This window comes from Metapseudomonas resinovorans (assembly GCF_002003485.1).
Classification (GTDB): domain Bacteria; phylum Pseudomonadota; class Gammaproteobacteria; order Pseudomonadales; family Pseudomonadaceae; genus Metapseudomonas; species Metapseudomonas resinovorans_D.
Window position 1 is genome coordinate 1 of record NZ_BDMA01000065.1, and the last position, 111,404, is coordinate 111,404.

General features: G+C 64.7%; 105 protein-coding genes and 1 other RNA gene (1 of these 106 running past the window's edge). 59 read left to right on the top strand and 47 right to left on the bottom strand.

All coding sequences use genetic code 11. The annotated features are described in order from the left end of the window. Positions 1 to 55: 55 nt before the first annotated feature. The gene (locus tag MnOB_RS17645; protein ID WP_077525532.1) at positions 56 to 835 is read right to left on the bottom strand and encodes an exodeoxyribonuclease III; all 780 of its coding nucleotides are present in this window, start codon (positions 833 to 835) and stop codon (positions 56 to 58) included. Between the two features lie 80 nt (positions 836 to 915). On the opposite strand from MnOB_RS17645, the gene pyrE reads away from it, so the two are divergent. Together pyrE and MnOB_RS17655 are read left to right on the top strand one after the other, a co-directional pair. Then, on the top strand, positions 916 to 1,557 hold the full coding sequence (gene pyrE / locus MnOB_RS17650; protein WP_077525533.1) for an orotate phosphoribosyltransferase: 642 nt from the start codon (positions 916 to 918) through the stop codon (positions 1,555 to 1,557). 22 nt (positions 1,558 to 1,579) lie between these two features. Continuing rightward, a complete protein-coding gene (locus tag MnOB_RS17655; RefSeq protein ID WP_107504100.1) occupies positions 1,580 to 2,173 on the top strand; it encodes a DUF4124 domain-containing protein in 594 nt (197 codons plus the stop codon). Positions 2,174 to 2,179: 6 nt separating this feature from the next. Here the strand turns inward: MnOB_RS17655 and MnOB_RS17660 are convergent, their stop codons facing one another. The 5 genes from MnOB_RS17660 to coaBC all read right to left on the bottom strand — a co-directional run bounded on the left by MnOB_RS17660 (position 2,180) and on the right by coaBC (position 7,913). Then, positions 2,180 to 2,623: an acyl-CoA thioesterase gene (locus MnOB_RS17660; protein ID WP_077525534.1), complete on the bottom strand. Its 444-nt coding sequence runs from the start codon at positions 2,621 to 2,623 to the stop codon at positions 2,180 to 2,182. A 59-nt stretch (positions 2,624 to 2,682) separates the two neighbouring features. Further along, complete coding sequence (argB, locus tag MnOB_RS17665; RefSeq protein WP_028626893.1) at positions 2,683 to 3,588, bottom strand: acetylglutamate kinase; 906 nt, start codon at positions 3,586 to 3,588, stop codon at positions 2,683 to 2,685. Positions 3,589 to 3,609: 21 nt separating this feature from the next. Next, on the bottom strand, positions 3,610 to 5,007 hold the full coding sequence (gene algC, locus MnOB_RS29055; RefSeq protein WP_199824550.1) for a phosphomannomutase/phosphoglucomutase: 1,398 nt from the start codon (positions 5,005 to 5,007) through the stop codon (positions 3,610 to 3,612). Between the two features lie 1,235 nt (positions 5,008 to 6,242). Continuing rightward, entirely contained in the window at positions 6,243 to 6,698 is a 456-nt protein-coding gene (gene dut, locus MnOB_RS17675) for a dUTP diphosphatase (RefSeq protein ID WP_077525536.1), read from the bottom strand. Positions 6,699 to 6,704: 6 nt separating this feature from the next. Next, positions 6,705 to 7,913 carry a bifunctional phosphopantothenoylcysteine decarboxylase/phosphopantothenate--cysteine ligase CoaBC gene (coaBC, locus tag MnOB_RS17680; RefSeq protein WP_077525537.1) on the bottom strand — a complete coding sequence of 403 codons (1,209 nt, stop codon included), beginning with the start codon at positions 7,911 to 7,913 and terminating at the stop codon, positions 6,705 to 6,707. A 135-nt stretch (positions 7,914 to 8,048) separates the two neighbouring features. Here coaBC and radC point away from each other — a divergent pair, with 135 nt between their 5' ends. Next, the gene (radC, locus tag MnOB_RS17685; protein WP_077525538.1) at positions 8,049 to 8,723 is read left to right on the top strand and encodes a RadC family protein; all 675 of its coding nucleotides are present in this window, start codon (positions 8,049 to 8,051) and stop codon (positions 8,721 to 8,723) included. Here the strand turns inward: radC and MnOB_RS17690 are convergent. After that, positions 8,720 to 10,294, bottom strand: coding sequence for an ABC transporter substrate-binding protein (locus tag MnOB_RS17690; protein ID WP_077525539.1), 1,575 nt, complete (start codon positions 10,292 to 10,294; stop codon positions 8,720 to 8,722). The genes radC and MnOB_RS17690 overlap by 4 nt on opposite strands. 358 nt (positions 10,295 to 10,652) lie before the next feature. Here MnOB_RS17690 and rpmB point away from each other — a divergent pair, with 358 nt between their 5' ends. Together rpmB and rpmG are read left to right on the top strand one after the other, a co-directional pair. After that, complete coding sequence (rpmB, locus tag MnOB_RS17695) at positions 10,653 to 10,889, top strand: 50S ribosomal protein L28 (RefSeq protein WP_077525540.1); 237 nt, start codon at positions 10,653 to 10,655, stop codon at positions 10,887 to 10,889. Positions 10,890 to 10,899: 10 nt separating this feature from the next. After that, complete coding sequence (rpmG, locus tag MnOB_RS17700) at positions 10,900 to 11,055, top strand: 50S ribosomal protein L33 (protein ID WP_003464575.1); 156 nt, start codon at positions 10,900 to 10,902, stop codon at positions 11,053 to 11,055. 276 nt (positions 11,056 to 11,331) lie between these two features. Here the strand turns inward: rpmG and MnOB_RS17705 are convergent, their stop codons facing one another. Together MnOB_RS17705 and aptA are read right to left on the bottom strand one after the other, a co-directional pair. Next, positions 11,332 to 11,697: a cupin domain-containing protein gene (locus MnOB_RS17705; RefSeq protein ID WP_077525541.1), complete on the bottom strand. Its 366-nt coding sequence runs from the start codon at positions 11,695 to 11,697 to the stop codon at positions 11,332 to 11,334. Positions 11,698 to 11,711: 14 nt separating this feature from the next. Beyond that, positions 11,712 to 13,052 (bottom strand): omega-aminotransferase AptA, encoded by a 1,341-nt coding sequence (gene aptA, locus MnOB_RS17710; protein WP_077525542.1) that lies wholly within the window; start codon positions 13,050 to 13,052, stop codon positions 11,712 to 11,714. A 229-nt stretch (positions 13,053 to 13,281) separates the two neighbouring features. Between aptA and MnOB_RS17715 the strand changes: the two genes are divergently transcribed. Beyond that, entirely contained in the window at positions 13,282 to 14,775 is a 1,494-nt protein-coding gene (locus tag MnOB_RS17715; protein WP_077525543.1) for an aldehyde dehydrogenase, read from the top strand. Between the two features lie 127 nt (positions 14,776 to 14,902). Continuing rightward, the gene (locus tag MnOB_RS17720; RefSeq protein ID WP_077525544.1) at positions 14,903 to 16,060 is read left to right on the top strand and encodes an MFS transporter; all 1,158 of its coding nucleotides are present in this window, start codon (positions 14,903 to 14,905) and stop codon (positions 16,058 to 16,060) included. 196 nt (positions 16,061 to 16,256) lie between these two features. Here MnOB_RS17720 and MnOB_RS17725 read toward each other — a convergent pair whose 3' ends face one another. After that, positions 16,257 to 17,579: an NAD(P)/FAD-dependent oxidoreductase gene (locus MnOB_RS17725; RefSeq protein WP_077525545.1), complete on the bottom strand. Its 1,323-nt coding sequence runs from the start codon at positions 17,577 to 17,579 to the stop codon at positions 16,257 to 16,259. A 99-nt stretch (positions 17,580 to 17,678) separates the two neighbouring features. Next, positions 17,679 to 18,167 (bottom strand): winged helix-turn-helix transcriptional regulator, encoded by a 489-nt coding sequence (locus MnOB_RS17730; protein WP_016495366.1) that lies wholly within the window; start codon positions 18,165 to 18,167, stop codon positions 17,679 to 17,681. A 158-nt stretch (positions 18,168 to 18,325) separates the two neighbouring features. Between MnOB_RS17730 and dadA the strand changes: the two genes are divergently transcribed. The 5 genes from dadA (at position 18,326) to MnOB_RS17755 (ending at position 22,389) form a co-directional block, all read left to right on the top strand. Then, positions 18,326 to 19,624 carry a D-amino acid dehydrogenase gene (gene dadA / locus MnOB_RS17735; RefSeq protein ID WP_077525546.1) on the top strand — a complete coding sequence of 433 codons (1,299 nt, stop codon included), beginning with the start codon at positions 18,326 to 18,328 and terminating at the stop codon, positions 19,622 to 19,624. After that, entirely contained in the window at positions 19,599 to 19,952 is a 354-nt protein-coding gene (locus tag MnOB_RS17740) for a RidA family protein (protein ID WP_077525547.1), read from the top strand. The genes dadA and MnOB_RS17740 overlap by 26 nt, the downstream gene beginning before the upstream one ends. 67 nt (positions 19,953 to 20,019) lie before the next feature. Then, positions 20,020 to 21,093 (top strand): alanine racemase, encoded by a 1,074-nt coding sequence (alr, locus tag MnOB_RS17745; RefSeq protein WP_077525548.1) that lies wholly within the window; start codon positions 20,020 to 20,022, stop codon positions 21,091 to 21,093. Positions 21,094 to 21,285: 192 nt separating this feature from the next. Continuing rightward, positions 21,286 to 21,834: a cupin domain-containing protein gene (locus MnOB_RS17750; RefSeq protein WP_077525549.1), complete on the top strand. Its 549-nt coding sequence runs from the start codon at positions 21,286 to 21,288 to the stop codon at positions 21,832 to 21,834. 132 nt (positions 21,835 to 21,966) lie between these two features. Continuing rightward, positions 21,967 to 22,389: a c-type cytochrome gene (locus MnOB_RS17755; RefSeq protein ID WP_077525550.1), complete on the top strand. Its 423-nt coding sequence runs from the start codon at positions 21,967 to 21,969 to the stop codon at positions 22,387 to 22,389. A 302-nt stretch (positions 22,390 to 22,691) separates the two neighbouring features. On the opposite strand, the gene MnOB_RS17760 is transcribed toward MnOB_RS17755, so the two are convergent. Continuing rightward, a complete protein-coding gene (locus tag MnOB_RS17760) occupies positions 22,692 to 23,264 on the bottom strand; it encodes a xanthine phosphoribosyltransferase (RefSeq protein ID WP_077525551.1) in 573 nt (190 codons plus the stop codon). 51 nt (positions 23,265 to 23,315) lie between these two features. Further along, the gene (gene rep / locus MnOB_RS17765; protein WP_077525552.1) at positions 23,316 to 25,328 is read right to left on the bottom strand and encodes a DNA helicase Rep; all 2,013 of its coding nucleotides are present in this window, start codon (positions 25,326 to 25,328) and stop codon (positions 23,316 to 23,318) included. A 255-nt stretch (positions 25,329 to 25,583) separates the two neighbouring features. Between rep and MnOB_RS17770 the strand changes: the two genes are divergently transcribed. Further along, positions 25,584 to 27,257 (top strand): putative bifunctional diguanylate cyclase/phosphodiesterase, encoded by a 1,674-nt coding sequence (locus tag MnOB_RS17770; RefSeq protein WP_077525553.1) that lies wholly within the window; start codon positions 25,584 to 25,586, stop codon positions 27,255 to 27,257. Positions 27,258 to 27,391: 134 nt separating this feature from the next. On the opposite strand, the gene MnOB_RS17775 is transcribed toward MnOB_RS17770, so the two are convergent. Next, positions 27,392 to 28,789, bottom strand: a complete 1,398-nt coding sequence (locus MnOB_RS17775) for a NorM family multidrug efflux MATE transporter (RefSeq protein WP_077525554.1) — start codon at positions 28,787 to 28,789, stop codon at positions 27,392 to 27,394. Between the two features lie 138 nt (positions 28,790 to 28,927). Between MnOB_RS17775 and MnOB_RS17780 the strand changes: the two genes are divergently transcribed. Then, positions 28,928 to 29,845, top strand: a complete 918-nt coding sequence (locus tag MnOB_RS17780) for a LysR substrate-binding domain-containing protein (RefSeq protein WP_077525555.1) — start codon at positions 28,928 to 28,930, stop codon at positions 29,843 to 29,845. Positions 29,846 to 29,906: 61 nt separating this feature from the next. Here MnOB_RS17780 and MnOB_RS17785 read toward each other — a convergent pair whose 3' ends face one another. From MnOB_RS17785 to MnOB_RS17795, 3 genes are all read right to left on the bottom strand, one after another. Then, on the bottom strand, positions 29,907 to 31,883 hold the full coding sequence (locus tag MnOB_RS17785; RefSeq protein ID WP_077525556.1) for a BCCT family transporter: 1,977 nt from the start codon (positions 31,881 to 31,883) through the stop codon (positions 29,907 to 29,909). A 112-nt stretch (positions 31,884 to 31,995) separates the two neighbouring features. Next, positions 31,996 to 33,492: a YifB family Mg chelatase-like AAA ATPase gene (locus MnOB_RS17790; RefSeq protein ID WP_077525557.1), complete on the bottom strand. Its 1,497-nt coding sequence runs from the start codon at positions 33,490 to 33,492 to the stop codon at positions 31,996 to 31,998. A gap of 38 nt (positions 33,493 to 33,530) precedes the next feature. Further along, a complete protein-coding gene (locus tag MnOB_RS17795) occupies positions 33,531 to 33,794 on the bottom strand; it encodes an accessory factor UbiK family protein (RefSeq protein WP_077525558.1) in 264 nt (87 codons plus the stop codon). 412 nt (positions 33,795 to 34,206) lie between these two features. On the opposite strand from MnOB_RS17795, the gene glnK reads away from it, so the two are divergent. From glnK to sutA, 4 genes are all read left to right on the top strand, one after another. Next, entirely contained in the window at positions 34,207 to 34,545 is a 339-nt protein-coding gene (glnK, locus tag MnOB_RS17800) for a P-II family nitrogen regulator (RefSeq protein ID WP_003457590.1), read from the top strand. Between the two features lie 34 nt (positions 34,546 to 34,579). Next, entirely contained in the window at positions 34,580 to 35,899 is a 1,320-nt protein-coding gene (locus MnOB_RS17805; RefSeq protein ID WP_077525559.1) for an ammonium transporter, read from the top strand. Positions 35,900 to 36,037: 138 nt separating this feature from the next. Then, positions 36,038 to 36,463 (top strand): secondary thiamine-phosphate synthase enzyme YjbQ, encoded by a 426-nt coding sequence (locus MnOB_RS17810; RefSeq protein ID WP_077525560.1) that lies wholly within the window; start codon positions 36,038 to 36,040, stop codon positions 36,461 to 36,463. Positions 36,464 to 36,539: 76 nt separating this feature from the next. Beyond that, positions 36,540 to 36,854, top strand: a complete 315-nt coding sequence (gene sutA, locus MnOB_RS17815) for a transcriptional regulator SutA (protein WP_077525561.1) — start codon at positions 36,540 to 36,542, stop codon at positions 36,852 to 36,854. Positions 36,855 to 36,954: 100 nt separating this feature from the next. Here sutA and MnOB_RS17820 read toward each other — a convergent pair whose 3' ends face one another. From MnOB_RS17820 to lptM, 6 genes are read right to left on the bottom strand one after another with little or no spacing between them, the layout of a single operon-like run. Beyond that, positions 36,955 to 37,659, bottom strand: a complete 705-nt coding sequence (locus MnOB_RS17820) for an HAD family hydrolase (RefSeq protein ID WP_077525562.1) — start codon at positions 37,657 to 37,659, stop codon at positions 36,955 to 36,957. Continuing rightward, positions 37,656 to 38,552, bottom strand: a complete 897-nt coding sequence (gene xerC / locus MnOB_RS17825) for a tyrosine recombinase XerC (RefSeq protein ID WP_077525563.1) — start codon at positions 38,550 to 38,552, stop codon at positions 37,656 to 37,658. The genes MnOB_RS17820 and xerC overlap by 4 nt, the downstream gene beginning before the upstream one ends. 29 nt (positions 38,553 to 38,581) lie before the next feature. After that, the gene (locus tag MnOB_RS17830; RefSeq protein WP_077525564.1) at positions 38,582 to 39,283 is read right to left on the bottom strand and encodes a DUF484 family protein; all 702 of its coding nucleotides are present in this window, start codon (positions 39,281 to 39,283) and stop codon (positions 38,582 to 38,584) included. Then, positions 39,280 to 40,110, bottom strand: a complete 831-nt coding sequence (gene dapF / locus MnOB_RS17835) for a diaminopimelate epimerase (protein ID WP_077525706.1) — start codon at positions 40,108 to 40,110, stop codon at positions 39,280 to 39,282. The genes MnOB_RS17830 and dapF overlap by 4 nt, the downstream gene beginning before the upstream one ends. 10 nt (positions 40,111 to 40,120) lie before the next feature. Continuing rightward, the gene (lysA, locus tag MnOB_RS17840) at positions 40,121 to 41,368 is read right to left on the bottom strand and encodes a diaminopimelate decarboxylase (RefSeq protein ID WP_077525565.1); all 1,248 of its coding nucleotides are present in this window, start codon (positions 41,366 to 41,368) and stop codon (positions 40,121 to 40,123) included. 14 nt (positions 41,369 to 41,382) lie between these two features. After that, positions 41,383 to 41,523, bottom strand: a complete 141-nt coding sequence (lptM, locus tag MnOB_RS17845; RefSeq protein ID WP_077525566.1) for an LPS translocon maturation chaperone LptM — start codon at positions 41,521 to 41,523, stop codon at positions 41,383 to 41,385. A gap of 139 nt (positions 41,524 to 41,662) precedes the next feature. On the opposite strand from lptM, the gene MnOB_RS17850 reads away from it, so the two are divergent. The 4 genes from MnOB_RS17850 (at position 41,663) to rnk (ending at position 43,784) form a co-directional block, all read left to right on the top strand. Further along, a complete protein-coding gene (locus tag MnOB_RS17850) occupies positions 41,663 to 42,706 on the top strand; it encodes an AraC family transcriptional regulator (protein WP_077525567.1) in 1,044 nt (347 codons plus the stop codon). An 11-nt stretch (positions 42,707 to 42,717) separates the two neighbouring features. Next, positions 42,718 to 43,050 carry an iron donor protein CyaY gene (cyaY, locus tag MnOB_RS17855; RefSeq protein ID WP_077525568.1) on the top strand — a complete coding sequence of 111 codons (333 nt, stop codon included), beginning with the start codon at positions 42,718 to 42,720 and terminating at the stop codon, positions 43,048 to 43,050. Continuing rightward, positions 43,031 to 43,234 (top strand): DUF1289 domain-containing protein, encoded by a 204-nt coding sequence (locus MnOB_RS17860; RefSeq protein WP_077525569.1) that lies wholly within the window; start codon positions 43,031 to 43,033, stop codon positions 43,232 to 43,234. Before cyaY ends, MnOB_RS17860 begins: the two co-directional genes overlap by 20 nt. A gap of 142 nt (positions 43,235 to 43,376) precedes the next feature. Next, a complete protein-coding gene (gene rnk, locus MnOB_RS17865) occupies positions 43,377 to 43,784 on the top strand; it encodes a nucleoside diphosphate kinase regulator (protein ID WP_077525570.1) in 408 nt (135 codons plus the stop codon). Between the two features lie 353 nt (positions 43,785 to 44,137). On the opposite strand, the gene MnOB_RS17870 is transcribed toward rnk, so the two are convergent. The 4 genes from MnOB_RS17870 to argH all read right to left on the bottom strand — a co-directional run bounded on the left by MnOB_RS17870 (position 44,138) and on the right by argH (position 49,134). Further along, positions 44,138 to 46,975, bottom strand: a complete 2,838-nt coding sequence (locus tag MnOB_RS17870) for a class I adenylate cyclase (RefSeq protein WP_077525571.1) — start codon at positions 46,973 to 46,975, stop codon at positions 44,138 to 44,140. 105 nt (positions 46,976 to 47,080) lie between these two features. Beyond that, a complete protein-coding gene (locus MnOB_RS17875; RefSeq protein ID WP_077525572.1) occupies positions 47,081 to 47,323 on the bottom strand; it encodes a TIGR02647 family protein in 243 nt (80 codons plus the stop codon). A 79-nt stretch (positions 47,324 to 47,402) separates the two neighbouring features. Continuing rightward, complete coding sequence (locus tag MnOB_RS17880) at positions 47,403 to 47,681, bottom strand: hypothetical protein (RefSeq protein WP_077525573.1); 279 nt, start codon at positions 47,679 to 47,681, stop codon at positions 47,403 to 47,405. A gap of 58 nt (positions 47,682 to 47,739) precedes the next feature. After that, positions 47,740 to 49,134 carry an argininosuccinate lyase gene (gene argH, locus MnOB_RS17885; protein ID WP_077525574.1) on the bottom strand — a complete coding sequence of 465 codons (1,395 nt, stop codon included), beginning with the start codon at positions 49,132 to 49,134 and terminating at the stop codon, positions 47,740 to 47,742. A 218-nt stretch (positions 49,135 to 49,352) separates the two neighbouring features. Here argH and MnOB_RS17890 point away from each other — a divergent pair, with 218 nt between their 5' ends. The 6 genes from MnOB_RS17890 to MnOB_RS17915 all read left to right on the top strand — a co-directional run bounded on the left by MnOB_RS17890 (position 49,353) and on the right by MnOB_RS17915 (position 55,413). Next, a complete protein-coding gene (locus MnOB_RS17890; protein ID WP_077525575.1) occupies positions 49,353 to 50,435 on the top strand; it encodes a sensor histidine kinase in 1,083 nt (360 codons plus the stop codon). Continuing rightward, entirely contained in the window at positions 50,432 to 51,178 is a 747-nt protein-coding gene (locus MnOB_RS17895; protein ID WP_077525576.1) for a LytR/AlgR family response regulator transcription factor, read from the top strand. The genes MnOB_RS17890 and MnOB_RS17895 overlap by 4 nt, the downstream gene beginning before the upstream one ends. 129 nt (positions 51,179 to 51,307) lie before the next feature. Beyond that, positions 51,308 to 52,249, top strand: a complete 942-nt coding sequence (hemC, locus tag MnOB_RS17900; RefSeq protein WP_199824552.1) for a hydroxymethylbilane synthase — start codon at positions 51,308 to 51,310, stop codon at positions 52,247 to 52,249. Continuing rightward, positions 52,246 to 53,016, top strand: a complete 771-nt coding sequence (locus MnOB_RS17905) for a uroporphyrinogen-III synthase (RefSeq protein ID WP_077525578.1) — start codon at positions 52,246 to 52,248, stop codon at positions 53,014 to 53,016. Before hemC ends, MnOB_RS17905 begins: the two co-directional genes overlap by 4 nt. 16 nt (positions 53,017 to 53,032) lie before the next feature. Beyond that, positions 53,033 to 54,166 carry a uroporphyrinogen-III C-methyltransferase gene (locus MnOB_RS17910; RefSeq protein ID WP_077525579.1) on the top strand — a complete coding sequence of 378 codons (1,134 nt, stop codon included), beginning with the start codon at positions 53,033 to 53,035 and terminating at the stop codon, positions 54,164 to 54,166. After that, positions 54,163 to 55,413, top strand: coding sequence for a heme biosynthesis HemY N-terminal domain-containing protein (locus MnOB_RS17915; RefSeq protein ID WP_077525580.1), 1,251 nt, complete (start codon positions 54,163 to 54,165; stop codon positions 55,411 to 55,413). The genes MnOB_RS17910 and MnOB_RS17915 overlap by 4 nt, the downstream gene beginning before the upstream one ends. Before the next feature lie 53 nt (positions 55,414 to 55,466). On the opposite strand, the gene MnOB_RS17920 is transcribed toward MnOB_RS17915, so the two are convergent. Next, entirely contained in the window at positions 55,467 to 56,546 is a 1,080-nt protein-coding gene (locus tag MnOB_RS17920) for a PQQ-dependent sugar dehydrogenase (RefSeq protein WP_077525581.1), read from the bottom strand. A 109-nt stretch (positions 56,547 to 56,655) separates the two neighbouring features. Here MnOB_RS17920 and MnOB_RS17925 point away from each other — a divergent pair, with 109 nt between their 5' ends. The 3 genes from MnOB_RS17925 (at position 56,656) to MnOB_RS17935 (ending at position 59,344) form a co-directional block, all read left to right on the top strand. Continuing rightward, complete coding sequence (locus MnOB_RS17925) at positions 56,656 to 57,147, top strand: disulfide bond formation protein B (RefSeq protein WP_077525582.1); 492 nt, start codon at positions 56,656 to 56,658, stop codon at positions 57,145 to 57,147. A 325-nt stretch (positions 57,148 to 57,472) separates the two neighbouring features. Next, positions 57,473 to 57,943 (top strand): Rsd/AlgQ family anti-sigma factor, encoded by a 471-nt coding sequence (locus tag MnOB_RS17930; protein ID WP_077525583.1) that lies wholly within the window; start codon positions 57,473 to 57,475, stop codon positions 57,941 to 57,943. A 255-nt stretch (positions 57,944 to 58,198) separates the two neighbouring features. Beyond that, on the top strand, positions 58,199 to 59,344 hold the full coding sequence (locus MnOB_RS17935; protein WP_077525584.1) for an AlgP family protein: 1,146 nt from the start codon (positions 58,199 to 58,201) through the stop codon (positions 59,342 to 59,344). Here MnOB_RS17935 and MnOB_RS17940 read toward each other — a convergent pair. Further along, positions 59,341 to 59,805, bottom strand: a complete 465-nt coding sequence (locus tag MnOB_RS17940) for a TIGR02444 family protein (protein WP_077525585.1) — start codon at positions 59,803 to 59,805, stop codon at positions 59,341 to 59,343. The genes MnOB_RS17935 and MnOB_RS17940 overlap by 4 nt on opposite strands. A gap of 50 nt (positions 59,806 to 59,855) precedes the next feature. Here MnOB_RS17940 and MnOB_RS17945 point away from each other — a divergent pair, with 50 nt between their 5' ends. The 5 genes from MnOB_RS17945 (at position 59,856) to MnOB_RS17965 (ending at position 65,636) form a co-directional block, all read left to right on the top strand. Next, the gene (locus MnOB_RS17945; protein ID WP_077525586.1) at positions 59,856 to 61,766 is read left to right on the top strand and encodes an ATP-binding cassette domain-containing protein; all 1,911 of its coding nucleotides are present in this window, start codon (positions 59,856 to 59,858) and stop codon (positions 61,764 to 61,766) included. Further along, positions 61,766 to 62,305, top strand: coding sequence for a mechanosensitive ion channel family protein (locus MnOB_RS17950; protein WP_077525587.1), 540 nt, complete (start codon positions 61,766 to 61,768; stop codon positions 62,303 to 62,305). Before MnOB_RS17945 ends, MnOB_RS17950 begins: the two co-directional genes overlap by 1 nt. A gap of 72 nt (positions 62,306 to 62,377) precedes the next feature. Beyond that, a complete protein-coding gene (gene rhtB / locus MnOB_RS17955; RefSeq protein WP_077525588.1) occupies positions 62,378 to 63,010 on the top strand; it encodes a homoserine/homoserine lactone efflux protein in 633 nt (210 codons plus the stop codon). Between the two features lie 227 nt (positions 63,011 to 63,237). After that, complete coding sequence (locus MnOB_RS17960; RefSeq protein ID WP_077525589.1) at positions 63,238 to 65,127, top strand: FTR1 family protein; 1,890 nt, start codon at positions 63,238 to 63,240, stop codon at positions 65,125 to 65,127. Between the two features lie 56 nt (positions 65,128 to 65,183). Then, the gene (locus tag MnOB_RS17965; protein WP_077525590.1) at positions 65,184 to 65,636 is read left to right on the top strand and encodes a YaiI/YqxD family protein; all 453 of its coding nucleotides are present in this window, start codon (positions 65,184 to 65,186) and stop codon (positions 65,634 to 65,636) included. A 12-nt stretch (positions 65,637 to 65,648) separates the two neighbouring features. Here MnOB_RS17965 and MnOB_RS17970 read toward each other — a convergent pair whose 3' ends face one another. From MnOB_RS17970 to MnOB_RS17985, 4 genes are all read right to left on the bottom strand, one after another. Beyond that, positions 65,649 to 67,799 carry a putative bifunctional diguanylate cyclase/phosphodiesterase gene (locus tag MnOB_RS17970; protein ID WP_077525591.1) on the bottom strand — a complete coding sequence of 717 codons (2,151 nt, stop codon included), beginning with the start codon at positions 67,797 to 67,799 and terminating at the stop codon, positions 65,649 to 65,651. 135 nt (positions 67,800 to 67,934) lie between these two features. Beyond that, positions 67,935 to 68,405 (bottom strand): thioesterase family protein, encoded by a 471-nt coding sequence (locus tag MnOB_RS17975; protein WP_077525592.1) that lies wholly within the window; start codon positions 68,403 to 68,405, stop codon positions 67,935 to 67,937. A 135-nt stretch (positions 68,406 to 68,540) separates the two neighbouring features. Then, positions 68,541 to 69,197, bottom strand: a complete 657-nt coding sequence (elbB, locus tag MnOB_RS17980; protein ID WP_077525593.1) for an isoprenoid biosynthesis glyoxalase ElbB — start codon at positions 69,195 to 69,197, stop codon at positions 68,541 to 68,543. Between the two features lie 13 nt (positions 69,198 to 69,210). Then, positions 69,211 to 70,041 (bottom strand): dienelactone hydrolase family protein, encoded by an 831-nt coding sequence (locus MnOB_RS17985; RefSeq protein ID WP_077525594.1) that lies wholly within the window; start codon positions 70,039 to 70,041, stop codon positions 69,211 to 69,213. Positions 70,042 to 70,265: 224 nt separating this feature from the next. Here MnOB_RS17985 and MnOB_RS17990 point away from each other — a divergent pair, with 224 nt between their 5' ends. Continuing rightward, complete coding sequence (locus tag MnOB_RS17990) at positions 70,266 to 71,501, top strand: sterol desaturase family protein (protein WP_077525595.1); 1,236 nt, start codon at positions 70,266 to 70,268, stop codon at positions 71,499 to 71,501. Here MnOB_RS17990 and MnOB_RS17995 read toward each other — a convergent pair whose 3' ends face one another. Then, positions 71,502 to 72,062 (bottom strand): DedA family protein, encoded by a 561-nt coding sequence (locus tag MnOB_RS17995; RefSeq protein WP_077525596.1) that lies wholly within the window; start codon positions 72,060 to 72,062, stop codon positions 71,502 to 71,504. Positions 72,063 to 72,295: 233 nt separating this feature from the next. Here MnOB_RS17995 and hemB point away from each other — a divergent pair, with 233 nt between their 5' ends. After that, positions 72,296 to 73,309 (top strand): porphobilinogen synthase, encoded by a 1,014-nt coding sequence (gene hemB, locus MnOB_RS18000; RefSeq protein WP_077525597.1) that lies wholly within the window; start codon positions 72,296 to 72,298, stop codon positions 73,307 to 73,309. Between the two features lie 20 nt (positions 73,310 to 73,329). Beyond that, on the top strand, positions 73,330 to 75,582 hold the full coding sequence (gene ppk1, locus MnOB_RS18005; RefSeq protein ID WP_077525598.1) for a polyphosphate kinase 1: 2,253 nt from the start codon (positions 73,330 to 73,332) through the stop codon (positions 75,580 to 75,582). A gap of 57 nt (positions 75,583 to 75,639) precedes the next feature. On the opposite strand, the gene ppx is transcribed toward ppk1, so the two are convergent. Further along, a complete protein-coding gene (ppx, locus tag MnOB_RS18010) occupies positions 75,640 to 77,142 on the bottom strand; it encodes an exopolyphosphatase (protein ID WP_077525599.1) in 1,503 nt (500 codons plus the stop codon). A 363-nt stretch (positions 77,143 to 77,505) separates the two neighbouring features. On the opposite strand from ppx, the gene trxA reads away from it, so the two are divergent. From trxA to MnOB_RS18030, 4 genes are all read left to right on the top strand, one after another. Further along, the gene (gene trxA / locus MnOB_RS18015) at positions 77,506 to 77,832 is read left to right on the top strand and encodes a thioredoxin TrxA (RefSeq protein ID WP_044873156.1); all 327 of its coding nucleotides are present in this window, start codon (positions 77,506 to 77,508) and stop codon (positions 77,830 to 77,832) included. A 263-nt stretch (positions 77,833 to 78,095) separates the two neighbouring features. Continuing rightward, on the top strand, positions 78,096 to 79,355 hold the full coding sequence (rho, locus tag MnOB_RS18020) for a transcription termination factor Rho (protein WP_016495310.1): 1,260 nt from the start codon (positions 78,096 to 78,098) through the stop codon (positions 79,353 to 79,355). Positions 79,356 to 79,485: 130 nt separating this feature from the next. After that, complete coding sequence (gene ubiD / locus MnOB_RS18025) at positions 79,486 to 80,952, top strand: 4-hydroxy-3-polyprenylbenzoate decarboxylase (RefSeq protein WP_077525600.1); 1,467 nt, start codon at positions 79,486 to 79,488, stop codon at positions 80,950 to 80,952. Next, entirely contained in the window at positions 80,952 to 81,920 is a 969-nt protein-coding gene (locus tag MnOB_RS18030) for a CDP-6-deoxy-delta-3,4-glucoseen reductase (protein ID WP_077525601.1), read from the top strand. The genes ubiD and MnOB_RS18030 overlap by 1 nt, the downstream gene beginning before the upstream one ends. Before the next feature lie 58 nt (positions 81,921 to 81,978). Here the strand turns inward: MnOB_RS18030 and MnOB_RS18035 are convergent, their stop codons facing one another. Then, on the bottom strand, positions 81,979 to 82,956 hold the full coding sequence (locus MnOB_RS18035; protein WP_077525602.1) for an NADPH:quinone oxidoreductase family protein: 978 nt from the start codon (positions 82,954 to 82,956) through the stop codon (positions 81,979 to 81,981). A 175-nt stretch (positions 82,957 to 83,131) separates the two neighbouring features. On the opposite strand from MnOB_RS18035, the gene MnOB_RS18040 reads away from it, so the two are divergent. Next, complete coding sequence (locus tag MnOB_RS18040) at positions 83,132 to 83,545, top strand: flagellar basal body-associated protein FliL (protein WP_077525707.1); 414 nt, start codon at positions 83,132 to 83,134, stop codon at positions 83,543 to 83,545. Here MnOB_RS18040 and MnOB_RS18045 read toward each other — a convergent pair. Next, positions 83,536 to 85,380 carry a sensor domain-containing diguanylate cyclase gene (locus MnOB_RS18045; RefSeq protein WP_077525603.1) on the bottom strand — a complete coding sequence of 615 codons (1,845 nt, stop codon included), beginning with the start codon at positions 85,378 to 85,380 and terminating at the stop codon, positions 83,536 to 83,538. The two genes, MnOB_RS18040 and MnOB_RS18045, sit on opposite strands and share 10 nt — an antisense overlap. A gap of 50 nt (positions 85,381 to 85,430) precedes the next feature. Continuing rightward, a complete protein-coding gene (locus tag MnOB_RS18050) occupies positions 85,431 to 85,880 on the bottom strand; it encodes an EVE domain-containing protein (RefSeq protein WP_077525604.1) in 450 nt (149 codons plus the stop codon). 204 nt (positions 85,881 to 86,084) lie between these two features. Between MnOB_RS18050 and MnOB_RS29385 the strand changes: the two genes are divergently transcribed. Beyond that, a complete protein-coding gene (locus MnOB_RS29385) occupies positions 86,085 to 86,219 on the top strand; it encodes a hypothetical protein (protein ID WP_256873449.1) in 135 nt (44 codons plus the stop codon). Positions 86,220 to 86,267: 48 nt separating this feature from the next. Here MnOB_RS29385 and MnOB_RS18055 read toward each other — a convergent pair whose 3' ends face one another. The 4 genes from MnOB_RS18055 to MnOB_RS18070 form a co-directional block, all read right to left on the bottom strand. Next, the gene (locus tag MnOB_RS18055) at positions 86,268 to 86,864 is read right to left on the bottom strand and encodes a 5-formyltetrahydrofolate cyclo-ligase (RefSeq protein ID WP_077525605.1); all 597 of its coding nucleotides are present in this window, start codon (positions 86,862 to 86,864) and stop codon (positions 86,268 to 86,270) included. A 9-nt stretch (positions 86,865 to 86,873) separates the two neighbouring features. After that, positions 86,874 to 87,053, bottom strand: a non-coding RNA gene (gene ssrS, locus MnOB_RS18060) — 6S RNA. 103 nt (positions 87,054 to 87,156) lie between these two features. Further along, positions 87,157 to 87,471: a cell division protein ZapA gene (locus MnOB_RS18065; RefSeq protein ID WP_077525606.1), complete on the bottom strand. Its 315-nt coding sequence runs from the start codon at positions 87,469 to 87,471 to the stop codon at positions 87,157 to 87,159. Continuing rightward, a complete protein-coding gene (locus tag MnOB_RS18070; protein ID WP_077525607.1) occupies positions 87,468 to 87,677 on the bottom strand; it encodes a TIGR02449 family protein in 210 nt (69 codons plus the stop codon). Before MnOB_RS18070 ends, MnOB_RS18065 begins: the two co-directional genes overlap by 4 nt. Before the next feature lie 205 nt (positions 87,678 to 87,882). On the opposite strand from MnOB_RS18070, the gene MnOB_RS18075 reads away from it, so the two are divergent. The 9 genes from MnOB_RS18075 (at position 87,883) to gcvP (ending at position 99,811) form a co-directional block, all read left to right on the top strand. Next, positions 87,883 to 88,437 carry a YecA/YgfB family protein gene (locus tag MnOB_RS18075; protein WP_077525608.1) on the top strand — a complete coding sequence of 185 codons (555 nt, stop codon included), beginning with the start codon at positions 87,883 to 87,885 and terminating at the stop codon, positions 88,435 to 88,437. A 38-nt stretch (positions 88,438 to 88,475) separates the two neighbouring features. After that, positions 88,476 to 89,810 (top strand): Xaa-Pro aminopeptidase, encoded by a 1,335-nt coding sequence (pepP, locus tag MnOB_RS18080; RefSeq protein ID WP_077525609.1) that lies wholly within the window; start codon positions 88,476 to 88,478, stop codon positions 89,808 to 89,810. Between the two features lies 1 nt (position 89,811). Next, positions 89,812 to 90,996 (top strand): 2-octaprenyl-6-methoxyphenyl hydroxylase, encoded by a 1,185-nt coding sequence (ubiH, locus tag MnOB_RS18085; protein WP_077525610.1) that lies wholly within the window; start codon positions 89,812 to 89,814, stop codon positions 90,994 to 90,996. Positions 90,997 to 91,041: 45 nt separating this feature from the next. Beyond that, positions 91,042 to 92,262, top strand: coding sequence for a 2-octaprenyl-3-methyl-6-methoxy-1,4-benzoquinol hydroxylase (locus tag MnOB_RS18090; RefSeq protein WP_077525611.1), 1,221 nt, complete (start codon positions 91,042 to 91,044; stop codon positions 92,260 to 92,262). A 165-nt stretch (positions 92,263 to 92,427) separates the two neighbouring features. Next, entirely contained in the window at positions 92,428 to 93,429 is a 1,002-nt protein-coding gene (locus tag MnOB_RS18095) for an extracellular solute-binding protein (RefSeq protein ID WP_077525612.1), read from the top strand. 73 nt (positions 93,430 to 93,502) lie between these two features. Continuing rightward, the gene (locus MnOB_RS18100; RefSeq protein WP_077525613.1) at positions 93,503 to 95,122 is read left to right on the top strand and encodes an ABC transporter permease; all 1,620 of its coding nucleotides are present in this window, start codon (positions 93,503 to 93,505) and stop codon (positions 95,120 to 95,122) included. Between the two features lie 220 nt (positions 95,123 to 95,342). After that, the gene (gcvT, locus tag MnOB_RS18105) at positions 95,343 to 96,425 is read left to right on the top strand and encodes a glycine cleavage system aminomethyltransferase GcvT (RefSeq protein WP_077525614.1); all 1,083 of its coding nucleotides are present in this window, start codon (positions 95,343 to 95,345) and stop codon (positions 96,423 to 96,425) included. A gap of 43 nt (positions 96,426 to 96,468) precedes the next feature. Beyond that, positions 96,469 to 96,858, top strand: a complete 390-nt coding sequence (gene gcvH, locus MnOB_RS18110; RefSeq protein WP_077525615.1) for a glycine cleavage system protein GcvH — start codon at positions 96,469 to 96,471, stop codon at positions 96,856 to 96,858. Positions 96,859 to 96,934: 76 nt separating this feature from the next. After that, on the top strand, positions 96,935 to 99,811 hold the full coding sequence (gene gcvP, locus MnOB_RS18115) for an aminomethyl-transferring glycine dehydrogenase (protein ID WP_077525616.1): 2,877 nt from the start codon (positions 96,935 to 96,937) through the stop codon (positions 99,809 to 99,811). Between the two features lie 111 nt (positions 99,812 to 99,922). Here the strand turns inward: gcvP and MnOB_RS18120 are convergent, their stop codons facing one another. The 4 genes from MnOB_RS18120 to MnOB_RS18135 form a co-directional block, all read right to left on the bottom strand. Continuing rightward, positions 99,923 to 100,231, bottom strand: coding sequence for a DUF2388 domain-containing protein (locus MnOB_RS18120; protein WP_077525617.1), 309 nt, complete (start codon positions 100,229 to 100,231; stop codon positions 99,923 to 99,925). Between the two features lie 98 nt (positions 100,232 to 100,329). Beyond that, a complete protein-coding gene (locus MnOB_RS18125; protein ID WP_077525618.1) occupies positions 100,330 to 102,651 on the bottom strand; it encodes a tetratricopeptide repeat protein in 2,322 nt (773 codons plus the stop codon). A 93-nt stretch (positions 102,652 to 102,744) separates the two neighbouring features. Further along, complete coding sequence (locus MnOB_RS18130; protein ID WP_077525619.1) at positions 102,745 to 103,146, bottom strand: hypothetical protein; 402 nt, start codon at positions 103,144 to 103,146, stop codon at positions 102,745 to 102,747. 72 nt (positions 103,147 to 103,218) lie between these two features. After that, positions 103,219 to 104,247 carry a helix-turn-helix domain-containing protein gene (locus tag MnOB_RS18135; protein WP_077525620.1) on the bottom strand — a complete coding sequence of 343 codons (1,029 nt, stop codon included), beginning with the start codon at positions 104,245 to 104,247 and terminating at the stop codon, positions 103,219 to 103,221. Between the two features lie 76 nt (positions 104,248 to 104,323). Between MnOB_RS18135 and MnOB_RS18140 the strand changes: the two genes are divergently transcribed. Continuing rightward, positions 104,324 to 105,235: a LysR family transcriptional regulator gene (locus tag MnOB_RS18140; RefSeq protein WP_077525621.1), complete on the top strand. Its 912-nt coding sequence runs from the start codon at positions 104,324 to 104,326 to the stop codon at positions 105,233 to 105,235. Here the strand turns inward: MnOB_RS18140 and MnOB_RS18145 are convergent. Beyond that, a complete protein-coding gene (locus MnOB_RS18145; RefSeq protein WP_077525622.1) occupies positions 105,232 to 106,155 on the bottom strand; it encodes a LysR family transcriptional regulator in 924 nt (307 codons plus the stop codon). The two genes, MnOB_RS18140 and MnOB_RS18145, sit on opposite strands and share 4 nt — an antisense overlap. Before the next feature lie 99 nt (positions 106,156 to 106,254). On the opposite strand from MnOB_RS18145, the gene MnOB_RS18150 reads away from it, so the two are divergent. The 4 genes from MnOB_RS18150 to MnOB_RS18165 form a co-directional block, all read left to right on the top strand. Next, positions 106,255 to 107,085 (top strand): AraC family transcriptional regulator, encoded by an 831-nt coding sequence (locus tag MnOB_RS18150; RefSeq protein WP_077525623.1) that lies wholly within the window; start codon positions 106,255 to 106,257, stop codon positions 107,083 to 107,085. 169 nt (positions 107,086 to 107,254) lie between these two features. Further along, positions 107,255 to 109,171 (top strand): DUF1302 domain-containing protein, encoded by a 1,917-nt coding sequence (locus MnOB_RS18155; protein WP_077525624.1) that lies wholly within the window; start codon positions 107,255 to 107,257, stop codon positions 109,169 to 109,171. A gap of 11 nt (positions 109,172 to 109,182) precedes the next feature. Then, positions 109,183 to 110,520: a DUF1329 domain-containing protein gene (locus MnOB_RS18160; protein WP_077525625.1), complete on the top strand. Its 1,338-nt coding sequence runs from the start codon at positions 109,183 to 109,185 to the stop codon at positions 110,518 to 110,520. 76 nt (positions 110,521 to 110,596) lie between these two features. Then, positions 110,597 to 111,404 carry the 5' portion of a DUF1254 domain-containing protein gene (locus MnOB_RS18165; protein WP_077525626.1) on the top strand. The gene runs 539 nt beyond the window's last position, so 808 of the gene's 1,347 nt are visible here — the first part of the coding sequence; its start codon is at positions 110,597 to 110,599; the stop codon falls past the right edge of the window.

Consider the following 111,404-nt stretch of genomic DNA (forward strand, 5'->3'; position numbering starts at 1 on the left):
TGAGGTCTGGAGGTTAGCCTGATAGGTGTAAACCTATTTCAGGACTAGACATGGATCACACGCTCAGCAGCCAGTCGTAATCAACGATCAGCGGCGCATGCTGCGAGAAGCGCGGCTGGCGCGGCAGCTTGGCGCCCTTCACGAAGCGGCGCAGCCCCGGGGTCAGCACCTGATAGTCGAAGCGCCAGCCAAGGTTGAGCATCTCGGCTTGCTCGCTGTCCGGCCACCAGCTGAACTGGTCGCCTTCGCGGCTGACTTCGCGCAGGGCATCGACGTAGCCCATGTTGCCGAACACCTCGTCCATCCACGCACGCTCGGGCGCCAGGAAACCGGGGATCTGCTGGCAATCGCGCCAGTTCTTCACATCCAGCTTCTGGTGGGCGACGTACAGCGAGCCGCAGTAGATGTATTCGCGACGCTTGCGGCGCTGCTTGTTGAGGTAATGAGTGAGGTCGTCCATGAACTTGAACTTATGGTTCAGGTTCTCGTCCCCGCCTTGCCCGGATGGCAGCAGCAGGGTGGCGATGCTCACTTTGTCGAAATCTGCCTGCAGGTAGCGTCCGTACCGATCGCAGGACTCGAAACCGAGTCCCCAGATAACCGCCTTGGGTTGCAACCGCGAATAGAGCGCCACGCCACCTTGGGCTGGCACTTCGGCATCGCCGGCATAGAGGAAATAACCATCCAGTTGGAAGGCAGGGTCGTCCAGGTCGAAGGCGGAGGCACGGGTGTCTTGCAGGCAGATCACGTCGGCATTCTGAGCTTGCAGCCAGCTGAGGAGACCTCGCTCGGCTGCCGCTTGAATACCATTCACGTTCACACTGATGATCCGCATAAATGGCCCCCAAAAACACGTGCGTGTATGATACCCGAGCTCTTTCTATTTAGCTAAATCCGTGCCGTCCGAGGCTTTTCATGCAGGCGTATCAGCGCGATTTCATTCGCTTTGCCATCGAGCGCGGAGTTCTGCGTTTCGGTGAGTTCACTCTCAAATCTGGTCGTACCAGCCCCTACTTCTTCAACGCCGGCCTGTTCAACAGCGGCCTGGCCCTTGCCCAGCTCGGCCGATTCTATGCGGCTGCGGTGGTCGACAGCGGCATTCCTTTCGATGTGCTGTTCGGTCCGGCCTACAAGGGCATTCCGCTGGCTGCGGCTACTGCCGTGGCCCTGGCCGAACATCATCAGATCGACACCCCGTGGTGTTTCAATCGCAAGGAAGCGAAGGATCATGGCGAAGGCGGCACCCTGGTCGGCGCCCCCCTTTCCGGTCGCGTGCTGATCATCGATGACGTGATCACCGCCGGCACCGCGATCCGCGAAGTGATGCAAATCATCCAGGCCCAGGACGCCCAGGCAGCCGGTGTGCTGATCGCATTGAATCGCCAGGAACGCGGTCAGGGCGAACTCTCGGCTATACAGGAAGTAGAGCGCGACTTCGGCATGCCGGTCATCAGCATCGTATCCCTGGAGCAAGTACTGGAGTACCTGGCCGGTGACGCGGAGCTGAAGAAGCACCTGCCAGCCGTGGAAACCTATCGCGCCAACTTCGGTATCTGACCATTCGGGACTGGGAGTCCTCATGCTGAAGTCGCCTGCATTCCGCTACAGCCTGGCGCTGGTTCTGCTGCTGCCGGCGCTGGTCGGCGCGGCCGAGCTGTATCGCTACGTCGATGACAAGGGCGTGACCGTCCTGGATCGTCAGGGCGTTCCGCCGGAATACATCGGCAAGGGCTATGAAGTGCTCAACGAGCAGGGGCGGGTCATTCGCGTGATCCCGCCCGCGCCGAGCCGTGAGGAAATGCAGCGTCAGCTCGACGCCAAGGCCCGCGCCAGTTCCGATGCCCAGTTGCTGCGTCTCTATACCAGCGTCGAGGACGTCGACCGCGCCCTGGGACGCAAGCTCGCCGAGCTGGATGGGATGATTGGCGTTGCCCGTGGCAACCAGCAGTCGCTGCGCACCCAGCAGGCCAACCTGCAGAGCCAGGCTGCGGAAAGCGAGCGGGCCGGACGTGAAGTGCCGGCCCACCTGGTGGAGCAGATCAACAACCTGCGCGACCAGCAGAAAGGCCTTGATACGGATATCGCCCGCTACGAGAAGAGCCGCGAAGCCGCCAAGGCCGCATTCGCTGCCGATCGTGCACGCCTGGCCGAACTGCTCGGCGGGATTCGCTGACGCGCCTCAGTCGGCCGGTGCGATTCGCTCGAAACCCCGCACCCTTTCCCTCAGCCAGTCCGGCAACCGCAGGCTCTTGCGATTGTCGGCGTCGGCATGCACGTAAACCACCTCGCCTGAGGTGAGCTGGTCGACTCCACGCCAGATACCCAGCTCGAAGGCCATGCTCGCGCCACCCAGGCGGCTGACCCGCACGCCGATATCCAGCAGGTCGTCGAAGCGCGCTGGCGCCAGGTATTCGAGCAACGTCTTCACCGCGAAGAAGTCGCCCCCGTCCTTCAGCAGGTCGGCGGGGTAAGCCACCTCCAGATTCCGGAAATACTCGGTGATGGTGACGTCGGCGTAGGTCAGGTAGTTGCCATTGAAGACGATGCCTTGCGGGTCGACTTCGGCCCAGCGCACGCGCAGGGGGTGGAAGAAGCTGAAGTCATCACGGGACAGCTTGGCCATTTCTGCTCCTTGAAAAAGAACAGGCCGGATCACTCCGGCCTGTCTGGGTTTCGCTCCGCTCAGTGACGCTTGCGGTTGGTGATCAGGGTGCCGACACCGCTGTCGGTGAAGATCTCCAGCAGCACCGCATGGGGCACGCGGCCATCAATGATGTGCGCGGCATTCACGCCGCCCTGCACCGCATCCAGGGCGCAGCGGATCTTCGGCAGCATGCCGCCGTAGATGGTGCCATCGGCGATCAGGTCGTTGACCTGCTCGGTGGACAGGCCGGTGAGCACCTGGCCCTGCTTGTCCATCAGGCCGGCGATGTTGGTCAGCAGCATCAGCTTCTCGGCCTTCAGCGCTTCGGCCACCTTGCCGGCTACCAGGTCGGCGTTGATGTTGTACGACTCGCCGTTGGCGCCGACACCGATCGGGGCGATCACCGGAATGAAGTCGCCCTTCACCAGCATGTTCAGCAGGTCGGTATTGACGCTGGCGACCTCGCCCACGTGGCCGATGTCGATGATTTCCGGCTGGGTCATCTCCGGGGTCTGGCGGGTGACGGTGAGCTTCTTCGCGCGAATCAGCTCAGCGTCCTTGCCGGTCAGGCCGATGGCGCTGCCGCCGTGGCGGTTGATCAGGTTGACGATGTCCTTGTTCACCTGGCCGCCGAGGACCATTTCCACCACATCCATGGTCTGCGCGTCGGTCACGCGCATGCCGTCGACGAAGTGGCTTTCGATGGACAGGCGCTTGAGCAGGTCACCGATCTGCGGGCCGCCGCCGTGCACCACCACGGGGTTGATGCCGACTGCCTTCATCAGCACTACGTCGCGGGCGAAGCTGGCCTTCAGCTCGTCGCTTTCCATGGCGTTGCCGCCGTACTTGACCACCAGGGTCTTGCCGACGAAGCGGCGGATATAGGGCAGCGCTTCGGACAGGACCTGGGCGACGTGGGAAGCAGCGTCAAGGCTGAGGGTCATGCTGGGCTCCAGTGAAACGGATCAGAACGGCAGGTTGAGTTCAGGGGCGATGAGGGTGAGCTGGCTGCGGAACACCTGCTTGATGCGCTCCAGCTCTTCCTCGGTGTCGGCCTCGAAGCGCAGCACCAGCACGGGAGTCGTGTTGGAGGCGCGGCACAGGCCCCAGCCCTTCGGATAATCGACACGCACGCCATCGAGGGTGGTGAGGTTGGCTTCGCCCCAATTGGCCTCGCGCTGCAGGCGCTCGATCAGGTGGAACTTGCTCTCGTCGGTGACGGTGATGTTGATTTCCGGAGTGGAGACGTCTTTGGGGAAGGCCGAGAACACATGTTCGGCATCACGCTTGTCCTGGCTGAGGATTTCCAGCAGGCGCGCAGCGCTGTAGATGCCGTCGTCGAAGCCGTACCAGCGCTCCTTGAAGAAGATGTGGCCGCTCATTTCGCCAGCCAGCAGGGCGCCGGTTTCCTTCATCTTTTTCTTGATCAGCGAGTGGCCGGTTTTCCACATCACCGGACGGCCGCCGTAGCCGCTGATGAGGGAGGTGAGGCGGCGGGTGCACTTGACGTCGAAGATGATGTCGGCGCCCGGGTTGCGCGATACCACGTCTTTGGCGAACAGCATCAGCAGGCGGTCCGGGTAGATGATGGTGCCTTCGTTGGTCACCACGCCGACACGGTCGCCGTCGCCGTCGAAGGCCAGGCCCAGGTCGGCCTTCTCTTCTTTCACCTTGGCGATCAGGTCTTCCAGGTTCTCCGGCTTGCCCGGGTCCGGATGGTGGTTCGGGAAGGTGCCGTCGACGTCGCAGAACAGCGGGATCACGGTGCAGCCCAGGGCTTCGATCAGCTGCGGGGCGATCACGCCGGCGACGCCGTTGCCGCAGTCCACCACCACTTTCATGGGCTTGGCCAGGGCGATGTCGTCGCGGATTTCGCGGAAGTAGCGGTCCAGCACGTCGACCGCTTCAATGCTGCCGACGCCGCTGGCCAGGTCGTTGTTCTGGATGCGGGTGTGCAGGGCGGTGATCTGTTCGTTGGCCAGGGTTTCGCCGGCGACCATGATCTTGAAGCCGTTGTAGTCCGGCGGGTTGTGGCTGCCGGTGAGCATCACGCCGGACTTACCAGCCAGGACGTTGGCGGCGTAGTAGAGCGCCGGAGTCGGCACCATGCCGACGTCGGTGACCTGGCAGCCGCAATCCATCAGGCCCTGGATCAGCGCCTGGACCAGCTCGGGGCCGGACAGGCGACCGTCGCGGCCGACCGAAACGCAGGGTTCGCCGCGAGCCAGGCTCTCGGAGCCGATGGCGCGACCTACCCAGTAGGCGGTTTCTGTGGTGAGGGTATCGCCGACCACGCCGCGGATGTCATAGGCGCGGAAAATGCTGGCGGGCAGGGGGGGAGCGATCTGTTCGATGCTGGTCATGGCGGGGGCTTGCTCCAATCCCAGGAGGTCCTGGTCTTCGTCGAGGATGTCGATATCGAGAATGTCGGTATCTTGGAAAAGCGGGTCGGCCGATTCGGTCGGTCGGGCGGATGCCGGGGCAACGTGGTTGCCGGCGGGCGCCTGGACCAGGCCATTGTCCGGCGCCGGCTCGGGTTTGCGCCTGGGTTGGCGGGCTAGCGCTTGGGCCAGGCTGTCCAGCGCCGGCAGGCGCAGACTGAAGGCTTTGACGCTCTTGCCGTTCGAGAGTTCTTGCAATAGCTGATTGAGCTGCTGGGCGTCATCGCGCAGCTTGCGCTGCAGGGCGCCCTGGCTGAGTTTCAGGCCGAACACAGCGCCGCCGAGGGCGAGCAGGGCGGCCAGGGCCAGCAGCAGGGGCGAGAAGCTGGTCTGGGTCAGGGTCTGGCCGGGCGTGAAGCTGAGCTTCCAGTTCGGATTGCCGCTGTCCAGGGCGATGGGCGCGGCGCCGCCGGGCTGGCCGCGTTGGGCGAGGACCTGGGCCGGGGAATTGCTGAATTGCTGGGTCAGCTGCAACTGGCCGATATCCGCCGATACTGTCGGCAGGCTGCGCAGCAGTCGGTCCAGGTCGAACACCAGCAGCAGGGTGCCCTGGGAGACGCTTTGTTCATTCAGGCGCAGCGGCGCGGCGCTGTAGACCAGCCAGCGCTCCCCCACCTTGTAGGCTTCCGGGCTGGGTTGCTGGCCATTTTCCAGGCGCCGCAGCATGTCGAGCGCAGCGAAGTTCATCGGCGCGGCACGCTGGCTGTTCTGCTGGGCCTGCCCGGGCAGGTTGAGGTGGGCATCGACCACGCCGTCGCGATAGCCCAGTCCGCGTTCGGCCGCCAGCAACTGGCCAGCGTCGCCACCGGTGAGGGCGGTGATCAGGCTGGGGTCATGGGCGGCGGCACTGGTATCGGCCTGCAGTTGGGCGATGGCCTGGCGCAGGGTAGCGGCCTGACTACCGCCCCAGGCCTGGCCGAGCTGGTCGATCCGGGCCTGCTCGGCAGGGCCGAGGACACCGAACCAGAGCAGTGCTCCGGCTGCGGCGATACCCGTGAGGGCGGCGAGCGCACCGGGGAGCAGGTCGTCAGAGCTCTTGCGAACGGCCCGGGAGTCGGCCGGCCGGATGGCCGCTCCATTGGGGGCGGCGTCCTTGCTGCTGCGCTTGAAGAGTTTCACTGAACGTCTCCTGGGCGGTTCGTCCTGGTGTGGTTCTGTCAGTGGCTGCCGGTGTGACCGAACCCGCCGGCACCGCGTTCGCTTTCGTGGAACTCGTCGACCAGTTCGAAGTGCGCCTGGACCACGGGCACCAGTACCAGCTGGGCGATGCGTTCGCCAATGGCGATGCGGAAGGCGGTCTGGCCGCGGTTCCAGCAGGACACCATCAGCTCGCCCTGGTAGTCGGAGTCGATCAGGCCCACGAGGTTCCCGAGGACTACGCCGTGCTTGTGGCCAAGGCCGGAGCGCGGCAGGACCAGTGCGGCCAGGCCCGGGTCGGCGATGTGGATCGACAGGCCGGTGGGAATCAGGATGGTCTGGCCCGGCTCGAGGACGACTTCTTCCTTGAGCATGGCACGCAGGTCGAGGCCGGCGGAGCCTGGGGTGGCGTATTGCGGCAGCGGGAATTCGCTGCCGAGACGGGAATCGAGGATCTTGGCTTGCAGTGAGTGCATGGAGTCTCAGGCCTGGTTGAGGCGGTCGGCGATGAAGGCGATCAGCTGGCGGGCGATCTTGCCCTTGCTGGTCTGGGCGAAGCTGGATTGGGCCAGGTCACGGTCGATGACGGTGATGGCGTTCTCCTCGCTGTTGAAGCCAATGCTCGGGTTGGCCACGTCATTGGCGACGATGAGGTCGAGGTTCTTGTCCTTGAGCTTGCGCGAAGCGTACTCGAGCAGGTTCTCGGTCTCGGCGGCGAAGCCCACGCTGAAGGGGCGGTCGGCGCGGCCGGCGAGCGTCGCGAGGATATCGGGGTTGCGTACCAGCTGCAGTAGCAGGCCCTCGCCACTGGTCGGGTCTTTCTTCATTTTGTGCTGTGCAACCACTTCCGGGCGGTAATCAGCCACAGCGGCGGCGGCGATCAACAGGTCGCAGGGCATGGCCGCTTCACAGGCGGCGAGCATGTCGCGGGCGCTGACGACGTCGATGCGGTTGACCCGATCCGGCGTAGGCAGATGTACCGGGCCGGTGATCAGGGTCACCTTGGCGCCGGCTTCAACGGCGGCCTCGGCCAGGGCGAAGCCCATCTTTCCAGAGCTGTGGTTGGTGATGTAGCGCACCGGGTCGATGTTTTCCTGGGTCGGGCCGGCGGTGATCAGCACGTGGCGTCCGGTCAGTGCCCGGTGTTCGAAGCAATCGGCAGCACATTGGGCCAATTCCTCGGCTTCGAGCATGCGGCCCAGGCCGATGTCGCCACAGGCCTGGCTGCCGGCAGCCGGGCCGAACAGGCGCAGTCCGCGTTTGGCGAGGATTTCCAGATTGGCCTGGGTAGCCGGATCGCGCCACATGGCCTGGTTCATCGCGGGAGCGAGGGCAACCGGGGCATCGGTGGCGAGCACCAGGGTGGTCAGCAGGTCATCCGCGACGCCTTGCGCCAGGCGTGCCATCAGGTCGGCCGTAGCCGGCGCGATCAGCACCAGGTCGGCCCAGCGAGCCAGCTCGATATGCCCCATTGCCGCTTCGGCGGCGGAGTCGAGCAGTTCGAGGTGAACGGGATGCCCGGAGAGGGCCTGGAGGGTCAGCGGGGTGATGAACTCGCGGCCACCCTGGGTCATTACCACGCGGACCTCGGCGCCCTGGTCGCGCAGTCGGCGAACCAGTTCAGCGCTCTTGTAGGCGGCAATGCCGCCGCCCACGCCCAGAAGGATGCGTTTCCGATAGAGCCGCTGCATAGGCCTGCCTTTATGAGGTTGAAGATGTGCTGCGGCGAAGGCGCCTCCCCAGGCCGATCGTCGCGCAAAAAAGGTGGGTTAAGATAGCACAGCGCCCGCACTGGAACAGCGGCGCGGCTCAACCATGGAGGTGTCATGAGCATCCGCAATTGGCCCGCGGCGGAGCGTCCGCGGGAGAAGCTTCTTGAACTGGGTGCGGCGGCCCTGAGCGACGCCGAGCTCCTCGCCATTTTCCTGCGAACCGGGGTGGCTGGCCGCAGTGCCGTCGATCTGGCGCGCCACCTGCTGAACGACTTCGGCAGCCTACGTGCCTTGCTGGAGGCCGAACTGCAGGAGTTCAGCCAGCACCTCGGTCTGGGGCCGGCCAAGTTCGCCCAGTTGCAGGCGGTGTTGGAGATGTCCCGTCGCCACCTGGCCGAAGGGCTGCGTCGCGACTCGGCGCTGGAAAGTCCCCAGGCGGTGCGCGATTTCCTCAAGGCTCAGTTGCGCCATTCCCATCACGAGCAGTTCGCGTGCCTGTTCCTCGACGCCAAGCACCGGGTGCTGGCCTTCGAAGTCCTGTTCCACGGCACCATCGATGGCGCCAGCGTCTATCCCCGTCAGGTGGTCAAGCGCGCGCTGGCGCACAACGCGGCAGCGCTGATCCTCAGCCACAACCATCCGTCCGGGGTCGCCGAGCCCAGCGAAGCCGATCGTCAGCTGACCCGGCGTCTCAAGGAGGCGCTGGCGCTGATCGACGTGCGTGTGCTCGACCACTTCATCGTGGGGGATGGTGAGCCGCTGTCGATGGCCGAGCGGGGCTGGGTCTAGTCCAGCTTCACCTTCGAGAAATCCTGCCGGCCGAAGGGGCTGACCTGATAACCCTCGACGTTCGAACGGGTCAGGGCGAAGGCCGTGGGATGGGCCAGGGGTAGCCAGAGTGCCTGCTCGCGGATGATCTGCTGTGCCTTTGTATAAAGGCTGGTGCGCTCGGCCGGGTCGGTGTGGCTCTTGCCGTCGGCGATCAGCTTGTCGAGCCCGGCGTCGCAGTAGCGTGCGAAGTTGAGCCCGGATTGCACCGAGGCGCAGGAAAACTGCGGGGTGAGGAAGTTGTCCGGGTCGCCGTTGTCGCCGGCCCAGCCCATGAACAGCAGGTCGTGCTCGCCGGCCTTGGCGCGACGGATCAGCTCGCCCCATTCGATCACGCGGATCTCGGCCTGAATGCCCACCTTGGCCAGGTCGGCCTGGAGCAGTTGGGCGCCCAGGCTCGGGTTTGGGTTGAGCAGGCTGCCGGAGGGGCGGGTCCAGATGGTGGTCTTGAATCCGTCCTTCAGGCCCGCCTGGGCCAGCAGGGTCTTGGCTTTCTGCAGGTCGTGCGGGTAAGCCGGCAGGTCCTTGGCGTAGCTCCAGGTGTTCGGCGGGTAGGGGCCATCGGCCGCGGTGGCGCTGCCTTCGAATACGGCCTTGATGTAGCTCGGCTTGTCGAAGGCGAGGTTGATCGCCTGGCGGACTTCAGGCTTGTCCAGCGGCGGATGCTGGCTGTTGATGCCGACGAAGGCAGTCATGAAGGCGGGGGTCTGGATCACCTTGATGCTCTTGTCGCTGGCTGCCGACTGCACGTCCAGGGGCTTGGGCGACAGGGCGACCTGGCATTCGCCGCGACGCAGCTTCTGCAGGCGCACATTGGCGTCGGGGGTGATGGCGAAGATCAGGCCATCGACGCCCGGTTTGCCGCCGAAGTAGTCGGGGTTGGCGGCGTAGCGAACAGCGGCGTCCTTCTGGAAGCGGCGGAAGATGAAGGGGCCGGTGCCGATGGGTTGGGCATTGAGCTTTTCGGGCGTGCCCGCCTTCATCAACTGGTCGGCATATTCGGCCGAATAGATAGAGGCGAAGCCCATGCTCAGGGTGGCGAGGAAGGTGGAGTCCGGCTTGTTGAGGGTAAAGCGCACCTGCCGGTCGTCCAGCTTGTCGATGCTCTTTATGAGGCCCGGCAGCTGCATGGACTGGGCATGGGGGAACCCGCTTTGCGCGACCTTGTGCCAGGGGTTGGCCGGGTCGAGCATGCGCTGGAAGCTGAACACCACGTCGTCAGCAGCCAGCGCGCGGCTTGGCTTGAAGTAGTCGGTCGAGTGGAAGGCCACGCCCTGGCGCAGCTGGAAGGTGTAGGTCAACCCGTCCGCGGAGACGTCCCAGCGTTCGGCCAGCCCCGATACCAGCTTGCTGTCTTGTGCGTCGAATTCCACCAGGCGGTTCATCAGCACATCGGCGGAGGCATTGGTGGTGGTCAGGGAGTTGTACTGCACCACGTCGAACCCCTCTGGGCTGGCCTCGGTGCAGACGCTCAATGTGGCGGCCTGGGCAAACAGCGGGGCGAACAGCAGCGGGAGGGCAGCGAAACGCATGGCAAGCTCCTTTGCATGAGAGGGCGGGCCCGCGGCGGGCCAAAGGCCTTACCCTAGACCAAGCAAGGGCGGCGGACAATGCGCGCGGGCGACGAGCGGTTGCCTCGCCAGAGCCCCCTTGGTGCAGCGGCGCGGGTATGATTGCGGCTTCTCGGGGCCTGTGGGTAAAACGCTACGGCCCTTGCTGCACTAGGGCCTTTCTGATATAAAGCAGCGCTCTTTTCTGGGGGCCCGGTCTTTCGCAGTCACAATGCGGCCGGTAAGACCCCGACGAGACGGGCGTTCAAGCGCCCAAAAATGTGAGAGTTCAAGCGGCCAACCCATGCCGGGTTGGGCATGTGGTTTAGAGGGCTGAGTCATGTCGAGAGTCTGTCAAGTAACCGGTAAGGGTCCGGCTACTGGGAACAACATTTCCCACGCAAACAACAAAACCCGTCGTCGTTTCCTGCCGAACCTGCAGCACCATCGCTTCTGGGTCGAGTCCGAGAAGCGCTTTGTACGTCTGCGCGTTTCCGCCAAGGGTATGCGTGTCATCGACAAGCGCGGCATCGACGTAGTTCTGTCTGAACTGCGCGCTCGCGGCGAAAAGGTTTAAGGAGCTAATCATGCGTGAACTGATCCGTTTGGTGTCCAGTGCCGGTACCGGCCACTTCTACACCACCGACAAGAACAAGCGCACCACTCCCGACAAGATCGAAATCAAGAAATTCGATCCGGTCGTGCGTAAGCATGTGATGTACAAGGAAGCCAAGATCAAGTAATTGATCCGGCCCTTGTCGAGAAAGCCCGCCTAGTGCGGGCTTTTTCATGCCTGTGATTTGCTGCCGGCGGATTGGCTTCGGGCTACAGACCTGGCTTGTGGGGGCGAATTCATTCGCTAAGGGCGGCGAAGCCGACCCAGTGAGGGGCAGAGGGCAGGCCTGCGGCCTGCTCAGCGATTGAAATCGCCCCCACAGAAAAAACAATCCTTGGCTTTTGCCCATAAAAAAGCCCGCCAATGGCGGGCTGAAGGGTGACAAGCATTGGACAGGGCAGGCTTAGCCGGCAGCCTGCTCGAAAATCACGTAGACCTTGCGGCAAGGCTCGAGCACTTCCCAGGTGCCGGAGAAGCCGGCCGGGATGACGAAGCGATCGCCGGCGCGTACGGTCTTGGCGTTGCCGTCCGCATCACGGATGACCGACACGCCCTGAAGAATCTCGCAGTACTCGTGCTCGCTGTAGCTCACGGTCCAGTGACCCACGGCGCCTTCCCAGATACCCACATTGAACTGGCCGCACGGACTGCCGTAGTGGTTGCGCACGCTCTGCTCGGGATCGCCCTTGAGGATCTTCTCGGGGGCCGGACGGTAGTGCTCCGGTGCGGTGGTGGCCTGGGCGAAGTCGACGATCTGCTGGATGTTCATTGTGCGGTCCTTGTTCAGACGGCCTTGCGGATGGAGTCGGCGAGCTTGCCGACGAGAATGTCGATCTGTTCCTTTTCCACGATCAGCGGTGGCGACATGGCGATGGTGTCGCCGGTGACGCGGACCATCAGGTCGTCGTGGAAGCACTGCTCGAACACCTGGAAGCCGCGCTTGCCGACGCCTTCGGCGCTCGGGGCGAGCTGGACGCCGCCGACCAGGCCGACTGCGCGAATGTCGATCACGTTGGGCAGGTCACGCAGGCTGAGCAGTGCGTCCTGCCAGTAGCCTTCCAGTTCAACGGCGCGCTCGAACAGGCGCTCGCCCTGGTAGATGTCCAGGGTTGCCAGGGCGGCGGCGCAAGCCACCGGGTGGCCGGAGTAGGTATAGCCGTGGAAGAACTCGATGGCACTTTCCGGGCCGTGCATGAAGGCCTGGTAAATCTCCTCGGCGACGAACACTGCGCCCATGGGAATGGCGCCGTTGGTCAGGCCTTTGGCGCAAGTGATGATGTCCGGGGTGACGCCCCAGCGCTGGGCGGCGAAGGCTTGGCCGACGCGGCCGAAGCCGGTGATGACTTCGTCGAAGATCAATAGGATGCCGTGCTTGCGGGTGATGTCGCGCAGGCGCTGCAGGTAGCCCACCGGAGGCAGGATCACGCCAGCCGAGCCGGACATGGGTTCGACGATCACGGCGGCTATGTTCTCGGCGCCATGCAGGGTCACCAGGCGCTCCAGCTCGTCGGCCTTCTCGATGCCGAACTCCGGCAGGCCACGGCTGAAGGCATTGCGCTGGATGTCCAGGGTGTGTGGCAGGTGATCGACGTTAGGCAGCAGGGCAGGGAAGGCCTTGCGGTTGTTGACCATACCACCTACCGAAATGCCGCCGAACCCTACCCCGTGGTAACCCAGCTCGCGGCCGATCAGGCGGGTGCGGGTGCCCTGGCCGATGGCGCGCTGGTAGGCGAGGGCGATCTTCAGCGCCGTATCCGCCGACTCCGAACCGGAGTTGGTGAAGAACACCTTGCTGAGACCTTTGGGGGCGATATCGGCCAGGCGTTCAGCCAGCTCGAAGGGCAGGGGATGCCCCATCTGGAAGGTCGGTGCGAAATCCAGCTTGGCGATCTGCTTGCTCACCGCCTCGGTGATCTCGCGGCGACCGTGGCCGGCGTTGCAGCACCAGAGCCCGGCGGTGCCATCGAGGACCTGGTGGCCATCGGTGCTGGTGAAGTACATCCCTTCGGCACTTTCCAGCAGGCGCGGTTTGGCCTTGAACTGGCGGTTGGCGGTGAAAGGCATCCAGAAGTCGTCCAGGCTGTTGGATATTCTGCCCGGTTGAGGTGCGAAGGCGTTTGTCATTGTGACCACCAGGGAAGGCGAGGTGAGGTGTTGTAATGATTTTGGCGGAGTCTATGTTTAATATAACGAACATGACAAGGGCGTTTGGCCGCCAACTGTAAAATATATTGAAAAGGCTAGTCTCTCTGGTTTAGGGTTGCGAGGATGGCCAGATGTAGGTTGGCCTTGCAGAATTTTTGACAGTGCATGCCTGAGCTGGCGGCACTCTTCTAATAAGAGGAAAGCTCCGATGACCACCCTGACCCGTGCAGACTGGGAACAACGCGCCAAGTCCGTGCAGATCGAGACCCGCGCCTTCATCCATGGCGAATACACCAACGCCGTTTCCGGCGAGACCTTCGATTGCATCAGCCCGGTCGATGGTCGTCTGCTGGGCAAGGTCGCCAGCTGCGATCTGGCCGACGCCGAGTTGGCAGTGAAGGATGCCCGCGCCGTGTTCGAGTCCGGTGTGTGGTCGCGCCTGGCGCCGGTCAAGCGCAAAGAAGTGATGATTCGTTTCGCCGACCTGATCGACGCCCACGCCGAAGAGCTGGCCCTGCTGGAAACCCTGGATATGGGCAAGCCGATCAGTGACTCCCTGAGCGTCGACGTCCCGTCCGCATCCCGCGCCATCCGTTGGAGCGGCGAGGCCATCGACAAGATCTACGACGAAGTGGCGGCCACCCCGCACAACGAACTGGGCCTGGTGACCCGTGAGCCGGTAGGCGTTGTCGCTGCCATCGTGCCGTGGAACTTCCCGCTGCTGATGACCTGCTGGAAGCTCGGCCCGGCACTGTCCACCGGCAACTCGCTGGTGCTGAAACCCTCCGAGAAGTCGCCGCTGACCGCTATTCGCCTGGGCCAGCTGGCCATCGAAGCCGGTATCCCGGCGGGTGTGCTGAACGTACTGCCGGGCTTCGGCCACACCGTGGGCAAGGCCCTGGCCCTGCACATGGACGTCGACACCCTGGTGTTCACCGGCTCCACCAAGATCGCCAAGCAACTGATGATCTACGCCGGCGAATCCAACATGAAGCGCGTCTGGCTGGAAGCCGGCGGCAAGAGCCCGAACATCGTCTTCGCCGACGCCCCTGACCTGCAGGCCGCCGCCGAAGCCGCGGCTGGTGCCATCGCCTTCAACCAGGGCGAAGTCTGCACCGCCGGTTCGCGCCTGCTGGTGGAGCGCTCCATCAAGGACAAGTTCGTGCCCATGGTGGTCGAGGCGATCAAGGCCTGGAAACCGGGCAACCCGCTGGACCCGGCAACCAACGTCGGTGCCCTGGTGGATACCACCCAGATGAACAACGTGCTGTCCTACATCCAGGCCGGCCATGACGACGGCGCCAAGCTGGTGGCCGGTGGCAAGCGCGTGCTGGAAGAAACCGGCGGCACCTACGTCGAGCCGACCATCTTCGACGGCGTGAGCAACGCCATGCGCATCGCCAAGGAAGAGATCTTCGGCCCGGTGCTCTCGGTCATCGCCTTCGACAGCGAAGAAGAAGCCGTCGCTATCGCCAACGACACCATCTACGGCCTGGCCGCAGCGGTATGGACCAACAACCTGTCCCGCGCTCACCTGGTCGGCAAGGCCCTGCGCGCCGGCAGCGTCTGGATCAACCAGTACGACGGCGGCGACATGACCGCCCCCTTCGGCGGCTTCAAGCAGTCCGGCAACGGTCGCGACAAGTCCCTGCACGCCTTCGACAAGTACACCGAGCTGAAATCCACCTGGATCAAGCTCTGACAGTACATTGAGGTCCGCCCCTCTAAATCGAGGGGCCGGCTCTACGAGCCACGCCTGCGGCCGGGTTTCCAGTAATGGAGCCCGGCCGTTTTTGCTTTGCCCGACAAGGAAAGGGAGGACATCGGCGATGCGTTGGGGAACCTATTTCGCGGTGTGCGGCGCGGTCATCAGCATCGGCCTCGCCCTGGGCGTGACCATGCCGTTGGTGTCGCTGCGGCTGGAGAGCTGGGGCTATGACAGCTTCGCCATCGGCGTGATGGCGGCGACCCCGGCGGTAGGTGTGTTGCTCGGTGCTGTGATCGCCGGGCGCCTGGCAGCACGGTTCGGCACCACGACCCTGATGCAGCTCTGTCTGCTGGTGGGCGCGTTGTCCGTGGGCTTGCTGGCGCTGGTGCAGGTTTATCCCGTCTGGTTGTTGCTGCGGTTGTTGATCGGTGTCGCCCTGACGGTGGTGTTCATCCTCGGCGAAAGCTGGATCAACCAATTGGCAGTGGAAGAGTGGCGCGGCCGCCTGGTTGCTCTCTATGGCACCGGCTACGCCCTGAGCCAACTGTCTGGCCCATTGCTGCTTGCGGCACTCGGCACCGGCAACGATCTCGGTTTCTGGACCGGCACCGGGCTGCTGGTGGGTGGTTCGCTGCTATTGCTCGGCCGTACCGGCGCCCCCAGCGTCGATGCTCATAGTGCCTCGGGTCGCGGACTCTGGTCCTTCTGCACGCGCCTGCCGACCATTGCCTGGGCAGTCGTACTGTTCGCCGCCTTTGAAGCGATGATGCTGACCTTGCTGCCGATCTACGGCCTGCGCCAGGGATTCACCCAGGAAGTGGCCCTGTTGATGGCCAGCGTCGTGGTGGTGGGTGATGCCGCACTGCAGCTGCCCATTGGCTGGCTGGCAGATCGGATGTCCCGCCTCAGCCTGTTCCGCATCTGTGGCGTCGCGCTGCTGGCGAGTAGCCTGGCCATTCCGCTATTGCTTCATACACTGCTGATCTGGCCGATCTGGGTGCTGTTCGGAGCCAGCGCGGGAGGACTCTTCACCCTGGCGCTGATCCTGATCGGCGAACGCTATCGGGATGACGAGCTGGTACGGGCCAACGCCCATATCGCCCAGCTCTGGGGGGTCGGCTGCCTGATCGGGCCTCTGGTAACTGGCGCCGCAAGCCAGTGGATAAGTGGCCATGCGTTGCCGCTGATGATGGCCCTGGGGGCTGCAGGATTCGTTTGGCTGGCTTGGACCCGCGACCTGTTCGATGACAACGCGGAGGTGGTTGGCGATCAGGGATAGAGCATGGGCGTGGGTTGCGGACCTTGGCGAATGATGTTGCCAGGACGCCAAGATTGAGGGTGAAACCGCGTAGGGTGCGCTGCGCGCACCGAAACGTCCGCGCGGATTTGCCGGTGCGCACGGCGCACCCTACGGGGCTGGGAGTGGCGCAATCGTAGGGTGGAAATCCGCGTGGCGGATCTCCACAGAGGGGGTATCAGGCGATCCCCACCGCTTCCTTCATCCGGTACCAGAGCATCCCGAGGGCCAGCAGCGGCGAGCGCAGGTGGCGGCCGCCCGGGAAGGTGATATGCGGGACCTTGGAGAAGATATCGAAGCCGTTGCTCTGCTCGCCGCAGATGGCCTCGGCCAGCAATTGGCCAGCCAGGTGGGTGGCGTTCACGCCGTGACCGGAATAGGCCTGGGCGAAGTAGACATTGGGCTGGTCAGGCAGCTTGCCGATCTGCGGTAGACGGTTGGCGCCGATGCCGATCATGCCGCCCCACTGGTAATCGATGCGCAGGTTCTCCAGTTGCGGGAATACCTTGAGCATCTTCGGTCGCATGTAGGCGGCGATGTCCGCCGGGTCGCGCCCCGAATAGTGGCAAGCACCGCCGAACAGCAGGCGGTTGTCGGCGGAGAGCCGGTAGTAATCCAGCGCCACGCGCTGGTCGCAGACCGCCATGTTCTGCGGCAGCAATTCACGGGCGAGTTCGGCCGACAGTGGTTCGGTGGCAATCACGTAGCTGCCGGCGGGCAGCACCTTGCCGCCGAGGGTGGCGTTGAGGTTATTCATGTACGCGTTGCAACCCAGCACGAGGGTCTTGGCGCGGACGTGTCCACGGGCGGTATGCACCTTCACTTCGGGGCCGTAGTCGATGCGGGTGACCGCGGAATGCTCGAACAGGCGCACGCCGAGGGATTGCGCGGCAGCGGCCTCGCCCAGGGCGAGGTTCAGCGGATGCAGGTGACCGGAACCCATGTCGATCAAGCCGCCAACGTAGCGGTCCGAGCCGACCACGCTGCGCATCTCGTTGGCTTGCAGCAGGCGCATCTCATGGCGGTAGCCGAGGCCTTTCAGCTCTTCCATGTCTTCCGCGAAGCCGGCAAGGTCGTGCGGCTTGTTGGCGAGGTCGCAGTAGCCCCAGGTCAGGTCGCAGTCGATGGAGAACTCCTCGACGCGGCGCCGGACGATCTCCACCGCTTCCAGACCCATGAGCTTGAGTGAGCGTACGCCTTCGGCGCCGATTACCGACTCGAACTGCTCGACGCCATGGCCGACGCCACGAATCAGCTGCCCACCATTGCGCCCGCTGGCGCCCCAGCCGATCTGGCGGGATTCCAGCAACACCACGGAGCGACCGCGCTTGGCCAGTTCGATCGCCGTGTTCAGCCCGGAGTAACCACCACCGACAATGCACACGTCGGCCACCTCCTCTCCCGCCAGGGGCGGGTAATCGATGCGCCGATTGGCGGTCGCTGCGTAATAGGAGGGGGCGTGGTGTTCGGTATGCACCGGGATGCGAACGCGGGCGTTCATGTGCGAAATCCTGATTTTGTTGTTTGGAAAATTTTACGCCCGGGCAGGATAAGGCGAACCCCCGAGCGGTGCCAAGGGGTTCGGAACGCTCGTAACAAATCAGTCGGGGATCGGCAGGTTCAGTGACTCTTTCACTTCTTCCATGACGATGTAGGACTTGGATTCACGCACGTGAGGCAGCTTCAGCAGGATGTCGCCGAGCAGCTTGCGGTAGGAGGCCATCTCGTTGATTCGGGCTTTCACCAGGTAGTCGAAATCGCCCGAGACAAGGTGACATTCGAGAACATGGGGCAGCTTGAGTACGGCGCGGCGGAAGTCTTCGAAGGTGTCGCCGGACTTGTAGTCCAGGCTGATCTCGACGAATACCAGCAGGCTGGCCTTCAGGTGCTGCGGGTTCAGCCGCGCGTTGTAGCCGAGGATGATGCCCTCGCGCTCCAGGCGGCGCACACGCTCGGTGCAGGGCGTAGTGGAAAGCCCCACGCGTTCGCCCAGCTCGGTGAAGGAGATCCGGCCGTCTTCCTGCAGGATTCGTAAAATATTCCGGTCTATCTTGTCCAGTTCACGACGGGATTGATGCTGGGTGCGCATGGTGGATGCCCCTCCGCTGAAGCGCATTCTGCCGAGAATTATCGCCAAATATGGCTATCTATATAGTGAATATCACTGCGTTTGTCTCCCTATACTTCGCGTCAACGACGCTCAAAATAACAAACGCAGCGGAATCCCCGTTGCGAATGGAGACAGACATGCGAGTGATGGTCCTTGGCAGTGGTGTGATCGGTACGACTAGCGCCTATTACCTGGCCCAAGCGGGGTTCGAGGTGGTCGTGGTCGACCGCCAGAACGCCGTGGCCATGGAAACCAGCTTCGCCAACGCTGGCCAGGTTTCCCCCGGTTACGCATCGCCCTGGGCTGCGCCCGGCGTGCCGCTGAAGGCCGTCAAATGGATGCTGCAGCAGCACGCGCCGCTGGCCATCCGCACCACCAGCGACATCGACCAGTACCTGTGGATGACGCAGATGTTGCGCAACTGCACCGCCGCCCGCTATGCGGTGAACAAGGAGCGCATGGTGCGTCTGTCCGAGTACAGCCGCGACTGCCTCGACGAGCTCCGCGCTGAAACCGGCATCAGCTACGAAGGCCGCGCGCTCGGTACCACCCAACTGTTCCGCACCCAGGCCCAGGTAGACGCCGCGGCCAAGGACATCGCCGTGCTCGAAGCATCCGGCGTGCCCTACGAATTGCTCGACCGTGACGGCATCGCCCGCGTCGAACCGGCCCTGGCCAACGTCAAGCACAAGCTCGCCGGCGCCCTGCGCCTGCCCAACGACCAGACCGGCGACTGCCAGATGTTCACCACCCGCCTCGCCGAGATGGCGGAGAAGCTGGGCGTGGAATTCCGCTTCGGCCAGAACATCGAAGGTCTGGACTTCGCCGGCGACCGTATCAATGGCGTGTGGATCGATGGCAAGCTGGAAACCGCAGACCGCTACGTCCTGGCGCTCGGCAGCTACACCCCGCAAATGCTCAAGCCGCTGGGCATCAAGGCCCCGGTCTATCCGCTCAAGGGTTATTCGCTGACCGTGCCGATCACCAATCCGGCCATGGCTCCGACTTCGACCATTCTCGACGAGACCTACAAGGTCGCCATCACTCGCTTCGACAAGCGCATCCGCGTGGGCGGCATGGCCGAGATCACCGGTTTCAACCTGGACCTGAATCCGGCTCGCCGCGACACCCTGGAAATGATCACCGCCGACCTCTATCCGGAAGGTGGCGATCTGTCCCAGGCGAGCTTCTGGACCGGCCTGCGCCCGGCGACTCCGGACGGCACCCCGATCGTGGGCGCCACTCCGTTCCGCAACCTGTTCCTCAATACCGGCCACGGCACCCTGGGTTGGACCATGGCCTGCGGCTCCGGCCGCCTGCTGGCGGACCTGATGGCGCGCAAGCGTCCGCAGATCAGCGCAGAAGGCCTGGACATCTTCCGCTACGGCAATTCCAAAGAGACCCCGAGCAATGTCAATCCAGCGCCTGCGCACTGAAACCCGCTACAGCGAAATTGTCATCCACAACGGCACGGTCTACCTGGCCGGCCAACTGGATGAGAAGCACAGCGCAGGTGTCGGCCAGCAGACTCGCGAAACCCTGGCCGCCATTGACGCGCTGCTGGACGAGGCCGGTACCGACAGGAGTCGCATCCTGTCGGTAACCATCTACCTGAAGGACATGGAGGCGGACTACGCCGCGATGAACGCGGTGTGGGATGCCTGGGTGCCGAAGGGCGCCGCTCCGGCCCGTGCCTGCGTCGAGGCGAAGATGTACTCGCCCGATGTGCTGGTGGAAATGACGGTCGTCGCCGCTCTTCCCTAAGTTTCTTGCTCAGCCCGGCGTTCGCGCCGGGTTTTTTCCACCCGATCAATTAGAAGAAGCCCTCGCCATGCGTCCCGCCCGTGCCCTGATCGATCTAGAAGCCTTGCGCCACAACTACCGCCTCGCTCGCGAAGTCAGCGGCGCCAAGGCGCTCGCCGTGGTCAAGGCGGATGCTTACGGCCATGGCGCGGTGCGCTGCGCCCAGGCACTGGAATCCGAGGCCAACGGCTTCGCCGTGGCCTGCATCGAGGAAGCGCTGCAATTGCGCGCGGCGGGCATCCGCAAGCCGATCCTGCTGCTGGAAGGGTTCTTCGAGGCCGATGAGCTGGAGCTGATCCAGGAACACGATTTCTGGACCGTGGTGCACTCCAGCTGGCAGCTGGAAGCCATCGAGCGCGCCAATCTGCACAAGCCGCTGAGCGTCTGGCTCAAGCTGGATTCGGGCATGCACCGCGTTGGTCTGCATCCGGCTGAGTACCGTGATGCCTGGCAGCGCCTGCAGGCGAGTGGAAAGGTCGAGAAGATCGTATTGATGAGCCACTTCGCCCGCGCCGATGAGCTGGATTGCAGCAGCAGCGTCGAGCAGGTGGCGGTATTCGAGCAGGCCCGCGCCGGACTCGAGGCCGAGGTCAGCCTGCGCAACTCGCCGGCCGTGCTGGGTTGGCCGCAGGTGCCGAGCGATTGGGTGCGCCCCGGCATCATGCTCTACGGCGCGACTCCCTTTGAGCAGCCCAACGCCCTGGCGGAGCGCCTGAAACCGGTGATGACCCTCGAATCGAAGATCATCAGCGTACGTGAACTGCCGGCTGGTCAGCCGGTTGGCTATGGCGCGAAGTTCGTCACCGAGCGCCCGACTCGCGTCGGCGTCGTCGCCATGGGATACGCCGATGGTTATCCGCGCCACGCGCCCACCGGGACTCCGGTGAGCATCGACGGGCAGCCGAGCCGCCTGATTGGCCGGGTCTCCATGGACATGCTCACGGTCGACCTCACCGATCTGCCCGATGCAGGTTTGGGCAGCCGAGTCGAACTCTGGGGCAAGGAGGTTCTGGCCAGTGACGTGGCGGCTCATGCCGGCACCATTCCCTATCAGATCTTCTGCAACCTGCGCCGCGTACCGCTCGTCTACAGCGGATCCTGATTCTTCGGTGAAGTGATCGGTATCTTGATCATTTCGCCGATATTCAATGCGTTTTCTCCGACGTTCTCCGGGGCTCACCTGGAGAGGGCAAAGTTCGTCCCGGATCCACAGCCGAAGTGTTGTAAATACTGAACGCTGTTGCCATGATACGGCGACCGTGACTACCCCTGATCCCCAAGGAGGATCCCGCCATTGGACGTCGGCGTTCGACTGCAAGCCATCCGTAAGCTGAAAGGCCTGTCCCAGCGTGAGCTCGCCAAGCGCGCGGGAGTCACCAACAGCACGATTTCCATGATCGAGAAGAACAGTGTCAGCCCTTCAATCAGCTCGCTGAAGAAGGTGCTGGGGGGCATTCCCATGTCGCTGGTGGAGTTCTTCTCCCTTGATCTCGAGCAGGAAAACCAGGTCCAGGTGGTTTATCGGGCATCCGAACTCACCGATATCTGCAGCGGTGCCATCACCATGAAGCTGGTGGGCAAGGCCCATCCGAGCCGCGCCCTGGCCTTCCTCGACGAGACCTATCCGCCGGGTTCCGACACCGGCGACGAGATGTACGCCCATGATGGCGAAGAGGCCGGCATGCTGGTGGAAGGCCGCCTGGAGCTGACCATCGGCAGCGAGGTGTACGTCCTCGAGCCTGGCGACAGCTACTACTTCGAAAGCAGCAAGCCGCACCGCTTCCGCAATCCCTTCGATGCCCCGGCACGCCTGATCAGCGCGACCACGCCGGCGAACTTCTGAATTCCATAACCGCCACGGACATTTCCCTGCGACAAGTTGGGTTGTTTCAGCGTGGCGGACTAACCGTATATACTTGCGCCCGCTCGCGAAACCGTGGCCGCGGGCGATACTAGCCACGATGAGGGTGTAAGGGTGAACCTAATCAAGAAGATGCTGGCGGCCCATGCTGCCGTATTGGCCCTGTGGGCTGTTAGCGCCCAGGCCGCGACCGACGACGCCATTGCCGAGCGCATCAAGCCGGTGGGCGAGGTCTGCGTCCAGGGTCAGGAATGCAAAGGTGTTGGCGCCGTAGCAGCCGCTGCTGGCGGCGGTGCGCGTACGCCGGACGACATCATTGCCAAGCACTGTGGTGCCTGCCACACCGCTGGCGTTCTCGGCGCGCCGAAGATTGGCGATGCCGCTGCCTGGAAAGAGCGTGCTGACCACCAGGGCGGCCTCGACGGCATCCTGGCCAAGGCCATCACCGGCATCAACAGCATGCCGCCGAAGGGCACCTGCGCTGACTGCACCGATGATGAGCTGAAAGGCGCCATCAAGAAGATGTCCGGCCTGTAATAGCGCCGCCATCGACGAAAAAGCCGCCCAAGGGCGGCTTTTTTGTGTCTGCTCGCTGCGACCTGTTGTCGCAGCCAGGGGTGCTGTGGGAGCGAATTCATTCGCGATTGAAATCGCTCCCACACCATGACGAGTCGCTTGCGTGGCCGGCCGAACTCAGCCCTGTAGGTTGGGTAGAGCGAAGCGAAACCCAACATTCGACCCTGCATTGTTGGGTCTCGTACCTCGACCCAACCTACGGCAGGACTTCGTCCTGCTTGGCGAATGAATTCGCCCCTACAGCATCTCGGGTCGTTCGCGGATCAGTCGACGAAGGTGACCTTGCCGTCGGAAAGCGATGCGACGCGTGCGAGGGACTCGATCCGGTAGCCTTCGCTTTCCAGCAATGCACGGCCTTCCTGGAAGGACTTCTCGATCACGATGCCGATACCGGCAACGCTGGCGCCAGCTTGCTGGATCAGGTCGATCAGCGCCTTGGCGGCGTGGCCGTTGGCGAGGAAGTCGTCGATCACCAGTACGTTGTCGGCTGCAGTCAGGTGCTTGGCCGAGATGGCGATGGTGCTCTCGGTCTGCTTGGTGAAGGAGAACACCTTGGAGATCAGCAAATCGTTCTTCAGGGTTAGCGACTGGAACTTGCGGGCGAAGATCACCGGCACGCCCAGTTCCAGGCCGGCCATCACCGCCGGAGCGATGCCGGAGGCTTCGATGGTGACGATCTTGGTGATGCCCTGGCCCTTGAAGCGTTCGGCGAACTCATGGCCCACCTGCTGCATCAGGCGCGGATCGATCTGGTGGTTGAGAAAGGCGTCGACCTTCAGTACCTGCTCGGACAGTACGATGCCTTCTTCACGAATCTTCTGTTTCAGCGCTTCCACGCCTGTACCCTCATATGTGTATGCCCGGTCTTTCGCCGGGGTGTCTTCTGATTACGATTTCTTCAGCATGGCACGGATGTCCGACAGGGCTGTGTTGCCGCGCGCGGCCTTCACCTCCACTGGCGCGTCGTCCATGCCTTCCCATTCCAGGTCTTCCTGGGGCAGTTCCTCGAGGAAGCGACTGGGGGAGCAATCGATGATCTCGCCGTACTGCTTGCGCTTGGCGGCGAAGGTCATGGCCAGGTTCTGCCGCGCGCGGGTGATGCCCACGTAGGCCAGACGGCGTTCCTCTTCGATGGTGTCGGCTTCGATGCTGGAGCGGTGGGGAAGGATGTCCTCCTCCACGCCCATGATGAAGACGTAGGGAAACTCCAGGCCCTTGGAGGCGTGCAGGGTCATCATCTGCACACCATCCGCGCCTTCCTCTTCCTCCTGCTGGCGCTCGAGCATGTCGCGCAGCACCAGCTTGGCGATGGCTTCCTCGATGGTCATGCCGCCTTCTTCGTCGCGCTCCAGCGTGTTCTTCAGCGCGTCGACGAGGAACCAGACGTTGCCCATGCGGAACTCGGCGACCTTGTCGCTGGAGGCGTTCTGGCGGATCCAGTTTTCGTAGTCGATGTCCATCACCATGCTGCGCAGGGCGGCGATGGGATCGTTCTGCGCGCATTGCTGGCGCACGCCATCGATGAAGCGCTTGAAGCGCTGCAGGCGCTCGGTGAAGCGGCTGTCGAGATGCTCGGACAGACCCATCTCGTCGCACGCGGCGAACATCGAGACGCCGCGCTCGGTGGCGTAATTGCCGAGCTTCTCCAGGGTCGTCGAACCGATTTCCCGGCGCGGGACGTTGATCACGCGGAGGAAGGCGTTGTCGTCGTCCGGGTTCACCAGCAGGCGGAAGTAGGACATCAGGTCCTTTACTTCCTGGCGGCCGAAGAAGCTGGTGCCGCCGGACAGCCGATAGGGAATCTGATGGTGCTGGAGCTTGAGCTCCATCAGCTTGGCCTGATGGTTGCCCCGGTAGAGGATGGCGAACTCGCTGTATGGCCGCTGGGTGCGCAGGTGCAGGGTGAGAATTTCCATGGCGATGCGCTCAGCCTCGGCATCCTCGTTGCGGCAACGGATCACCCGGATCGGGTCGCCCACGCCCATCTCGCTCCACAGCTGCTTCTCGAACACGTGGGGGTTGTTGGCGATGAGGATGTTCGCGCATTTGAGAATGCGGCTGGTGGAGCGGTAGTTCTGCTCCAGCATCACCACTTTCAGCGAAGGGAAGTCTTCCTTCAGCTGCATCAGGTTTTCCGGCCGCGCACCGCGCCAGGCGTAGATCGACTGGTCATCGTCGCCGACCACGGTGAACTGCGCGCGATGCTGTACCAGCAGCTTCACCAGCAGATATTGGCTGGCGTTGGTGTCCTGGTACTCGTCCACCAGCATGTAGCGCACGCGGTTCTGCCACTTTTCCAGGATGTCGGGGTTGTCCTGGAACAGCTTCACCGGCAGCAGGATCAGGTCGTCGAAGTCCACCGCGTTGTACGCCTTGAGCGTGCGCTGGTAGTGCAGGTAGACGACGGCGGCGGTCTGCTCCTTCGGGTTGCGCGCCTTGGCCAGCGCCTCCTCCGGCAGGATCAGGTCATTCTTCCAGTTGCCGATGTAGCCCTTGATCTCGTCGACGCCATCATCCCCGGCATATTCCTTCTGCATGATGTCGGTCAGCAGCGCCTTGATGTCCGACTCGTCGAAGATCGAGAACCCGGGCTTGAAGCCCAGGCGCGCGTGTTCCTTGCGGATGATGTTCAGGCCGAGGTTGTGGAAGGTGGAGACGGTAAGGCCCTTGCCTTCGCTGCCACGCAGCAGGGTGCTGACGCGCTCTTTCATTTCGCGCGCGGCCTTGTTGGTGAAGGTCACCGCGACGATATACTGCGCGCGGATTCCGCACTGCTGCACCAGGTAGGCGATCTTGCGGGTGATCACGCTGGTCTTGCCGGAGCCGGCGCCGGCGAGCACCAGAAGCGGACCACCGACGTAGTTCACGGCTTCCTGCTGCCGGGGATTGAGTCGGGACATGCTGGGGCTTGAGAAAGCGAATGGCCGCGCATTCTATCAGGCCGGCCGGGTTGTACCGAAGTACCTCTGGGCAACTGTGATGCAACCTCGATTGCTAGCGGGTTGCCCTTGGAAATTTCCACGCAACCAGTACGATGGTGCTGTCTTCATCGGCGAATCGGTGAAGTCCGCGCAGGGATGCGTGGTAAGAGCGACGCCGAAACGGCGCAGCCTGGCGCGAAAGTGCCGAAGTATCTGTGACCCCGGGGAGGTCATTTGTCCGCGCTCGTCGAGCCCCTGCGCATGCTCCTGTTGGCGGAATCGCCGGCGTGGGCGGAATTGCTTCGCGAACTCCTGGCCGCGATGGGCAGCGCGTCCTCCCTGATCACCGTCGCGTCCTGGGACGTTGCAAGCGGCATGGCCGACGAACTCGATTGCGCCCTGGTGCTCTGTACCCCTCGACTGCTGCCGTCCGCCGGGCGTTGCCCGCTGCCGATCATCCTCCTGCTGGAAGAAGAGCCCGCCGAAGCTCCCCAGGGCGTCAGCGACTGGCTGGTGCGCAAGCATCTGGGCGTCGACACATTGCATCGCACCCTGCGCCACATCCGTGAGCGGCGGAACCTGCAGCACGCCCTGGAGCGACTGGCCGAACAGGACCCGCTCACCGGCATCGCCAATCGGCAAGGCTTCCAGACGCTGCTGGCCGCGCGCCTGGTGGAATACGAAGGGCGTGGACTGGTTCTCGGTCATCTGGACCTGGACAACTTCCGCCATGCCAATGATGCCCTCGGCTATCAGGCTGGCGATCGCCTGATCCTACAGGTGGTTGCGCGGCTCAAGGCACAACTTCGCGCTGGCGACCAGTTGGCGCGCCTGGGCAGCGACGAGTTCGGCCTGCTGCTGGATACGCGACGCGATCCGGCGCGCGCGGTGCGGGTTGCCGAGCGCATCGCCGAGTCCCTGGCCGAACCCTACCAGGTGGACGGCGAGAGCCTGCTGCTGGGCTGCAGCCTGGGACTGGCCCATTCCCGTGCCAGTGAAAGTGCCGACCCACTGATGTGGCATGCCCACATCGCCATGCAGCAGGCCAAGGCCAGCCAGGGCTGCACCTTCCATATCTTCGATGAACGCATCAACCGCAGTGCGCGCAGCCGCGCCGACCTGGAAAGCGAACTGCGCCGAGCGTTGCGTCGCGATGAACTGGAACTGCACTACCAGCCGCGTCTGTGCCTGGAAACCGGCAACATCCTTGGACTGGAGGCGCTGGTGCGCTGGCGTCACAGCGAGCGCGGCCTGCTCACGCCCAACGAATTCGTGCCGCTGGCCGAGGAAAGTGGCCTGATCGTGCCACTGGGCTACTGGGTGATTTCCCGCGCCCTGCGCGATATGCAGTGGCTGCGCGGACGCGGGCTCCCGCCGTTGCACATGGCGGTGAACCTGTCATTCCGCCAGTTCCAGGACAGCCAGTTGCTTTCGACGCTGAGCCGGCTGATCCACGAGCGCGGAGTCGATGCACGCTGGCTGGAATTCGAACTGACGGAAACGGCAGTGATGCGCCGCAGCGAGCAGGTGCGCCAGACGATGGATGCCTTGGGACATCTGGGCGTGCGCTTCTCCCTGGACGATTTCGGTACCGGCTTCTCCTCCTTCGTCCACCTCAATAGCCTGCCCATTGCCCTGCTGAAGATCGACAAGAGCTTCGTCGGCGGCATGCATGATCGCCCCGAGAATCGCCAGCTGGTGAAGGCGATGATCAACCTGGCGCAGAACCTCAAGCTGGAAGTGGTGGCGGAGGGTGTGGAAAACGCCGAGCAGCTGTCGTTGCTGCGCCAGTTCGGCTGCGACCAGGCCCAGGGTTACTGGATCAGCCGTCCGCTACCCCTGGCCGAGCTGGCGCGCTTCCTGGTGTTTGGCACCCGTCAGGCGTTTTTAGCCAACCAGGAGTCCTGAGCCTCCTATTTACCGTGGCACCCTGCCTCTGTCGGCTCCTGTTGTAGGGGCGATTTCAATCGCCAAGCGGACCTCAGGTTCGCCGACAGGTTGTCATGGGGCGGCTTCGCCGCCCTTGGCGAATGAATTTGCCCCTACAGATGAACCTCGACGGTCCGGCCTGATGTTGATTCCACCTGCGGCCGCAGCAGCCGTGCGGTCTTCCATTCGAAGCCCAGGGTCAGCCCCAGCGCCGCACAGGCCAGCCCAAGCGCCAGGCCCCACCAGACGCCGGTCGCGCCCCAGCCCAGGGGGAAGGCCAGCAGCCAGGCCGTCGGAGCGCCCACCAGCCAGTAGCAACCGAGGCCGACCAGGAAGGTGGTCTTGGCATCCTTGAGGCCACGAATCGCACCCATGGCGATGGTCTGGATGCCGTCGAACAGCTCGAACCAGGCTGCCACCGCCAGCAGGCTCACGGCCAGTTGCACGATGCCCTGGAATTCCGGGGCATCGTGGTCGAGGAACAGACCCACCACCAGCTCCGGCGCGACCCAGAACAGCACCGCGAAAGCGAGCATGCAGCCGGCACCGAATCCGATGCCCAGGCGGCCTGCCCGGCGCGCTTCTTCAAGCCGTCCGGCGCCGAAATGCTGGCCGATGCGGAAGGTCACCGCGTAGGAAATCCCCACGGGCACCATGAATGCCACGTAGACCGACTGGATGGCGATCTGGTGTGCCGCGAGCTGGGTGCTGCCCAGGGCGCCCATGCACAGGGCGGCGAAGGCGAACAGGCCGGACTCCACCGCGTAGGTGCCGCCAATCGGCAGGCCCAGCCGCACCAGTTCCGTCAGTGCCTCGCGGGACGGCTGCAACAGCCCCTTGAGCAGCGGGTAGGCCGCGTAGGCCGGGTTGCGCACGATATGCCAGGCCAGCAGCAGCGCCATGCTGTTCATCACCACGGCAGTGACCAGGCCGATGCCCGCGAGGCCCATCTTCGGCAGGCCGAACATGCCGTGGATCAGCGCATAGTTGAGGAGGAAGTTGGTCAGGGCTCCGCCAATGCTGATGGCCATGACCGGGCCGGGTCGGCCGATGGCGCTGGTGAAACCGCGCAGGGCCATGAAGCCGAGATAGCCGGGCAGGGCGAAGATCAGGGTGGAGAGGAACTGCATGGCGCCTTCCACGCTTTCCGGCGCCTGGCCGAAGGCGAGCAGCACAGGCTTGAGGTTCCATAGCAACAGACCGGCGCCCAAGGCCATGGCGAAAGCCAGCCAGAGGCCGCTCTGGGTCAGGCGGGTGGCGCCGGCCTTGTCGTCGGCGCCATGGCGGATCGCGACCAGGTTGCCCACGGCGGCAATCACCCCGACACAGAAGATCGACACGAAGGAATAGCTGGCCGCGCCGAGGCCGCCACCTGCCAGGGCTTCGGGGCCGATCAGGCCCATCATCACGGTGTCGGTGAAGACCATCACCACGTGCGCCAGTTGGGCCGCGATCAGCGGTCCGGCCAGGCGCAGGATGGCCACCAGTTCATTGCGTATGCTCTGCGGCATGAGTAAGGCTCACTATCTCGAAGGGCCGGCCAATCCTCTTGTCCGGCTTTGAATTCAGCAATTCTCCGAGCCTTGATGAATCGGCACAAAAGGAAAAAAATGATGCCATCCATGACTTTGACTCATAGGTAGAGGCATATGTCGCGTCGTCTGCCCCCGCTCTACGCCCTGCGTGCCTTCGAGGCCGCCGCCCGCCATGCGTCCTTCACGCGCGCCGCCGAGGAGTTGGCCATCACCCAGAGCGCGGTGAGCCGACACATCCGAACCCTGGAAGAGCATTTCTCCTGTCGCCTGTTCGAGCGCCAGGGGCGCAACCTGCAACTCACGGAGCCGGCACGCATGCTGCTGCCTGGGCTGCGTGACGGCTTCGATGCCCTGGAGCGCGCCTGCACCACACTGCGGGTCGACGACACCACTGTGCGGCTGAAGGCACCCTCGACGCTCACCATGCGATGGCTGCTGTCGCGCCTGAGTCGTTTCCGTCACCTCAATACCGACATCGAGGTGCAGCTGACCAGCGCCTGGATGGATGTGGACAAGGTGGACTTCCAGCACGAGCCCTTCGATTGCGCGGTGCTGCTCAGCGATGGCCATTTCAGCCAGGACTGGGAGGTGACCCTGCTGTTCAGCGAATGGCTGATTCCGGTCTGTGAGCCGTCCCAGGCCAGAGAGCCCTGGAGCCTGGAGCGCCTGCAGGCCACCGAACTGTTGCACCCGACGCCGGACCGCCGCGATTGGCGCCGCTGGCTGCAGCGCATGGATCTCAGCGAGGAGGTGTCGCTCAAGGGCGGCCAGGTGTTCGACACACTGGAGCTGGGCATAGTCGCTGCCGCGCGGGGTTACGGGGTGTCCATCGGTGATCTGGTGATGGTGACCGAGGACGTCACCCAGGGTCGTATCGGCCTGCCCTGGCCAACGGCGGTGGCCAGTGGCGAGAGCTACTACCTGGTCTGGCCCCGCGCCCGCAGCGGCCAGGACCGCCTGCGGCGCTTGCGTGACTTCTTGCAGGCGGAGGTGGCGGCCATGGCGCTGCCGGCGGTGGAGCTGCTGGGTTAGTCCGGCTGGAGCAGTCTGGCGCGAATGCGAGCACGCCAGGTTGTGGATAAGTACCCTGAGATCAGCGGACCACGTGCAGGAAGTGCAGGTGCTTCTCGTACTGATCGAGCAGATCGCCGATCACTTCCTCACGGCTCCAGCCCATCACGTCGTAGTCCTGCCCGCCCTCACGCAGGTAAACCTCAGCGCGGAAGTACTTGCGCGAGTCGGTGCCTTCTTCGTTGCCATCACGGCCCACGAAACGGGGCAGCAGCAGGGAACGGGGGCGTACCTCATAGCTGAAATCGACTTCGCTGCCGTGGCCGACGTTCAACTTGCAGCGCCCATCGTGACCGTTCTGCACGTCCACGTCGTAGCCCTGCTTACGTAGCTCCTCGGACACTTCCTGGCAGGCCGGGCGCACGACTTCCTCGATGAAGCGGGTGACATGGCTGCGGCGCGGGAACATCAGGATGTTGCGCAGGCGCCGTTGCCAGCCGCCCTGTTGGCGATGGGGTGGGCGCGAGAGATTGAGCGCCTGATAGCGGATGCCGCGTTTGGTGGCGTCCAGGCGCAGTGCCTTGAGCAGGCCCCAGGTTGCGGCCAGCAGCACCACGGCGAAGGGCAGGGCGCTGGCGATGGTCGCGGTCTGCAGGGCCTTCAGGCCGTCGGCGACCAGCAACGCCATGGCCACGACTCCCATCAGGATCGACCAGAACAGGCGCTGCCACAGCGGCGTCACTTCGCGGCCGCCGGAGGCCAGCATGTCGACCACCAGCGCGCCCGAGTCGGCGGAGGTGACGAAGAACACCACCACCATCAGGACCGCCACCAGGGACAGCACGTTGGCGAAGGGGAACTGCTGGAGGAAGGCGAACAGTGCCAGGGAGCTGTCCTGGGCCACGGTATCCGCCAGGCTGTGCACGCCGTCGTGCAGCACCATGTGGATGGCCGAGTCGCCGAATACGGTCATCCACAGCAGGGTGAAGCCTGCCGGAACGAACAGCACGCCGCAGACGAACTGGCGGATGGTGCGCCCGCGGGAGATGCGCGCGATGAACAGGCCGACGAAGGGCGACCAGGACAGCCACCAGCCCCAGTAGAGCAGCGTCCAGCCGCCGATCCAGTCGCTGGATTCATAGGCGTAGAGATTGAAGGTCTTGCTGACGATCTCGGACAGGTAGCCGCCGGTGTTCTGGATGAACGTCTTGAACAGGAACACGGTAGGACCCAGCAACAGCACCACGATCAGCAGGATGACCGCCAGCAGCAGGTTGAGCTCGGAGAGAATCTTGATGCCCCTGTTCAGCCCGCTGGCCGCTGACAGCGTCGCCAGGGCACAGGTGCCGGCGATCAACCCGAGTTGCACGGGCACGCTCACCGGCAGGCCGAACAGCTGGTTCAGGCCGCTGTTGATCTGCAGCACGCCGTAGCCTAGCGACGTAGCCACGCCGAACACGGTGCCGAGGATGGCGAAGATATCCACAGCGTGGCCGATAGGGCCGTAGATGCGCTCACCGATCAGGGGGTAGAGCGCCGAACGCAGCGTCAGGGGCAGGTCGTGGCGGAAGCAGAAGAAGGCCAGGATCAGCGCGACGATCGCGTAGATCGCCCAGGCATGCAGCCCCCAATGGAAGAAGGTCAGCTTCATGGCCTCCCTCGCGGCGGCCACGGTGTTGGGATCGCCCACCGGTGGGTTGGCGTAATGCATCAGCGGTTCGGCGACGCCGAAGAACATCAGGCCGATACCCATGCCGGCGGAGAACAGCATGGCGAACCAGGTGCCGTTGCGGTATTCGGGCTGGCTATGGTCGGGGCCGAGCTTGATGTCGCCGAAGCGGCTGATGGCAAGAAACACGACAGTGATGAGGATCAGCGCGACCGCCAGGACGTAGAACCAGCTGGCGTTGACGATGATCCAGTCCTGGATGTGGATGAACAGGGATTGCGCTTGATCGCGGGCGAGGGTGCTGTAGAGCACCAGGGCGATGATAAGGATGGCCGAGCCGAAAAAGACCGGCGGATTGAGGGTGGATTGCGAAGACGAACGTGCCTCCATTGAGCTAGCTCTCCTTTTAATCGGATGGCCGCCAAGGGCGGAAGGCGCGCAAGTCTATCAATATCGATAGACAAAGTCTTTCATTGTTGAATTTGCAATAGTTTTTATTGCATCAAGTCATGGTTTCAGGACGGTATTGCAGGGCTTCGCCGAGGTGATGGCGGGCTATGGTTCCGGACTGTTCCAGGTCGGCCAGGGTGCGGGCCACCTTGAGGATGCGATGGGCTGCGCGCAGGGACAGGTTGAGCCGTTCGCAGGCCTCCTCCAGCCAGACGCGGTCTGCGCTATCCAGGGCGCAATGCTGGCGCAGGCCCTTGAGGTCGAGGAAGGCGTTGGCGCACCCCTGGCGTTGGATTTGCACGCGGCGCGACCGTGCCACCCTCTCGGCGACTTCCGCGCTGCCAGGGCCTGTATTGGTAGGCGGTGCCAGCGCTGTGGCTTCGCGGGCGACGGTCAGATGCAGGTCGATCCGATCCAGTAGGGGCCCGGAAAGCTTGGCCCGGTAGCGCTGGATCTGCTCCGGGGTACAGCGGCAACGCCCGGTAGGCTCGCCGAGATATCCACAGGGGCAGGGGTTCATCGCCGCGACCAACTGGAAGCGCGCCGGAAAACGGACCTTGTCATGGGCGCGGGCAATGACGATTTCGCCACTTTCCATGGGCTCTCGCAGGACCTCCAGCACCTTGCGCTCGAATTCTGGCAGTTCATCGAGAAACAGCACGCCCTGGTGCGCCAGGGTGATTTCGCCCGGCTTCGGGCGACTACCGCCACCCACCAGCGCGGCGCCGGAAGCACTGTGATGAGGCTGACGGAAGGGGCGTTGCGGCCAGCTCCTCAGCGGCGCATGGCTGGCGACCGAGTGGATGGCGGCCACCTCCAGTGCTTCATGTTCGTCCAGCGGTGGCAGCAGGCCGGGGAGGCGGCTGGCGAGCAAGGTCTTGCCGGTACCAGGTGGCCCGCAGAGCAGCAGGTTGTGCGAGCCGGCCGCGGCGACCAGGAGGGCACGCTTCGCCGCAACCTGACCCTGGACTTCCGCGAGGTCAGGGTAGGGCGGACGCTCGTCCATCAGACCCTGCGCCTGGTAGAACGGAAGCGGGGTGTGGCCGGCAAAGTGCGCGGTCAATTCCAGCAGGTGCGATGCCGCCAGCACCTTGAGGCCACCGGCCAGGCTGGCTTCTTCGGCATTCTCCCGTGGCACCACCAGGGTGCGCCCGGCGGCACGAGCAGCGAGTGCGGCAGGGAGTACGCCTTGCACAGGGCGCAGCGCACCGGAGAGCGCCAGTTCACCCAGACATTCCACCTCATCCAGTGCGCCGGCCGGCAACTGGCCGCTGGCGGCGAGGACGCCCAGGGCAATGGCGAGGTCGAAGCGGCCGCCATCCTTCGGCAGATCTGCGGGAGCGAGGTTGAGGGTTATGCGCCTGGGGGGAAAATCGAACCCGCTGTTCTGGATCGCGCTGCGTACGCGGTCCTTGCTTTCCTTCACGGCGGTTTCCGGAAGCCCTACCAGGGCGAGGGAGGGCAGGCCGTTGGCGAGGTGCGCTTCGACGCTCACGGCAGGGGCTTCGACGCCAACCTGCGCGCGGCTGTGGACGATGGCCAGGGACATTGATCACTCCTTGATCGGTCCGCCGGGCCGGAGCGGTATCACTCCGCTGGCGGCGGGTTCAGCTTGGCTTCCAGTTCCGCGACCTTGGCTTCCAGGGCTTCCAGGCGTGCGCGAGTCCGGGCGAGTACCACCATCTGGCTGTCGAATTCGTCACGAGTGACCAGGTCGAGCTTGCCGAAGGCACTCTGCAGCAAGACCTTGAACTGGGCCTCGACCTCGGCGCGCGGCAACGGACTGTCGCTGCTGAACAGGCGCGAGGCGGTGGCGGCGAGGGTATCGAGCAGGGCTTTGGGCGGCAGCATGGCGGTTTCCATAAGTGAATGGGGCGGGAGTCTATCACGGTGCCTTCCGAAGGCCGTTCCGGTGGCAGGCGATGCACACTTCTTGAGCAGTGGCCTGGGGCGCTGCGCACTGCTTTGGTGCGGAGAGAGTGGGCCCAGGGCCCGGCTGGAGCGGCATCCGGCCAGTATCTGATTGAAAAAACGCACTTTGTTCGGAGCTGGCAAGGATTCTGCTTGGAGCTGAGCGACGCATGCATCGATGCAGTTCCGGTGCACCGGGCGAGGCGGGGGAGTGTTTCGCCAGAAGCGGTTGGTTGGTGTCGGAGTGCTGAGGCAGGGCGGACCGACGCGTTACAAAAGCCAGACACTGCGCTTAGACTTGAGCCGGGTTCGTTTTTCCTGGGGCAAGTCAACCAAACACGGGAGAAGTTTCATGAAGCTAGTCACCGCCATCATCAAGCCTTTCAAGCTCGACGACGTGCGCGAGTCGTTGTCCGAGATCGGCGTGCAGGGCATCACTGTCACCGAGGTCAAGGGCTTCGGGCGGCAAAAGGGCCACACGGAGTTGTACCGTGGCGCCGAGTACGTTGTCGATTTCCTGCCGAAGGTGAAGATCGATGTGGCCATCGCCGACGATCAACTCGATCGCGTGATCGAGGCCATTACCAAGGCAGCCAACACCGGCAAGATCGGTGACGGCAAGATCTTCGTCGTCAATCTGGAACAGGCCATCCGTATCCGTACCGGCGAAACCGGCACAGACGCGATCTAAGCCGCCGAACCCCAACGCCCCAGGAGAAAACAACATGACTCTGCGTAAAGCCGCAGGGCTAGGAGCCCTTTTGTCCCTCGTTACCCCCGGCCTGGCCATGGCCGCCGACGAGGTAGTGCTGAATAGTGGTGACACGGCGTGGATGATCGTCGCTACTGCGCTGGTGCTGTTCATGACCATCCCCGGCCTGGCGCTGTTCTACGGCGGCATGGTGCGCTCCAAGAACGTCCTTTCGGTGATGATGCAGTGCTTCGCCATTACCGGCCTGATCAGCATCCTCTGGGTGGTCTATGGCTACAGCCTGGCCTTCGACACCACCGGCATGGAACAGGGGGTGATCAACTTCAATTCCTTCGTGGGTGGCCTGTCCAAGGCGTTCCTCAGCGGCCTGAACACCAGCAGCCTGGTGTACGCGATTCCTGAGAGCGTGTTCATCACCTTCCAGATGACCTTCGCCATCATCACCCCGGCCCTGATCGTCGGCGCCTTCGCCGAGCGCATGAAGTTCTCCGCCATGCTGATCTTCATGGCTGTCTGGTTCACCCTGGTCTACGCCCCGATCGCCCACATGGTGTGGAGCGGCAACGGTGGCCTGATGTGGGACTGGGGCGTGCTCGACTTCGCTGGTGGCACCGTGGTGCACATCAACGCGGGTGTCGCCGGTCTCGTAGCCTGCCTGGTACTGGGCAAGCGCAAAGGCTATCCGACCACTCCGATGGCTCCGCACAACCTGGGCTACACCCTGCTCGGCGCCGCCATGCTCTGGGTGGGCTGGTTCGGTTTCAACGCGGGTTCCGCGGTTGCCGCCAACGGCACTGCCGGCATGGCCATGCTGGTCACCCAGATCGCCACTGCTGCCGCTGCCCTGGGCTGGATGTTCGCCGAATGGCTGACCCACGGTAAGCCGAGTGCACTGGGTATCGCTTCCGGCGTGGTCGCCGGCCTGGTTGCCATCACCCCGGCTGCCGGTACCGTCGGCCCGATGGGCGCCTTGATCATCGGCCTGGTTGCCGGCGTGGTCTGCTACTTCTGCGCCACCAGCCTGAAGCGCAAGCTGGGCTATGACGACTCCCTGGACGCCTTCGGCGTGCACGGCATCGGCGGTATCGTCGGCGCCCTGCTGACCGGCGTGTTCGCCGCACCGGCCCTGGGTGGTTTCGGCACCGTGGAAGACATCGGCGCCCAGCTGCTCATCCAGTTCGAGGGTGTCGCGTTCACCGTTGTCTACACCGGTATCGTGACCTTCGTGATCCTGAAAGTGCTGGACGTGGTCATCGGCCTGCGCGTCAACGAAGAAGAAGAGACCGTCGGCCTCGACCTGGCTCAGCACAACGAGCGCGGCTACAACCTCTGATCCTTACGATTTCCCCGTTCGGCGGTTGCCGGCGGGGATGTCGACGGGAATGCCAAAAAGGGCGCCGCAAGGCGCCCTTTGTTTTTTTTTCGGCCGCGCTAGAATGCCCGCCGTACGAGCCGGAACAGGTATTCGCGCATGTGGCAGCAGACCCTGATCACCTTGCGTCCGAGGCCGCGTGGCTTCCATCTGGTCACCGAAGAAATCCTGGCCGCGCTGCCGGAACTGCGGCGTTACCGAATGGGTCTGTTGCACCTCTGGCTGCAACATACGTCGGCCTCCCTGACGGTGAACGAGAATGCCGACCCCGCGGTCAGGCGGGACTTCGAGCGATTCTTCAATCGCCTGGTGCCCCAGGGTGAAAGCGGCTATGAACATGACTATGAAGGGCCGGACGATTTGCCCGCGCACTTCAAGGGCAGCCTCCTCGGCTGTCAGTTGAGTCTGCCGGTCCAGGACGGGCAGCTGGCAATGGGCACCTGGCAAGGTGTTTACCTGGGCGAGCACCGTGATCACGGCGGTTCGCGACGGGTACTGGCGACCTTGCATGGCGAGGCGTACTGAATTTTTTCTGGCAGCGTTAGAAAGCTGGCGCAGCTGGGCTATAACTAACCTGCTTTGGCAAGGCATGAGGTAGAACATGAGCGACGAAGAACTGGAACAAGACGAGCTGGAAGCGGCCGACGAGGAAGACGGCGAAGAGCTGGCTGCAGCCGATGATGGTGACAGCGACGACGATGGCGAGGCCCCTGCCCCCTCCGGGAAGAAGGCCAAGGCTGCGGTCGAAGTCGAAGAAATGCCCAGCATCGAAGCCAAGCAGAAAGAGCGCGATGCCCTGGCCAAGGCCATGGAAGATTTCCTCGCCCGTGGTGGCAAGGTGCAAGAGGTCGAGCCCAACGTGGTTGCCGACCCGCCTAAGAAGCCGGACAGCAAATACGGCAGCCGCCCCATCTGAGGCCGGCACCCGTCGAAAAAGCCCGCCATTGGCGGGCTTTTTCATAGGCGAGGAATAGTTCGCGGGATGGGGCAGGAAGTGCCGAAGGCGGTACGTCCGGTCAGTGCCACTTCGCCCAGCGCGCCAGAACTTCGGGCAGCTCCCTCAGGCTGGTGATTTCCGCGTCGGGAAGTTGCTCGCCGGTCCACTCCTTGCCCAGCGGGTTGAACCAGATGGCGCGCAAGCCGGCGCGGCGGGCGCCTTCGATATCGTCGGCCGGATGGTCGCCGATGTGCACGGCTTCGCCGGCGCTGACACCGCCGCGCTTGAGTGCTTCGAGGAAAGGCATCGGGTCGGGCTTGCCGATGCCCAGCTCTTCGGCGCAAAGGGCGAACTTGAAGTAGTCGGCCAGGCCCAGCCGGCGCACGTCGGCGTTGCCGTTGGTGATCACCCCCAGGCTGTAGCGAATGGCCAGGCGCTCGAGGGTGGGCACGGTATCGGGGAAGAAGGTGATGCGGTGACGGGCGTGGAGCATGGCCTGGAACGCGCCTTCGGCCAGATCGATGGCATCCTCGGCGGAGTAACCGACGCCTTCCAGTGCACGGCGCAGGGTCCGGCGGCGCAGTTCGCTGAGTCGGTACTTCAGGCTGGGCTCGGCGGCCAGGACCTCGCCACGAATGGCCCAGAGGTGTTCCACCGGCAGGCTGCCCAAAGCCGGGGTGTGTTCCATCAGCCAGTCGCGCATGGCGGTTTCGGCGCCCTCGATCACCGGGCGGTTATCCCAGAGGGTGTCGTCCAGGTCGAAGGTAATCAGCTGGATACTCATTCGTCCGCTCCCCGTCGCTTCGCCCTCGGATGGGCCTGGTCGTAGACCGAGGCCAGGTGCTGGAAGTCCAGGTGGGTATAGATCTGGGTGGTGGAGATGTCGGCATGGCCGAGCAACTCCTGCACCGCTCGCAAGTCCTGGGACGACTCCAGCATATGGCTGGCGAAGGAATGTCGCAGCATGTGCGGGTGCAAATGCTGGCCCAGTTCACGAACGCCCGCCTGGCGGACCCTCAGTTGGATGGCGCGCGGCGTCAGGCGCCGGCCTTGCTGGCTGATGAAGACCGCGCCGTCACCGGGATTGGCGGCTGCGCGCAGGGGCAGCCATTCCTCCAGCGCCTCACGAGCCTTGCTCCCTACGGGCAACTCGCGGGTCTTGTTGCCTTTGCCGCGTACCCGCACGAGGCCTGCGGAGAGGTCGAGCCCTTCGAGGTCCAGGCCTACCAGTTCGGATAACCGCAGGCCCGAGGAATAGAACAGCTCCAGCATGGCCTGGTCGCGGCGCGCGATGAAATCGTCTTCCACGCCCCCATCCAGCAACTGCTGGGCGCGGTCGGCGTCGAGTGCGCGAGGAAGGCGGCGAGCCCCCTTGGGCGCGGCGAGGCCGTTGGCTGGATCGTGACGGCAGCGACCCTCGCGGATCAGGTATTGATAGAGGCCGCGCACGGCCGAGAGCAGCCGCGCCAGGCTACGGCTGGACAGGCCATCCTGATGCAGTCGGGCAACGAAGCTGCGCAGGCTGCGGACATCCAGATCGGTCCAGTCGGCAATGCCGTACTTCTCGCAGAGCGCGCGCACCTTGAGCAGGTCGCGGTGGTAGCCGTCCAGGGTATGGGCCGACACCTGACGCTCGCTGCGCAGGTGGTTCAGGTAGGCGTCCAGGTCGGCATTCATGGGACTTCCTTGGAATGCGCGGCGGTGGGCTATCTCACCGAACGCAGGGGGGATGCGAAGCGCGGCAGCACCCGGGCCAGCACTTCAGCGACATAACCGAGGAACAGGGTGCCGAGGGAGCTCTTGTAGTGCTGCGGATCGGGACTGCCGATGGCGAGCACGCCGTGCAGGCCCTGGTGAGTCAGGCTGACCACAGCGGCGGAGCCCACCTGGTCGCGTTCTTCGGCACCGAATAGGAACTCCAGTTCATGGCTGCGCAGCACGCCGCAGATGGTCTTGCCGCCGGCCAGCAGGCCGCCGATGCTCTGGTGGGCTTCGGCGGTGGTGACACTGCGGCCCACCGGCAGGGTGATCTCGCTGAACAGGATGAGGCTGACGAAGGGCACCTGGAATTCGTGGCGCAGGCTGTCTTCCACGGCGCCGACCACTTCTTCCAGGCTGGAGGCGTCGAGCAGGTCGAGCACCAGGCGCCGGGTCTTATCGAACAGACGGTCGTTCTCCCGGGCCACGTCCATCAGCTGTGACAGGCGATGACGCATCTCGATGTTGCGCTCGCGCAGTAGCTTCACCTGGCGTTCCACCAGGGATACGGCATCGCCGGGCTGGTGGGGAATACGCATCTCGGGGATCAGTTCCTCGTGCTGGACGAAGAACTCCGGATGGAGGCGCAGGTAAGCTGCCACCGTTTCGGAGTCGAGATGCTGCGGCTGGTCCTGCTGCTGGTCGGTCATAGGCGAACCTGTCCTTCGAATACGCGGACGGCGGGTCCGGTCATCATAACGGGCTGGCCCGGACCGGCCCACTCGATCAGCAGCCGGCCACCCGGCAAGTCGAGTTGCACCGGGGAGTCCATCCAACCCTGGCGGATCGCAGCCACTGCAGCGGCGCAGGCGCCAGTGCCGCAGGCCTGGGTTTCCCCGGCGCCGCGTTCCCAGACGCGCAGCTTCGCCTGCTTGCGGTCGACGATTTGCAGGAAGCCCACGTTTACCCGCTGCGGGAAACGTGGATGGTTTTCCAGCTTCGGTCCGAGGCTATGCACCGGAGCGGTGGTGACATCATCGACGCGCAGCACTGCATGGGGGTTGCCCATGGAAATGGCTGCCAGCTCGACGGTCTGGCCGTCCACATCGACCGGATAAACCAGCGCTTCAGTGTCGGCGACGAAGGGAATCTGCTGCGGCACAAGGCGCGGCGGCCCCATGTCCACGGTGACCTGGCCGTCGGGACGCACATCGAGCTCGATGATGCCGCCCTTGGTTTCCACGCGGATGCGCTTTTTCACCGTCAGGCGCTTGTCGATGACGAAGCGGGCAAAGCAGCGCGCGCCGTTGCCGCACTGCTCCACTTCCGAGCCATCGGAGTTGAAGATGCGGTAGCGGAAGTCGACGTCCGGATTGGTGGGGGCCTCGACGATCAGCAGTTGGTCGAAACCGATACCCGTGTTGCGGTCGCCCCACTGCTTGGCGTGCTTGGGCTGGATGTGAGCGTGCTGGCTGACCAGGTCGAGGACCATGAAGTCGTTGCCGAGGCCGTGCATCTTGGTGAAGCGCAATAGCATGGATGCGCCCTCACTGCGGCAGCAGGCTTTCGCCGGCATAAAGGTCTTCGATAGTCTCGCGGCGGCGCACCTCGAAGGCTTGCTCGCCATCCACCAGCACCTCGGCGGCGCGGCCGCGGGTGTTGTAGTTGGAGCTCATCACGAAACCGTAGGCGCCAGCGGAGCGAATCGCCAGCAGATCACCCTCGGCCAGCACCAGGCTGCGCTCGCGGGCGAGGAAGTCGCCGGTTTCGCAGATCGGGCCGACCAGGTCGTAGGTGCGCTCGGTACCGGCATGGGGTTGCACCGGCACCACGTCCATCCAGGCCTCGTAGAGGGCCGGGCGGATCAGGTCGTTCATGGCCGCGTCGATCACCGCGAAATCCTTGTGTTCTGTGAGCTTGAGGTATTCCACCTGGGTCAGCAGCACGCCTGCGTTGGCGACTATGGAGCGACCGGGCTCGAACAGCAGCTCCAGGTTGCGACCCTGGATGCGCTGGCGCACGGCCTGGATGTACTCGCCGGGCAGCGGCGGCTGCTCATCGCGGTAGCGCACGCCAAGGCCGCCACCGAGGTCCAGGTGGCGAATGGCGACGCCGCGTTCGTTCAGTCGGTCGATCAGGTCCAGGAGGCGGTCGAGGGCATCGAGGAAGGGTTCCAGACTGGTGAGCTGGGAGCCGATATGGCAGTCGACGCCGATCACATCGAGATGGGACAGGCTGGCGGCCTGGACATAGACCGCTTCGGCCTCGTCGATGGAGATGCCGAACTTGTTTTCCTTCAGGCCCGTGGCGATGTACGGGTGGGTGCCGGCATCCACGTCGGGATTGACCCGCAGCGAGACCGGCGCCTTCACGTCCATGGCGGACGCTACGTTCTGCAGGCGCTCCAGTTCGTTGCGCGACTCGACGTTGAAGCAGTGCACACCTGCTTCCAGGGCGCGGCGCATGTCGTCGCGGCTCTTGCCAACGCCGGAGAAGACGATGCGCTCGGGAGCGCCGCCGGCAGCCAGCACGCGTTCCAGTTCACCGCTGGACACGATATCGAAGCCCGCGCCGAGACGCGCCAGCAGGTTCAGTACACCGAGGTTGGAGTTGGCCTTGACCGCATAGCAGACCATGCCCGGCGTGCCGGCGAGGGCGTCGGCATAAGCCTTGTAACCTGCCGCGATCGCGGCGCGGGAATAGACATAGGTGGGCGTGCCGAAGCGAGCGGCGATATCGGACAGCGCTACGCCTTCCGCGAACAGCTCCCCGTCGCGGTACGTGAAAGCGTCCATGACAGCTCCCCCGATCAGCGGATGTACACGTCTTTCTGGTGTTCTTTCGCTGCTTTCTCGTCGTCAGGCATGTAAAGCGGGCCTTTCTGACCACAGCCGGCCAACAGGCAGACAGCGGCGAGCAGCGCGACGAAGGGTGCGTGGAGTCGCTTCATGACGGAGTCCTTGCAGAAAACGTGAATTGTTCCGGAGTATACCGACCCCCCGCCGCCTTGCCTATTCGGTGAAATTCCCGCCCGGCGTGGCTTGCGGGCCTTTGCGGCGCTAGCATTGGCGACTGAAAAAGGAGCTCTCATGGACAACGCCGCATCCCTGGCCGGCTCGGTCTCGGTCGCCTATCTGCAGGGGCTGGTGGAGCGTATCGAACAGTTCGGCGTGGCCCCTGCCGAGTTGCTGGGTCACGTCCAGCTGACACCCGCGATACTTTCCCAGCGCGACCAGCGCATCGCCGCCAGCGCGTACCTCGAGTTGCTTGGCCATGCCGCGCGGCTTTCCGGCGACCCGCACCTCGGCCTGCACCTGGGCGAAGCCGTTCGTCCCGGCCATTACGGCGTGTTGGGCTTCCTGCTGATGAGCTGCGCCACCCTCGCCGATGCCCTGCATCGCCAGGCGCGCTACGCGGCCCTGGTGGGCAACCTGGGTCATGTGGAATTGGCCGACGAGCCGCCGCGCGATGGGCTGGAGCCCTTGGTGGCGCACAGCTGGGCGTCCATCCTGCCCCAGCAGCGCGCACTGCTGGCGGAAGAAACCCTGTCCGGCTGGGTGACCTTCGGTCGCTGGATAACCGGGCTGGACATCCCGCCAACCGAAGTGCGCTTCCAGCATCCCGCGCCAGCTGACACTGCCGAACACCAGCGGATCTTCCGTTGCCCGGTGCTGTTCGGCCAGGCAGACAATGCCCTGATTTTCCCCAAACGCCTGTTGGCGACGCCGCTCGGCCAGGCCGATGCCGAAGTGCGCCGGCTGTTCGATGGTTACGCCGAGCGTCTGCTCAGCGAGTTGCGCCAGGGTCACAGCGTGCTGGACCGGGCCCGCGAACTGCTGGCCGCGCAGTTGTCTGCCGATGGGCCCGACCTGGAGCGCCTGGCCGACGAACTGGCGTTGAGTCCTCGCACCCTGCAGCGCCGTCTGCGCGAGGCCGGGTTATCCTTCAGCCAGCTGGTGGATGAGACACGCCAGCAACTGGTGCTGCACTACCTGCGTGATCCGACCCTGGAGCTGGCCGATATTGCCTTCCTGGTCGGTTTCAGTGAACCCGGCTCCCTCGGCCGCGCCTTCCGGCGCTGGACCGGACAGAGCCTTGGCGAGTACCGTCGCCCTCCATCCCAAATGCCTTGAGGTAAACCCCGATGAGTTTGAGCGAAGCCCGATTCCACGACCTGGTCGATGAAGCCCAGGAGCGCGTGGAAGACGTGTTCGATGACAGCGACCTGGACCTGGATCTGGAGAACAGCGCCGGCGTGCTCACCGTGCGTTTCGAGAACGGCAGCCAGGTGATTCTCAGCCGCCAGGAACCGCTGCGTCAGCTCTGGGTGGCAGCGCGCTCGGGGGGCTTCCACTTCGACTATGATCAGGCCAGCGGTCGCTGGATCTGCGACAGCAGCGATGAGCCGCTGGGTGAGCTCCTCAACCGAGTGACCCGCGAGCAGGCGGGCGAAGACCTTGAGTTCGACGAACTCTGATAGCGCACCTCCCGCACGTCACCCGTCGCCCTGCATCCGACATTGCTGCCTGGACGACACGGACGTGTGCGTAGGCTGTGGCCGAACTCTGGCGGAAATCTGCGAGTGGGGCGCGGCGAACGACCAGCGCCGGCGCGAAATCTGTACCGCCGCCCAGCAGCGAAAGCGGCCGCTTCCCGGGTGACCGGGTGGTCTTGCCAATCGCAGGCGCGCTGACGTACTGTCGGGCTTCCGGCAATTTTGTCCGGGAAGACAGAATCTGAAACCCCGCCCTCGGGCGGGGTTTCGCTTTTCTTGCACACTGAACAAGGAGTCGCGCGTTCGCCATGAACACCCACCCGCCCATCACCATTACCCGTCTCGACCTGCAACGCCTGGAGCGCCTGCTCGACAGCCTGGAGGAGTTCGGCCCCGCCGCCGAGGCGCTGGAGAGCGAGCTGGCTCGCGCCCAGGTGGTTGGCCATGAGGAGGTTCCGCCGGGCGTCGTCACCATGAACTCGCGCGTGCATTGCCGCGAGGAAAGCAGTGGCAAGGACTACCACCTGACCCTGGTCTACCCGGAAGACGCGGGTGGCGAAGGCAAGGTTTCCATTCTCGCCCCGGTGGGCAGCGCGCTGCTCGGCCTGTCCGTCGGTCAGCACATCGACTGGCCGGTACCCGGCGGCAAGACTCTCAAGCTGACCCTGCTGGCCGTTGAATACCAGCCGGAAGCGGCGGGCGAATACGCTCGCTGATTCATCCTCTGCTGTTTGTTCGGGCTGTAGGGGCGATTTCAATCGCCAAGCGGACCGCAGGTTCGCCCCTACAAGTCCCATTTCCCAGGGGCCGGTTCGGGTAGGTTGGTCTGAGCTCCGCGAAGCCCAACGTTTGCAGCTGAATCCGCCCGTTGGGCTTCGTGGGCTCAGCCACAACCTACGGCAGGACTTCGTCCTGCATCGCGAATGAATTCGCTCCCACAAGTCCCATTTCCCCGGGGCCGGTTCGGGTAGGTTGGGCTGAGCTCTGCGAAGCCCAACTTTTGCAGCTGAGTCCGCCCGTTGGGCTTCGTGGGCTCAGCCACAACCTACGACAGGACGTCGCCCTGCATTTAGCTTTCTCGCAATGCGCGGTTCAGCCTTTCTTCCAGCTCCACCTTGTAGCGCAGGTAGTGCACCGTCTGCGCCTGGCCTTTGCCGGGGATGCGCGACAGGTCGAGATCGGTGATGTAGCAGGGATAGCGCTCCGGCTCGCGGCGCTGGGCGAGGATATGCCGGGCCACGGCCGCGAACAGGCCTGAGCCGTATTCCAGCTCGGAGAATTCGCGGTGGTTGCAGTAGAGCGTCACGTGCACCAGGCCCTGCTCGGCGGGTTCGACGATGGCCTGTACGTCGTAGAAAGGATGGCTGACCGCGGCTGAAGGCGCCGCTCGGCGTTCCAGGTGACGGCCCTGGCGCAGCACTTCGTAGTAGAAAATTTCCGGTGCCAGCGCAGGGAGCGGGCTGTCCAGTGGCAGCAGCGCGTTGCGCCGGTAGAGCAGTGATTGCAGGAAACGGTGCAGCGGCGTCAGCAGGCTCTGCTCGTCGCGGAACGGCAGGCGCTGGCGCCAGAGCGCGTTGTGCTCGTCCAGCAGGCTGATCTCGGCACTGTCGCCGTCCTGGCGATAGAACACCTGAATGCAGCTCGGTCGACCCAGGGGCAGGATCACCGCCAGATCCTGTTCCGCCAGGGCATGGCGGTCCAGTTGCAGTGGACTGTATCTCGGCAGATCGCGGCCCAGGTGTTCGACCAGGGCGGGCAGGTCGGCCAGGCTGGCGTGGCTGACTTGCCCCGGCTCCAGTTGCAGCACATGGAAGCGCTGCTGCACCTGCAGCAGGAATCGCGGCACGCCGGCGGTTCCAAGCAGCTCCTGAGCGTCGTCGAACAGTTCCTGTACCCGCTGGCTGATGGCCTGGGCGCGATTGCGGCAGAAGCTGCGCACTTTCAGCCCTGGTCGGGCACCGCTGGCCGGCAGACTGTTGAGGTAATCGCGCAGGCAGGCGAGCAGGGCGTCGGGCCCCTCGTAGCGGCTCACGAGCAATTCGTTCCAACTGTTCAAGGTCACCTGGTCGATGGTCACCACCAGGTTCTCGCGTACGCCTGAGTAGCCGAGGGCGTCGGTGCGCTCGGTGGTCATGTGGAGATTCTTCTGGCTGTGTTGCCTCAGCGGGTCGATCCCGACGTTCACCAGCAGCAGCACTTCCGATGGCACCCCCGCGCGCAGCAGGGCGTTTTCATCCACCTGTCCCAGCGGCAGGGGAAAGGTCTGCTGCAGGCTGGTCAGCAGGTTGGACAACTCGTGTTCGGTCAGGTCGCTGTTGCCCGGATGCAGGGAGACGCGGGTGCCGGTATCGATCACACCATTGCGGTGGCACCAGGCGAGCAGGGGGATCAACTCGCGACTGCGCTTCAGCGGCGCGAAGTCCTGCCACTCCAGTGCGTTCAGGCTGCCGGAAAAAAGCGCCCACTGGGTGTCACCCTCGGCGTCCGGGCTGGGACCCTGGATCAGCGTCAGGGTGTCTTCGGCGATGTCTGGGGCTATCCCGGGATTGATGAACTCGATCTTGCCGGCCTTGCGTTCGAAGGCGGCATAAAGACGCCGGCCGAGTACGCCCAGGTCGCGGCTGCTGAGCGTCCCGCTGGTCTGTTCGCTGCGGGCGAACTGAGACAGGAAGCGGTAGCTGTAGGTCAGTTCGTTGACCAGCGCACGGCGCTCGGCCAGGACCTGGCGCACCTTCCACTGGCTGCGGCTGTCCAGCATCGCCAGTTGCCGATGCTGCCAGTGCCATTCGGCGGTCAGGCGTTCCAGCAGCATGCGTTGCCAGCTTTTGCTGCGATTGCGTGGCGGTCGGCTGAGCTTCTTGTTCACCTTCAGGTAGAGGCAACGGCGGATCAGTTCCAGGCGCTCGGTTTCGTTGCGTCCGCGCAGGTATTCCTCCAGCCGGCGATAAACCACCATGTAGGGGTCGAGCTCATCCAGGTCCAGGCGGTTGGCATAGACCGCCTCCTTGAAACGCAGGGACAAGCAGGCCACCCGCGGATGTTCGCTGGCGTAGACCTCGGTGAGCAGCAGTTTGAGCACTGACTTGTAGGGCGACTCGATGCCCTTGAACAACTGCCACATGCTGGCGCCGATGAACTCGCCCGGCGGGATGTGTGCCAGATGGCCGAGGTCGAGCACTTCCTCGGCACGGATGAATCGTTTCGATATCAGCGTGCGGGTGTACTCGGCGTAGCGCGCCTCTTCATACACCGGCACTAGCCACCAGAGCGGGGTGCGCCCGGCAAGCCAGATGGCGGTGCGGTAGAACTCGTCCAGCAGCAGGTAGTGCTGGGTGGTGCCGCAGTCGTCGGAGGTCAGCCGGGCCTCGCGGTCACCCTGGGTGAAGCGCGCCGGGTCGATCAGGAAGAAGTGCGCTTCGGCACCCTGGCTGGCCGCCCACTCTTCCAGCGCGCTGCACTTGCGTTGCAGTTCCGCGGTGGCGCCGGCGTCCAGTTCGGGCGCGTGGCAGACCCAGATATCCATGTCGCTTTGCTCGGCCTGGGCGACGGTGCCCAGGCTCCCCATCAGGAACAGGCCATGGATGGGCGTTGGCTGGGGGCCGCGGCGCGCCTTGTAGGCGAAGGAACGCGTCAACCGCTGGGCTTCGGCCAGCAGGTCGTCATCGGGTTCATAGGCGGCGACGCCGGCCGGCGCGGTGCCGGACACGTAGCCAGGGAGGAGCGGGTGGTTGACATGGAACAGCAGCGGCAAGAGTTTCAGGACCAGCTGCTGGCGTGTGGGGAGCGCCTGCATGGCTCGATCCAGGCGCCCGTCGTTGACCTTGAGGAAACGGGCGCGCAGCTGCGCGAGGACCTTGCGGTCGATACCGTCGTCGATGTCCGGGCGGATTTCCTGGGTACGCGTCATGCTCTGCTCATGTCCCGATGCTGGCGGCCTGGCCGGCAACTTTCGCTGCCGGCAGGCGTCCGCATTGTATCGCCCGCAATGCTGCCGACTTGAGCGGCAACGGTGTCAGGCGGGCTGAGTCAGGAGAATGGTGCGCAGGGCTTGGACGTGTTCGGCGGCATCCAGGCCGAGGCTGGTCAGATAACCGCCGTCGGGCTGGGTGATCAGGCCTTTCTCGTGCAGTCGCATGACGGCGGCCTGGGCTTTGGGGTTGGCGTTGTTGTGGACTTTCAGTCCTTCCTGGGTGTTGTCCAGGTTGAACAGGGCCAGCAGTTCGAATTCCGCGATGAGCTCGGGGGTGAAGACCATGGTCGCTCCTTGTTCTTGTTGTACAGCAAAGGCCGGCGGTGGCCGGCCGGAATCTGGAGTCTCTGGATTGTAGGCGAGGTCAGGCCTGATCTTCGGGCAGGTCTGGCAGCGCCCGCAAGGCCCTTTCGTACCAGTCGGTGTCGAAAGGACGGTCGGCCGCGAGCATGGCGTCGATCTCGTGGGCCAGGACCAGCGCCATCATCTGGAGGATTTCCTCGCGCTCGTAACCCACCAGGGTCAGCTTGTTCAGGGTGGCGCGGGCGGCGGGCGGTTCGCCGGCCTCGATCTGGTTCTCGATGGCCTGGGTCAGGGTGGCCTCGGCGAAGGCCTCTTCGCCGTCATCAATGTCGTCGGTCATGGCGATGTCCTGTCAGCGACAGCCGGACGGAGCGGGAAGCCCCATCCGGCAGGGTGGGTCAACGGCTGGCCAGCAGGTCCTTGCCGCGCTGCACGGCGGCACGCACCTGGTTCGGTGCGGTGCCACCGATGTGGTCACGGGCGTTGACCGAGCCTTCCAGGGTCAGCACGGCGAAGACATCGTCGCCGATCTGGTCGCTGAACTTGCGCAGTTCGTCGAGGCTCATCTCGGCCAGGTCCTTGCCGCTGTCCACGCCGTACTTCACGGCGTGACCGACGATCTCGTGGCAGTCACGGAATGGCAGGCCCTTGCGGACCAGGTAGTCGGCGAGGTCGGTGGCGGTGGAGAAACCGCGGCGGGCCGCTTCGCGCATGATTTCGCGCTTGGGCTTGATCGCCGGAACCATGTCGGCGAAGGCGCGCAGGCTGTCACGCAGGGTGTCGGCGGCGTCGAACAGCGGCTCCTTGTCCTCCTGGTTGTCCTTGTTGTAGGCCAGCGGTTGGCCTTTCATCAGGGTCAGCAGGCCGGTGAGGGCGCCGAACACGCGGCCGGACTTGCCGCGTACGAGCTCGGGCACGTCGGGGTTCTTCTTCTGCGGCATGATCGAGGAGCCGGTGCAGAAGCGGTCGGGCAGGTCGATGAACTGGAACTGGGCGCTGGTCCAGAGCACCAGCTCTTCGGAGAAGCGCGACAGGTGCATCATCGCCAGGGAGGCGGCGGCGCAGAATTCGATGGCGAAGTCACGGTCGGACACGCCGTCCAGGGAGTTGCCGCCAACAGCGTCGAAGCCGAGCAGCTGGCAGGTGACTTCGCGCTGGATCGGGTAGGTGGTGCCGGCCAGGGCGGCCGAACCCAGTGGCATGCGGTTGACCCGCTTGCGGCAGTCCACCAGGCGCTCATGGTCGCGGCTGAGCATCTCGAACCAGGCCAGCAGGTGGTGGCCGAAGGTTACGGGCTGCGCGGTCTGCAGGTGAGTGAAGCCGGGCATGATGGTGTCCGCTTCCGCGTCGGCCAGGCCGAGCAGGCCCTGCTGCAGGCGGGTGACCTCGCCGAGGATGGTGTCGATTTCGTCGCGCAGCCACAGGCGGATGTCGGTGGCGACCTGGTCGTTGCGAGAACGGCCGGTGTGCAGCTTCTTGCCGGTGACGCCGATGCGGTCGGTCAGACGCGCTTCGATGTTCATGTGCACGTCTTCCAGGTCCACGCGCCAGTCGAAGGTGCCGGCTTCGATCTCGCCCTGGATCTGCTTCAGGCCGTCGATGATGGCGTCACGCTCCGCCTCGCTCAGTACGCCGACCTGTGCCAGCATGGTGGCATGGGCGATCGAGCCCATGATGTCGTGGCGGTACAGGCGCTTGTCGAAGTCTACGGACGCAGTGAAGCGGGCGACGAAGGCGTCTACGGGCTCGCTGAAGCGGCCACCCCAGGACTGGTTGGTCTTGTCGGTGCTCATGGGTTCACTCGGTGAGGAAGGTGAAAGAAAGCCGATGGGCCGGAAAATACCGTCGATAATAACAGTGTTGCCGAAAAAACCGGCGCGGCCTGTCTGGTCGGGGGCCGAGCAGTTTGCTGTGGCCTTCACGGACGTGCCGTGGGTTTGATGGTTCAGTACAGGTTTTTGCCCGGCGACCCCGAACAGTCGCCTGCCGGGCCATGGGGGATATGTCCGGGATGCCGAAGCGCCTGAAAAAGAAAGCGCGTTCCAGAACCGCCAACGACGACTTCTTCCTGCCGGAACTCTGCCTGCCCGAGGCTTTGCTCGGCCTGGTGCTGCTGGCCGAACTGCTGGTGCTGGTGCTGGTGCTGGCCGAGCCCATGCTGCCCAGCTTCAACTGGGTGCGCCTCGCCCTGACTTCCCTCTTCGTGCAATGGATCGTCCTGCTTTCCGCAGCGCTTCTGTGCCAGCTACGCCCACTGCTGGCGCGCCTGCGGGCGGCGCTGGCCGGGGGTATCTGCTGTGCCTTGGTGGTAGGGCTGACACTCGCCGGAACGGCGGTGGCGGACTATTTCGACCTGGGTGGACCGCTGCCGCGCAGTGGCGAGGTCAATCTTTACCTGCGCCATGGGTTGATCAGCCTGATCATGTCGGCGCTGTTGCTGCGCTACTTCTACCTGCAGAGCCAGTGGCGCAAGCAGCAACAAGCCGAACTCAAGGCGCGAATCGAGTCCCTGCAGGCCCGCATCCGTCCGCATTTCCTGTTCAACAGCCTGAACAGCATCGCCAGCCTGGTGGTGATCGATCCGGACAAGGCCGAGCAGGCCGTGCTCGACCTTTCCGACTTGTTTCGTGCCAGCCTGGCCAAGCCCGGCACCCTGGTCGACTGGGGCGAGGAACTGGAACTGGCGAAACGATATCTGTCGATCGAGCAATATCGTCTCGGAGAACGGCTACAGTTGGATTGGCAGGTAGATGAAGTACCGGACGATCTGCCCATCCCTCAGTTGACGCTGCAGCCTTTGCTGGAGAACGCCCTGATCCACGGCATCCAGCCGCGCATCGAAGGGGGGGTGGTACGAATCGAAGCGGATTATCGCGACGGCATGTTCCGCCTCTGCGTGAGCAACCCTTACGAAGAGGTCCAGGGGCAGTCGCCATCGCGAGGCACCCAACAGGCTCTACGCAATATCGACGCGCGCCTGACGGCACTTTTCGGGCCGCGGGCAAGTCTCAGCGTGGAGCGCCGTGACGGCCGCCACTTCACCTGTCTACGCTATCCTTGTGCGAGACTCACGCAGGAAGCCCGTGCGATATGAATGTCCTGATCGTCGACGATGAACCCCTTGCCCGCGAGCGCCTCAGCCGCCTGGTAGGCGACCTCGAGGGATACCGTGTCCTGGAGCCTGCCGCCAGCAATGGCGAGGAGGCGCTCACGCTGATAGACAGCCTCAAGCCGGATGTCGTTCTACTCGACATTCGCATGCCTGGCCTGGATGGGCTGCAAGTGGCCGCCAAGCTCTGCGAGCGTGAGGCGCCACCGGCGGTAATCTTCTGTACGGCCCACGACGAGTTCGCCCTCGAGGCCTTCCAGGTCAGCGCTGTTGGCTACCTGGTCAAGCCCGTGCGCTCCGAGTCGCTGGCCGAGGCGCTGAAGAAGGCCGAGCGACCGAACCGTGTACAACTCGCTGCGCTGACCCGACCTGCCGCGGTTAGCGGGAGCGGTCCCCGAAGTCACATCAGCGCGCGAACCCGGAAAGGCATCGAGCTGATTCCCCTGGACCAGGTGATCTTCTTCATCGCCGACCACAAGTACGTGACCCTGCGTCACGAGCACGGTGAAGTGCTGCTGGACGAGCCGTTGAAGGCGCTCGAAGACGAGTTCGGTGACCGCTTCGTGCGTATCCACCGCAACGCGCTGGTGGCCCGAGAGCGGATCGAGCGTCTGCAACGCACCCCGCTGGGGCACTTCCAGCTCTACCTCAAGGGCATGAACGGGGAGGCCCTGACGGTCAGCCGCCGCCACGTCGCGGGCGTGCGCAAGCTGATGAACAATCTTTAGCGGCCGCTCGTCCTACGAGCGTTCGTTCGCTACGCTGATTCGACAGTCCGTGTCGTTCCGCGACAACCGCCCGCGCCCTTGCCGCACGCGGGCCTGTTATGATTCCGGGCATTAACGTTTCCGGAAATGATCATGTCCCGCGAGATCCGTATTGCCACCCGCAAGAGTGCCCTGGCCCTGTGGCAGGCCGAATTCGTCAAAGCCCGTCTCGAGGAGGCCCACCCCGGTCTCAAGGTCAGCCTGGTGCCGATGGTCAGCAAGGGTGACAAGCTGCTCGACGCGCCACTGGCGAAGATCGGTGGCAAGGGCCTGTTCGTGAAAGAGCTGGAAACGGCCATGCTGGAGAACGAGGCCGACATCGCCGTGCACTCCATGAAGGACGTGCCGATGGACTTCCCCGAAGGCCTCGGCCTGTATTGCATCTGCGAGCGTGAAGACCCGCGCGACGCCTTCGTCTCCAACCATTTCGACAGCCTCGACGCCCTGCCTGCCGGCAGCGTGGTCGGCACCTCCAGCCTGCGCCGCCAGGCCCAACTGCTGTCACGCCGTCCGGACCTGAAGATCCAGTTCCTGCGCGGCAACGTGAACACCCGCCTGGCCAAGCTCGATGCCGGTGAGTACGACGCCATCATCCTCGCCGCTGCAGGCCTGATCCGCCTCGGCTTCGAGGATCGCATCCGCTCTTCCATCAGCGTCGAAGAAAGCCTGCCGGCCGGTGGCCAGGGTGCCGTGGGTATCGAATGCCGCACCGCCGACAGCGAGATTCACGCCCTGCTGAAGCCGCTGCACCATCAGGACACCGCGTTGCGCGTCACCGCCGAGCGTGCCCTGAACAAGCATCTGAATGGCGGCTGCCAGGTGCCCATTGCCTGCTATGCCGTGCTTGAGGGCGACCAACTCTGGCTCCGTGGCCTGGTCGGCCAGCCCGATGGCGGCCAGCTGCTTCGCGCCGAAGGCCGCGCTGCGATCGCCGATGCCGAAGCCTTGGGCGTGAAAGTCGCCGAGGAGCTGCTGGAGCTGGGCGCCGAGGACATCCTCAAGGCCGTCTATGGCGAGGCCGGCCACCCGTGACGGGCTGGCGGTTGCTGCTGACGCGCCCTGCTGAGGAGTGCGAAGCACTGGCTGCGACCCTGGCCGAGCACCAGGTCTTCAGCAGCAGCTTGCCGCTGTTGGCCATTGAACCCCTTGAAGCATCGCCCGAGCAGCGCGACCTCATCCTCCAGCTCGACCGCTACTGCGCCGTAGTGGTGGTCAGCAAGCCGGCAGCCCGGCTGGGCCTCGACCTGATCGACCGATACTGGCTGGAGCCTCCCGCCAATCAGCATTGGTTCAGCGTGGGCGCGGCCACCGGTGCCTTGCTCGAAGACCATGGTCTACCGGTGAGCTGGCCCGCGGTGGGTGACGACAGCGAGGCGCTGTTGGCGCTTCCGCAACTGGCTGATGCCCTGTCGGTGCACGATCCCAGGGTACTGATCATGCGCGGCGAGGGTGGCCGAGATTTCCTGGCCGACTGCTTGCGCGGCCAAGGCGTCGCGGTCGACTATCTGGAACTCTATCGACGCTGCCTGCCGGACTACCCGGTGGGCACCCTGGCGCACCGCGTCGAGTCGGAACGCCTGAATGGCCTGGTGGTCAGCAGTGGCCAGGGGTTGGAAAACCTCCAGCGCCTGGCTGGCGACGCCTGGCCCGAACTGACCTGCCTGACCCTGTTCGTACCCAGCCCGCGAGTGGCCGAGCAGGCAGTTGAGGCGGGCGCGAAGAATGTTGTGGATTGCCGTGGTGCCAGTGCCGCGGCCTTGTTGGCGGCGCTTAGGCAGCATCCGGCGCCCGCCCACTGAAGCGAAGGATGGATACGTGAGCGAAGCAGAAGCCCCGAAACAAGAGCAGCCCACCACAGCCGCCGACCCCGTCACGCCTGCCAGCACCGCGCCTGCCCCCAGGGGCAATGGCCTGGCCCTCTTCGCCCTGTTGTTGGGCGCCGCCGGCGTCGCCGCGGGCGGCTGGGGCCTCTGGCAGGTACGCAGCCTGGAGTCCCGGGACCAGCAGCAACTCAGCATGGTCGAGGATGCGCGTGGCCAGACCCGCGCCCTGGCGCAGCGTGAGCAGCAGCTGACCCAGCGCCTGGAAGAGTTGCCCAGCGCCGCTGAACTGGACGAGCGCCGTCGCTTGCTGGTGGACCTGCAGGGTGATCAGCAGCAACTGCGCCAGCGCCTGGAAACCATACTCGGCGCCAGCCGAAAAGACTGGCGTCTGGCCGAAGCCGAACACCTGCTGCGGCTGGCCAGCCTGCGCCTCTCGGCATTGCAGGATATCCACAGCGCCGCCGCACTGGTTCAGGCCGCCGATGACATTCTGCGTGAGCAGGACGATCCCGGCGCCTATGCCGCTCGCGAGGAACTGGCGAAGAGCCTGGTGGCGCTGCGCAGCACCGAGCAGCCCGATCGGACCGGCCTGTTCCTCCAGTTGGGAGCCCTGCGTGAGCAGGCGGTCCAGCTCAATCCGCTGGTGCCGGCCTTCGAAGACAAGGGTGGCGTGCTCCTGGACATCGCCGCCGAAGGCGACGGTGGCAGCGCCTGGGCCGAGTGGCTGGAGAAGCTCTCGCACTACTTCCGCATCCAGCTGGATGCGAGCCAGGACATCAAACCGTTGCTCGCCGGACAGAACCTGTCCCAGGTCCGCCTCGCCCTTTCGCTCGCTCTCGAGCAGGCGCAATGGGGCGCGTTGCATGGCCAGACCCAGGTCTACCAGCAGTCGCTGCGCCAGGCCCGCGAAGTCTTGAGCGGCCACTTCAATGAAGAGAACCCGGACAGCCGTGCCCTGCTGGCGCGCCTCGACGAGCTTTCCGGCCAGCCGGTGGAGGTCAAGGCGCCTGATCTCGCCCCTGCGCTGAGCGCGTTGCAGGCCTACCTGCAGCGTACGCCGGGCGCTTCTGCAGACGAATCCGCGAAGCCGGCTGCTGCTGAGCCGGCCAAGGAGACCGGCCAATGAAGCGTCTGCTCAAGGTCCTGCTGATCCTCGCAGTGATCGGCGCGGCCGCCACCCTCATCGGCATGGCGGTGGCCCAACACAAGGGTTATGTGCTGGTGGCCTACAAGGGCTTCCGCTACGAGTCCACCCTCTGGGCCACCCTGGCGTTGCTGGCGGTGCTCTGGTTGCTGTTCGCCGGTTTGCGCTATCTGCTGCGGCTGGTGGTGATGTCCGGCGGGGTGGTCAATCCCTGGTCGCGGCGCAATGCCCGGCGCCGCGCGCGGCTGGCGTCCGAACAGGGCCTGCTGGACCTCGCCGAAGGTCGCTGGGCGCGCGCTTTGCGTCATCTCAAGCGTGCCGCTGAAAATGACCCGCAGCCATTGATCTACTACCTGGGCGCCGCCCGCGCAGCGCAGAAGATCGGCCAGACCGAAGAAGCCGAGCAACTGCTGGAGCGGGCCCTTGAACGTCAGCCCCAGGCCGAACTGGCCATCGCCCTGGCCCACGCTGAACTGCAACTGGATCGTGGCGATTCCGCGGCGGCGATGGAAACCCTGAAGGCCGTGCAAGAGCGCCACCCGCGCCATCATCAGGTTCTGCGTCAGTTGCTGCATCTGCACGAGGTGCGTGGAGACTGGGCCGCCCTGGTCGGCCTGCTACCCACCCTGCGCAAGGAAAAGGCGCTGTCGGAAAGCCAGTTGGCCGAGCTCGAACTACGTGTGTGGAGTGCCCGTCTGCATCAGGCCGGCGAAGAAGGGTTGAACGAGGGCGAAACCGCTCTGCAGCCGCTGACCCGTGCCTGGCAGCAACTGTCCTCCGCCCAGCGCAACGAGCCGCGTCTGGTGCTGGCGTTTGCCGAGCAGCTGCGCCGCCTGGGTGCCGAAGAAGAGGCCGAGGAAGCCGTGCGTGGCGCCATCAAGCGCAGCTACGACGACGATCTGGTGCGGCTCTATGGCCTCTTGCGTGGCAGTGACCCGGCCCGTCAGCTGCAGGCTGCCGAGGGCTGGCTGAAGGAACATTCCAGCGACGGTACCTTGCTGCTCACCCTGGGTCGCCTGTCCCTGCGCAATCGACTCTGGGGCAAGGCGCGGGAGTATTTCGAGAGCAGCCTGAGCTTCCGCCGCGACCCCGAGACCTGCGCGGAGCTCGCTCGCCTGCTCGCGCAGATGGGCGAGGTGGAACGCAGCAACCAACTGTTCCAGGAAGGCCTCGGCCTGCTCGATCAGCGCCTGCCGGCCTTGCCCTTGCCGACGGAAAAAATCGCCTGATAAAGAAAGGCCCGGGATCATCCCGGGCCTTTTTCATTGCTGCGGCTTTCGCGTCATTTTCCCACGTACTCGATGCGGTAGATGGCACCTGCCTGATCGTCGCTCACCAGTAGCGCACCATCCGGCGTCACCAGTACATCGGCCGGCCGGCCCCATACATCGCCGTCGTTCAGCCAGCCTTCGGCGAACACGCTCTGGCGTTTCAGGCTGCCATCCGGATTGAGCTCGACCCGCTTGATCCGATAGCCGATCTTCTCGCTGCGGTTCCATGAGCCGTGCTCGGCGATGAACAGGTTGTTGCGATACTCCGCGGGGAACTGGCTGCCGGTGTAGAAGCGCATGCCGAGCGGTGCGACGTGGGGCCCCAGCTTGGCGACAGGTGCGACGAATTCGCTACAGGGCCGCTGGGAAAACTTCGGGTCGGCCACGTCGCCGGCATGGCAGTAGGGAAAGCCGAAATGCTGACCCAGCTTTTCCAGCCGATTCAGCTCGCAATCAGGCACGTCATCGCCCATCAGATCGCGGCCGTTGTCGCTGAACCAAAGCTCACCGGTCTGCGGGTGCCAGTCGAAGCCCACCGTGTTGCGCACGCCACGCGCCACCAACTCCATATCGCTGCCATCGGCGTTCATGCGATGGATGGCAGCGTAGGTATCAGGGTCTTCGTCGCACACATTGCACGGCGCTCCCACCGGCACATACAACTTGCCGTCGGGGCCGAAGGCGATGAACTTCCAGCCGTGATGGGTTTCACGAGGCAGCTTCGAATAGACCACCTCGACGTCGGGTGGTGAATCGAGGCGCGACTCTATGTCGCGCAGGCGCAGGATTCTGCTGACCGCAGAGACGTAAAGGTCGCCTCCCTTGTAGGCCACGCCAACGGGCAGCTGTAGGCCGCTGGCGATGGTGCGGACCTCGCCGCTGGCGGGCTGCAGCGCATAGACCTTGCCGGCTGAATTACTGCCAACGAACAAAGTGCCGCGGTCACCCCAGGTCATCTCCCGGGCATTGGGCACCTGGTCGCTCACCAGCGTGATGCGAAAGCCCTCGGGCAGGCGAATGCGCTCCAGGGGCAGGGCGGCATTGGCGAGGCCGGGCAATAGCAGCAGCAACGGCAGGAGCAGCCGACACATGGCGGTTTTCTCCGGATAGGCAACCTCATCCAGCCTAGTCGCTTGCCTTGAAAGGCCAAGGCGCTTTCCACTACCGTAACGCCCTTTCCGATAACCCAACGGAGCCGCCATGTCCCTGGCAAGCCCGCGTTCGCTTTTCCTGTTCGCCTTCCTCGGTTGCGTCGCTGTAATGGGGGGTGCGCTGTATCTCGAGCATGCCCTCGGCCTCGAACCGTGCCCGCTGTGCATCGTCCAGCGCGTCTTCATCATCGCGTTCGGTATCGTCTGCCTGATCGCCGCACTGCATGGTCCGGAGCGCACCGGACGGCGCGTCTACGCCGTGCTGGCGCTGCTCTTCTCTTCAGGGGGCGCGGCCTTCGCCGGGCGCCAGATCTGGTTGCAGAGCGTGCCCGCGGACCAACTGCCCGCGTGCCTGCCGAGCTTCGATTACATGATGGAAGCCTGGCCGTTCCTGCAGATCATCAAGACCATGCTGCATGGCACTGCCGATTGCGCCGCCGTGACCTGGACCCTGTTCGGCATGAGCATTCCCGAGTGGAGCCTGCTGGCCTTCATCGGCTGCATCCTGTTCTCGCTCTACCAGCTGCTGCGTCGCACCTGATCGCTCCAGGCGCATGGCTTTGCCATGCGCCTTTCGGGCGCGCTTTTCCCTCCCTTCCCGCACTCTCCAGCGCTGCGCCAATCCGCCGCCCCAGCCCCAAAGCTCCGGCCAGACGGGCCGCGGTCTGTCGTTTAAACGCTCGTATGAATTTTTTCCCGCGCGCGCCTTGATGGCACTGCCCGGCGGGCATACTCTGGCCCGCACGCGCCGCCGGAATATTGCCGTTTTAGCGGCGTCTTCCCAAGATCTTGCACCGGTCGACAAAAAACCGTCTCGGAGCGGACGTATAACGGCATTACCGAATTAGGGAAGTGAGGTCGTCACCATGCTCGAAAGTTGCCAGAACGCTCAGGAACGTTGGGGTGGCGTGCACCAGCTGATCGACCGCTGGTTGCAGGAGCGCCAAGAGCTGGTCCGTGTTTACAGCTCGCTGAGCGAGAAGCCCCAGGCTCCCAGCGCCAACGCGGAAGCACTGCAAAGGTTTTGTGAGGTCTTGCTGGACTACGTGTCTGCAGGGCACTTCGAGGTCTACGAGCAATTGCTCAACGAGGCGAAAGCGTTTGGTGACCAACGCGGCCTCGACCTCGCCAAGCAAATCTATCCCCGCATCGAAGCCATCACCGAAGTCGCACTGGCCTTCAACGACCGCTGCGACAACGGCGATAGCCGTGACATCTGCCTGACTTCCGATTTGAAGAATCTCGGGCAACTGCTTCACGAACGCTTCGAGTTGGAAGACTGCCTGATCGAAGTGCTGCATAACGCCCATCAGGGTGAGGCCTCGCAACCGGCCTGATCGTTGTCCTGCCGGTACTGGAATCGGGGTGGCGGATCATCGCTGTATACCCCATTCCAGAGCCTTCTTGGCGTGGGCTAACTGTCGCAGTGCACAGGGTTTTCCGGGCACTTGGTTCGTGGTCCGGATCGCACTTGCGAAACCCTGCACCGACAATCCGTCGCAAGGCCCAGGCGGGCGATATGGCGCGGCCTCTGGCGACTCGTGAAACAGGCGTCTAGTATGGGCCAAATAACGCCCGCCAGGAGGCATACCATGTCGGCCAAGAAGAAGCCCGTAAGCACCCCGCTGCACCTGCTGCACCAACTGTCCTTCAGTCTGCTCGAACACCTTGAGAAAGCCTGCGCCCAAGCTTCGGTCGACGCTGAAAAGCTCCTGACCAAGCTGGAAAAACAACGCGGCAAGGCTCAGGAAAAACTCCACACCGCGCGCACCAAGCTGCAGGATTCCGCCAAGGCCGGCAAAGCCAAGGCGCAAGCCAAGGCCAAGGCCAACATCGGTGATCTCGAAACCCTCCTGGAAACGCTGAAGAATCGTCAGGCCGAAACCCGCGCCTACATTTCTCAGCTCAAGCGTGACTCTCAGGAAAGCCTGAAGCTCGCCCAGGGCGTCGGCAAGGTCCGCGAGGCCGTCGGCAAGGCCCTTTCCTCCCGCGAAGCAAAACCCGCTGCTGCCAAGGCCGCCGCCAAGCCAGCGGCTAAACCGGTCGCCAGGCCTGCAGCTGCCAAACCGGCTGCCAAGCCAGCCGCTAAACCGGCCGCGAAGGTTGCCGCTGCGAAACCTGCAGCCAAGCCTGCCGCCAAGGCTGCTGCGAAACCCGCTGCGAAACCCGCCGCCAAGCCTGCTGCGAAACCTGCAGCGAAGGCCGCTGCTGCGAAGCCCGCCGCCAGGTCCGCCGCGAAACCGGCTGCCAAACCCGCCGCGAAAACCGCTGCTGCCAAGCCCGCAGCCAAACCTGCAGCGAAGCCCGCAGCCAAGCCGGCTGCCAAGCCCGCCGCTAAAGTCGCCGCTGCGAAACCTGCTGCCAAGCCGGCTGCTAAGCCCGCTGCCAAACCGGCAGCCAAGCCAGCCGCAGCGAAGCCAATTGCAGCCAAACCAGCCGCAGCTAAACCTGCTGCGAAACCCGCCGCGCCTGCAGCCAAACCTGCTGCCGCCGCTGCGAAGCCGGCTGCCAAACCTGCTGCGAAGAAACCCGCTGCCAAGCCCGCTGTGAAGAAGGCCACTCCGGCCAAGCCAGCCGCAGCCAAGCCTGTTGCCGCCAAGCCCGCCGCTCCGGCCGCGGCGCCCAAGCCGGCAGCTACTCCGGCTACTCCGGCCGCTCCGGCAGCACCTGCGCCTGCGGTTGCCAGCGTGGCGCCGACCAGCAGCAACGGCGCTGCTCCGACTTCACCGTCGAACTAAAGCGTCAGGGCCGCGACGCGCAGCTGTTCCAGTGCGTCGCGGTCCACTCCCTCCCGTCCCGGGCAGCAGCCCGAGAGCCAGGCTCCAATCTGCTCCATCTCCCCCGTCGCCCAACACACAGCGGTGCTTTCCAGACGCGCCAGCAGTTTGCGTTCGGCTTCCAGTTCCAGTGCCTTGATCTGCTCGCGCATCCCGGCCAACGCCAGATCGTCCTGCGCCTGCGCACGCCAGTTCTGCCGCAGCGAACGCAACGGCTTGATCACCTGTTCCTGCCATGGGTCGCAGACTTCGTACAGAGCATCCAGGCGAGTGATGTCGAAGGGAGTGCCGCGCTGCCCCAGCCAGCAGGCGGTGAGTAGCAGGCAGACATCCGCGCCTCCATCCTGAAGGCGCAGGCAGGCTTGCTCGACGCCGGGCTCGGCGTAGAGGCGCAAGGCGAAAGTCCACAGGTCTGAAGGCATAGCGCTCCTCGGGCGACACGGCAGCGAAGCTGATAAACTCCGCCGCCATCATGATTCGACTGCAAAATCTCACTCTACAGCGTGGTCCTCAGCGCCTGCTAGAAGGCGCTGAAATGACCCTGCACGCCGGCCAGAAGGTCGGCCTCATCGGCGCCAACGGTGCCGGCAAATCCAGCTTGTTCGCCCTGCTGCGTGGCGAGCTGGGGCCGGATGCGGGCGATTGCCTGCTGCCCGCCGACTGGCGTATCGCCCATATGCGCCAGGAAGTGGACAACCTCGAGCGCCTGGCCGTGGACTACGTGCTCGATGGCGACCAGCACCTGCGCCGGGTTCAGCGTGAACTCGCGGCTGCCGAGGCGGGCCACGACGGCACTGCCATCGCTCGCCTGCACATCGAACTGGACAGCGCCGATGGCTACACGGCCGACGCCCGTGCTCGCAAGCTGCTGGCCGGTCTCGGCTTCACTGCGGAGCAGATGGATCGTCGCGTTGGCGACTTTTCCGGCGGTTGGCGGATGCGGCTGAACCTCGCCCAGGCGCTGATGTGTCCGTCCGAACTGCTGCTTCTCGACGAGCCCACCAACCACCTCGACCTCGACGCCATTCTCTGGCTCGAAGAGTGGCTCAAGGGCTACCCGGGCACGCTGCTGCTGATCTCCCACGACCGCGATTTCCTCGACGCAGTCGTGGACAACGTCGCGCACCTCGAACAACAGAAGCTGACCCTCTATCGCGGTGGCTACTCGGCCTTCGAGCGCACCCGTGCCGAGCGCCTGGCGCAGCAGCAGCAGGCCTACGAGAAACAGCAGGCCCAGCGTGCGCACATGGAGAAGTACATCGCCCGCTTCAAGGCGCAGGCGACCAAAGCCCGCCAGGCCCAGAGCCGGATCAAGGCCCTGGAACGCCTGGAAGAACTGGCACCGGCCCATGTCGATTCGCCGTTCGACTTCAGCTTCCGCGAGGCCGACAAGATTTCCAGCCCGCTGCTGGACCTTTCCGAAGGTCGCCTCGGCTATGGCGACAAGGCCGTGCTGCAGCAGGTCAAGCTGCAGTTGGCGCCGGGTGCTCGCATCGGCTTGCTGGGGCCCAACGGCGCCGGCAAGTCGACCCTGATCAAGACCCTTTCCGGCGACATCGAGCCCCTTGGCGGCCGCCTCGCCCGAGGTGAGAACCTCGCCATCGGCTACTTCGCCCAGCATCAGCTCGATGCGCTCGACGCCAATGCCAGTCCGCTCCTGCATCTGCAGCGCATCGCCCCGGGCGAACGGGAGCAGACCCTGCGCGACTTCCTCGGCGGTTTCGATTTCCGTGGCGATCGCTGCGATGAGGCGGTGACCAATTTCTCCGGTGGCGAGAAGGCGCGACTGGCCCTGGCGTTGATCGCCTGGGAGAAGCCCAACCTGTTGCTGCTGGACGAACCGACCAACCACCTCGATCTGGAAATGCGCCTGGCGCTGACCATGGCCCTGCAGGATTTCGCCGGCGCCGTGCTGGTGGTGTCCCACGATCGTCACCTGCTCAAGAGCACCACGGACGAATTCCTGCTGGTGGCCGATGGTCGTGTGCAGAGCTTCGATGGCGACCTCGACGACTACGCCCGCTGGCTGGTGGATTTCCGTGCGCGCCAGGCTCCCGCCACCAGCGCGTCGGTGAATCCGGACAAGACCGATAAGCGCGCGCAACGCCAGGCCGCCGCCGCCCTGCGTCAGCAATTGGCTCCGCACAAGAAGGAAGCCGACAAGCTCGAGAAGGACCTGGGCAAGCTGCACGAGCAACTGGCCGGCGTCGAAGCGCGCCTTGGCGATTCCGCTCTCTACGAGGCGGCGCGCAAGGATGAATTGCGTGACCTGCTGGCCGAGCAGGCCCGCCTGAAGGTGCGCGAGGGCGAACTGGAAGAGGCCTGGCTCCTGGCGCTGGAAACCCTGGAGGAGCTGCAGCGGCAACTGGAGGCCGCGGATTGATGGATGACTTGCAACTCCTGACCGCCTGGAGCGAGCCGCTGATCCGCGCCGCCCAGGTACTGCTGATCGTGCTGCTGGCCTGGATGGTTCAGCGCATCGTCACCCGTGGTATCACCCGCCTCGGGCAACGTTATCCACAGCTGCCTTCGGAGCTGATGGTGCCTCTGCGCGGCCTGCTGCGATGGATGATCCTCGGCAGCGCGTTCATGTTGGTGCTGGAGCGCTTCGGTGTCTCCGCCGAGGTGTTGTGGACCGCCCTGACCGGCTTCGCCGCCGTGGCAGCGGTCGCGTTCTTCGCGATCTGGAGCGTGCTCTCCAACATGTTCTGCGCGGTGCTGATCTTCTCCCTCGGACCGTTCCGCATGGGAGACAAGGTCGAAGTGGTGGAAAGCGCGGACAAGCAAGGCGTGAAGGGCAGGGTGATCGCCATCAACCTCTTCTACACCACCCTCGAAGACCTCAGCGAAGAGAATCACGGCGCACTGGTGCAAGTGCCCAACAGCCTGTTCTTCCAAAAGGCCGTGCGCCGCTGGCGCTGACGGTACTGGGCAGCGCCTGGATGAAGGGGTAGGCTCTGCGGCCTGCCCTTTTTCGTTTCCGAGGTATCTGCCATGGCGCTCCAGACCTGGCTCGCTTTCCTGGTTGCCTGCTGGGTGATCAGCCTTTCACCGGGTGCCGGTGCCATCGCTTCCATGTCCTCCGGCCTGCAGTACGGCTTCCTCCGTGGCTACTGGAATGCGCTTGGCCTGCAGATTGGCCTGGCCCTGCAGATCGCCATTGTCGCCGCGGGTGTCGGCGCTATCCTCGCTACCTCCGCCTTGGCCTTCAGCCTGATCAAGTGGTTCGGTGTGGCCTACCTGGTCTACCTCGCGGTCAAGCAGTGGAAGGCCCTGCCCAGCGATATGGCCAACGATTCGGCCGAGCGCCCCATCGGCCGTCCGCTCACCCTGGTCCTGCGTGGCTTCCTGGTGAACTTCAGCAATCCCAAGGCGATCGTCTTCATGCTCGCCGTGCTGCCGCAGTTCATCGACCCCCATGCGCCGCTGGTAGAGCAATACCTGGTGATGGGCGTGACCATGATTACCGTCGACCTGATCGTCATGGCCGGCTACACCGGCCTCGCCGCCCGCGTCCTGCGGTTGCTGCGTTCGCCGCGCCAGCAGCGGGTGATGAACCGCAGCTTCGCCGCCCTGTTCGTCGGCGCGGCAGCGTTGCTGGCCACCGTGCGCCGCGCGCCGGTCTGATGGCGGCGCACTCCGGCGAGCGGCTGCTCGCCGGAATTCTTCCCGTCGGAATCCCTCTTTTCATCGAACCGTCCCGAGCCCATCAATATCGCGCTCAAAGCCAGTAGTGGCGGGGCCTGCAGCGTTTTTCGGCAACCTGCCAGCGCAATCGGATGCGCGATTCGGGGTTGAGCTCAATCGTTAGGAGGGTAACAATTCGTTTCCCCATTCTCATTTGAGATTGACTCATGTTCCCCATTCCGAGATTGCTCAGCTGGCTCTTCGTGCCGCTGATGGCGCTCTGTAGTTTCAGCCTGATGGCCGACCAGGCCGACGGCGCCGCGCAGGCCTTGCACCTGCTCAGTTACATCGGGGCCGACTACCCCGCTACCGTGGTCGACGGCAAAGTCATCGACTCCGCCGAGTACCGTGAACAGATCGAATTCCTCGGTGCGTTGCAGGGCTTGATCGTGGCCCTGCCCGCCCGTGACGGCCAGAAGGAGCTGGAAAAGGGCGTCGCCAGCCTGCACCAGGCCGTGCAAGACAAGCAGGACGGAGCCGCCGTTGCCCGCCAGGCGCGCCAACTGGCCACCCGACTGGCAGCGACCTATGAGGTCAGCCAGGCCCCGCTCATCACGCCTGACCCCGCCCGTGGTGCGCCGCTCTACGCGCAGCACTGCAGCGTCTGTCACGGCGATACCGGTGCCGGTGATGGCCCGGCTGGCATGGGCCTCGAGCCGCCGCCGGCCAACCTGCGCGATCAGGCGCGGATGGACCGGATGAGCCTCTATGACCTCTTCAACACGCTCGGCCTGGGTGTCGAAGGGACCGACATGCCCGCCTTCGCCGACCAGCTGGACGACCGTCAGCGTTGGGATCTGGCGAGTTACATCGCCGGCTTCAGCGCCGACCCAGCGGTGCAGGGTGAAGCCATCTCCCTTGGCGAACTGGCTGGCCGCACGCCGGAAGAAGTCGGCGCGAGCCTGGGTGCTGAAGCCCAGGCGCTGTTCCGTGCCCAGCGCGCCCAGCCGCCCGTGCAGCAGCGCGGGCCAAAGGAGCTGATCGGCCATACCCGTTCCACCCTGGAGCAGAGCCTCAAGGCTTACCGGGAAGGTGACGCGGACCAGGCCTACGACCTCTCGGTCGCCGCCTACCTGGAAGGCTTCGAGCTGGTGGAGAGCTCCCTCGACAACCTCGACGCGGTCCAGCGCAAGACCACCGAACGCGCGCTGATGGCTTATCGCCAAGCGCTGCAGGACCGCCAGTCCATCGGTCAGGCGGCGCAGCTGCTGGAACAGGCCAAGGCTGAACTGGACAAGTCCGCGGACCTGCTGGGCAGCGACGGCCTGAGCGGCTCGCTGAGCTTCATTTCCAGCCTGCTGATCCTGCTGCGCGAAGGCCTCGAGGCGATCCTGGTGTTGGCGGCGATTCTCGCGTTCCTGCGCAAGACCGGCCAGGAACATGCGATTCGCAGCGTTCACGTGGGTTGGGGCCTGGCCATCGTTGCCGGCTTCGCCACCTGGGCAGTAGCGGCCTTCCTGATCGATGTCGGTGGTGCCCAGCGCGAGCTGATGGAGGGTTTCACGGCATTGTTCGCCTGCGTGATGGTGCTCTGGCTCGGCGTGTGGATGCATGACCGCCGCCACGCTGCCGCCTGGCAGAGCTACATCAAGGACCACCTGCTGAGCAGCAGTGGGCGCTTCGGCTTCGCCACCCTGGCATTCTTCTCGGTGTACCGCGAACTGTTCGAAGTGATCCTCTTCTACGAAACCCTCTGGCTGCAGGCCGGTCCGGCCGGCCATGGCATGGTCATCGCTGGCGCGGTGGCGGCGCTGGTCCTGTTGGTGGGCCTGGCCTGGGTCATCCTCCGCGGCTCGGCGAAGCTGCCGCTGGGGACCTTCTTCAGCGCCAACGCCATCCTGCTCTGCGCCCTGTCGGTGGTGTTCGCCGGTCATGGCGTGGCCGCCCTGCAGGAAGCCGGGGTGTTGGGTACGCGTCCGGTGGCCTTCTTCGAGTTCGATTGGCTGGGCATCCATCCCGATGCCTATACGCTGTCGGCCCAGGGGCTGGCGTTGCTGGCCATCGCGGCGCTCTACGGCCGCAGCTGGCTGCGCGAACGCAGCACGGCACAAGCCTGACGAGAAGGCGAGGGGTGTAAACTCCTCGCCCTTTTCTTATCTGCGGAAGTTCTCCCATGCGCGTCTGGATCGATGCCGATGCCTGCCCCCGGGCAGCCAAGGACCAGGTGATCAAGTTCGCCTTGAAGCGCAAGTTCGAAGTGGTGCTGGTGGCCGGGCAGAGCCAGGTCAAGCCGGCCTTCGCCTGCGTGCGGCTGGTGGTGGTGCCCAGCGGTCCGGATGCGGCCGATGACTACCTGGTGGAAAACGCCGTCCCCGGCGAGCTGGTGATCTGCAGCGACGTGCCGCTGGCCGATCGCCTGGTGAAGAAGGGGGTTGCGGCGCTGGACCCGCGCGGTAGCGAGTTCGACGAACGCAACATGGGCGAGCGACTGGCGGTACGCAACCTGTTCACCGACCTTCGTGACCAAGGCCAGATGGGCGGCGGCCAGGCAGCCTACGGCGAGAAGGAGCGGCAGGCCTTCGCCAACTCCCTGGACCGGCTGCTGACCCGACTCAGCCGGGGTTGATGCGGCCCCGCCTCAGGTCACCGCGTGAGGTTGGGTGGCCATTGCCAGGTTCCTGGGGTTGGCCAGCCACTGCTTCAGGTTGGCCAGCGGCAGCGGGCGGCTGAACAGGTAGCCCTGGATCAGGTCGCAATTGTTCTCGCGTAGAAAGCCCAGTTGCTGGGCGGTTTCCACACCTTCGGCGACCACCTTGAGCTGCAGCTTGTGGGCCATGGCGATGATCGCGGCGGTGATCGCCATGTCGTTCTCTTCGGCCGGGATGTCGCGCACGAAGGCGCGATCCACCTTGAGGGTGTCCACGGGCAGGCGGCGCAGGTAGGCGAGGGATGAATAGCCGCTGCCGAAGTCATCGATGGAGATACTCACGCCCAGCGCGCGAATGGCTTCGAGGATTTCCACCGCAGAGTTGAGATTGCCCATCAGCGCGTTCTCGGTGACCTCCAGGGTCAGCGCCCGTGGGTTCAGCCCCGAGCGTTGCAGCTCGATGCCGAGCACCAGCGGCAGGTTGCGGTTGGAGAAGTTCAGCGCCGAGCAATTCACTGCCACACGCAAGTCCCTGTGCCCGGCGTCGTGCAGTTCCTTCAGGTCGCGGCACGCGCGGCGCATCACCCAGGTATCCAGTTCGGCAATGAAGCCGTGCTGCTCGGCGATGGTCACGAAACGCCCCGGGCTGATCATGCCGTGCAACGGATGGCGCCAGCGCGCCACAGCCTCCAGGCTGACCACGCGGCTGGCGTCGCTGGCGACGATGGGCTGGTAATGAACCTCCAGGGCGTCCTCGTTGAGGGCGCGGCGCAGGTCCTGTTCCAAGGTCAGGTTTTCATGGGCGCGCAGTTCGAGATCGGCGCTGAAGCGTTGCCAGCGATTGCGGCCATTTTCCTTGCAGTGACCCAGGGCGAGGCCAGCGTTGCGCAGCAGCTCTTCGTGGGTTTCACCGTCCTGTGGATAAAGACTGAGGCCCAGGCTGGCGGTGACTCTCAGCTGGCCGCTGGGGAGGCTGATGGGCGCGCGTATCTGGCCCAGCAGGCGGTCGGCCAGGTCGCCAGCGCGAGCGCCATCGGTGAGTGGGCTGAGGATGCAGAACTCATCGCCGGAGTAACGCGCCAGCAGGTCCTGGTCGTGCAGGGTGGTGCGCAGGCGCTGGGCGACTTGTTGCAGAACCAGGTCACCGGCGCCGTGCCCCAGGCTGTCATTGATTCGCTTGAAACCATCCAGGCCGATGAACAGCACGGCGAGTGTGCCCTGACCGTCGTGTTCCGCCAGCAGGTTGCTGGTCATCCGGGTGAAGGCGCGGCCGTTGAACAGGTTGGTCAATGGATCATGGTGCGTGGCGGTATTGAGCTGGTCGGCGGCCGTGCGCAGGCGCCGGCGCTGCTCGCGCAGGCGCTGTTCGGCCCAGGCGGCGCCGAGGCCGGTGACGATGACCAGGAGCGCGATGACCCCGATGGCCGAGCCCAGCAGGACCTGGCCGGTACGGCTGACGGCATCCAGTTGCAGCTGGATATCGCGCGGGACGGTCAGGGTCAGCGCCGCCATGCCGGTGAAGTGCATGGACACGATGGCCGCGCCCATCACCGCGCTGGCAGCCAGGCGCAGGCGACGAGCACGCTGATCGTTGCGCTCACGGAAGTAGAAGGTCAGCAGCAGTGCGGCCAGCGCAGCGCCGATGGCGATGGACACCGAAAGCGCGAAGAGCAGTGGGTCGTAGTAGAGAGAGGCGGCGGAGCGAATCGCCACCATGCCGCTGTAGTGCATGGTGGCGATACCGGTGCCTGCAGCGATGGCTGCCGCCAGGTACTGCCAGGGCTTCAGCCGCTCGCGGCCAATGACGCGCATCACTACGTAGGACACTGCGATGGCGATCAGCAGCGAGAGCAGGGTGATGCCGGGCGAGTAGGCGATCGGCACGGGGGCGCGGAAAGCGAGCATGGCGATGAAGTGCATCGACCAGATGCCACCGCCCAACGTCAGGGCGCCGACCCAGCGCCAGAGCTCGCGGCCGAACAGGGCGCCGCTGTGGCTGACGCGGCGCGCCATGGCCAGGGCGGTGAACGCGGCGGCGCAGGCCACCAGATAGGAGAGCAGGACCAGGGGAGTGGAATGGCTGCAGTCCAGCAGCGCGATCTGATCGTCAGGGATGGCGTCGGCGTGAGTCAGGAAAAGCATTGGGCGCGCGGTCCTTCGGGTGCGGTCCCGCCATGGGCTGGCACGTTGGCATCGTGCCCGCAGTCTAGGCAGTTCCAGCAGGCAAGGCCATGGGCATCGCGGCCGGCCGTCGCCCCCCGAACGGCGCGTGCGGATTCAGCCGCAGAGGTAGGTGCCGGTACCCACCGCGACGAGGGTGCCGTCGTCGGCATGCAGTTCCGAACGCACCACGGCGACCTTGTTGCCTGAACGAAGCAGCACGGCGGTGGCGGTGAAGTGCTTGCCACGGCCCGGGCGCAGGTAGTCGATGCGCAGGTCGATGGTGCCGAGCTTGGACAACCGTGTCATGCGTTCCGTTGTGGATAAGTGCTGGTGCCGTTCGAAGGCGCCGATCAGCGCCATGGCGCCACCGACTACGTCGAGCAGGCTGGAAATCACCCCGCCGTGCAGGATGCCCTGGACGAAGTTGCCGATCAGCTCGTCCTTCATCGGCAGGTGCATGAGCACCTTCTCGGTGCTCATCTCACCCAGCTGGATACCGAGCACGCGGTTGAAGGGAATACGCTCGAAGAAGCTGGCGACTGCCTGCTGCAGTTCGGGGGTGAGGATGAAATCGGTCTGGCTCATGGTGCCTCCTGGGAGCATCGAATGGCTCGACGCTGCCTCAGGAATGGCCAGGGTGCCAAGGGGTAAGGCAGGAGAGGCGGGCGGATTGGCCGGATCGACACGCAGCGGGCGGCCGGAGCCACCCGCCCGGGGACATCAGTGGGTCAGTTCAAGCACCCGGTCCACCAGCTTGTAGATGCCGCCGGCCGCTTCGCTGATGGATTGGGCCAGCATGTAGGCTGGGGTGGTCACCAGCTTGCGCTTCGCGTCTTCGACGATCTCGCCGACCACGCATTCCACGTGCTGGGCACCCATCTCGCCCAGGGCGGCGGCGGTACCGGCGTCGTTGCCGATGGTGCAGGTCACGCCTTCGCCGTAGATCTTCGCCGCCAGGGCCGGGGCGATGCAGATCAGGCCTACCGGCTTGCCGGCTTCGGCAAAGCCGCGGGCGGCGGCCAATACGTCAGGCTGCACGGTGCAGTTGGCGCCGTTGACGGCGAAGTCAGAGAGGTTCTTCGCCGCACCGAAGCCGCCGGGAACGATCAGGGCGTCGAAGTCGTCGGCTTTCAATTCCCGCACGTCCTTGATCTCGCCGCGGGCGATGCGCGCCGATTCCACCAGCACATTGCGGCTTTCCGGCATCTCTTCGCCGGTGGTGTGGTCGATCACGTGATGCTGGGCGATGTTCGGCGCGAAGCACTGGACCTTGGCACCGCGCTGGTCCAGACGCAGCAGGGTGATCACACTCTCGTGGATCTCCGCACCGTCGTAAACGCCACAGCCGGACAGGATCACGGCAACTTTCTTGGTCATGGACTTCTCCAGGTCATTGGGCTGGTCCCAGGTTCTCGCGCAGGAACGCCAGGGCGCGTCGCTGGGCATCCTGGGCCAGGCCGGGTTGGTAGGTATTCAGGTCGCTGCGCTGGTCGAAGACGTGGTCAGCGTTGCCGTACTGCACCAGCTCCAGGCGCTCGCCGTCGAGGCTGTCGAGGGCCGAGAGGCATTGCTGGTGGTCGGTGATGTGGTCCTTGGCGCCGAGGAACATCAGCACCGGGGCGCTGTGCCCGAGGCCGTCGCGCAGGTGGGCGGGGAACCCGCAGTAGGGGTAGTAGGCGATGACGCCGCGCACGCCGGCCAGCGCACCCTTGCCGGTGGCGGGGAAACCGTGGCCGGCGCTGCCGTCGTAGGACAGTGCATCGAGGATGGTCCAGCCACCGTGTGAGTAACCGAGCAGGGCCAGCTTGCCGCTGTCGACGGCCGGGTTCTGCCGTGCCAGCGCCAGGGCGGCGTAGACGTCGATGGCGCGTTCGTTGCCCCACAGGCGTTTGCCATCGCAGACCGGGTGCCAGTCCTCGATGCCACGGGCGGCATGGCTGTCGACGAACATCACGGCGTAGCCGGCGGGAAGCAGCCAGGCTTTCACGTTGCGCATGAACAGCGGGCTCTGGCCGCTGCAGCCGTGAAACACCAGGACGGTGGGGAAGGGGCCGTTGCCTTCCGGGGTGAACAGGCTGAGGTGAGGTGCCAGGCGCTGTTCCGCCGCCGGCAGGTCGGCGGTCTGCGGCAGCAGGGCATCACGATAGGGATAGAGTCCGAGCAGGGCGGCACAGGCCAGGAGGAGCAGGGCGATCAGGGCGGGTTTGAGGAGTTTTCGCATGCTGTCGTCATATGCCGCTTGGGTTGGCACGCCATGCCGGGAAGCCGGGCTGGCTGCGGGAGTAGCATCCTGGGTACTGGATGAAGGCCGCCAGGACATGGCGGCGTTTCGTGCAGCACCTGACGAGCAATCCTAGCAGGCCGGGGAATCGGGCCGCGAGCGCGGCGCCAACCCGCTTCACCGCCTGGGGGTCAACGGACAAGAACGACGATAAGGGTTGTCCCATGAATTACGTGCTTTATGCCGTGCCTTTCTTCTTCCTGCTGATCGGCATCGAACTGATCGCCGACCGCTGGCGTGGAATGCGCACCTACCGTACCGCCGATGCCCTCAACAGCCTGAGCGCCGGCGTGCTGTCCACCACCAGCGGCCTGCTGACCAAGGTGGTGGGGCTGCTGACCTACACCTTCGCCTGGCAACACCTGGCGCTGTTCGAACAGTCGGCTTCGAGCCTCTGGGTGTGGCTGCTGGCCTTCGTGTTCTATGACTTCTGCTACTACTGGAACCACCGCCTGGGCCATGAGCGCAACATCCTCTGGGCCGCCCATTCGGTGCACCACCAGAGTGAGGAGTACAACCTCTCCACAGCGTTGCGGCAGACCAGTACCGGCTTCCTCTTCGGCTGGATCTTCTACTTGCCGATGGCGGCTGTCGGCGTCCCGCCGCTGGTATTCCTCAGCGTCGGTGCGCTGAACCTGCTCTATCAGTTCTGGGTGCACACCCGCCACGTTCCCAAGCTGGGCTGGTTCGAGTGGTTCTTCATCACCCCGTCCAACCATCGCGTCCACCACGCACAGAACCCGGTGTACATGGATCGCAACTATGGCGGCGTGTTCATCCTCTGGGATCGACTGTTCGGCACCTTCCAGGAAGAGCTGGATGGCGAGCCGGTGATCTTCGGCGTGACCACACCGCTGGCCAGCTGGAACCCGCTGTGGGCCAACCTGCAGTTCTATGTGCAGCTCTGGCGCGATGCCGCGCGCGCGGAGTCCTGGTGGGACAAGCTGCGCATCTGGTTCATGCGCACTGGCTGGCGGCCGGCGGATGTGGCCCAACGTTATCCACAGGCCAAGCCGGACCTGTCACGCTTCGTCAAATTCGAGGTGCCGCTGGGCCTGCCACAGAAGTGGTATGCCGGTCTGCAATTCACGCTCTACGTAGTGGCCGGAACCTGGTTGCTGGGTACCGGTGGCGAGGTTTCGCTGGCCGCGTTACTGCTGGCCTGGGCCTGGATGGCCTTCGGGCTCTACGTGATCGGAAGCTGGCTGGAGAACCGGCCCTGGGCGCGCTGGATGGAAGTGGTGCGGCTGGCGGTGAACTGGCCGGTGCTCTGGACCGGCGCAGCATTGGGATGGTTGCCGATGGGGGCGGCGGGATGGGGATTGCTGGCGCTTTACAGCCTGGTCAGCCTGACCGTGCTGTTCGGCCTGCAGCGCCGCGCGGCGGCACTGGCCGTCTGATCAGCTGTTCTTGCCGTTGTTGCGCAGGCGGCGCCTCACCCAGAGGATGCCGCCAATGGCCACCAGGCCACCGAGCACCATCAGCTCGTAGCGCTTGAGGTTGCCGAGCATGCCTTCCAGCACGGCGCCGAAGTGGAAGGCGGCGAATCCCAGGGCCAGCGCCCAGATCAGGGCACCGATGCCGTTGAGGATCAGGTAACGCAGTGGTGGATAGCCAGACAGGCCGATGGCCACCGGCATCACAGTGCGCAGTCCGTAGACGAAGCGGAAGCTCAGGACCCAGATATCGGGATGGCGGCGGATGTGTGCCAGTGCGCGGTCGCCCATGGCCTGCCAGCGCGGCTTGCGCGCGAGTATCTGCCGGCCCTTGTGGCGGCCCAGGTAGTACCAGAGCTGGTCGCCGGCATAGCTGCCGAAGAACGCCGTGGCCACGACGGCGTTGATGTCCATGTAGCCCCGGAAGGCGAGGAAACCGGCCAGGACCAGGATCGTCTCACCCTCGAAGAATGTGCCGAGGAAGAGGGCGAAGTAACCGAAATCCTGGAGAAATTGTTGCAGCATGGTTGGATTGCGCAGCGAAATGAACGCGCAGCCTAACCGGGATGGCGCCCCGGGAAAAGCTCCGGCCTCCGGCAAATGCCATCAGATTGACCACGGACAATCCCCGCATGCCGCCACAAGGCCCGTACGCCGGTCGACGCGACTACGGGTCGCTGTGCCGCATTGTTACCATTCGGTCATAATCGGCCCTTATATTTGTCACACTGCGTCCGTTCCGGGCCCTGGAGTCTGCTGTGAGCTTTACCCCCGCCAACCGCCTGTTCCCCGCAACCCGCCTGCGCCGCAACCGTCGTGACGATTTTTCCCGCCGCCTGGTGCGCGAGAACGTCCTGACCGTCGATGACCTGATCCTGCCGGTGTTCGTGCTGGACGGCGAGAACCGCCGCGAAGCCGTGCCTTCGATGCCCGGCGTCGAGCGCCTGTCCATCGACCTGCTGCTCAAGGAAGCCGAGGCCTGGGTTGAGTTGGGTATTCCGGCGCTGGCGCTGTTCCCGGTGACGCCGCTGGAGAAGAAATCCCTCGACGGCGCTGAAGCGTGGAACCCCGAAGGCATCGCCCAGCGCGCCATTCGCGCCCTGCGTGACCGCTTCCCGGAGCTGGGTGTGATCAGCGACGTGGCCCTGGACCCGTTCACCACCCACGGCCAGGACGGCATCCTCGACGAGAACGGCTACGTGCAGAACGACATCACCGTCGATGCACTGGTCAAGCAGGCGCTGTCCCACGCCGAAGCCGGTGCCCAGGTGGTAGCACCTTCGGACATGATGGACGGCCGTATCCAGGCGATTCGCGAAGCCCTGGAACTCGCCGACTTCCCCAACGTGCGCATCATGGCCTACTCGGCCAAGTACGCCAGCGCCTACTACGGCCCGTTCCGTGATGCAGTCGGCTCCGCTGCCAACCTCGGCAAGGGCAACAAGGCCAGCTACCAGATGGACCCGGCCAACACCGACGAGGCCCTGCATGAAGTGGCCGCCGACCTGGCCGAAGGCGCCGATATGGTGATGGTCAAGCCGGGCATGCCTTACCTCGACATCGTTCGTCGGGTGAAAGATGAATTCCGCGTGCCGACTTTTGTCTATCAGGTCAGCGGCGAGTACGCCATGCACATGGCGGCCATCCAGAACGGCTGGCTGAGCGAGGCGGTGATCCTCGAATCCCTGGTCGCCTTCAAACGCGCCGGCGCTGATGGCATCCTCACCTATTTCGCCGTACGCGCCGCAGAAATGCTCAAGACGGGAGCCTGATCTCCCCCCAGGAACTGCAGATGAACACCGAAGGACTCAATCCCAGCGCATTGCTCGAACCCCTGAAGGAAGCCACCGAAAATCCGGTGGCCCCTCCGGCTCCCGAGGTTCCCGAGGCTCCGGAGGCTCCCGCTGCCGAAGCGGCACCTGCCCCGGCACCCGTACCGGCACCCGTACCAGCTCCGCTGGTGTTGCCGAGCCTGGATGACAGCAGCCTGTACATCCACCGTGAGCTGTCCCAGTTGCAGTTCAACATCCGCGTGCTGGAACAGGCGCTGGACGAGTCCTATCCGCTGCTCGAACGCCTGAAGTTCCTGCTGATCTTCTCCAGCAACCTCGACGAGTTCTTCGAGATCCGCGTCGCCGGCCTGAAGAAGCAGATCACCTTCGCCCGCGAACAGGCCGGCGCCGACGGCCTGCTGCCGCATCAGGCCATGGCGCGCATCAGCGAGCTGGTGCACGAACAGGTGACCCGCCAGTACAGCATCCTCAACGACATCCTGTTGCCGGAGCTGGCCAAGCATCAGGTCAACTTCATTCGCCGTCGCTACTGGACCGCCAAGCTGAAGGCCTGGGTACGTCGTTATTTCCGCGACGAGATCGCGCCGATCATCACCCCCATCGGCCTGGACCCGACTCACCCGTTCCCGCTGCTGGTGAACAAGAGCCTGAACTTCATCGTCGAGCTTGAAGGCGTCGACGCCTTCGGCCGCGACTCCGGCCTGGCGATCATCCCCGCGCCGCGCCTGCTGCCGCGCGTCATCCGGGTGCCGGAAGACATCGGCGGACCGGGCGACAACTTCGTGTTCCTGTCCTCGATGATCCACGCCCATGCCGATGACCTGTTCCCCGGCATGAAGGTGAAAGGCTGCTACCAGTTCCGCCTGACCCGTAACGCCGACCTCTCGGTGGACACCGAAGACGTCGACGACCTGGCCCGCGCGCTGCGTGGCGAACTCTTCTCGCGCCGCTACGGCGACGCGGTGCGCCTGGAAGTGGCGGACACCTGCCCGAAGAACCTTTCGGACTACCTGCTCAAGCAGTTCAACCTGGGCGAGAGCGAGCTGTACCAGGTCAACGGCCCGGTGAACCTGACCCGTCTGTTCAGCATCACCGGCCTGGAAAGCCATCCGGAACTGCAGCACCCGACGTTCACGCCGGTCATCCCCAAGCTGCTACAGAAGGCCGAGAACCTCTTCAGCGTCGTGGGCAAGCAGGACATCCTGCTGCTGCACCCCTTCGAGTCCTTCACCCCGGTAGTGGACTTCCTGCGCCAGGCCGCCAAGGACCCCAACGTCCTGGCAATCAAGCAGACCCTTTACCGTGCCGGCGCCAACTCCGAGATCGTCGACTCCCTGGTGGAAGCGGCGCGCAACGGCAAGGAGGTCACCGTGGTGATCGAATTGCGTGCGCGCTTCGACGAGGAGTCCAACCTGCAACTGGCCAGCCGACTGCAGCAGGCCGGTGCCGTGGTGATCTACGGCGTGGTCGGCTTCAAGACCCACGCCAAGATGATGCTGATCCTGCGGCGCGAGAACGGCGAGCTGCGCCGCTACGCGCACCTGGGTACCGGTAACTACCACGCCGGCAATGCGCGGCTTTACACCGACTACAGCATGCTGACCGCCGACGATGCGCTCTGCGAGGACTTGCACAAGCTGTTCAACCAGCTGATCGGCATGGGCAAGACGCTGCGCATGAAGAAGCTGCTGCATGCACCGTTCACCCTGAAGAAGACCCTGCTCGACATGATCGCCCGCGAGGCGCTGCACGCCAGCGAAGGCAAGCCCGCGCACATCATGGTCAAGGTCAACGCGCTGACCGATCCCAAGGTCATTCGCGCGCTGTACAAGGCCAGCCAGAGCGGTGTGCGGATCGATCTCGTCGTTCGCGGCATGTGCTGCCTGCGCCCGGGTATCCCTGGTGTGTCGCACAACATCCAGGTCCGTTCGATCATCGGTCGCTTCCTGGAGCACAGCCGGATCTACTACTTCCTCAACGGCGGCGACGAGAAGATGTACCTCTCCAGTGCCGACTGGATGGAGCGCAACCTCGACATGCGCGTCGAGACCTGCTTCCCCGTGGAAGGCAAGAAGCTGCTCACGCGCGTGAAGAAGGAGCTTGAGGCCTACATCAGCGACAACACCCAGAGCTGGGTGCTGCAGCCGGATGGTCGTTATCTGCGCAACAGCCCGAGCGGCAACCAGAACTCGCGCAACGCCCAGGCCACCCTGCTGGACAAGCTGACCAACCCGCCGATCAGCGCACGCTGATCACGCAAATGAAAACGGGGCCTGCGGGCCCCGTTCTCGTTTCTGCGCGTTTCGGCTTCAGCTCACCTTGAGCTCGAAGTCGATGCGCTTGAGCCATTCGGCTTCCTGCTCGAAGTCTGCCTGGGTCAGCGGGTTGGCTTCCAGCCAGTCCTTCGGGAACTGCACTTCGAAGTTGTTCCCGGAGGCCCGCAACAGGACGCTCGGCATGGCCGAGGTGCCACGAATGTGGTGGAAGAGAATGGCGAAGCGCAGCAGCACGCAGAGACGCAGCAGCTTCACGCCTTCGTCGCCGAATTCGGCGAACCTGTCCTTCGGGATATTGCGACGATGGCCGCGCACCAGCAGGGCCAGCATCAGTTGGTCCTGGCGGGAGAAGCCGGGCAGATCGGAGTGCTCGATCAGGTAGGCACCGTGCTTGTGATACTGGTAGTGGGCGATGTCCATGCCGATCTCGTGGACGCGCGCGCCCCACAGCAACAGATCGCGGTGCCAATCGTCATCCAGTCCCCAGCTGTCGGCGACCTGTTCCAGGGACGCAAGGGCCTTGGCCTCGACCCGGGCGGCCTGTTCCAGGTCCACATGGCAGCGTTCCATCAGTGCGCCCAGGGTGCGTTCGCGGACGTCCTCGTGGTGATGACGGCCGAGCAGGTCGTAGAGCACGCCTTCGCGCAGGGCGCCTTCCGAGTGCGTCATGTGCTTGAGTTCGAGGGCCTCGAAGATGGCTTCGGCGATAGCCAGGCCGGCCGGGAAGATCGGCCGGCGGTCCGGCTTGATGCCATCGATGTCGAGCTTCTCCACATCGCCCAGCTTGAACAGCTTGCGCTTGAGCCAGGCCAGCCCTTCCGGGTTGATCTCGCCATTGCCAAGCCCCGCTGCCTGGATCGCCAGGCCCACCGCGCGGAGGGTGCCGGAGGCGCCGACCGCTTCCTGCCAGCCGAGGCGGCGCAGGCTGTACTCGATTCCCATCAGTTCCAGGCGAGCGGCGGTGTAGGCCTGCGCATAGCGTGCCGGGGTGATCTTGCCGTCGCGGAAATAACGCTGGGTGTAGCTCACGCAACCCATCTGCAGGCTTTCCCGCAGTTGCGATTCGAAGCGCTGGCCGATGATGAATTCGGTGCTGCCGCCGCCGATGTCCGCCACCAGCCGGCGACCGGGGGTGTCCGGCAGGGTGTGGGAGACGCCGAGGTAGATGAGACGCGCTTCCTCGCGGCCGGAGATGACCTCCACCGGGTGTCCTAGGACCTCCTCGGCACGGCGGATGAACTCGGCGCGGTTGTGCGCTTCGCGCAGGGCGTTGGTGCCGACGATGCGCACCGCGCCTTCCGGCAGCCCGGCGATCATCTGGGCGAAGCGGCGCAGGCAATCGATGCCACGCTGCATGGACTCTTCGTTGAGGTTGCGGTCGTCGTCGAGACCTGCGGCCAACTGAACCTTGTCGCCAAGCCGCTCCAGGATTCGGATCTCGCCGTGGTCGACCTTCGCCACCACCATGTGGAAGCTGTTCGAGCCGAGGTCGATGGCGGCGATCAGGGACGGGATTTCGGCGGGCTTCTGCGGCATGGTTTCGGGTCTCGAGGCTGAACCGCGCAATCCTGCCACGGTTGCCCGGTCGAGCCAACGCGAATAGCGGTACGTTCGTACCAGTACGGCGCGAGCTGGGGGAGCAGTGGCGGGATGCGGCTTTCTCTGGCGAATAGCTGGCTGAGCACACTATAGGTGGGATATGACAGTCGCGCGTCAGCTCGGCCGACGGTCCGCCCGAGTGGCACATGGGCCATCAGTCGAATTGACGTGCTCACCCCTATCCATCAGTTTTGCCCTGTATCGCCATAGCAAAGCTCAATCGCCCTTGGCTTTCGGTCCCGGGAAAGCCGGGATATGATGGCTCCACTTTTTTGCTTCCGAACACGGAGAGATCCTTCCATGAGCGAATTCATCACCAACGTCTCTGATGCCAGCTTCGAGCAGGACGTGCTCAAGGCCGACGGCGCGGTGCTGGTCGACTACTGGGCCGAGTGGTGCGGTCCGTGCAAAATGATTGCTCCGGTCCTCGACGAAATCGCCAAGGACTACCAGGGCAAACTGAAAGTCTGCAAGCTGAACATCGACGAGAACCAGGACACTCCGCCGAAGTACGGCGTGCGCGGCATTCCGACCCTGATGCTGTTCAAGAACGGCAACGTCGAAGCCACCAAGGTAGGCGCCCTGTCCAAGTCCCAGCTGGCTGCCTTCCTCGACGCCAACATCTGATTCCACGCGGCCTCCAGCGCCGCCGGAACAGCGTCAGAAGCGTCCCGGAGAAGCCCCGCGAAATGCGGGGCTTTTTCATTGGGGTGCACTAGACTCGCCGTTGTGCCGGTGTTACATTCGGACCGCTGCTTTTTCTTGCAGCCCTCCACGCCGTCGCCGACGCACTCCTATTCGAATAAGCACAGCGATCCTGTCGCTATCTCTGCGGCGCGGCCTAAAAAGCTCAATGCTTTCCCTTCTCCATTTCTATCTACGTCATTCCTATGAATCTGACCGAACTCAAGCAAAAGCCGATTGGCGAACTTCTGGAAATGTCCGACGCCATGGGCCTGGAGAACATGGCCCGTTCGCGCAAGCAGGACATCATCTTCGCCTTGCTGAAAAAGCACGCGAAGAGCGGCGAGGAGATCTCTGGTGACGGCGTGCTGGAGATTCTCCAGGACGGCTTCGGCTTCCTGCGCTCCGCCGACTCTTCCTATCTGGCAGGCCCGGACGACATCTACGTTTCCCCCAGCCAGATCCGTCGCTTCAACCTGCGTACGGGCGACACCATCGTCGGCAAGATTCGTCCGCCCAAGGAAGGCGAGCGTTACTTCGCGTTGCTCAAGGTCGACTCCATCAACTACGACCGCCCCGAGAACGCCAAGAACAAGATTCTGTTCGAGAACCTCACGCCCCTGTTCCCCAATGAGCGCCTGAAGATGGAAGCCGGCAACGGCTCCACCGAAGACCTCACCGGCCGCGTGATCGATCTCTGCGCACCGATCGGCAAGGGCCAGCGCGGCTTGATCGTGGCACCGCCGAAAGCGGGCAAGACCATCATGCTGCAGAACATCGCGGCGAACATCACCCGCAACAACCCCGAGTGCCACCTGATCGTCCTGCTGATCGACGAGCGCCCGGAAGAAGTGACCGAGATGCAGCGCACCGTGCGCGGCGAAGTGGTCGCCTCCACCTTCGACGAGCCGCCGACCCGCCACGTGCAGGTTGCCGAAATGGTGATCGAGAAGGCCAAGCGCCTGGTCGAGCACAAGAAGGACGTGGTCATCCTGCTGGACTCCATCACCCGTCTGGCGCGTGCCTACAACACCGTGATCCCGAGCTCCGGCAAGGTGCTCACCGGTGGTGTCGACGCCCATGCCCTGGAGAAGCCCAAGCGTTTCTTCGGCGCCGCGCGCAACATCGAGGAAGGCGGTTCGCTGACCATCCTCGCCACCGCGCTGGTTGAAACCGGCTCGAAGATGGATGAAGTCATCTACGAAGAGTTCAAAGGCACCGGCAACATGGAACTGCCGCTGGACCGCCGCATCGCCGAAAAGCGCGTATTCCCGGCCATCAACATCAACAAGTCCGGTACCCGCCGCGAAGAGCTGCTGACTGCCGATGACGAGCTGCAGCGCATGTGGATCCTGCGCAAGCTGCTGCACCCGATGGACGAGATCGCCGCCATCGAGTTCCTGCTCGACAAGCTGAAAGACACCAAGACCAACGACGAATTCTTCCTGTCGATGAAGCGCAAGTAAGTCTTGGATGTTCCACAAAGGCCGGGGAAACCCGGCTTTTGCGTTTCTGCACTGCCCCTTTGTTCTTCTGAATAACCCAGTTCGGCGCTAAACTTTGCGCCCCGACCTGCACGCCCCAAGAGGCTCAAGCATGCAGTATCGCGATCTGCGCGACTTTATCAGCGGCCTGGAAAAGCGCGGCGAGCTCAAACGCATCGCCACTCCGGTGTCGCCGGTGCTGGAAATGACCGAAATCTGCGACCGTACCCTGCGCAAACAGGGGCCGGCGCTGCTGTTCGAAAAACCCACTGGCTTCGACATCCCTGTGCTCGGCAACCTGTTTGGCACCCCCGGCCGTGTAGCCTTGGGCATGGGCGCCGAGGACGTCGGCGAATTGCGCGAGATCGGCAAGCTGCTGGCCTTCCTCAAGGAGCCTGAGCCGCCCAAGGGCCTGAAGGACGCCTGGTCCAAGCTGCCGATCTTCAAGAAGGTCATCGCCATGGCACCCAAGGTGCTGAAGGACGGCCCCTGCCAGGAAGTGGTGGAAGAGGGCGACGACGTCGACCTCAGCAAGCTGCCGGTGCAGACCTGCTGGCCTGGCGACGTCGCCCCGTTGATCACCTGGGGCCTGACCGTCACCCGCGGTCCGAACAAGGAGCGGCAGAACCTCGGCATCTATCGCCAGCAGGTGATCGGCCGCAACAAGGTCATCATGCGTTGGCTGAGCCACCGTGGCGGCGCGCTGGATTATCGCGAATGGTGCGCCAAGCATCCGGGCGAACCTTTCCCGGTGGCGGTCGCCCTGGGCGCCGACCCGGCGACCATCCTCGGCGCCGTGACCCCGGTGCCGGATACGCTTTCCGAATATGCCTTCGCCGGCCTGCTGCGCGACAACCGCACCGAGCTGGTGAAGTGCCGTGGCAGTGACCTGCAAGTGCCGGCCAGCGCGGAGATCGTCCTCGAAGGGGTTATCCACCCCGGCGAAATGGCTGACGAAGGTCCCTACGGCGACCACACCGGCTACTACAACGAAGTGGATAGCTTCCCGGTGTTCACCGTGGAGCGCATCACCCGCCGGCAGAAGCCGATCTACCACAGCACCTACACCGGTCGGCCGCCGGATGAGCCTGCCATCCTCGGTGTGGCGCTGAACGAAGTCTTCGTGCCGATCCTGCAGAAGCAGTTCCCCGAAATCGTCGACTTCTACCTGCCGCCGGAAGGCTGTTCCTACCGCATGGCGGTGGTGACCATGAAGAAGCAGTACCCCGGCCACGCCAAGCGCGTAATGCTGGGTGTCTGGTCGTTCCTGCGACAGTTCATGTACACCAAGTTCGTCATAGTCACCGACGACGACGTCAATGCGCGGGACTGGAACGACGTGATCTGGGCCATCACCACGCGCATGGACCCCAAGCGCGACACGGTGATGATCGACAACACCCCGATCGACTACCTGGACTTCGCCTCGCCCATCTCCGGCCTCGGCTCGAAGATGGGCCTGGACGCCACCCACAAGTGGCCGGGCGAGACCAACCGCGAGTGGGGTCGGGTGATCGTCCAGGACGACGCGGTCAAGCGCCGCGTCGATGAGCTGTGGTCCTCTCTGGGAATCGATTGATGCGTGTCACCCTGCAACCCTCCGGCGCGGTCATCCAGACGGCTCCCAGCGAGCGCATCCTGGATGCGGCGCGTCGGCTCGGCTACGAGTGCCCGCAAAGCTGCCGCAACGGGAACTGCCATATTTGCGCGGCCCTGCTGGTGGAAGGACGGGTGCTCCAGAATGGCGTCGAGCTGAGTCAGGGCGAGTTGTTCACCTGCCTGGCCGAACCCCTGGAAGACTGCGTCCTGCACTGGGATGGCGTGCTGGCACCGGGCGAATTGCCAGTGCGCAGCCTGAGCTGCCAGCTCACCGAGTGCGCGCCGGTAGGGGGCGACGTCTGGCGCGTACGCCTGCGCGCCCCGGCGGGCAAACCGCCGCGCTATCACGCTGGACAGTACCTGTTGATCGAACGGGAAGACGGCGAGTCCTCGGCCTTCTCCATGGCTTCCGCGCCCAGCGCCGGGCGGGACATCGAACTGCATATCCTCGGCCGTGAGAACAGTGCCAAGTCATTGCTCGCCCAACTGCAGCGCACCCGCATGGCCAAGGTCCGCATGCCCTTCGGCGACACCCATCTGGCGGAGTTGCCGGACGGTCCGCTGGTGCTGATCGCCGCAGGCACGGGGATGGGGCAGATCCACAGCCTGATCGAGCACTGCCGCGCGACCGGCTTCAAGCATCCGGTACACCTGTACTGGGGCGTGCGCCAGCCGGAAGACTTCTACGAGTTGGTCCATTGGGACGATTGGCAGGGCCTGGACAACCTGATCCTGCACAAGGTGGTCAGCGACCCCTGTGACTGGCAGGGCCGTCGTGGCCTGCTGCACCAGGTGGTGTGCGAGGACTTCCCGGACCTCAAGCAACTGCGGGTCTACGCCAGCGGCTCTCCGGCGATGGTCTACGCCACCCTGGATGCGCTGGTTGCGGCCGGGATGGATGCCCACCAGATGCGCGCGGACGTGTTCGCCTACGCACCACGCTCCTGAGCGAGGGCCATGAAAAAGGCCGCCCTGAGGGCGGCCTTTTTTGTTTCGTTGGCGCGAATCAGCGTACTTCGACCACGACCTTGCCGACGGCCTGGCGCGTGGCCAGTGCATTGATCGCGTCGCTTGCGCGCTCCAGCGGGAAAGTCTGGGACACCAGTGGCTTGAGTTTGCCTTCGGCATACCAGGCGAACAGCTGCTGGAAGTTGGCCAGGTTGTCCTGGGGCTGGCGCTGGGCGAAGGAGCCCCAGAACACGCCCACCACCGAGGCACCCTTGAGCAGGGCCAGGTTCACCGGCAGCTCGGGGATGCGACCGCTGGCGAAACCGACCACCAGCAGCCGGCCGTTCCAGTTGATCGAGCGTACGGCAGCATCGAACAGGTCGCCGCCCACCGGATCGTAGATCACGTCGGCGCCCTGGCCTCCGGTCAGCTCCTTGACGCGATCCTTGAGGCTTTCCTCGCTGTAGTTGATCAGTGCGTCTGCGCCGGCGGCCTTGGCCACTTCGAGTTTTGCCGCACTGCTGGCCGCAGCGATCACCCGTGCGCCCATCGCCTTGCCGATTTCCACCGCCGCCAGGCCGACACCGCCGGAGGCACCCAGCACCAGCAGGGTCTCGCCGGCTTGCAGGTTGGCGCGCTGCTTGAGGGCATGCATCGACGTGCCGTAGGTCATGCCGAAAGCAGCGGCGGAGTTGAAGTCGATGCCCTTGGGAATCGGCATCACGTTGTAGGACGGCACGGCCACCTGCTCGGCAAAGCTGCCCCAGCCGGTCAGCGCCATCACGCGATCACCCGGCTTGAGATGGCTGACCTTCTCGCCCACCGCCGCGACCACGCCAGCCGCTTCACCGCCCGGAGAGAAGGGGAAGGGAGGCTTGAACTGGTACTTGCCTTCGATGATCAGGGTGTCGGGGAAGTTGACCGCCGCCGCATGGACGTCGATCAGGATTTCGTTCTTCTTCGGCTCGGGGCTGGCGACTTCCTCCAGCACCAGGGTATCGGCGGGACCGAAGGCTTTGCACAGGACGGCTTTCATCGCGGAGCTCCTTGGCTTGGGGCTCGGGCCCCGGGCATGTGGCCTTGCAGTGTAGGTTGGGGGGCAGGGCGGTCAATCAGCATGGCCGCGCCTGATAGGCCTGCATAAACGGAGGTCTTGGGGCTTGCCGCGGCTGTGGCTATGCTAGGCGCCATTCGTGCTGAGGATGACCCTGGTGAAAAGACTGACTGCATTGCTGCTGGCCCTGACCCTTCCCTTGCTGGCGGTGGCCAACGAGGAAGAAGAGCCCAAGGAAGGTGAGGCGCCCAAAGTCGCCTATATCGATCTGGTGCCTTCGCTGGTCGGCAACTATGGCCCGGGTCCTCGCCTGAAGTACTACAAGGCCGATGTTTCCCTGCGGGTTAGCGGGCCTGAGGCGCAGGACAAGGTCACCCGCCACGAGCCACTGATCCGCAACCAGCTGGTGATGTTGTTCTCCCAGCAGACCGACGAGAGCCTGGCCTCGCCCGACTCGAAGGAAAAGCTTCGTCAGGAAGCCCTCAAGCAGGTGCAGCAGGTGTTGAACGGCGAGGAAGGCGAACCACTGGTGGACGACCTGCTGTTCAACAACCTGATCATTCAGCCCTGACCTTTCTCCCACAGGCAGGTGCGGTTGCGCCCTTCGTGCTTGGCCCGGTACAGCGCAGCGTCGCTGCGTGATACCAGGCTGTCGGGCTGCTCTTCGCGGGCCGGATCGGAAACGGCGATGCCGATGCTCAGCGTCAGCCGCCCTTCGGGACTGGCCGGGTGCTCGATCTGCAGTTCCGCCACAAGCGCCATCACCCGTTCGGCCACATGTTGTGCACCGTCTTCGGCCGTGTTGGCGAGGATGATGGCGAACTCTTCCCCGCCATAGCGGCAGGCCACGTCACCTTCACGCTGCAGGCTCTGCTGCAGCGCCTGGGCCACCCGGCGCAGGGCGTCGTCGCCGGCCTGGTGACCGAACTGATCGTTGAACGCCTTGAAGTGATCTACGTCCAGCATCAGCAACGCCAGCGGCGCACCAAGGCGGCGCAAACGGCGCCACTCGCCGTTCAGCTGCCGGTCGAAATAGCGCCGGTTGTACAGGCCGGTCAGGCCGTCCAGTTGGGATAGCCGCTGCAGCCGCGCTTCCAGTTCCAGCCGCTCGCGATTGTCGCGCGAAACGCCGATCAGATAGTCGCGACCATTCTGACTCACCAGTTGTGCACTGATTTCCGCCGCCTGGAGGCTGTCGTCGGCGCGGCGCATCTCGCGCTGGAAAATCCCCGAGTTGCCATCCCGGCGAGCCTGGCGCACCAGTTCCAGCCAGGTGTGGAAGCCGGGCAGGAGTTGTTCCGGGTCATCTTTCAGCAGTTGGCGAAAGGCCTCGGCGCTGTAGCCGAGGCTCGCATGGGTGGCTCGGTTCATGTGCAGGATCTCGCGAGTGGCGAGGTCGAAGATGAACAGGCCATCGTGGCTGGAGTCGGTCAGGTCCAGTGCCAGTTGCAGGCGCTCGCGGCTCTCGCGCAGGTCCTGTTCGGCGTGCTCGCGCTGGCTGACTTCTTCGTTCAGGCGCCGATAGCCGGTCTGCAGGGCACTGGCGCGCCGCGCGTTCTCCAAAGCCAGGGAGAGGGCGGCGACCAGCAGCAGGCTGGTAAGCAGGCCAGCACCAAGGACCACCTGGGGCAGCGGCGAGCTGAGCTGCTCCACCAGTTTTTCGGTTGGGGAAAGTTGCAGGGCGAAGTTGCTGTTGTTGAGCAGATGCAGCGGTACGCGCTGGCTGAGGGCCGCCAGGCTTTGCGGTTGTTCCTGGAGGTAGATGGATTGACCGGACTCCAGCAATTGGACGCTGAAGTCGCGATTGTCGAGGCTGCCGAGCAGCGCATCCATCAGGGATTCGACGCGGAATACGCCCTGGAGGAAGCCATCGAAGGAGCGGTCACCCTGTTCATTGTTGATGAACAGCGGGGTGTAGAGGATAACGCCACGTCCGCCCTGGACCAGGGCGAAGCTGTTGGACAGCTGCGCCTCGCCACTGGCCTTTGCCTGCATGGCGAGGTTGAAGTTGGGATGAATGCGCGTCAGGCGAAAGCCAATGGCTGCCTCGTTGCCTTGTTCCGGCATGACCCAGCGCATACGCAGGTCTTCGCCCATCCACTGAATCGACTGGTAGCCAGGGAAGTGCTCCAGGGCGAAAGTGACTTCCAGGTTCCACTCATCTCGCGGAAGCCGGCCCTGGTGGTTCCACAGCATGGCAATGCGCCGTAGACCTTCGACCTCGTCGATCAGGTTGTTTTCCAGTTTTGCGGCCAGGGCGCGCGCCTGATAGCCGACGCGCTCGCGAATGCGGTCCTGGTGGGCATCTTCCAGTTGCTTCCAGAGCAGCAGGCTGGTGCCGCACAGCGCCAGGAAGAGCAGCGCGAGTGTCGTTCGGACCAGCCAGGCGGGATGAGAGTGCGGCATGGGGGCGCCCCGGGAGATTCCCTCCCTCATAGCACAGGGCCATGCCCGACTCAACGCAGGGCGAGCACTCCGGCCCATTCTTCTTCGGTCACCGGCATCACCGACAGGCGGCTACCTTTCTGCACCAGGGGCATGCCGGACAGCACTGCCTGCTCGCGCAACCGGCCGAGCGGAATGACTCGCGGGAAGGCTTCGACGAATTCCACGTCCAGCGCGCTCCACGGATTCTTCTCGGCGTTCGCCTTGGGGTCGTGGTAATGGCTCTGCGGGTCCAGGGCGGTGGGGTCCGGATAGGTCTCGCCAGCGATTCGCGCGATACCGGCAATGCCCGGCTCGGGGCAGCTGGAGTGGTAGAAGAAGAACAGCTCGCCGGGACGCATGGCGCGTATGAAGTTGCGCGCCTGGTAATTGCGCACGCCATCCCAGCGCGCCTTGCCCAGGCGCTGCAGGTCATGGATGGAAAGTTCGTCGGGTTCGGATTTCATTAGCCAGAAAGGCATGAACTTTGCTCCTGTACGTTCGTCCTTAATTGGGGCACCCGGGCTTCACGACCGGCCGACGGCCGGTTGGCGTCATAAATTGCGTGTTCGCTCACGTTGCCGGAGAATGCCGCGCCTTAAGCTGCTGCTGCCGTTCGGTCCAATCAAAACAACAACTCGCCATCGGTCATCGCGCGAAGTTTGCCTGCAAGGGGGAGGCAATCGATGAAACGCAAAAAGCCAGACATCCTCTGGGTATTGGTCATTATTTTTGGCCTGGGTGTCGTTACCACCGGTTACACGCAAAGCCTGTGGGAACGCCAAAGCAACGCACCCGTCAATCTGACCCAACAGCCCTGATCCTACTTGACCGGCATCGCAAGGATCGCGATGCCGCCGTCAGTCTCCTCAGTACCAGCCCTTGTCCGTCACGGTCGCCTGCAGGGCCACGTCCCAACTGGCGAGCTCCAGCCTGTCCACCTTTTGGCATTCATGCGCCAGGCCCAGCAGGGTCGGTTTGCGCCATTGGCGACGGCGCGCCAGATAGGCCAGGCTGCGGTCATAGAAGCCGCCGCCCATTCCCAGGCGTCCACCTGTTTCATCGAAGCCCACCAGCGGCATCATGACCAGATCCAGTGCCCAGACCTTGCGTTGCTGCGCCTGATTGGCGCGCGGTTCGAGGATGCGGAAGCGATTCTTCTGCAGCCGTTCGCCCGGCAGCAGGCGCTGGAACACCATTTTCTCCCGGGGCCAGGCATTGAGAACCGGCAGGTAGGCACGCTTGCCCCGGCGCTGGGCTTCACGCAGCAGCGGGCGCGGATCGATTTCGCCATTGGTCGGCAAATAGAGGGCAACGTGCCGGGCGCGGCGAAACAGCGGGTCCTGCGCGAGTTGGCGGTACAGGGACTTGGCGGCGTGCTTCTGCTGGAGGGGGGTAAGTGCGCGACGGGCCTGGCGGAGCAGGCGGCGCAAGCTCTGGCGGGAATGGGAACCGGCGCAGATCATGAAGAAAATAGACTCCCCGGTCGTGCCGCTGTCGGGTTAGCCCTTGAACCCGAAAGTTCAAGGTGGAGGCTGCAGGAGGCGTTAAGGCTTTCCGTCAGGCGGACATGCACACCGGCCTCAACTTGCAACCCCCGTGGTTGCATTTATCGGCTCAGGGACATCACCGACTGGCCAACACACCAGGGAGCTGGCGGCGAGTATACCCCAAGAACCGTTCAGGAAACTGCAATGCGTCGGTCCGGTCGCGTCAAAAAACGCCAGAAAGCGTCACTTGGTCGCAGCCGGACGATGCTCAGGCCTGCTGGGCGTCGGGGTCGGCGGCCAGGGCGTGATCGACGCGTTCCAGCAGGTCACGCACCCGCTCGCGAGTGGACGTGGCTTCCTGGTCCAGGCGCTGCTGCTTGTGCAGCAGGTCATGGGTGATGTTCAGCGCCGCCATTACGGCGATGCGGTCGGCACCGATGACTTTGCCGCTGGAACGTATCTCGCGCATCTTCCCGTCGAGGTAGCGGGCAGCGCTTTCCAGGTTGGCGCGCTCGTCCGCAGGACAGGCGATGCAGTATTCCTTATCGAGGATTTGGACGGTGACGGTGTTGGACTGGGTCATGAATCCTGCTCCAGGGCTTTCAGGCGCGAAATCATCGCTTCGACCTTGAGCCGGGCCATTTCGTTCTTTTCGATCAGATGAGCGCGTTCTTCGCGCCAGGCCTTCTCGCTGGCAAGCAGGAGCCGGTTCTGGGCCTTGAGCTGCTCGACGCGCTGGATCAGCTGTTCCAGCTTGGCTGTCAGTGCATGCAGTTCGGCGTCTTCCATGGGCTGTCTACTTGGTGAGGAGTGACCGGGACTATATAGGACTGACACGGGGAAGGGTCAAACCCGCAGGCGACTGTGCGAATTGTCGCATGCCCGTAGATAGGGCCCGGTGGACGGGCGGCCAATGCTGCCTTCGTCGCGCCAGGCTGCTAGGATACGAGGCCGTCATTCTAGTGATTGCGCCCTCTGGCGCCTAGCCACCCATATGTCCAGTTCGAATTCTCCTTACAACGCTTTCGCCGCGCTCCTCGCCTCCACTGGCCAGCCGGTTTCTCCCGCTGAATTGCACGGCATGCTGCTGGGTCGCAGTTGCGCCGGTGCTGGTTTCGAGCCGGAGCCCTGGCTGGAAGATGCCGCCGAACTGCTCGGTAGCGCCCCGCAGGACAACCTGCGCCAGGCCCTGATCGGCCTGCAGGAAATGGTCAAGAGCGAATTGACCGGCACGGAAATGGCCGTGGTCCTGCTGCTGCCCAGCGACGACGCGCCTCTGGCCGAGCGTGCCACCGCCCTTGGCCAGTGGTGCCAGGGCTTCCTCGGTGGTTTCGGCTTGACCGCCCGCGAAGGTGCGCTGTCCGGCGAAGCCGTCGAAGTACTCCAGGACCTCGCCTCGATCGCCCAGGTGCAGAGCGCACTGGAGGATTCCGACGACGGCGAAAGCGACTATATGGAAGTGATGGAGTATCTGCGCGTCGCGCCCCTGCTGCTCTTCGCCGAGTGCGCCAAGCCCGCCGCGCCGGCCGCCAAACCCTCGTTGCATTGACCCGAGTGGCGGGCGCCGCCCGCCCTGAAGGAGCGCGCATGACCCGTATCCCCAAGGCTGAATACGCCCGCCGCCGCAAGGCGCTGATGGCGCAGATGGAAGCCAACAGCATCGCCATCCTCCCCGCCGCGCCCGTGCATATCCGCAACCGCGACGTCGAGCACGTCTATCGCCAGGACAGCGACTTCCAGTACCTCAGCGGTTTCCCCGAGCCGGAAGCGGTGCTGGTGCTGATCCCCGGCCGCGAACACGGCGAGTACGTGCTGTTCTGCCGCGAGCGCGATCCGGAGCGTGAACTCTGGGACGGCCTGCGCGCCGGTCAGGACGGCGCCATCCGGGATTTCGGCGCCGACGACGCGTTCCCCATTGGCGACATCGACGACATCCTGCCTGGCCTGATCGAAGGACGCAGTCGCGTCTACTACTCCATCGGCACCAACACCGAGTTCGATCAGCACCTGATGGAGTGGGTCAACACCATCCGCTCCAAGGCCCGCCAAGGCGCCCAACCGCCCAAGGAATTCGTTGCGCTCGATCACCTGCTGCACGACATGCGCCTGTACAAGTCGGCGGCGGAAGTGAAGGTCATGCGTGAGGCCGCCGAGGTCTCTGCCCGTGCCCACGTGCGCGCCATGCAGGCCTCCCGTGCAGGTCTGTACGAGTACCACCTGGAAGCCGAGCTGGAATATGAATTCCGCAAGGGCGGCGCGAAGATGCCGGCCTATGGTTCCATCGTCGCCGCCGGCAAGAACGCCTGCATCCTGCACTACCGCGAGAACGACGCCCCGTTGAAGGACGGCGATCTGGTGCTGATCGACGCCGCCTGCGAGCTCGATTGCTATGCCAGCGATATCACCCGCACCTTCCCGGTCAGTGGTCGCTTCAGCCCTGAGCAGAAGGCCATCTACGAGCTGGTGCTGAAATCCCAGGAAGCCGCCTTCCTCGAAATCGCCCCCGGCAAGCACTGGAACGCCGCCCATGAGGCGACCGTGCAGGTGATCACCGCCGGGTTGGTGGAGCTGGGCCTGCTCAAGGGCGACGTTGACGAGCTGATCGCCGCCGAGGCCTACAAAGCCTTCTACATGCACCGTGCCGGCCACTGGCTGGGCATGGACGTGCACGACGTCGGTGAATACAAGGTCGGTGGCGAGTGGCGCGTGCTGGAACCCGGCATGGCGATGACCGTCGAACCCGGCATCTACATCGGCGCCGACAACCAGGATGTGCCGAAGAAGTGGCGCGGCATTGGCGTGCGTATCGAGGATGACGTGGTGGTGACGAAGACCGGCTGCGAAATCCTCACCGGTGGCGTGCCCAAGTCCGTGGACGAAATCGAGGCGCTGATGGCTGCTGCGCGCAGCCAGGCCGCCTGACATGCATCACTGCCAAGTTGCGATCATTGGCGGCGGCCTGGTCGGCGCCAGTCTCGCCCTGGCGCTGCAGGACGGTGCCAGGGCGCGGGGTTGGAAGATCGTCCTGATCGAACCCTTCGCCCCCGGCAGCGGCTTCCAGCCCAGCTACGACGCGCGCTCTTCCGCTCTGTCCTTCGGCAGCCGGCAGATCTACGAGCGCCATGGCCTCTGGCAGACCATCGCGCAGCGTGCCGAGCCCATCCTGCAGATCCACGTTTCCGATCGCGGACGTTTCGGCGCCGCGCGTCTGGCGGCCCTCGAAGAGGGCGTGCCGGCCCTGGGCTATGTGGTCGAGAACGCGTGGCTCGGCCAATGCCTCTGGCAGGCGCTGGACGAGGAGGTGGTGACCTGGCATTGCCCGGCCGAAGTGGTCGGCATGCAGGCGCTGGAAGGTGGATACCGCCTGACCCTGAATGACGAGACCCAAATCGATTGCGACCTCGCGGTGCTCGCCGATGGCGGGCGCTCCGGGCTGCGCGAGCAACTGGGCATCGGCGTGCGTCGCACCCCGTATCGGCAGACGGCACTGATTGCCAACGTCAGTCCGCTGGAGGCCCATCGCGGCCAGGCGTTCGAACGCTTCACCGATGATGGCCCGATGGCCTTGTTGCCGCTGCCGGAAAATCGCTGTGCGCTGATCTGGAGCCGCCCAGGGGATGATGCCGAGCGCCTTGCCCGGCTGGATGAGCGGCGCTTCCTCGACGAGCTGCAGGACGCCTTCGGCTACCGCCTCGGGGCCTTCCAGCAGGTCGGTGCACGGCACCTCTATCCGCTGGAACTGGTCGAAGCTGAGGAACAGGTGCGCTCCAGCCTGGTGGTGCTGGGCAACGCTGCCCACAGCCTCCACCCCATCGCCGGCCAGGGTTACAACCTGTCCCTGCGCGACGCCCAGGCGTTGGCCGAGGCATTGCTGGCCAGCGACAGGCCCCTCGGCGATCTGGTCACCCTGCAGAACTACCTGCAGCGCCAACGCCTGGACCAGAACCTCACGGTGGGTTTCTCCGATCAGGTGACCCGCCTCTTCTCCAACGCCGAACCGCTGCTGACCGCCGGACGCAACCTGGGCCTGCTCGGCCTCGACCTGCTGCCGCCGGCCAAGCGCTGGTTCGCCCGCCAGGCTATGGGCCTGGGCACTCGCCCGGACTGATCGGGCGTGCCTCACACGGACACACAGGGAGCCTCAAGGCCTGATATGGAATTGCGCGCGGATCTGATCATCGTGGGCGCCGGCATGGTCGGCAGTGCGCTGGCCCTGGCGCTCAAGGACAGTGGCCTGGACATCCTGCTGATCGATGGCAGCCCGCTCAGCGTCAAACCCTTCGACCCGGCCGGCGCCTTCGAACCGCGCGTCAGCGCCCTGTCCGCCGCGAGCCAGCGCATCCTCCTGCGCCTGGGCGCCTGGCCGGGTGTCCTCGCGCGGCGCAGCAGCCCCTATTCCGATATGCATGTCTGGGATGGCTCCGGCACCGGGCAGATCCACTTCTCCGCCTCCAGCGTGCATGCCGATGTGCTGGGCCACATCGTCGAGAACCGCGTGATTCAGGACGCCCTGATGGAGCCCCTGCACGACAGCGGCATTGGCCTGATGCCCGGTGCGCGCCTCGAGCGGATGCGCCGTTCCGGCGACGACTGGCTGCTGACCCTGGTGGATGGTCGCGAACTGCGCGCGCCACTGGTGGTGGCCGCGGACGGCGCCAACTCCGCGGTGCGTCGCCTCGCCGGCTGCGCCACCCGTGAATGGGATTACCTGCACCACGCCATCGTTACCAGCGTGCGCTGCGCCGAACCGCATCAGCGTACGGCCTGGCAGCGTTTCACCGACGACGGCCCGCTGGCCTTCCTTCCCCTTGAGCGTGACGGCGAGCATTGGTGTTCCATCGTCTGGTCGGTAACCCCGGCCGAGGCCGAGCGCCTCATGGCCCTCGACGACGCCGGCTTCTGCAGCGAACTCGGCCGGGCGTTCGAATGGCGCCTGGGCGACGTGCTCGGTGCTGATCCGCGCCTGTGCATCCCGCTGCGCCAGCGTCACGCCAAGCGCTACGTCGAAGAGGGCCTGGCGCTGATCGGCGATGCCGCCCACACCATCCACCCGCTGGCGGGGCAGGGGGTCAATCTCGGCTTCCTCGATGCCGCCGTGCTGGCCGAAGTGCTGCAGCATGCCGCTGGCCGTGGCGAGCGCCTGGCCGACGAGCGCGTGCTGGGGCGTTTCGAACGTCGGCGCATGCCCCACAACCTGGCGATGATGGCGGCGATGGAAGGCTTCGAGCGTCTGTTCCAGGCCGATCCGTTGCCCTTGCGCTGGCTGCGAAACAGTGGCCTGAAATGGGTGGATGGCATGCCCGAGGCCAAGGCGCTTTTCGTACGCCAGGCGTTGGGACTTTCCGGCGATCTACCGGACCTGGCGCGCGCCTAAGAACCTCCATACGTATCGCCCGCGCCGCAACAACTGCGTGTGTCGATTCTTGGGTTTCGTTCGTTCGGAACCCATGAATACATACCCCGACATATAAACCCTTAGAGTTCACAACTGAGGTTGACTATCATTCAGCCTTCGTCGACATCACAAGAGGCTCCTGCAATGCGGGTACGTAAGTCCCTTTTCGCGCTTCTCGCGCTGTCCGCCGCCGCCGCTTCGGCCCAGGCCGCCGATGAAGTGGTGGTTTACTCCTCGCGGATCGATGAGCTGATCAAGCCGGTATTCGATGCCTACACCGCCAAGACCGGCGTGCAGATCAAGTTCATCACCGACAAGGAAGCTCCGCTGATGCAGCGGATCAAGGCCGAGGGCGATAACGGCGTAGCCGACCTGCTGCTCACCGTGGACGCCGGCAACCTCTGGCAGGCCGAGCAGATGGGCATCCTTCAGCCGTTCACCTCGCCGACCATCGACGCCAACATTCCGCCCCAGTACCGCTCCGGCAGCCACGCCTGGACCGGCCTGTCGCTGCGCGCGCGGACCATCGTCTACTCCACCGAGCGGGTGAAGCCGGAAGAGCTGTCCACCTACGAGGCGCTGGCCGACAAGAACTGGGAAGGCCGGCTCTGCCTGCGTACCGCGAAAAAGGTCTACAACCAGTCCCTGACCGCCACCCTCATCGAAACCCACGGTGCGGCCAAGACCGAGGAAATCCTCCAGGGCTGGGTGAACAACCTGGCGACCGACGTGTTCGCCGATGACAACGCGGTGATCCAGGCGGTGGATGCCGGTCAGTGCGACGTCGGTATCGTCAACACCTACTACTACGGCCGCCTGCACAAGGCGAACCCGGAACTGCGGGTGAAGATCTTCTGGCCGAACCAGGCTGACCGTGGCGTCCACGTCAACCTGTCCGGCGTCGGCCTGACCAAGCATGCGCCGCATCCCGAGGCCGCCAAGGCCCTCGTGGAATGGATGACCACTGATGAGGCGCAAGCCCTGTTCGCCGGTATCAATCAGGAATTCCCGGCCAATCCGAAGGTCAAGCCGTCCGAGGAAGTCGCCGCCTGGGGCAGCTTCAAGGCGGACACCATCCCGGTGGAGGTCGCCGGCAAGCGCCAGGCTGAAGCCATCAAGATGATGGACCGGGTCGGCTGGAACTGATCCACCGCTCTGCCGCTATACTCGACGCCCCGGCCAGCCCGGGGCGTCCTGTTTCGATCCCCGAGAGGTTTGCGTGGCCCATCCCGCCCAGCGTCGCTGGTATCCCATCAGCTTTGCCGTCGCCGTCCTGGTCCTATTGCCCCTGAGCGTCCTGCTGCTGTCCTGGGGAGAGGTGGATGGGGAAATCTGGTCCCACCTGTGGGAAACCCAGATGCCACGCCTGCTGGGCAATACCCTGCTGCTGGTCACCGGTGTGTCGGTGGGCGTGACCGTGATCGGTGTCAGCCTGGCCTGGCTCACCAGCCTTTGCGAATTCCCCGGCCGGCGTTGGCTGGACTGGGCGCTGATGCTGCCATTCGCCGTCCCGGCCTACGTCCTGGCCTTTGTCTTCATCGGCCTGTTCGATTTCTCCGGGCCGGTGCAGACCCTGCTCCGCGAGTGGTTCGGCACCGGCCTGCGGCTACCCCGGGTGCGCTCCACCGGCGGCGTGATCCTGGTGCTGGTGCTGGTCTTCTACCCCTACGTCTACCTGCTGGCCCGGGCCGCTTTCCTGGCTCAGGGCAAGGGCCTGATGGAAGCCGCCCGAGTGCTCGGGCAATCGCCCTGGCAGGCCTTCTGGCGCGTCGCCCTGCCCATGGCGCGACCGGCCATCGGCGCCGGCCTGGCCCTTGCCATCATGGAGACCCTGGCCGACTTCGGCGCCGTGGCCGTCTTCAACTTCGATACCTTCACCACCGCCATCTACAAGACCTGGTATGGCTTCTTCAGCCTCTCCAGCGCCGCCCAGCTAGCCAGCCTGCTGCTGCTCGGCGTCTGCCTGGTGCTCTACGGCGAGCGCCGTGCCCGGGGTGCCAGCCGCCCGGCCAGCGAACGACCGCGAGGCAAGGCGCTGTATCACCTGCATGGGGTAAAGGCCCTGGCGGCGACCTGCTGGTGCTCGCTGGTGTTCGCCTGCGCCTTCGTCATTCCCATGCTGCAACTGCTGGTGTGGTTCTGGCAGCGCGGTCGTTTTGATCTCGACGAGCGTTACGCCGGGCTGATCCTGCATACCCTCTACCTCGGTGGCATGGCGGCGCTGCTGACCGTTTGCGTTGCGCTGCTGCTGGCATTCGCCCGACGCCTGGCCCCGACCCGTCCGGTTCGCGCTGCAGTGGGGCTGGCCAACCTCGGCTATGCCTTGCCGGGTTCGGTGTTGGCGGTTTCCATCATGCTCGCCTTCAGTTATCTCGACAGCCAGTTGGTGATCCCCCTTTCCGGTTGGCTGGGTGGTGCCGGCAAGCCATTGCTGCTGGGCAGCCTCGGCGCCTTGCTGCTGGCTTACCTGGTGCGCTTCATGGCGGTCGCCTATGGACCGCTGGAAAACGGCCTGGCACGTATCCGTCCGTCCTTGCCGGAAGCGTCCCGCAGTCTTGGCGTCGGTGGCCCGGCGCTGTTCTTCCGGGTTTACCTGCCCTTGCTGGTGCCGGGCACGCTCAGCGCGGCATTGCTGGTGTTCGTCGATGTGCTCAAGGAAATGCCCGCCACCCTGCTGATGCGCCCCTTCGGCTGGGACACCCTGGCCGTGCGCATCTTCGAGATGACCAGCGAAGGCGAATGGGCGCGCGCCGCGTTGCCCGCCCTGACCCTGGTGCTGGTCGGCCTGCTGCCAGTGATCGGCCTGATACGCCGTTCGGCACGACGGATCGGCCACTGAAGCCGACTTCGAACGGCGCGCCGAGGCCCGGGCGAGACGGGCTGCGATGGCCTTTGGCCTGCTCGCGGAAGCGGTAGCTGCTAACGGGCGGCTGGAGTGTCCACTGTCCCACCTTGCGGCTACAATGCGCGCCATTCGTTGCGGCCCACCCCGCCGCGGCAGCGGATGAACCCGCTCCGAAGGCCAGCCGCATCCTCGCCAAGCCCGGAAGGAGAAACCCATGGGACAGCGCACTCCATTGCATGACCAACACGTGGCGCTGGGAGCCAAGATGGTCGATTTCGGCGGCTGGGACATGCCGCTGCACTACGGCTCCCAGGTCGAGGAGCACCATCAGGTGCGCCGCGATTGCGGCGTCTTCGACGTCTCCCACATGACGGTAGTGGATGTTGCCGGCAGCCAGGCCAAGGCCTGGCTCCAGTACCTGCTGGCCAACGATGTGGAGCGCCTGCAGGCCTCTGGCAAGGCACTCTACAGCGCCATGCTCGATGAAAAGGGCGGCGTGATCGACGACCTGATCGTCTACGTCACCGACTTCGGCTACCGCCTGGTAGTCAATGCCGCCACGCGCGACAAGGACCTCGCCTGGATGCAGGCCCGCAGCCAGGGCTTCGACGTCAGCCTGACCGAACGCGCCGACCTGGCCGTGCTCGCCATCCAGGGCCCCAGTGCCCGCGCCAAGGTGGCCGAACTGCTGAGCACCGAACGCGCCGCACTGATCCACGAACTCAAACCCTTCCAGGGCCTGCCTGACGGCGACTGGTTCATCGCCCGTACCGGTTACACCGGCGAAGACGGCCTGGAAATCCTGCTGCCCGCTGACCAGGCCGCCGGCTTCTTCAACGAACTGGTGGGCGCCGGCATCGCCCCCATCGGTCTCGGCGCCCGCGACACCCTGCGTCTGGAGGCTGGCATGAACCTCTATGGCCAGGACATGACCGAGGAGGCCTCACCGCTGGTTTCCAACATGGCCTGGACCGTTGCCTGGGAGCCCGAATCCCGCGACTTCATCGGTCGTCAGGCCCTGGAAGCCGAACGCACCGCCGGTGTGGCGAGCAAGCTGGTCGGCCTGGTGCTGGAAGAGCGCGGCGTCCTGCGCGCCCATCAGGTGGTGCGCGTGGAAGGCGTTGGCGAGGGTGAAATCACCAGCGGCAGCTTCTCCCCGACCCTGAACAAATCCATTGCCATGGCGCGTGTGCCGATGGCCACCGGCGATCGTGCCGAAGTGGAAATCCGCGGCAAGTGGTTCCCGGTTCGTGTCGTTCGGCCGAACTTCGTGCGCAATGGCAAAGCCTTGATCTAAATTTTCAGGCGGGCCATCCGCCACAGACTCTGAGGAACTCGACATGAGCAACATCCCCGCTGAACTGCGTTACGCCCCGAGCCACGAGTGGGCCCGCCTGGAAGCCGATGGCACCGTGACCGTGGGCATCAGCGACCATGCCCAGGAAGCCCTGGGTGACGTGGTCTTCGTCGAACTGCCGGAAGTCGGCAAGACCCTGTCCGCCGGTCAGGAAGCGGGCGTGGTGGAGTCGGTGAAGGCCGCTTCCGACATCTACGCGCCGATCGCCGGTGAAGTGATCGCCGTGAACGAAGCCGTGAGCGACGCCCCTGAGAGCGTCAACAGCGATCCGTATGGCGCCTGGTTCTTCAAGCTCAAGCCCAACGACGCGGCCGACCTGGACAAACTGCTCGACGCCGCCGCCTACAAGGCAGCCGCCGACGCCGATAGCTGATTCACCCGCTATCCTTCAAAAAGCCTCGCTAGTCGAGGCTTTTTGTTTTTCGATGAGGCCAAACGAGGTTCTGCCCATGTCCCAGATGCCCTCGCTGTCGCAGCTCCAACAGCCCGATGCCTTTCTTCGCCGCCACCTGGGTCCGGACGATGCGGAGCAGCAGGCGATGCTGGAAACCCTTGGCCTCGCCAGCCGCGGTGAGCTGATCGTGCAGACGGTGCCGCCGGCGATCCGCCTCAATCGCCCCCTGGACCTCCCGCCGGCGCTGGACGAGCAGCAGGCCCTGGCGAAACTGCGTGGCTACGCCGAGCAGAACCAGCTGTGGACCAACCTCATCGGCATGGGCTACTACGGTACCGTCACCCCCACGGTGATCCTGCGCAACGTGCTGGAAAACCCCGGCTGGTACACCGCCTACACCCCTTATCAACCGGAAATCGCCCAGGGTCGGCTGGAAGCGCTGCTGAACTTCCAGCAACTGACCATCGACCTCACCGGGCTCGACCTCGCCAGCGCCTCCCTGCTGGATGAAGCCACCGCTGCCGCCGAAGCCATGGCCCTGGCCAAGCGGGTGGCGAAGTCGAAGAGCAACCTGTTCTTCGTCGACGAGGACTGCCACCCGCAGACGATCTCGGTGGTACAGACCCGCGCTGACGCCTTCGGCTTCGAGGTGGTGGTGGACCATGTGGATAACCTCGCGCAGCACCAGGTATTCGGCGCGCTGCTGCAATATCCCGACACCCACGGCGAAATCCGTGACCTGCGCCCGCTCATCGAACACCTGCATGGCCAACAGGCACTGGCCTGCGTCGGTAGCGACCTGCTCAGCCTGCTGCTGCTCACGCCCCCCGGCGAACTGGGTGCCGATGTGGTGTTCGGCTCGGCGCAGCGCTTTGGCGTGCCCATGGGCTACGGCGGTCCGCATGCCGCATTCTTCGCGACCCGTGACGACTTCAAACGTGGCATGCCGGGCCGGATCATCGGCGTGTCCAAGGATGCACGGGGCAATGTCGCCCTGCGCATGGCCCTGCAGACCCGCGAACAGCACATCCGCCGCGAGAAGGCCAACTCCAACATCTGCACGGCCCAGGTGCTACTGGCCAACATCGCCAGTTGCTACGCCGTCTACCACGGCCCGGAGGGTCTGAAGCGCATCGCCCAGCGCGTCCACCGACTCACCGCGATCCTCGCCGAAGGCCTGGCGCGGCGGGGTATCCAGCGCGACAACCAGTACTACTTCGACACCCTGACCCTGGACGTCGGCGGCAGCCAGACCGCGATCATCGAATCCGCCAAGGCAGCACGCATCAACCTGCGCATCCTCGGACGCGGCAAGCTGGGGGTCAGCCTCGATGAAGCCTGCACGGCAGAAACCGTGGAGCAGTTGTTCAGCATCTTCCTCGGTGCGGATCACGGCCTGTCCGTCGCCGAGCTGGACGACGCCGTGCTGGTACCGGGCATTCCGGCGGAGCTGGCGCGCAGCAGCGACTACCTCGCCCACCCGGTGTTCAACGCGCACCACAGCGAAACCGAGATGCTGCGCTACCTCAAGCAGCTGGAGAACAAGGACCTGGCGCTGAACCAGGCGATGATCCCGCTGGGCTCCTGCACCATGAAGCTCAACGCCACCAGCGAGATGATTCCCATCACCTGGCCGGAGTTCGCCAACCTGCATCCCTTCGCCCCTCGCGAACAGGCACTGGGCTACAAGCTGATGATCGACGAGCTGGAGGCCTGGCTCTGCGCAATCACCGGCTTCGATGCCATCTGCATGCAGCCCAACTCCGGCGCCCAGGGCGAGTACGCCGGGTTGCTCGCCATTCGCCGTTACCACGAGAGTCGCGGTGAGGGGCATCGCAACATCTGCCTGATCCCCGCATCCGCCCACGGCACCAACCCGGCGTCGGCGCAGATGGCGAGCATGCGGGTGGTGATCGTCGACTGCGACCTGGAGGGCAACGTCGACCTGGAGGACCTCAAACGCAAGGCTGGCGAGGCGGGCAGTCAGCTGTCCTGCCTGATGGCCACCTACCCCTCAACCCACGGTGTGTATGAGGAGGGCATCCGCGAGATCTGCGAGGTTATCCACAGCCATGGCGGCCAGGTGTACATGGACGGTGCCAACCTCAATGCCCAGGTGGGCCTGGCGCGGCCGGCGGATATCGGTGCCGACGTCTCGCACATGAACCTGCACAAGACCTTCTGTATTCCCCACGGCGGTGGCGGGCCGGGCATGGGCCCGATCGGCGTTCGCGCACACCTGGCGCCCTTCGTTGCCAACCATCCGGTGATCGAGCTGAAAGGGCCGAATCCCGAAAACGGCGCGGTCAGCGCGGCGCCCTGGGGCAGTGCGAGCATCCTGCCGATCAGCTGGATGTACATCGCCATGATGGGGCCGGACCTGGCCGATGCGACCGAGGTGGCCATCCTCAGTGCCAACTACCTGGCCAAGCAGCTCGGCGACGCCTACCCGGTGCTCTACAGCGGCCGTAATGGCCGGGTGGCCCACGAGTGCATCCTCGACCTGCGGCCGATCAAGGCGGAAACCGGGATTACCGAGGAGGACGTAGCCAAGCGCCTGATGGACTACGGCTTCCACGCGCCGACTATGAGCTTCCCAGTGCCTGGCACTTTGATGGTCGAACCCACCGAGAGCGAGAACAAGCACGAGCTGGATCGCTTCATCGAGGCGATGCTGAGCATTCGCGCGGAGATCGCCAAGGTGCAGGCGGGTGATTGGCCGGCCGAGGACAATCCGCTCAAGCGTGCGCCGCACACCCTGGCCGACGTGACCGGCCACTGGGAGCGCCCCTACAGCATCGAAGAGGCCGTCACCCCCAGCGCCCATACGCGGGACCACAAGTACTGGCCAGCTGTGAATCGGGTGGACAACGTCTTTGGCGACCGCAACCTGTTCTGCGCCTGCGTGCCGGTCGAGGATTATCGGGAGTAGGGTGTACGCGAAACACCGCCCGCGCCATTCGCCAGCAAGCTGGCTCCTACATCCGAGCCTTCGCCTATCCCTGTAGGAGCGAGCTTGCTCGCGAAGGGCCCCGCGCAAGCGTTACTCCTCGGTGGTGAGGATCGCGTTGGCCAGTTCGCTGTCGCTGGCTTTGAGATCCGGATGTTCACTGCGGATGCGCTGCAGTGCGGCTTCCAGGTACGGGCCACGGATTTCGCCGCCACTGGCGACAAAACTGCTGGCATCGTCGCGCGCCGCGACGATCAGTTTGTCGTCCTTGAAGCTCAGGTATGTGGAGGCGGTGGTTGCGCCGGACGAGATGACATCGCGCCAGAAGTCACCGTCAGCCATGGCCGAGCCAACGGGCAGGGCAACCAAGGCGAGGGCGGCTGCATACAGACGAGTGCGCATAGCGTGTTACTCCGTTCTCGGTGGACCTGAATATTCAGATTCAGCCCTCCAATCCGGAGTTCAACCTGTTTGCCAGCCGGTCATGGCGCCTCGCCAGCTCATTCCCGCCGCAAGGCGGGGTCGTCCGGATTCTGCTGTTCCAGCTCCGCCAATAGCGCCTGCACCTTCTGGATCTGTCCGGCTTCGCGCCAGTAGTTGATCAGCGCCAGTCGCGCTTCGCGGTTGGCCGGATCGCGCTCCAGCAGTTCCTCCAGGCGATGGCAGGCCAATTCGAGCTGGCCACTGTCATGCAGTGCGACGGCGTAGACATAGTCGTACTGGCTGTTCTTCGGCTCCAACCGCACCGCTTCGGCAAAGGCCTTGAGGGCCGCCTGCAGATCGCCCTTGCGCACCAGCATCAGGCCGTTGGCGTAGTGCAGCAGCGCCGCCTCGGGGTGTTCCTTCAGACCCCGATCAAGCAGGGCGCGGCCTTCTTCCCAGCGGAAGTTGCCATCCAGCCACTGCACCAGGGCGACCAGCGCCGGCAGGAAAGTCGGATCGCGCTGCAGCGCGGTGCGCAGGTGCGGTTCCACGGCGCCGGAGCGGCCATTGGCCTGGTACAGCATGGCCAGATTGAGATTGGCCTCGGCGCGTTCCTGCAGGCTCAGCTGCACGGCTTCGTACTCGTCGATGGCCTTGCTCCAGCTCGACTCGTAGTTGCCCAGCCCGGTGCTGTGCATGCCCAGCAGTGCGTAGGCGGCGGCGATGCGCACCGCGCGTACCGGATCGCTCAGCAGCGGCGCCAGTACATTGCGGCGCTGCTCCGGCGGCACCAGGGCCGCCACAGCCTTGACCGCCGCCTCGCGCACCTGCGGTGCCGGGTGGGTCAGGTCGCGGGCCGCAGCCTTGAGTGCGCGCTCGCTGGGGTATGTGGGCAGCTCGGCCAGCAGGGTGGCGCGGCGGATGGCCGGCAAGCCCTGCGCGTCCAACTGCTGGAACAGCGCGCGCGAAGCCCCTGGCCTGCCGTTGCGGATCAGCCACAGGCTCTCGTCGTAGCGCGGGGCTGCGGCGTTGCTCTCGCCATACCAGAGACGGAATTGCTCGGCGACCTGGTCGCCCGGCTGGTCACGGTGGCAAGCCAGGCAGGCATCGGAGGTGCCCAGACGCAGGGCGCGGGCGGGATTGGGCAAGGTGAAACCGTGGTCGTGGCGGTAGTCGTTGACCATGAAGAATTTGCCCGGCATGTGGCAATCCACGCATTGGGCGCCCGGCTGTCCGGAGGTGTGATGGTGGTGCTCGGGGGATTCGTAGTTCTTCGCTTTCAGGCCCTGGCCGTCGATGCCTTCGATGCCGGCCTTGCCGGCGGGATTGTGGCATTGCAGGCAGACGCCATTGCCCGACGCCTTGAGCGCCGTGCTGTGGGGGTTGTGGCAGTTGCTGCAGCGCACGCCCTTGGAAAACATCTTGCTCTGGGTGAAGGCGCCGTACTCGAACACCTCTTCTTTGATCTTGCCGTCGATCTCGTAGAGCTCGCGGGTCAGTGCGCTGGGCAGGTAGTCGTCCATCAACCGGCGTTCGGTGTGGTAGCCATCGTCCAGCGGCGCGCGGCGGGAATGGCAGCGGGCGCAGGTCTCCACTTCCTTGATCCTGTCGCTTGTCGCGAGGTCGTAAGCGAAACCGGCATTGGCCGCGCGGTCCTTCTTCGCCGCCCACTCCAGGTGCTTCGAGGCCGGGCCATGGCACGCCTGGCAGCCGACGCCAAGGCTGTTCCAATGGCTGGCGAAGCGGTCGGTGGTCGGGTCGTAGGCGCGCTTGAATCCGGTGGTGTGGCACTCCACGCACATGAAGTTGGCGTTCTGCTGCGGGCGGCTCCAGTGCAGCGGGTCCTTGAAGTCCACGCCCTGGCCCGGATAGAGATGGAACCAGGCGCGTTTCTCCACATCCCAGGCCACGCCGAGGGCCTGCAGGTGGCCGCCAGGAACTTCGATCAGGTATTGCTGCAGCGGCGCCACGCCGAAGGCATAGGCAACGCGGAAATCGGCCGGCTTACCGTCGGCACCGGGCGCGTTGACCCAGAAGTCGCCGTCCTTGCGGAAGAAGCGCGTGGTTTCCTTGTCGTCCTTGAAGCGGGCGTCGTTGAAATCGCCGAGCACGCTGCTGTCGGTGGCGTCTTGCATCGCCAGCTGGTGATGGCTGCCTTGCCAGTCCTTCACCTGCTCGGCATGGCAGCCGGCGCACTGGCCTTCATCCACCAGGGTGGCGGGCTGGGCAGTGGCGGTGGCAGTGGTGGAGGGAAGCGGTTTCCCGCCCGGCAGCCTGCCGGCGCCGCCTTCCATGTACAGCCAGGCGCCCAGGCTGATCAATAGCAGCAGGCCCGCCAGGACGGGATAGACAGGGCGCCGTACCGGTTTGGGTGGGGCCTTTTTGTGGTGCTTCGTCATGCAGACATCCGCTGTGCTGGCGAGCGTTTTTCACGGTGGCGTGCAGGTTCCGTGAATGTGCCGGAGCCCGTCAAGGCTGCATGTCGATCCCGGTCAGCGATAGCGAATGATGATGCCCTTCAACTTGCGTCCGTTGATGGTCTCCACATCCCGCGCCCAGAGCGGTCCGCTGACATAGGCGGAAACCGGCTGGATACGGTCATAGACAACCACCACGGCATGGCCGCCGATTTTCGCCGCTTCTTCGCGCAGCTTCTGCTCGATATCGGTGACCGGAGGCGGCGGCTCGGTGCTGGCATCGACCACGACTTCGCCGAGGCGGTCATGGGGGCGCGCGGGTTCTCGGCGCAGCACTTCCACGCTCGCCGGGTCGGTGGGTGCGGCATGGGGCACGCCGACGTATTCGGTGGTCTGCGCATCGATGTTGGCGCAGGCGGCAAGCAACAGCAGGACGCCCGCCACGAGAAGCGGGCGCAGGTGCTGGGTAGCTGACATGTTGGAACTCCCTTAGCAATCGCCAGATTCGGCCTTGCAAGCCTAGCCGGGGATTGGCGATACGCCCGTGGTTCAGCTGACGGCGCGGGAGCGGTAGATGCCGGGGCCGCAGCCGAACCAGCGCAGGCAGGCGCGACTGAAGCTTTGCACGTCGCTGTAGCCAAGGCGGTCGGAGACTTCTTCGAGTTCCATGCGACCTTCCTGCAGCAGGTCCTGCGCCAGACAGCGGCGGTAGTGGTCGAGCAACTCGGAGAAGGTCCAGCCCAGGGCCTTCAGGCGGCGAGCCGCGGTGCGCTCCAGCAGGTGGCGGGACAGGCAGAAGCTTTGCAGGCTGACCCCTTCGGCGAGGTCGCTCACCAGGTAATCGCAGAGTTGCTCCAGCAGGGTCGGCTGGCTGTTGGCTTCGGCCTGCTCCAGCAGGTTGACCAGGGTCTGCTCCAGCTCGTGGTTGCCCGGCGTCAGCGGGTGGACAAAAAGCACCGGATCCAGCAGCACGGCCGCGTAGGGTTGGCCCCAGTGGACCGGAGCGCGGAAAGCCTGTTCATATACCTCGGGATCAGGCGGGCGGGCCTGGACCAGGTGCACCGCGAGCACCGGGTCGCGCTCCAGTCCGCTGGCCAGCAGCTTGCGCCGCGCCAGGCTGCAGATGCCGATGAGGATGTAATGGGTGGTCGCAGCCGCGGCGCGCAGGCTCCCGTTGTCCAGCAGGCGCAGGGCCACGGCGGTCTCGCTGTTGTGGATCTCGGTGCGGAAGTGGCCGTTTAGGAAGGGGAAGTAGCGATTGAAGTAGCCACAGGCGCTGGACAGCGAGGTCGACGCATCGAACAGGTAGGTCAGGCCATTGGTCAGGGTGGAGAGGAAGCGTCGCCCGGCGGCGAGGCCGATGGTGGCGTCACCGGTTTCCGCCAGCGCCAGCTCCCAGAAACACCGCGACAGCACGAGCGGCACGCGCATGAAGGGCGTGCGCAGCTCGAACAGGCTGCGGCGGAAAACGGCCTCGATATGCCCAGCCGGTACGCCCCGCGCCGTCAGTTCCTCGAAGGCCGGCAGCAGGGTCGGGGCGTAGAAGGCATTCAGGGGAGCCTGATCGCTTTTTGTCATGTGCCGCTTGTGGCTCGATGGCTGTGAGTGGGTAGCCTGCCCGACGTTACGCAATGCCATTTTCCGGAGCAAGGCCGTGCTCGATCTGCGCCAACTCGACCTCAATCTGCTGCTGGCCTTCGACGCCATTTACCACCAGCGCAGCATCACCCGCGCCGCCGAGGTGATGTGCCTCTCGCAACCTGCCATGAGCAACGCCTTGCGGCGTCTGCGCGGCTTGTGCGGTGATCCGTTGTTCATCAAGAGCCATCTGGGGGTAACCCCTACCCTGGCAGCCCATCGCCTTGCCGAACATGTACGCAGCGCTCTCGACAGCCTGCGCGAGGGGCTGCGCCTGGTGCCGGCGGCCCGCGAACCGAGCGCGCTGCTGCGCATCAGCTGCCTGGACTGCCTGCAGCCGATGCTGCTCGATGCGCTGCTGGAAAACCCGCTGGCCGAACGGCAGGTGCGCTTCTTTCAGCCGCGTCGGCGCGACGCACTGGCGGAACTGGCGAGCGGCAAGCTGGACATCCTCATCGACGTCGACCAGCCGCTGTCGCGTCAGTCCGGGTTGTACAAGCAGCCGCTGCCGGTGGATCGCTACGTGTTCGCCTACGGCGATGCCTTGGAACGGCCACCACGCAGCCTGGAAGAGTACCTGGCATTGCCGCAGATCCAGGTTTCCAGCCGCCGCGACGGCCTGAGTCCGGTGGACCTGCAGTTGGGGGTCAAGGGCCTGCGGCGGAACATCGTGGCCAGCGTGCAGAGCTCCCTGGCTGCGCGTTTGATCGCCGATCGCCAGCCGTTCGGCCTGAGCCTGCCGAGCCGGGTGGCTACGATGCTCGGCCTGCGGCAGGCGCCCTTGCCCCTGCCGCAGCCGGTGGAATTGCCGCTGGCCCTTTACCTGGAGAAGAAGTACCGCTTCGAGCGCAGTCGTGAAGCGGCGATGAAGGTGCTGCAGCAGGCGCTGGGCGATGTGTCGCCGGATGTCCTGGCCCGTCGCGCCTAGCCCTCGGCGAGTGGCGCCAGGCGCTGGTCGGCGGAATGGATGGCGGCGACCATGGCCTGGGCCGCGGGGCTGAGCGAGTAGCCGGCGCGGCTGACGATGCCGAAATGCAGCAACAGGCTGGGGCTGCCCGAGGGCACGTCGCTGAACTTCAGCAACCGCACCTCGCCGCGGCCAGTCGGCTCGTGCAGCGCTTCCAAGGTGGAAATTCCCACCGCGTCGGAGCGCGCCACCATGCGCAGGATGGCGTCGAACTGGGCGCATTCCACGCTGGGCTGGAAATCGTCCAGCCCAGCGATCTCACCCAGCACCTTGCGAATCTCGCCGGGGATCCGCGTCCCCACCAACGGAAAGTCCATCAGGGCTGCGAGCTTCAGTTCGTCGCGCTCCGCCAACGGGTGTCCCACGCGGCAGAAGAACCGCCCCCGACGTGGCCGCAGCAGGCGCACCTGGTAATCCGGGTTGTGGGCGAAGTAACGGGTGTCGGCGACGAAGAACTCGATCTGTTCCTCCTTCAGCCAGCCCGCCAGTTGCTCCCAGTCGCCCTGGTGGAAGGCGGTGCGGATCGCCGGGTGATCGCGAATGAAGTCCGCCAGGGCTTCCGGGACCAGCAGCTGTGCGGGGTAGGGGCCGCTGCCGAAGCGCAGTTCCCCGGCAGAAAGGCCGTTGTACTGCACCAGCTCATTGCGCAGCGCGCGACTCCCAGCGAGCAGGCGGCGAGCGTGCTGCAGCACCAGTTCACCCTGGCCGGTGAGGCGGAACTCTCGGCTGGCGCGGTCTACCAGTTGGCTGTCGAGGTCGCGCTCGAGGGTCTGGATGCTGCGGCTGAAGGCCGGCTGGCTGAGGCTGATGGCATCCGCGGCGCGAACGAAGCTGCGGTGGTCGGCGAGGGCGACGAAATGGCGGAGCTGGCGCAGATCCATGATGCACTCCGTGCATGCTGAGGTTGTTTTAAATGCATTTGATCGATATCAGCTTCAGCAGTACTAGTAAAGCCGAGTCGTTCACCTGCCCTGAATCCCATGTACTACGCCTCCAGTGCCTTCGCTCGCACCATCCTCAGTCACGCCGCCCATTCCGGCCTGCCGGCCGAGCACCTGCGCCAGCACGCGGGGATCAGTGCCGGTCTGTTGGCCGACCCCCGCCAGCGGGTGCCGGCGCTGCTGGTGGAGCGACTTTGGGCGGAGTGCGAGCGCATCAGCAACGAGCCGGCCTTCGGTTGCGAACTGGTCAACGGGATGGCCACCCACTGCCTGCAGGGCATGAACATCCTGCTCGACTCCGCGCCCAGCCTGGACGCCAGCCTCCGCTGCTTCAGCCAGTACCTGCCGGAAGTGACCAACTACGTGTCCGCTGACCTCGCCGTTGCCGGGCCGCGGGCGAGCCTGACGCTGCGGCCGGCCCAGAGCGAACCCCATCACTTCGGCCTGGACGCCGCTGTGCTCACGCTCGCGCGCAATGTCCCCCGCAGGGTAGGGATGACTCCGGCGGCGCTGTTCGAGCGCGTCGTCGTCACGCGTCAGCAGCAATGCGGGCGCTTTCTCGAAGAGTGGGGCGTCCCGGTCCATTACGCCGAGCGACCGGGCCTGGTGCTGGCGCGCGAGGCGCTCGACTTGCCGCTGCCGGGCGCCAATCCCTTCCTTCACCAGAGCCTGAGCCTGCAGTGGCTGGGCCGCGCGCCGGAGACGGGCGACGGCTTGCAGCTGGCGCGACACTGGTTGAAGGCCGGCGACCAGCCCATCGAGCGCATTGCCGAGCGATTGGGGTATCGCCAGCCGAGCAATTTCATCCGCGCTTTCCGTAAGCGCTTCGGCATCACCCCCAAGCAGTTCCGCCTGTCGTCGCACGCCTGATTCCGGTCCCGTTGCATTGCTGCCTCCTGCTGGGCGGAACGTGCGCGCGCGACAGCTTCGGGGACCGACTCGCGTTGGGTTGAATGCTTTTTGTCAGTCCCGGCTTGTGGCTGCGGACGGCTTCTTCGGCAAGGTGACCAGGCTGCGCCATCCCTCCCCGGAGAACACAATGACAAGAAAAAGCGCGGCCACTGCCAACGTCCGTCTGCGACACAGGAATCGTGGCCATCATTCCCTGCAACCCCTCGCCCTGGCTGTGCTCGCTGCCCTGTGCGCGCCGGCCCAGGCCGCCAGCATCGAGATCAACGATGACTGGAGCCTCAGCACCAAGACGACCCTTTCCCTCGGCTCCAGCTGGGCCCTGGATGACCCGAACCCGCACCTGATGACCCGCGCCAACGCGGCGGTCGCCCAAGGCGTGGTGGCCGACGGCATGAGCGTCAGCGCCGACGACAATCGCCTCAACTTCAAGAAGGGCGACGCCATTTCGCAGATCGCCAAGGGCATCACCGACTTCAGCCTCGACGGCGGCGGCCAGGGTGCATTCGTGCGCTTCAAGTACTGGTACGACCATGTCTACGAAAGCGGCGACGCGCGCTTCTACGATTCCACTGCGACACCCAAGAGCGGTCGCTTCGCGCAGAACGGATTCGATGACTCCGGCTGGCAGGATCTGGCCCGCTCCAAGGGCTTCGAGGTGCTGGACGCCTATGTCTGGAAGGACTTCGAAGTGGCCGATCGGCCGCTGTCGGTGAAGTTCGGCAAGCAGGTGCTGTCCTGGGGTGAGGCCTTGCTGATCCAGAACGGCATCAACGTGATCAACCCGCTGGACGTTTCGGCGTTCAACAAGCCGGGCGTGGAACTCAAGGAAGGCCAGTTGCCGGTGGAGATGCTCTCCTTCAGCTTCGGCCTGTCCGACACGCTCAACCTGGAAGGCTTCTACCAGTACAACTGGCGGCCCAGCGTGCTGGACGGCTGCGGGACCTTCTTCGCCACTAGCGATGTGATCCAGCCCGGATGCGGCCCGCTTTACCTGACCCAGACGCAGACCGATGCGCAGATGGCCGCCGCCGGCCTCTATGCCACTTCGCGCGGCACCGAGTCGCCTTCGGACTGGGGCCAGTACGGCCTGGCCCTGCGCGGCATGATCCCGGCGTTGAACGACGCCGAGGCGGCGCTCTACTACATCAACTACCACTCGCGTCTGCCGTACTTCTCGCTCACCGCCGCCGACAACGCCGTGCGCGGCCAACTTCCGCGCGTAGCCATCGGCGCACCGGCGGGGGCGGGCGGCGCGCTGATCCAGAACCCCAGTTACGCGGCCATCTACCCGGAGGACATCCAGCTCTACGGTTTCAGCATCAACGGCGTGGAACCCAACTCCGGCATCGCCCTGGCCGGTGAACTCAGCTTCCGGCCGAACCAGCCACTGGGCTTCAACGGTCCGGACGTCAATGCGGCGGGCATTTCCGATCCGACCGGCGCGGGTGGCTTCTCCACCATCGACTTCCTCCCGGCGAACTTCCGCTATACCGGCCAGCGCTTCGATGCCTATGCGCGTAAGCCGGTCTGGCAACTGGTGGGGTCGGCGACCCAGGTGGTGGACAACGTGCTCGGCGCCACGCGCCTGAGCCTGCTGGCCGAGGCCGGCGTGGTGCATGTGGCTGATCTCGGCGACGAGCGCTTCGGCCGCAACGCCGCGTACGGCCGCAGCAGCAAGAGCAACGGACAGCTGTGCAACATCGGCGCGAACGCCAGCGTCACCAACAAGTTCTGCACCGACGAGGGCTTCACCACCGACTGGTCCTGGGGCTATCGCCTGCGCGCCAGTCTGGAATACAGCGACGTGCTGCCGGGGGTGAACGTGATCCCGGCGCTGAGCTGGCGACATGACGTCGAGGGTTACTCCTACTCGCCCGGCGGCCCCTTCGAGGAAGGCCAGCAGGCGGTCGGCCTGAGCCTGACCTTCAACTACCTCAACGATTACAGCCTGGAGCTCGGATACAACGAGTTCTTCGGCTCCAACGACTACAGCACCCTGGATGACCGCGATTTCGTCTCGGTCAGCCTCAAGGCGGACTTCTAAGGAGCACTTCCATGCGCATGCAACTCTGTGTGCTGGCCCTGGCCTGCGCGGCCACTTTTGCCCAGGCCAAGAACAGCGATACCAGTGAGCTCGGCAAGACCCTCACCCCCATGGGCTCGGAACAGGCGGCCAACGCCGACGGCAGTATCCCGGCCTGGACCGGCGGGTTACCGAAGAGCGCCGGCAATGTCGACGCCAGTGGCAGCTACCAGGACCCCTTCGCCAGTGAGCAGCCGCTGTTCACTGTGACCGCGCGGAACCTGGAGCAGTACAAGGCGTTCCTCAGCCCCGGCCAGGTCGCCCTGTTCAAGCGCTACCCGGACAGCTACACGATGCCGGTCTACCCCACCCATCGCAGCGCCAACCTGCCCTCGGAGGTGCTCGAACAGAGCCGCGCGAACGTCGGAAAGGTGACCCTGGCCGACGGTGGCAACGGCATGCACGACTACCAGCGCGGCATTCCCTTCCCGCTGCCCACCGAAGGCATCGAGGTGATGTGGAACCACATGACCCGCTGGCGTGGCGGCAGCTACGAGCGCATCGCCAGCTCCGCCCTGGTGCGCGAGAACGGCACCGTCAGCTACATCCGTGGGCAGTCGCTGATCAACTTCGCCGAGAGCATCCAGGACCTGGAGCCCGGCGCCAACGTGCTGTTCATGTTCAAGAACCGCGTGCTGGAACCGGCGCGCCTGTCCGGCGAGGCGGTGCTGGTGCATGACCCCATCGACCAGGTGGCCGAGCCGCGTGCGGCCTGGCAATACATCCCGGGCCAGCGCCGGGTGCGCCGCGCGCCGATGATCGCCTATGACAACAGCGCTCGTTACAGCAATGGCTTGATCACCTCGGACAACGTCGACGGCTACAACGGCGCTCCCGACCGCTACGACTGGAAGCTGATCGGCAAGCAGGAGCTGTTCATCCCTTACAACAGCTACCGGCTGGCGGACCACAAGCTCAAGTACGCCGACATCATCAAGCCCGGCCATATCGACCAGGGCCTGACCCGTTACGAGAAGCACCGCGTCTGGGTGGTGGAGGCGACCCTCAAGCCCGGTGCCCGGCACATCTACGCCAAGCGCCGTTTCTACGTGGACGAGGACAGTTGGCAGATTGCCCAGGTGGATCAGTACGACAGCCGTGGCGAACTCTGGCGTGGCGTGGAGTTGCACGCCATGCATCAGTACGACCACGGCTTCACCTACAACGTGATGGAGGTCTCCTACGACCTCATCTCCGGGCGCTACTACGCCGGCGGCCTGACCAACGAAGAGAAGGAGCCGATGCGCGTCGGCTTCGCCGCCCGGAAGGACGAGTACACCCCGTCGGACCTGCGCCGCTGGGCGAAGTAGATAACAACGAAGCAATACCGACCTGGCGCCGGCGGCACGCCGCCGGCGCCCCCTTTTTCTGTCTGGAGGTAGTTCCATGCGCTGGATCACCCTGCTTGGGCTAGCCCTCATCGCAGGCCCCGTGGCACAGGCCGCGCCGTCGACCGACGAGGCTCGGAGTCTCGCCGAAGAGGCCTACGTCTTCGCCTATGCCACTGCCGAGCACAACAAGGTGCTCAATGCCATAGCTGCCAGGCTGCCCTACAACAAGCTGTTCAGCGAGAGCAGGCTGCTGGGGCCCGAGGACACCAAGGTGGTTTCGCCGAACAACGACACCTTCTACGCGCGGGCATTGCTCGACCTGCGTGGCGAACCCATGGTCCTGCGTGTGCCCGAAGTCAGGGACCGCTATTACAGCTTTCAGTTGATCGACCTGCGTACCGACAACCTCGACTACGTGGGCACCCGCAGCACCGGTACGGGCTCTGGACGCTACCTGATCGCCGGGCCGGACTGGCAGGGCGAATTGCCCTCCGGTTTCGACGGGCTGATTCGCTCGCCCAGCCGCTTGGTCTTCCTGCTGGGCCGCACCGAGGTGCGTGGCGAGGCTGATCAGGCTGCCGCCACCGCTGTGGCCAAGGGTTACAGCCTGGAGCCCATGTCCGCAGCCCTCGGCCTGCCCGCGCCATCAGCATTGCCGCCGCTCTTGTTGCCGCCTTACCAGAACACCAAGCAGGGCGCGGCGGTGAAGCTGTTCGACAGTTTCAACGCCCTGTTGCCGCTGCACCAATGGACGCCCGACGAGCAGGCGCGGCTGGCGCGCTTCGCCGAGATCGGCGTGCGCCCAGGCCAGCCATTTTCTCCACCGGCGGCATTGGCCGAGGCCATCGATACCGGTGCCGAGG

Excerpts from the sequence above, each read along its gene's own strand:
- MnOB_RS17645 (WP_077525532.1), bottom strand. The coding sequence starts at position 835 with ATGCGGATCATCAGTGTGAACGTGAATGGTATTCAAGCGGCAGCCGAG.
- pyrE (WP_077525533.1), top strand. The coding sequence starts at position 916 with ATGCAGGCGTATCAGCGCGATTTCATTCGCTTTGCCATCGAGCGCGGA.
- MnOB_RS17655 (WP_107504100.1), top strand. The coding sequence starts at position 1,580 with ATGCTGAAGTCGCCTGCATTCCGCTACAGCCTGGCGCTGGTTCTGCTG.
- MnOB_RS17660 (WP_077525534.1), bottom strand. The coding sequence starts at position 2,623 with ATGGCCAAGCTGTCCCGTGATGACTTCAGCTTCTTCCACCCCCTGCGC.
- argB (WP_028626893.1), bottom strand. The coding sequence starts at position 3,588 with ATGACCCTCAGCCTTGACGCTGCTTCCCACGTCGCCCAGGTCCTGTCC.
- algC (WP_199824550.1), bottom strand. The coding sequence starts at position 5,007 with ATGACCAGCATCGAACAGATCGCTCCCCCCCTGCCCGCCAGCATTTTC.
- dut (WP_077525536.1), bottom strand. The coding sequence starts at position 6,698 with ATGCACTCACTGCAAGCCAAGATCCTCGATTCCCGTCTCGGCAGCGAA.
- coaBC (WP_077525537.1), bottom strand. The coding sequence starts at position 7,913 with ATGCAGCGGCTCTATCGGAAACGCATCCTTCTGGGCGTGGGCGGCGGC.
- radC (WP_077525538.1), top strand. The coding sequence starts at position 8,049 with ATGAGCATCCGCAATTGGCCCGCGGCGGAGCGTCCGCGGGAGAAGCTT.
- MnOB_RS17690 (WP_077525539.1), bottom strand. The coding sequence starts at position 10,294 with ATGCGTTTCGCTGCCCTCCCGCTGCTGTTCGCCCCGCTGTTTGCCCAG.
- rpmB (WP_077525540.1), top strand. The coding sequence starts at position 10,653 with ATGTCGAGAGTCTGTCAAGTAACCGGTAAGGGTCCGGCTACTGGGAAC.
- rpmG (WP_003464575.1), top strand. The coding sequence starts at position 10,900 with ATGCGTGAACTGATCCGTTTGGTGTCCAGTGCCGGTACCGGCCACTTC.
- MnOB_RS17705 (WP_077525541.1), bottom strand. The coding sequence starts at position 11,697 with ATGAACATCCAGCAGATCGTCGACTTCGCCCAGGCCACCACCGCACCG.
- aptA (WP_077525542.1), bottom strand. The coding sequence starts at position 13,052 with ATGACAAACGCCTTCGCACCTCAACCGGGCAGAATATCCAACAGCCTG.
- MnOB_RS17715 (WP_077525543.1), top strand. The coding sequence starts at position 13,282 with ATGACCACCCTGACCCGTGCAGACTGGGAACAACGCGCCAAGTCCGTG.
- MnOB_RS17720 (WP_077525544.1), top strand. The coding sequence starts at position 14,903 with ATGCGTTGGGGAACCTATTTCGCGGTGTGCGGCGCGGTCATCAGCATC.
- MnOB_RS17725 (WP_077525545.1), bottom strand. The coding sequence starts at position 17,579 with ATGAACGCCCGCGTTCGCATCCCGGTGCATACCGAACACCACGCCCCC.
- MnOB_RS17730 (WP_016495366.1), bottom strand. The coding sequence starts at position 18,167 with ATGCGCACCCAGCATCAATCCCGTCGTGAACTGGACAAGATAGACCGG.
- dadA (WP_077525546.1), top strand. The coding sequence starts at position 18,326 with ATGCGAGTGATGGTCCTTGGCAGTGGTGTGATCGGTACGACTAGCGCC.
- MnOB_RS17740 (WP_077525547.1), top strand. The coding sequence starts at position 19,599 with ATGTCAATCCAGCGCCTGCGCACTGAAACCCGCTACAGCGAAATTGTC.
- alr (WP_077525548.1), top strand. The coding sequence starts at position 20,020 with ATGCGTCCCGCCCGTGCCCTGATCGATCTAGAAGCCTTGCGCCACAAC.
- rep (WP_077525552.1), bottom strand. The coding sequence starts at position 25,328 with ATGTCCCGACTCAATCCCCGGCAGCAGGAAGCCGTGAACTACGTCGGT.
- MnOB_RS17775 (WP_077525554.1), bottom strand. The coding sequence starts at position 28,789 with ATGCCGCAGAGCATACGCAATGAACTGGTGGCCATCCTGCGCCTGGCC.
- MnOB_RS17780 (WP_077525555.1), top strand. The coding sequence starts at position 28,928 with ATGTCGCGTCGTCTGCCCCCGCTCTACGCCCTGCGTGCCTTCGAGGCC.
- MnOB_RS17785 (WP_077525556.1), bottom strand. The coding sequence starts at position 31,883 with ATGGAGGCACGTTCGTCTTCGCAATCCACCCTCAATCCGCCGGTCTTT.
- MnOB_RS17790 (WP_077525557.1), bottom strand. The coding sequence starts at position 33,492 with ATGTCCCTGGCCATCGTCCACAGCCGCGCGCAGGTTGGCGTCGAAGCC.
- MnOB_RS17795 (WP_077525558.1), bottom strand. The coding sequence starts at position 33,794 with ATGCTGCCGCCCAAAGCCCTGCTCGATACCCTCGCCGCCACCGCCTCG.
- glnK (WP_003457590.1), top strand. The coding sequence starts at position 34,207 with ATGAAGCTAGTCACCGCCATCATCAAGCCTTTCAAGCTCGACGACGTG.
- MnOB_RS17805 (WP_077525559.1), top strand. The coding sequence starts at position 34,580 with ATGACTCTGCGTAAAGCCGCAGGGCTAGGAGCCCTTTTGTCCCTCGTT.
- MnOB_RS17810 (WP_077525560.1), top strand. The coding sequence starts at position 36,038 with ATGTGGCAGCAGACCCTGATCACCTTGCGTCCGAGGCCGCGTGGCTTC.
- sutA (WP_077525561.1), top strand. The coding sequence starts at position 36,540 with ATGAGCGACGAAGAACTGGAACAAGACGAGCTGGAAGCGGCCGACGAG.
- MnOB_RS17820 (WP_077525562.1), bottom strand. The coding sequence starts at position 37,659 with ATGAGTATCCAGCTGATTACCTTCGACCTGGACGACACCCTCTGGGAT.
- xerC (WP_077525563.1), bottom strand. The coding sequence starts at position 38,552 with ATGAATGCCGACCTGGACGCCTACCTGAACCACCTGCGCAGCGAGCGT.
- MnOB_RS17830 (WP_077525564.1), bottom strand. The coding sequence starts at position 39,283 with ATGACCGACCAGCAGCAGGACCAGCCGCAGCATCTCGACTCCGAAACG.
- dapF (WP_077525706.1), bottom strand. The coding sequence starts at position 40,110 with ATGCTATTGCGCTTCACCAAGATGCACGGCCTCGGCAACGACTTCATG.
- lysA (WP_077525565.1), bottom strand. The coding sequence starts at position 41,368 with ATGGACGCTTTCACGTACCGCGACGGGGAGCTGTTCGCGGAAGGCGTA.
- lptM (WP_077525566.1), bottom strand. The coding sequence starts at position 41,523 with ATGAAGCGACTCCACGCACCCTTCGTCGCGCTGCTCGCCGCTGTCTGC.
- MnOB_RS17850 (WP_077525567.1), top strand. The coding sequence starts at position 41,663 with ATGGACAACGCCGCATCCCTGGCCGGCTCGGTCTCGGTCGCCTATCTG.
- cyaY (WP_077525568.1), top strand. The coding sequence starts at position 42,718 with ATGAGTTTGAGCGAAGCCCGATTCCACGACCTGGTCGATGAAGCCCAG.
- rnk (WP_077525570.1), top strand. The coding sequence starts at position 43,377 with ATGAACACCCACCCGCCCATCACCATTACCCGTCTCGACCTGCAACGC.
- MnOB_RS17870 (WP_077525571.1), bottom strand. The coding sequence starts at position 46,975 with ATGACGCGTACCCAGGAAATCCGCCCGGACATCGACGACGGTATCGAC.
- MnOB_RS17875 (WP_077525572.1), bottom strand. The coding sequence starts at position 47,323 with ATGGTCTTCACCCCCGAGCTCATCGCGGAATTCGAACTGCTGGCCCTG.
- MnOB_RS17880 (WP_077525573.1), bottom strand. The coding sequence starts at position 47,681 with ATGACCGACGACATTGATGACGGCGAAGAGGCCTTCGCCGAGGCCACC.
- argH (WP_077525574.1), bottom strand. The coding sequence starts at position 49,134 with ATGAGCACCGACAAGACCAACCAGTCCTGGGGTGGCCGCTTCAGCGAG.
- MnOB_RS17890 (WP_077525575.1), top strand. The coding sequence starts at position 49,353 with ATGCCGAAGCGCCTGAAAAAGAAAGCGCGTTCCAGAACCGCCAACGAC.
- MnOB_RS17895 (WP_077525576.1), top strand. The coding sequence starts at position 50,432 with ATGAATGTCCTGATCGTCGACGATGAACCCCTTGCCCGCGAGCGCCTC.
- MnOB_RS17915 (WP_077525580.1), top strand. The coding sequence starts at position 54,163 with ATGAAGCGTCTGCTCAAGGTCCTGCTGATCCTCGCAGTGATCGGCGCG.
- MnOB_RS17920 (WP_077525581.1), bottom strand. The coding sequence starts at position 56,546 with ATGTGTCGGCTGCTCCTGCCGTTGCTGCTGCTATTGCCCGGCCTCGCC.
- MnOB_RS17925 (WP_077525582.1), top strand. The coding sequence starts at position 56,656 with ATGTCCCTGGCAAGCCCGCGTTCGCTTTTCCTGTTCGCCTTCCTCGGT.
- MnOB_RS17930 (WP_077525583.1), top strand. The coding sequence starts at position 57,473 with ATGCTCGAAAGTTGCCAGAACGCTCAGGAACGTTGGGGTGGCGTGCAC.
- MnOB_RS17935 (WP_077525584.1), top strand. The coding sequence starts at position 58,199 with ATGTCGGCCAAGAAGAAGCCCGTAAGCACCCCGCTGCACCTGCTGCAC.
- MnOB_RS17940 (WP_077525585.1), bottom strand. The coding sequence starts at position 59,805 with ATGCCTTCAGACCTGTGGACTTTCGCCTTGCGCCTCTACGCCGAGCCC.
- MnOB_RS17945 (WP_077525586.1), top strand. The coding sequence starts at position 59,856 with ATGATTCGACTGCAAAATCTCACTCTACAGCGTGGTCCTCAGCGCCTG.
- MnOB_RS17950 (WP_077525587.1), top strand. The coding sequence starts at position 61,766 with ATGGATGACTTGCAACTCCTGACCGCCTGGAGCGAGCCGCTGATCCGC.
- rhtB (WP_077525588.1), top strand. The coding sequence starts at position 62,378 with ATGGCGCTCCAGACCTGGCTCGCTTTCCTGGTTGCCTGCTGGGTGATC.
- MnOB_RS17960 (WP_077525589.1), top strand. The coding sequence starts at position 63,238 with ATGTTCCCCATTCCGAGATTGCTCAGCTGGCTCTTCGTGCCGCTGATG.
- MnOB_RS17965 (WP_077525590.1), top strand. The coding sequence starts at position 65,184 with ATGCGCGTCTGGATCGATGCCGATGCCTGCCCCCGGGCAGCCAAGGAC.
- MnOB_RS17970 (WP_077525591.1), bottom strand. The coding sequence starts at position 67,799 with ATGCTTTTCCTGACTCACGCCGACGCCATCCCTGACGATCAGATCGCG.
- MnOB_RS17975 (WP_077525592.1), bottom strand. The coding sequence starts at position 68,405 with ATGAGCCAGACCGATTTCATCCTCACCCCCGAACTGCAGCAGGCAGTC.
- elbB (WP_077525593.1), bottom strand. The coding sequence starts at position 69,197 with ATGACCAAGAAAGTTGCCGTGATCCTGTCCGGCTGTGGCGTTTACGAC.
- MnOB_RS17985 (WP_077525594.1), bottom strand. The coding sequence starts at position 70,041 with ATGCGAAAACTCCTCAAACCCGCCCTGATCGCCCTGCTCCTCCTGGCC.
- MnOB_RS17990 (WP_077525595.1), top strand. The coding sequence starts at position 70,266 with ATGAATTACGTGCTTTATGCCGTGCCTTTCTTCTTCCTGCTGATCGGC.
- MnOB_RS17995 (WP_077525596.1), bottom strand. The coding sequence starts at position 72,062 with ATGCTGCAACAATTTCTCCAGGATTTCGGTTACTTCGCCCTCTTCCTC.
- ppk1 (WP_077525598.1), top strand. The coding sequence starts at position 73,330 with ATGAACACCGAAGGACTCAATCCCAGCGCATTGCTCGAACCCCTGAAG.
- ppx (WP_077525599.1), bottom strand. The coding sequence starts at position 77,142 with ATGCCGCAGAAGCCCGCCGAAATCCCGTCCCTGATCGCCGCCATCGAC.
- trxA (WP_044873156.1), top strand. The coding sequence starts at position 77,506 with ATGAGCGAATTCATCACCAACGTCTCTGATGCCAGCTTCGAGCAGGAC.
- rho (WP_016495310.1), top strand. The coding sequence starts at position 78,096 with ATGAATCTGACCGAACTCAAGCAAAAGCCGATTGGCGAACTTCTGGAA.
- ubiD (WP_077525600.1), top strand. The coding sequence starts at position 79,486 with ATGCAGTATCGCGATCTGCGCGACTTTATCAGCGGCCTGGAAAAGCGC.
- MnOB_RS18030 (WP_077525601.1), top strand. The coding sequence starts at position 80,952 with ATGCGTGTCACCCTGCAACCCTCCGGCGCGGTCATCCAGACGGCTCCC.
- MnOB_RS18035 (WP_077525602.1), bottom strand. The coding sequence starts at position 82,956 with ATGAAAGCCGTCCTGTGCAAAGCCTTCGGTCCCGCCGATACCCTGGTG.
- MnOB_RS18045 (WP_077525603.1), bottom strand. The coding sequence starts at position 85,380 with ATGCCGCACTCTCATCCCGCCTGGCTGGTCCGAACGACACTCGCGCTG.
- MnOB_RS18050 (WP_077525604.1), bottom strand. The coding sequence starts at position 85,880 with ATGCCTTTCTGGCTAATGAAATCCGAACCCGACGAACTTTCCATCCAT.
- MnOB_RS29385 (WP_256873449.1), top strand. The coding sequence starts at position 86,085 with ATGAAACGCAAAAAGCCAGACATCCTCTGGGTATTGGTCATTATTTTT.
- MnOB_RS18055 (WP_077525605.1), bottom strand. The coding sequence starts at position 86,864 with ATGATCTGCGCCGGTTCCCATTCCCGCCAGAGCTTGCGCCGCCTGCTC.
- MnOB_RS18065 (WP_077525606.1), bottom strand. The coding sequence starts at position 87,471 with ATGACCCAGTCCAACACCGTCACCGTCCAAATCCTCGATAAGGAATAC.
- MnOB_RS18070 (WP_077525607.1), bottom strand. The coding sequence starts at position 87,677 with ATGGAAGACGCCGAACTGCATGCACTGACAGCCAAGCTGGAACAGCTG.
- MnOB_RS18075 (WP_077525608.1), top strand. The coding sequence starts at position 87,883 with ATGTCCAGTTCGAATTCTCCTTACAACGCTTTCGCCGCGCTCCTCGCC.
- pepP (WP_077525609.1), top strand. The coding sequence starts at position 88,476 with ATGACCCGTATCCCCAAGGCTGAATACGCCCGCCGCCGCAAGGCGCTG.
- ubiH (WP_077525610.1), top strand. The coding sequence starts at position 89,812 with ATGCATCACTGCCAAGTTGCGATCATTGGCGGCGGCCTGGTCGGCGCC.
- MnOB_RS18090 (WP_077525611.1), top strand. The coding sequence starts at position 91,042 with ATGGAATTGCGCGCGGATCTGATCATCGTGGGCGCCGGCATGGTCGGC.
- MnOB_RS18095 (WP_077525612.1), top strand. The coding sequence starts at position 92,428 with ATGCGGGTACGTAAGTCCCTTTTCGCGCTTCTCGCGCTGTCCGCCGCC.
- gcvT (WP_077525614.1), top strand. The coding sequence starts at position 95,343 with ATGGGACAGCGCACTCCATTGCATGACCAACACGTGGCGCTGGGAGCC.
- gcvH (WP_077525615.1), top strand. The coding sequence starts at position 96,469 with ATGAGCAACATCCCCGCTGAACTGCGTTACGCCCCGAGCCACGAGTGG.
- gcvP (WP_077525616.1), top strand. The coding sequence starts at position 96,935 with ATGTCCCAGATGCCCTCGCTGTCGCAGCTCCAACAGCCCGATGCCTTT.
- MnOB_RS18120 (WP_077525617.1), bottom strand. The coding sequence starts at position 100,231 with ATGCGCACTCGTCTGTATGCAGCCGCCCTCGCCTTGGTTGCCCTGCCC.
- MnOB_RS18125 (WP_077525618.1), bottom strand. The coding sequence starts at position 102,651 with ATGACGAAGCACCACAAAAAGGCCCCACCCAAACCGGTACGGCGCCCT.
- MnOB_RS18130 (WP_077525619.1), bottom strand. The coding sequence starts at position 103,146 with ATGTCAGCTACCCAGCACCTGCGCCCGCTTCTCGTGGCGGGCGTCCTG.
- MnOB_RS18135 (WP_077525620.1), bottom strand. The coding sequence starts at position 104,247 with ATGACAAAAAGCGATCAGGCTCCCCTGAATGCCTTCTACGCCCCGACC.
- MnOB_RS18145 (WP_077525622.1), bottom strand. The coding sequence starts at position 106,155 with ATGGATCTGCGCCAGCTCCGCCATTTCGTCGCCCTCGCCGACCACCGC.
- MnOB_RS18150 (WP_077525623.1), top strand. The coding sequence starts at position 106,255 with ATGTACTACGCCTCCAGTGCCTTCGCTCGCACCATCCTCAGTCACGCC.
- MnOB_RS18155 (WP_077525624.1), top strand. The coding sequence starts at position 107,255 with ATGACAAGAAAAAGCGCGGCCACTGCCAACGTCCGTCTGCGACACAGG.
- MnOB_RS18160 (WP_077525625.1), top strand. The coding sequence starts at position 109,183 with ATGCGCATGCAACTCTGTGTGCTGGCCCTGGCCTGCGCGGCCACTTTT.